This window comes from Alteromonas sp. 009811495, from assembly GCF_028865455.1.
Classification (GTDB): domain Bacteria; phylum Pseudomonadota; class Gammaproteobacteria; order Enterobacterales; family Alteromonadaceae; genus Alteromonas.
This window is the reverse complement of record NZ_CP113972.1, coordinates 4,036,064-4,151,406: the sequence shown is the minus strand read 5'-3', so window position 1 is coordinate 4,151,406 and position 115,343 is coordinate 4,036,064. Positions and strand designations below refer to the sequence as shown.

General features: G+C 45.4%; 100 protein-coding genes (1 of these 100 cut by a window edge). 60 read left to right on the top strand and 40 right to left on the bottom strand.

The window, feature by feature from the left end:
- The first annotated feature begins 132 nt into the window (after positions 1-132).
- The gene (locus OZ660_RS18615; protein ID WP_202262837.1) at positions 133-1,140 is read left to right on the top strand and encodes a 5'-methylthioadenosine/S-adenosylhomocysteine nucleosidase family protein; all 1,008 of its coding nucleotides are present in this window, start codon (positions 133-135) and stop codon (positions 1,138-1,140) included.
- A gap of 122 nt (positions 1,141-1,262) precedes the next feature.
- Here OZ660_RS18615 and OZ660_RS18610 read toward each other — a convergent pair whose 3' ends face one another.
- Positions 1,263-1,706, bottom strand: a complete 444-nt coding sequence (locus OZ660_RS18610) for a DUF2721 domain-containing protein (protein WP_274741974.1) — start codon at positions 1,704-1,706, stop codon at positions 1,263-1,265.
- 190 nt (positions 1,707-1,896) lie between these two features.
- On the opposite strand from OZ660_RS18610, the gene OZ660_RS18605 reads away from it, so the two are divergent.
- Positions 1,897-3,978 carry a TonB-dependent receptor gene (locus tag OZ660_RS18605; protein WP_274741973.1) on the top strand — a complete coding sequence of 694 codons (2,082 nt, stop codon included), beginning with the start codon at positions 1,897-1,899 and terminating at the stop codon, positions 3,976-3,978.
- 194 nt (positions 3,979-4,172) lie between these two features.
- A complete protein-coding gene (locus tag OZ660_RS18600) occupies positions 4,173-5,465 on the top strand; it encodes an NAD(P)/FAD-dependent oxidoreductase (RefSeq protein WP_274741972.1) in 1,293 nt (430 codons plus the stop codon).
- Between the two features lie 85 nt (positions 5,466-5,550).
- On the opposite strand, the gene OZ660_RS18595 is transcribed toward OZ660_RS18600, so the two are convergent.
- Together OZ660_RS18595 and OZ660_RS18590 are read right to left on the bottom strand one after the other, a co-directional pair.
- Positions 5,551-6,117, bottom strand: a complete 567-nt coding sequence (locus tag OZ660_RS18595; protein WP_274741971.1) for a YceI family protein — start codon at positions 6,115-6,117, stop codon at positions 5,551-5,553.
- A gap of 19 nt (positions 6,118-6,136) precedes the next feature.
- Complete coding sequence (locus tag OZ660_RS18590; protein ID WP_274741970.1) at positions 6,137-6,664, bottom strand: cytochrome b; 528 nt, start codon at positions 6,662-6,664, stop codon at positions 6,137-6,139.
- A gap of 267 nt (positions 6,665-6,931) precedes the next feature.
- Between OZ660_RS18590 and OZ660_RS18585 the strand changes: the two genes are divergently transcribed.
- From OZ660_RS18585 to OZ660_RS18570, 4 genes are all read left to right on the top strand, one after another.
- Positions 6,932-7,255 carry a hypothetical protein gene (locus OZ660_RS18585; RefSeq protein ID WP_274741969.1) on the top strand — a complete coding sequence of 108 codons (324 nt, stop codon included), beginning with the start codon at positions 6,932-6,934 and terminating at the stop codon, positions 7,253-7,255.
- 42 nt (positions 7,256-7,297) lie between these two features.
- On the top strand, positions 7,298-7,861 hold the full coding sequence (locus OZ660_RS18580; RefSeq protein WP_202262830.1) for a CBS domain-containing protein: 564 nt from the start codon (positions 7,298-7,300) through the stop codon (positions 7,859-7,861).
- Between the two features lie 155 nt (positions 7,862-8,016).
- Positions 8,017-8,466: a hypothetical protein gene (locus OZ660_RS18575; protein WP_274741968.1), complete on the top strand. Its 450-nt coding sequence runs from the start codon at positions 8,017-8,019 to the stop codon at positions 8,464-8,466.
- Positions 8,467-8,574: 108 nt separating this feature from the next.
- A complete protein-coding gene (locus OZ660_RS18570; RefSeq protein WP_232369627.1) occupies positions 8,575-9,009 on the top strand; it encodes a hypothetical protein in 435 nt (144 codons plus the stop codon).
- Positions 9,010-9,011: 2 nt separating this feature from the next.
- On the opposite strand, the gene OZ660_RS18565 is transcribed toward OZ660_RS18570, so the two are convergent.
- Positions 9,012-9,965: an alpha/beta fold hydrolase gene (locus OZ660_RS18565; protein WP_274741967.1), complete on the bottom strand. Its 954-nt coding sequence runs from the start codon at positions 9,963-9,965 to the stop codon at positions 9,012-9,014.
- Positions 9,966-10,173: 208 nt separating this feature from the next.
- Here OZ660_RS18565 and arfB point away from each other — a divergent pair, with 208 nt between their 5' ends.
- Together arfB and OZ660_RS18555 are read left to right on the top strand one after the other, a co-directional pair.
- Entirely contained in the window at positions 10,174-10,590 is a 417-nt protein-coding gene (arfB, locus tag OZ660_RS18560) for an alternative ribosome rescue aminoacyl-tRNA hydrolase ArfB (protein ID WP_274741966.1), read from the top strand.
- A gap of 126 nt (positions 10,591-10,716) precedes the next feature.
- Positions 10,717-11,394 (top strand): hypothetical protein, encoded by a 678-nt coding sequence (locus OZ660_RS18555; RefSeq protein ID WP_202262826.1) that lies wholly within the window; start codon positions 10,717-10,719, stop codon positions 11,392-11,394.
- Between the two features lie 88 nt (positions 11,395-11,482).
- Here the strand turns inward: OZ660_RS18555 and OZ660_RS18550 are convergent, their stop codons facing one another.
- Both OZ660_RS18550 and OZ660_RS18545 read right to left on the bottom strand, forming a co-directional pair.
- Entirely contained in the window at positions 11,483-11,674 is a 192-nt protein-coding gene (locus tag OZ660_RS18550; protein ID WP_202262825.1) for a CsbD family protein, read from the bottom strand.
- A gap of 385 nt (positions 11,675-12,059) precedes the next feature.
- Entirely contained in the window at positions 12,060-13,298 is a 1,239-nt protein-coding gene (locus OZ660_RS18545) for an MFS transporter (protein WP_274741965.1), read from the bottom strand.
- Positions 13,299-14,164: 866 nt separating this feature from the next.
- On the opposite strand from OZ660_RS18545, the gene OZ660_RS18540 reads away from it, so the two are divergent.
- The 5 genes from OZ660_RS18540 to OZ660_RS18520 all read left to right on the top strand — a co-directional run bounded on the left by OZ660_RS18540 (position 14,165) and on the right by OZ660_RS18520 (position 20,518).
- Positions 14,165-16,744 (top strand): efflux RND transporter permease subunit, encoded by a 2,580-nt coding sequence (locus OZ660_RS18540; RefSeq protein ID WP_274741964.1) that lies wholly within the window; start codon positions 14,165-14,167, stop codon positions 16,742-16,744.
- Position 16,745: 1 nt separating this feature from the next.
- Entirely contained in the window at positions 16,746-17,609 is an 864-nt protein-coding gene (locus OZ660_RS18535; RefSeq protein WP_202262823.1) for an outer membrane lipoprotein-sorting protein, read from the top strand.
- A gap of 18 nt (positions 17,610-17,627) precedes the next feature.
- Complete coding sequence (locus tag OZ660_RS18530) at positions 17,628-19,100, top strand: hypothetical protein (RefSeq protein ID WP_274741963.1); 1,473 nt, start codon at positions 17,628-17,630, stop codon at positions 19,098-19,100.
- A gap of 79 nt (positions 19,101-19,179) precedes the next feature.
- Positions 19,180-19,392 carry a YgaP family membrane protein gene (locus OZ660_RS18525; RefSeq protein ID WP_202262821.1) on the top strand — a complete coding sequence of 71 codons (213 nt, stop codon included), beginning with the start codon at positions 19,180-19,182 and terminating at the stop codon, positions 19,390-19,392.
- 103 nt (positions 19,393-19,495) lie between these two features.
- Positions 19,496-20,518, top strand: a complete 1,023-nt coding sequence (locus tag OZ660_RS18520) for an FAD:protein FMN transferase (protein WP_274741962.1) — start codon at positions 19,496-19,498, stop codon at positions 20,516-20,518.
- A 26-nt stretch (positions 20,519-20,544) separates the two neighbouring features.
- On the opposite strand, the gene OZ660_RS18515 is transcribed toward OZ660_RS18520, so the two are convergent.
- The 4 genes from OZ660_RS18515 to OZ660_RS18500 all read right to left on the bottom strand — a co-directional run bounded on the left by OZ660_RS18515 (position 20,545) and on the right by OZ660_RS18500 (position 27,190).
- Positions 20,545-21,549, bottom strand: coding sequence for a sensor domain-containing diguanylate cyclase (locus tag OZ660_RS18515; RefSeq protein WP_274741961.1), 1,005 nt, complete (start codon positions 21,547-21,549; stop codon positions 20,545-20,547).
- Between the two features lie 223 nt (positions 21,550-21,772).
- Positions 21,773-23,392 carry a general secretion pathway protein GspF gene (locus tag OZ660_RS18510; protein WP_274741960.1) on the bottom strand — a complete coding sequence of 540 codons (1,620 nt, stop codon included), beginning with the start codon at positions 23,390-23,392 and terminating at the stop codon, positions 21,773-21,775.
- Positions 23,393-23,402: 10 nt separating this feature from the next.
- Positions 23,403-25,883, bottom strand: coding sequence for a LamG domain-containing protein (locus OZ660_RS18505; RefSeq protein ID WP_274741959.1), 2,481 nt, complete (start codon positions 25,881-25,883; stop codon positions 23,403-23,405).
- 2 nt (positions 25,884-25,885) lie between these two features.
- Complete coding sequence (locus OZ660_RS18500; protein WP_342455334.1) at positions 25,886-27,190, bottom strand: hypothetical protein; 1,305 nt, start codon at positions 27,188-27,190, stop codon at positions 25,886-25,888.
- A gap of 468 nt (positions 27,191-27,658) precedes the next feature.
- Between OZ660_RS18500 and OZ660_RS18495 the strand changes: the two genes are divergently transcribed.
- From OZ660_RS18495 to OZ660_RS18425, 15 genes are all read left to right on the top strand, one after another.
- Positions 27,659-30,358, top strand: coding sequence for an HzsA-related protein (locus OZ660_RS18495; RefSeq protein WP_274741958.1), 2,700 nt, complete (start codon positions 27,659-27,661; stop codon positions 30,356-30,358).
- Positions 30,359-30,362: 4 nt separating this feature from the next.
- Positions 30,363-31,115 (top strand): SH3 domain-containing protein, encoded by a 753-nt coding sequence (locus OZ660_RS18490; protein WP_274741957.1) that lies wholly within the window; start codon positions 30,363-30,365, stop codon positions 31,113-31,115.
- Positions 31,085-31,714 (top strand): outer membrane beta-barrel domain-containing protein, encoded by a 630-nt coding sequence (locus OZ660_RS18485; RefSeq protein ID WP_274741956.1) that lies wholly within the window; start codon positions 31,085-31,087, stop codon positions 31,712-31,714. The genes OZ660_RS18490 and OZ660_RS18485 overlap by 31 nt, the downstream gene beginning before the upstream one ends.
- Before the next feature lie 10 nt (positions 31,715-31,724).
- Positions 31,725-32,249: a TlpA disulfide reductase family protein gene (locus OZ660_RS18480; RefSeq protein WP_202262815.1), complete on the top strand. Its 525-nt coding sequence runs from the start codon at positions 31,725-31,727 to the stop codon at positions 32,247-32,249.
- Positions 32,250-32,251: 2 nt separating this feature from the next.
- Entirely contained in the window at positions 32,252-32,506 is a 255-nt protein-coding gene (locus tag OZ660_RS18475) for a DUF4266 domain-containing protein (protein WP_202262814.1), read from the top strand.
- Complete coding sequence (locus tag OZ660_RS18470) at positions 32,493-33,650, top strand: DUF3570 domain-containing protein (RefSeq protein ID WP_274741955.1); 1,158 nt, start codon at positions 32,493-32,495, stop codon at positions 33,648-33,650. The genes OZ660_RS18475 and OZ660_RS18470 overlap by 14 nt, the downstream gene beginning before the upstream one ends.
- 13 nt (positions 33,651-33,663) lie before the next feature.
- Positions 33,664-34,266, top strand: a complete 603-nt coding sequence (locus OZ660_RS18465; RefSeq protein WP_274741954.1) for a hypothetical protein — start codon at positions 33,664-33,666, stop codon at positions 34,264-34,266.
- 12 nt (positions 34,267-34,278) lie between these two features.
- A complete protein-coding gene (locus OZ660_RS18460) occupies positions 34,279-36,639 on the top strand; it encodes a hypothetical protein (protein ID WP_274741953.1) in 2,361 nt (786 codons plus the stop codon).
- A complete protein-coding gene (locus OZ660_RS18455) occupies positions 36,632-39,610 on the top strand; it encodes a tetratricopeptide repeat protein (RefSeq protein ID WP_274741952.1) in 2,979 nt (992 codons plus the stop codon). The genes OZ660_RS18460 and OZ660_RS18455 overlap by 8 nt, the downstream gene beginning before the upstream one ends.
- A complete protein-coding gene (locus tag OZ660_RS18450) occupies positions 39,594-40,406 on the top strand; it encodes a tetratricopeptide repeat protein (protein ID WP_274741951.1) in 813 nt (270 codons plus the stop codon). The genes OZ660_RS18455 and OZ660_RS18450 overlap by 17 nt, the downstream gene beginning before the upstream one ends.
- Positions 40,399-40,713 carry a hypothetical protein gene (locus OZ660_RS18445; RefSeq protein ID WP_274741950.1) on the top strand — a complete coding sequence of 105 codons (315 nt, stop codon included), beginning with the start codon at positions 40,399-40,401 and terminating at the stop codon, positions 40,711-40,713. Before OZ660_RS18450 ends, OZ660_RS18445 begins: the two co-directional genes overlap by 8 nt.
- 139 nt (positions 40,714-40,852) lie before the next feature.
- Complete coding sequence (locus tag OZ660_RS18440) at positions 40,853-41,518, top strand: MotA/TolQ/ExbB proton channel family protein (protein ID WP_202262810.1); 666 nt, start codon at positions 40,853-40,855, stop codon at positions 41,516-41,518.
- A 6-nt stretch (positions 41,519-41,524) separates the two neighbouring features.
- Entirely contained in the window at positions 41,525-42,112 is a 588-nt protein-coding gene (locus tag OZ660_RS18435; RefSeq protein ID WP_274741949.1) for a biopolymer transporter ExbD, read from the top strand.
- Positions 42,109-42,645 carry an ExbD/TolR family protein gene (locus tag OZ660_RS18430; protein ID WP_274741948.1) on the top strand — a complete coding sequence of 179 codons (537 nt, stop codon included), beginning with the start codon at positions 42,109-42,111 and terminating at the stop codon, positions 42,643-42,645. The genes OZ660_RS18435 and OZ660_RS18430 overlap by 4 nt, the downstream gene beginning before the upstream one ends.
- Positions 42,642-43,634 (top strand): AgmX/PglI C-terminal domain-containing protein, encoded by a 993-nt coding sequence (locus OZ660_RS18425; protein WP_274741947.1) that lies wholly within the window; start codon positions 42,642-42,644, stop codon positions 43,632-43,634. The genes OZ660_RS18430 and OZ660_RS18425 overlap by 4 nt, the downstream gene beginning before the upstream one ends.
- Positions 43,635-43,691: 57 nt before the next feature.
- On the opposite strand, the gene OZ660_RS18420 is transcribed toward OZ660_RS18425, so the two are convergent.
- The 9 genes from OZ660_RS18420 to OZ660_RS18380 all read right to left on the bottom strand — a co-directional run bounded on the left by OZ660_RS18420 (position 43,692) and on the right by OZ660_RS18380 (position 51,009).
- Positions 43,692-44,486 (bottom strand): 5'-nucleotidase, lipoprotein e(P4) family, encoded by a 795-nt coding sequence (locus OZ660_RS18420; RefSeq protein ID WP_274741946.1) that lies wholly within the window; start codon positions 44,484-44,486, stop codon positions 43,692-43,694.
- 72 nt (positions 44,487-44,558) lie between these two features.
- Positions 44,559-45,482: a GTP cyclohydrolase FolE2 gene (gene folE2, locus OZ660_RS18415; protein WP_274741945.1), complete on the bottom strand. Its 924-nt coding sequence runs from the start codon at positions 45,480-45,482 to the stop codon at positions 44,559-44,561.
- A gap of 143 nt (positions 45,483-45,625) precedes the next feature.
- Positions 45,626-46,477, bottom strand: a complete 852-nt coding sequence (locus OZ660_RS18410) for a pirin family protein (protein WP_274741944.1) — start codon at positions 46,475-46,477, stop codon at positions 45,626-45,628.
- 12 nt (positions 46,478-46,489) lie between these two features.
- Entirely contained in the window at positions 46,490-48,268 is a 1,779-nt protein-coding gene (locus OZ660_RS18405) for an amidohydrolase (RefSeq protein ID WP_274741943.1), read from the bottom strand.
- Positions 48,269-48,299: 31 nt separating this feature from the next.
- The gene (locus tag OZ660_RS18400; RefSeq protein ID WP_274741942.1) at positions 48,300-48,653 is read right to left on the bottom strand and encodes a c-type cytochrome; all 354 of its coding nucleotides are present in this window, start codon (positions 48,651-48,653) and stop codon (positions 48,300-48,302) included.
- 69 nt (positions 48,654-48,722) lie between these two features.
- On the bottom strand, positions 48,723-49,433 hold the full coding sequence (locus OZ660_RS18395) for a hydrolase (RefSeq protein ID WP_274741941.1): 711 nt from the start codon (positions 49,431-49,433) through the stop codon (positions 48,723-48,725).
- 126 nt (positions 49,434-49,559) lie between these two features.
- Positions 49,560-49,967, bottom strand: a complete 408-nt coding sequence (locus OZ660_RS18390; protein ID WP_202262797.1) for a YybH family protein — start codon at positions 49,965-49,967, stop codon at positions 49,560-49,562.
- A gap of 286 nt (positions 49,968-50,253) precedes the next feature.
- Positions 50,254-50,442 (bottom strand): hypothetical protein, encoded by a 189-nt coding sequence (locus tag OZ660_RS18385; RefSeq protein ID WP_202262796.1) that lies wholly within the window; start codon positions 50,440-50,442, stop codon positions 50,254-50,256.
- Between the two features lie 120 nt (positions 50,443-50,562).
- The gene (locus tag OZ660_RS18380; RefSeq protein ID WP_274741940.1) at positions 50,563-51,009 is read right to left on the bottom strand and encodes a hypothetical protein; all 447 of its coding nucleotides are present in this window, start codon (positions 51,007-51,009) and stop codon (positions 50,563-50,565) included.
- Between the two features lie 160 nt (positions 51,010-51,169).
- Between OZ660_RS18380 and OZ660_RS18375 the strand changes: the two genes are divergently transcribed.
- Complete coding sequence (locus tag OZ660_RS18375) at positions 51,170-51,940, top strand: sulfite exporter TauE/SafE family protein (protein ID WP_202262794.1); 771 nt, start codon at positions 51,170-51,172, stop codon at positions 51,938-51,940.
- Positions 51,941-51,960: 20 nt separating this feature from the next.
- Here OZ660_RS18375 and OZ660_RS18370 read toward each other — a convergent pair whose 3' ends face one another.
- The 3 genes from OZ660_RS18370 to OZ660_RS18360 form a co-directional block, all read right to left on the bottom strand.
- Positions 51,961-54,069 carry a TonB-dependent receptor gene (locus tag OZ660_RS18370; protein WP_274741939.1) on the bottom strand — a complete coding sequence of 703 codons (2,109 nt, stop codon included), beginning with the start codon at positions 54,067-54,069 and terminating at the stop codon, positions 51,961-51,963.
- 48 nt (positions 54,070-54,117) lie between these two features.
- Complete coding sequence (locus OZ660_RS18365) at positions 54,118-54,528, bottom strand: hypothetical protein (RefSeq protein WP_274741938.1); 411 nt, start codon at positions 54,526-54,528, stop codon at positions 54,118-54,120.
- An 88-nt stretch (positions 54,529-54,616) separates the two neighbouring features.
- A complete protein-coding gene (locus OZ660_RS18360) occupies positions 54,617-55,987 on the bottom strand; it encodes a sigma-54 interaction domain-containing protein (protein WP_446698943.1) in 1,371 nt (456 codons plus the stop codon).
- Positions 55,988-56,157: 170 nt separating this feature from the next.
- Between OZ660_RS18360 and OZ660_RS18355 the strand changes: the two genes are divergently transcribed.
- From OZ660_RS18355 to OZ660_RS18330, 6 genes are all read left to right on the top strand, one after another.
- Positions 56,158-56,811: a Tll0287-like domain-containing protein gene (locus tag OZ660_RS18355; RefSeq protein ID WP_274741937.1), complete on the top strand. Its 654-nt coding sequence runs from the start codon at positions 56,158-56,160 to the stop codon at positions 56,809-56,811.
- 300 nt (positions 56,812-57,111) lie between these two features.
- Entirely contained in the window at positions 57,112-58,707 is a 1,596-nt protein-coding gene (locus OZ660_RS18350) for a cytochrome ubiquinol oxidase subunit I (protein ID WP_274741936.1), read from the top strand.
- Positions 58,704-59,840: a cytochrome d ubiquinol oxidase subunit II gene (gene cydB / locus OZ660_RS18345; protein ID WP_274741935.1), complete on the top strand. Its 1,137-nt coding sequence runs from the start codon at positions 58,704-58,706 to the stop codon at positions 59,838-59,840. Before OZ660_RS18350 ends, cydB begins: the two co-directional genes overlap by 4 nt.
- A 10-nt stretch (positions 59,841-59,850) precedes the next feature.
- Complete coding sequence (cydX, locus tag OZ660_RS18340; protein WP_202262789.1) at positions 59,851-59,964, top strand: cytochrome bd-I oxidase subunit CydX; 114 nt, start codon at positions 59,851-59,853, stop codon at positions 59,962-59,964.
- A 61-nt stretch (positions 59,965-60,025) separates the two neighbouring features.
- Positions 60,026-61,756, top strand: coding sequence for an ABC transporter transmembrane domain-containing protein (locus OZ660_RS18335; RefSeq protein WP_274741934.1), 1,731 nt, complete (start codon positions 60,026-60,028; stop codon positions 61,754-61,756).
- On the top strand, positions 61,749-63,341 hold the full coding sequence (locus OZ660_RS18330; RefSeq protein WP_274741933.1) for an ATP-binding cassette domain-containing protein: 1,593 nt from the start codon (positions 61,749-61,751) through the stop codon (positions 63,339-63,341). The genes OZ660_RS18335 and OZ660_RS18330 overlap by 8 nt, the downstream gene beginning before the upstream one ends.
- Here the strand turns inward: OZ660_RS18330 and OZ660_RS18325 are convergent.
- Genes OZ660_RS18325 through OZ660_RS18315 form a run of 3 tightly spaced genes read right to left on the bottom strand, consistent with a single transcriptional unit; the run spans position 63,331 to position 67,284 of the window.
- A complete protein-coding gene (locus OZ660_RS18325; protein ID WP_274741932.1) occupies positions 63,331-64,905 on the bottom strand; it encodes a sugar porter family MFS transporter in 1,575 nt (524 codons plus the stop codon). The genes OZ660_RS18330 and OZ660_RS18325 overlap by 11 nt on opposite strands.
- Entirely contained in the window at positions 64,906-65,907 is a 1,002-nt protein-coding gene (locus OZ660_RS18320; protein ID WP_202262785.1) for a LacI family DNA-binding transcriptional regulator, read from the bottom strand.
- An 18-nt stretch (positions 65,908-65,925) separates the two neighbouring features.
- A complete protein-coding gene (locus OZ660_RS18315) occupies positions 65,926-67,284 on the bottom strand; it encodes a GH1 family beta-glucosidase (RefSeq protein ID WP_274741931.1) in 1,359 nt (452 codons plus the stop codon).
- Between the two features lie 207 nt (positions 67,285-67,491).
- Between OZ660_RS18315 and OZ660_RS18310 the strand changes: the two genes are divergently transcribed.
- Together OZ660_RS18310 and OZ660_RS18305 are read left to right on the top strand one after the other, a co-directional pair.
- On the top strand, positions 67,492-68,754 hold the full coding sequence (locus tag OZ660_RS18310) for a sugar MFS transporter (protein WP_274741930.1): 1,263 nt from the start codon (positions 67,492-67,494) through the stop codon (positions 68,752-68,754).
- Positions 68,755-68,756: 2 nt separating this feature from the next.
- Positions 68,757-71,345, top strand: a complete 2,589-nt coding sequence (locus OZ660_RS18305; RefSeq protein WP_274741929.1) for a glycoside hydrolase family 3 protein — start codon at positions 68,757-68,759, stop codon at positions 71,343-71,345.
- 95 nt (positions 71,346-71,440) lie between these two features.
- Here the strand turns inward: OZ660_RS18305 and OZ660_RS18300 are convergent, their stop codons facing one another.
- From OZ660_RS18300 to OZ660_RS18280, 5 genes are all read right to left on the bottom strand, one after another.
- A complete protein-coding gene (locus OZ660_RS18300; protein WP_274741928.1) occupies positions 71,441-72,112 on the bottom strand; it encodes a DUF799 domain-containing protein in 672 nt (223 codons plus the stop codon).
- Positions 72,113-72,115: 3 nt separating this feature from the next.
- Positions 72,116-72,460 carry a DUF4810 domain-containing protein gene (locus OZ660_RS18295; protein WP_274741927.1) on the bottom strand — a complete coding sequence of 115 codons (345 nt, stop codon included), beginning with the start codon at positions 72,458-72,460 and terminating at the stop codon, positions 72,116-72,118.
- Positions 72,461-72,462: 2 nt separating this feature from the next.
- Positions 72,463-73,089: a CsgG/HfaB family protein gene (locus tag OZ660_RS18290; RefSeq protein ID WP_342455375.1), complete on the bottom strand. Its 627-nt coding sequence runs from the start codon at positions 73,087-73,089 to the stop codon at positions 72,463-72,465.
- Between the two features lie 219 nt (positions 73,090-73,308).
- Entirely contained in the window at positions 73,309-76,254 is a 2,946-nt protein-coding gene (locus tag OZ660_RS18285; RefSeq protein ID WP_202262779.1) for a TonB-dependent receptor, read from the bottom strand.
- Between the two features lie 67 nt (positions 76,255-76,321).
- A complete protein-coding gene (locus tag OZ660_RS18280) occupies positions 76,322-79,000 on the bottom strand; it encodes a glycoside hydrolase family 16 protein (RefSeq protein WP_274741924.1) in 2,679 nt (892 codons plus the stop codon).
- Between the two features lie 441 nt (positions 79,001-79,441).
- Here OZ660_RS18280 and OZ660_RS18275 point away from each other — a divergent pair, with 441 nt between their 5' ends.
- A complete protein-coding gene (locus OZ660_RS18275; protein ID WP_274741923.1) occupies positions 79,442-80,392 on the top strand; it encodes a cation diffusion facilitator family transporter in 951 nt (316 codons plus the stop codon).
- A 57-nt stretch (positions 80,393-80,449) separates the two neighbouring features.
- Here OZ660_RS18275 and OZ660_RS18270 read toward each other — a convergent pair whose 3' ends face one another.
- From OZ660_RS18270 to OZ660_RS18255, 4 genes are all read right to left on the bottom strand, one after another.
- The gene (locus OZ660_RS18270; RefSeq protein ID WP_274741922.1) at positions 80,450-82,870 is read right to left on the bottom strand and encodes a TonB-dependent receptor; all 2,421 of its coding nucleotides are present in this window, start codon (positions 82,868-82,870) and stop codon (positions 80,450-80,452) included.
- A 305-nt stretch (positions 82,871-83,175) separates the two neighbouring features.
- On the bottom strand, positions 83,176-84,906 hold the full coding sequence (locus OZ660_RS18265; RefSeq protein ID WP_274741921.1) for a solute:sodium symporter family transporter: 1,731 nt from the start codon (positions 84,904-84,906) through the stop codon (positions 83,176-83,178).
- Positions 84,907-84,923: 17 nt separating this feature from the next.
- Complete coding sequence (locus OZ660_RS18260) at positions 84,924-86,993, bottom strand: glycoside hydrolase family 31 protein (protein ID WP_274741920.1); 2,070 nt, start codon at positions 86,991-86,993, stop codon at positions 84,924-84,926.
- A 142-nt stretch (positions 86,994-87,135) separates the two neighbouring features.
- A complete protein-coding gene (locus OZ660_RS18255; protein WP_274741919.1) occupies positions 87,136-87,888 on the bottom strand; it encodes a sulfite exporter TauE/SafE family protein in 753 nt (250 codons plus the stop codon).
- 100 nt (positions 87,889-87,988) lie between these two features.
- On the opposite strand from OZ660_RS18255, the gene OZ660_RS18250 reads away from it, so the two are divergent.
- From OZ660_RS18250 to OZ660_RS18210, 9 genes are all read left to right on the top strand, one after another.
- Positions 87,989-88,738 carry a GntR family transcriptional regulator gene (locus OZ660_RS18250; protein WP_202262772.1) on the top strand — a complete coding sequence of 250 codons (750 nt, stop codon included), beginning with the start codon at positions 87,989-87,991 and terminating at the stop codon, positions 88,736-88,738.
- A gap of 291 nt (positions 88,739-89,029) precedes the next feature.
- Positions 89,030-89,983, top strand: coding sequence for an aldo/keto reductase (locus tag OZ660_RS18245; protein ID WP_202262771.1), 954 nt, complete (start codon positions 89,030-89,032; stop codon positions 89,981-89,983).
- 9 nt (positions 89,984-89,992) lie between these two features.
- Positions 89,993-91,000: a TauD/TfdA family dioxygenase gene (locus OZ660_RS18240; RefSeq protein WP_274741918.1), complete on the top strand. Its 1,008-nt coding sequence runs from the start codon at positions 89,993-89,995 to the stop codon at positions 90,998-91,000.
- 5 nt (positions 91,001-91,005) lie between these two features.
- Complete coding sequence (locus OZ660_RS18235) at positions 91,006-92,010, top strand: YeiH family protein (RefSeq protein ID WP_274741917.1); 1,005 nt, start codon at positions 91,006-91,008, stop codon at positions 92,008-92,010.
- A gap of 73 nt (positions 92,011-92,083) precedes the next feature.
- Positions 92,084-93,382 (top strand): sulfite oxidase, encoded by a 1,299-nt coding sequence (locus OZ660_RS18230; RefSeq protein WP_274741916.1) that lies wholly within the window; start codon positions 92,084-92,086, stop codon positions 93,380-93,382.
- A gap of 2 nt (positions 93,383-93,384) precedes the next feature.
- Positions 93,385-93,765 (top strand): hypothetical protein, encoded by a 381-nt coding sequence (locus OZ660_RS18225; RefSeq protein ID WP_274741915.1) that lies wholly within the window; start codon positions 93,385-93,387, stop codon positions 93,763-93,765.
- Between the two features lie 204 nt (positions 93,766-93,969).
- Entirely contained in the window at positions 93,970-95,049 is a 1,080-nt protein-coding gene (locus OZ660_RS18220; RefSeq protein ID WP_274741913.1) for a methyl-accepting chemotaxis protein, read from the top strand.
- 48 nt (positions 95,050-95,097) lie between these two features.
- On the top strand, positions 95,098-96,600 hold the full coding sequence (locus tag OZ660_RS18215; protein ID WP_274741912.1) for a sensor histidine kinase: 1,503 nt from the start codon (positions 95,098-95,100) through the stop codon (positions 96,598-96,600).
- A gap of 189 nt (positions 96,601-96,789) precedes the next feature.
- Positions 96,790-98,373, top strand: coding sequence for a methyl-accepting chemotaxis protein (locus OZ660_RS18210; RefSeq protein WP_274741911.1), 1,584 nt, complete (start codon positions 96,790-96,792; stop codon positions 98,371-98,373).
- 23 nt (positions 98,374-98,396) lie between these two features.
- Here OZ660_RS18210 and OZ660_RS18205 read toward each other — a convergent pair whose 3' ends face one another.
- The 3 genes from OZ660_RS18205 to OZ660_RS18195 all read right to left on the bottom strand — a co-directional run bounded on the left by OZ660_RS18205 (position 98,397) and on the right by OZ660_RS18195 (position 101,072).
- A complete protein-coding gene (locus tag OZ660_RS18205) occupies positions 98,397-99,722 on the bottom strand; it encodes an ABC transporter permease (RefSeq protein ID WP_274741910.1) in 1,326 nt (441 codons plus the stop codon).
- Complete coding sequence (locus tag OZ660_RS18200; RefSeq protein WP_274743471.1) at positions 99,716-100,402, bottom strand: ABC transporter ATP-binding protein; 687 nt, start codon at positions 100,400-100,402, stop codon at positions 99,716-99,718. The genes OZ660_RS18205 and OZ660_RS18200 overlap by 7 nt, the downstream gene beginning before the upstream one ends.
- A 382-nt stretch (positions 100,403-100,784) precedes the next feature.
- On the bottom strand, positions 100,785-101,072 hold the full coding sequence (locus OZ660_RS18195) for a YebG family protein (RefSeq protein WP_014951121.1): 288 nt from the start codon (positions 101,070-101,072) through the stop codon (positions 100,785-100,787).
- Between the two features lie 246 nt (positions 101,073-101,318).
- Here OZ660_RS18195 and rpsF point away from each other — a divergent pair, with 246 nt between their 5' ends.
- From rpsF to OZ660_RS18160, 7 genes are all read left to right on the top strand, one after another.
- Positions 101,319-101,720 (top strand): 30S ribosomal protein S6, encoded by a 402-nt coding sequence (gene rpsF / locus OZ660_RS18190; protein WP_014951120.1) that lies wholly within the window; start codon positions 101,319-101,321, stop codon positions 101,718-101,720.
- An 11-nt stretch (positions 101,721-101,731) separates the two neighbouring features.
- Positions 101,732-101,959, top strand: coding sequence for a 30S ribosomal protein S18 (gene rpsR, locus OZ660_RS18185; protein WP_012519954.1), 228 nt, complete (start codon positions 101,732-101,734; stop codon positions 101,957-101,959).
- Positions 101,960-101,985: 26 nt separating this feature from the next.
- Positions 101,986-102,438, top strand: a complete 453-nt coding sequence (gene rplI, locus OZ660_RS18180) for a 50S ribosomal protein L9 (protein WP_202262762.1) — start codon at positions 101,986-101,988, stop codon at positions 102,436-102,438.
- A gap of 293 nt (positions 102,439-102,731) precedes the next feature.
- Positions 102,732-105,857, top strand: coding sequence for an efflux RND transporter permease subunit (locus tag OZ660_RS18175; protein ID WP_274741909.1), 3,126 nt, complete (start codon positions 102,732-102,734; stop codon positions 105,855-105,857).
- 13 nt (positions 105,858-105,870) lie between these two features.
- Entirely contained in the window at positions 105,871-106,959 is a 1,089-nt protein-coding gene (locus OZ660_RS18170) for an efflux RND transporter periplasmic adaptor subunit (RefSeq protein WP_202262760.1), read from the top strand.
- Between the two features lie 135 nt (positions 106,960-107,094).
- Complete coding sequence (locus OZ660_RS18165) at positions 107,095-108,180, top strand: MBL fold metallo-hydrolase (RefSeq protein ID WP_274743470.1); 1,086 nt, start codon at positions 107,095-107,097, stop codon at positions 108,178-108,180.
- A gap of 74 nt (positions 108,181-108,254) precedes the next feature.
- Positions 108,255-108,695, top strand: coding sequence for a hypothetical protein (locus OZ660_RS18160; RefSeq protein WP_274741908.1), 441 nt, complete (start codon positions 108,255-108,257; stop codon positions 108,693-108,695).
- On the opposite strand, the gene OZ660_RS18155 is transcribed toward OZ660_RS18160, so the two are convergent.
- Positions 108,643-109,281, bottom strand: a complete 639-nt coding sequence (locus OZ660_RS18155; protein ID WP_226431964.1) for an MOSC domain-containing protein — start codon at positions 109,279-109,281, stop codon at positions 108,643-108,645. The two genes, OZ660_RS18160 and OZ660_RS18155, sit on opposite strands and share 53 nt — an antisense overlap.
- A 124-nt stretch (positions 109,282-109,405) precedes the next feature.
- Between OZ660_RS18155 and OZ660_RS18150 the strand changes: the two genes are divergently transcribed.
- The 5 genes from OZ660_RS18150 (at position 109,406) to dnaB (ending at position 113,701) form a co-directional block, all read left to right on the top strand.
- Positions 109,406-109,981 carry an RNA polymerase sigma factor gene (locus tag OZ660_RS18150; RefSeq protein WP_202262757.1) on the top strand — a complete coding sequence of 192 codons (576 nt, stop codon included), beginning with the start codon at positions 109,406-109,408 and terminating at the stop codon, positions 109,979-109,981.
- A complete protein-coding gene (locus tag OZ660_RS18145) occupies positions 109,974-110,480 on the top strand; it encodes a hypothetical protein (protein ID WP_274741907.1) in 507 nt (168 codons plus the stop codon). Before OZ660_RS18150 ends, OZ660_RS18145 begins: the two co-directional genes overlap by 8 nt.
- A gap of 13 nt (positions 110,481-110,493) precedes the next feature.
- Complete coding sequence (locus OZ660_RS18140) at positions 110,494-111,480, top strand: DUF4097 family beta strand repeat-containing protein (protein ID WP_226431967.1); 987 nt, start codon at positions 110,494-110,496, stop codon at positions 111,478-111,480.
- Positions 111,481-111,711: 231 nt separating this feature from the next.
- Positions 111,712-112,182, top strand: a complete 471-nt coding sequence (locus tag OZ660_RS18135; protein ID WP_226431968.1) for a hypothetical protein — start codon at positions 111,712-111,714, stop codon at positions 112,180-112,182.
- 133 nt (positions 112,183-112,315) lie between these two features.
- Entirely contained in the window at positions 112,316-113,701 is a 1,386-nt protein-coding gene (gene dnaB / locus OZ660_RS18130; RefSeq protein ID WP_274741906.1) for a replicative DNA helicase, read from the top strand.
- Positions 113,702-113,765: 64 nt separating this feature from the next.
- Here dnaB and OZ660_RS18125 read toward each other — a convergent pair whose 3' ends face one another.
- Positions 113,766-114,962, bottom strand: coding sequence for an OmpA family protein (locus OZ660_RS18125; RefSeq protein WP_274741905.1), 1,197 nt, complete (start codon positions 114,960-114,962; stop codon positions 113,766-113,768).
- Positions 114,963-115,064: 102 nt separating this feature from the next.
- A protein-coding gene (locus OZ660_RS18120; RefSeq protein WP_226431970.1) for a secondary thiamine-phosphate synthase enzyme YjbQ crosses the window boundary here: on the bottom strand, positions 115,065-115,343 show its 3' portion. The gene runs 159 nt beyond the window's last position; the window shows 279 of its 438 coding nt (coding positions 160-438); the start codon falls outside the window, past its right edge — the gene reads right to left on this strand; its stop codon occupies positions 115,065-115,067.

Sequence of the window (115,343 nt, the reverse complement as noted above, 5' to 3'; positions counted from 1 at the left end):
AAACCTGTTTATTCACTCTTTTAATGTGACAATAAAGTGGTAGCTTATTAAAGCGTGTTGAGCTTTGCTGCAAAAACGTACGGTAAAAAACAACACGCTCTAAAAAACTAACCGTTCCTAGCGAGAATAAAAATGAAAAAGTACCGCGTTCTTTTACTCATCCTCTTTACCTCTGTGTGGCTTGGAGGGTGTGCTTCGGTTGAAAAAAGCGCTTCGATTGATTTTGGTCCAGCGACATTTACACAGCCCGGTTTTACCGCAATAACAGTAGCCTATGCACCAGAGATGGAGGGCATTCTTAACAGAATAGCGCAAGATCCTAACGCTTCTATTCATACTACTAAGACCATTAAAGGTGTAACTTACCGCTTAGGTACCTACCACGACGAACCGATTCTGGTATTCGCTACCGGAATGAGTATTGCCAACGCAGCCATGACAATGCAAATGGCCTTAGATTACTTTCCTGTCAAGCAGGTGGTATACATGGGGATTGCAGGTGCAGTAAATCCCAAGTGGCAACCTGGCGATGTTATTGTGCCAGCGCGTTGGTACTATCATGATGAAAGTGTCTACACCAACGAAGACCCGAATAACCCCGGCCAATATATCCTGCCAGAATACTATGCGGCGTTTATGGAAGAGCAAGAATCTCGCCGCGCCCAAGACCCGCACATACCACACTATAAGCCTTTCCACTTTATTCATCCCGACGAAGTGTTAATCGTGAAAGACGGTATGGATAAACCGAAAGACACTGCTTACTTTAGTGCATCTGAGCGCTTGCTTGAGGCAGCGAAACAGGCCATGGCAGAAATGCCCGTACAACGTGTATTAGATGAGCGGGACGCTAAGTTATTTGTGGGCGGTAATGGCATAACGGGGTCGGTATTTATGGATAACCGAGAGTACCGTAAATGGACACGAGACGTTTTTAACGCTGAAGTAACTGAAATGGAATCAGCTGCAATTGGTCAAGTGTGCACAATTAACAATGTAGACTGGGTGATTGTGCGCGCTATCAGCGACTTAGCTGGTGGGCAAGAAGGTGTGAACGTGGAGAATAAGTTTGATAAAGAAGTATCGCGCATTGGGGCCAATGTACTGTTTTCTGTATTAGACACATTGGCTGAAAAATAAAGATGTCACGTGTGAGTGTTGGCTGAATACTGGCCAACACTCACACCCCAAAATTCGCCTATATGCTATCTGTGCATTGGTGAATGCACGAAAACGCACTGTTCACCCTTGGTTCCTTTCACCTAACGAATAGTGCGAACCAGCTTTATCGTATTGGTTGCTAATTTTACTTCTATCAGAAATACCACCAATGCACTGATGAGAAACATCATTGCTAAAATGAAAAGTACGATAACGGGCGTTTTTAAATCTACTACCCACAGTAAGCCAGAGAACAACGCCATAATGACGGTACATACCATTAACCCAGCTGCGACACACAATCCTATTGCCCAGTTGATCACTTGTACTCTGCGCCATAGCACCTTAATTTCCGCTTTTGAACGGTCAACAATATGAGGGTCAGAAAGTGTGTGAATTTGGCGTTCTGCCACCCTCACTCTATCTGAGATACGACCTAATCGAGAAGACATTACATTGAGAAAGCCAGCAATACCGGTAAGCAAAAATACAGGGGCAACAGCGAATTCGATGAGCTGCGAAAGACTGGGAATTAGGGTGTCCAATAGTATCCTCCAAGTGTAGTTCGTCTAGGACCGTAATAACGTGCCAGAGCAAACACTATGCCACGAGAAAAATTGATGTACTGCCTTTTTTGATACTTATCTTTAAAATATTGGTTTTTAGCTTATGTTCAGAGGCTTACAGGGTACAATGTTTTATAGTGCCGTTGATTTACACATTAAAGGATAAAACATGACTGTGAAGCCGTTGTTTCTCTTGTCTCTTTTTACCACCACTTCAGTGCTAGCAGCACTTTCTGCCACGGCTATGGGGGACGAGGCTAACTACATAGAACGTATCGAAACAACATCAAGTCGTATAACAGGCAAAGCCAATGCAAATGGTTATGTCGTTTCTTCAATCAACAGCGACGATCTTTCGCTACTTTCACTTCAGCATATTCAAGAAGCGCTCAACTACGTCGCGGGTGCTGGGGTGCAGCGTGGCAATGGTCAAGAATATCTACCTGCACTTCGTTCACCTGTACTAACGGGGGCAGGTGCCTGTGGTGGTATATTAGCGGCAGAAGACGGCATTGCACTTCGAGCCGCAGGTTTTTGTAATATTAACGAATTGTTTGAAGCTCATGGCGAAATGGCTGAGCGTATTGATGTGCTAAAGGGGCCCGCGTCACCACTTTATGGATCAAACGCTATTCATGGTGTGATAAATGTTGTTACGCCTGATACCACTGTTAGTGAGGGCTTATTGGCCTACGACTATGGCTCATTTGGCTTTAATCGCATAAAGCTAAGACAGGGAAAGGATTTTGGGCAAAGTGGTGTTGGCATTAATGCCAGTATCACGCGAGACAATGGCTATCGTGACAAAGAAGGTGTTGACCAAGAGAAAGTGAACCTGCGGCATCGACTAAACTTAGCCGACACTGTCATTACTTCCGGGTTTACCTACACTAACCTTGATCAAGATACAGCAGGATATATTACGGGCTTTGAGAGTTATAAGAACGACAGCGTAGCGCAAGCTAACCCCAATCCAGAAGCATTTCGCAAGGCACAAAGCACAAGGTTTTGGAGTAAAGTCGAAACCTCTTTTGACGGCGGCCATACACTGTCGATAACGCCTTACTTACGCGACCAAAGCATGGACTTTTTGATGCACTTTTTGCCAGGAAAACCGCTAGAGAAAAATGCGCAACATGGGTTAGGAGTACTGTTGCAACTGAACTATGTAATAAGTCCAGCATTAAATATTGATGTGGGTATTGATGTTGAATACACCGAAGGGGAACTTGTTCAGTCACAAGATGCGCCAACGCAAGGGTCGGCTTTTCTAGTTGGTACTGTGCCACAGGGCAAGCACTACGATTACGATGTTGACGCCACTCTCATCGCGCCTTTCTTTGCGCTTAACTGGCAACAAGCGCGTTGGAATGTATCGGTAGGTGGGCGATTTGAAAGTATGGAGTATGATTACACAAATAACATGAACGCAGGGCGTCTACGCGAAGATGGCACTGAATGTGGTTTCGGTGGTTGTCGTTATTCTCGACCTGAAAGTGGCAAAAACGATTTTGATAATTTTAGCCCATCGCTAAGCGCGAGTTATCGATTAGATGGTCAAACCTACATCTACATGGGGCTATCTCGTGGTTTCCGCGCTCCGCAAGCGACAGAATTGTATCGCTTGCAGCGCGCTCAGCAAGTCGCCGACCTAGACTCGGTAACGGCGACAAACTATGAAGTAGGTCTTAAAGGGCTTATGGATAATGGGCGCTATACATTGTCATTGTACAGTTTACGTAAAAACAACGTGATTTACCGTGACAGTGATTTTTTTAATATCAATAACGGTGAAACATGGCACCGAGGCATTGAAGTGGAACTAAGCCAGGCTATTTTACCGAACTGGACGTTTGATGTGGCAGCGAGCTATTCACGACACACCTATGAACACAGTCAGCTTCAAGGTGAAGTCGATATTAAAGGTAACGATATCGATACTGCACCTAAGCTACAGCTTAATGCGCGGCTAAATTACGATGTTACCGATACCATTCGAGCTCAATTAGAATGGCAGCATGTTGATGATTATTTTACAGATGCTGAAAATGCCAATGAATATGAAGGGCACGATTTGCTGCACGCCAGAGTGAGTTACGGGATTACCAGCGACATCACAATTAGCGCAAGAATAAACAACCTACTTGACGCTGATTATGCCGACCGTGCTGATTTCACAACCTTTAGTGGCCCTCGTTACTTTCCGGGTAGACCGCGTAACTTCATGCTTAGCGCATCATTAGCGCTATAGCACTATATTTAAAAAGCGCCTGTATACGCTTGTGCCCAAGCGTATACAGGCGTACTCTTAGGTATTAATCATCGCTGACAAAAGTTAGCGAGCAACGCATACCTAACGTAAAAGACATGGGTTGCAGTCATGCCACGTATTGCTATTGCAAAAGCAGTAGTCATAGGTGGAATGATTGTAAATAGGTAAAACCCATGCAAAAAATAGTTATTGTTGGTGGCGGTGCTGGTGGTCTAGAACTAGCCAGTCGCTTAAGCCGCACCCTCGGGAGAAAGAAACAAGCCGAAATAACCCTTGTCGACCGCAGTCGAACCCATATCTGGAAGCCACTTCTGCACGAAGTTGCCGCCGGTGTTATCGATAAACATTCAGACGGTGTGGATTATGCCATTCACGCTGCGGCTCACCATTATCGCTTTCAATTAGGCGAAATGTGCGCACTGGATGCTGAATCGCAAACCATCACACTGAACCCTCTAATTGACGAAGAAGGTGCCCAAGTATTGCCTGAACGTCATATCCATTATGATCAACTGGTTCTTGCCATTGGTAGTGTTAGCAATGATTTCGGCACCCCCGGTGTTGCTGATAACTGCTATTTTCTCGATTCACTTTTGCAAGCTGAACGTTTTCACCGCGCTCTGCTAAACCAACTTATCCGTATCAACCAGCAAGAAGATAAAGATGCTCGTATTAATGTTGCTATTGTTGGGGCTGGCGCAACAGGCACCGAGCTTGCGGCTCAGCTTCATCACGTGGCTAACTTATCAAAGGCCTACGGTATGCCAGACATGTCAGCTTCGCGCTTGAAAATTACTATCGTGGAAGCGGGAGAACGTATTTTGCCTGCACTTCCTGAGCGTATAGCAAATTCAGCGAGAAAAGCATTACATAAATTGGGCGTCGATATAAAAGAACAGACCATGGTGGCCGAGGCCGATGAAAATGGGCTGATTACCAAAGACGGTAGCCGAATTGAAGCGGACTTAATGGTATGGGCGGCAGGCGTTAAAGCGCCAGACTTTATTACTAAAATGGGGTTGTTTGAAACCAATCGCGCCAATCAAATTTTAGTCGATAAGCAATTGAGAAGCTCTACGCATAAAAATATTTGGGTGTTAGGCGATTGTTGTGGTTTTCAACAAGACAACGGTAAATGGGTGCCACCAAGAGCACAATCGGCACATCAGATGGCTGATATTGTGGCATACAATATAAAGGCGTTGTTTAACCAAAAAGAAGTGAAACCCTTTGTCTATCAGGATTATGGGTCGCTGGTTCACCTAAGTAAATACAGTACAGTTGGTAGCCTAATGGGCTCTTTATCAAACAGCAGTATGTTTATCGAAGGGCGTTTAGCTAAATTGGTTTATGTGTCTTTGTATAATATGCATCAGTTTGCGGTACATGGAAAAATTAAAGGTGCGCTTAAATTACTCGTTAAAAAGCTTAGCCATGCCATTAGCCCAAAGTTAAAACTTCACTGATAACAATGTTGATAGTTAGCATGAAAAAGCCCCTACTTAGGGGCTTTTGTATTTATTTTGGAAAAAGTGTGCGGTATGCGGTGTATTACTGCTTAACACCTTCTACATGAAGCTCAAGTTCAACTGCTTGTGATGCTGGACCCAAGTCGTAGTCAATACCGAAGTCTTTAAGAGCAATGGTTGTAGTTCCCGCAAAGCCTGCGCGGTAACCACCCCATGGATCTTTACCTTCACCGATTTTTTTGGCTTCGATCGTAATAGGTTTAGTTACGCCGTGAAGCGTGAAATCACCCATTACGTCCATCATACCATCGCCTTTATCGACAATTTTTGTGCTAACGAATTTAGCTTTAGGAAAATCGTCAACATTGAGGAAATCGTCGCTTTTTAGGTGCTTATCGCGCTCAGCATGGTTCGAATCGATACTGTCAGTATCGATAGTTACCATGATTTTCGCTTTGCTTGGCATACTGTCATCGTAGCTGAATGTACCTTCAAAGTCGTTGAAACGACCGGTTAACCACGAATAGCCAAGGTGTTGAATCTTAAAGTTGATAGAGGCATGTGCACCTTTGCTATCAATAACATAATCCGCCGCGTGAGCAGTGCTTAAAGACAGCGCAGCTGCCAAGGCAAGTGTTAACTTCTTCATTATTTCTCCTTAAGTGTATCTATCGAAGCCGTAACATCTGCTTCATTGTGTCGTCTTTATTAATAAAGTGGTGTTTCAATGCCGCAAGCGCATGCAGTGCAGCAACAATAATTACTGTCCAAGCTAAATAGAAATGGATATCACCTGCCACGTCTTCCTGATTTTCTATCAGCTCACCAAAGGCGGGTACTGAAACCCAGTTAAAGATATCAATAGCGCGTCCGTCAGCTGTTGAGATGAGGTAGCCCGATATAAATAGACCAAACAGCAGCAAGTACAAAAGGCCATGTCCTATTTTGCTCAGTGCTTTTTCCACCTGATTTCCATAGGTAGGAGGACGCGTTGAAATCATCCGCATAAGTATGCGGTAAAGTGTTAACGCAAACAGGATTAAGCCTACGCTTTTGTGCCAATGAGGAGCGGTTTTGTACCAATCGCTGTAATAGGTCAAGTCGACCATCCACAGGCCTGAAGCGAACATGCCAATAACGACAATCGCAGTTAGCCAGTGTAGTAGCCTTATTGTTAGTGGCCATTTGGCTTTCATCAATATCCCTTGGTGTTATCTAGTACCAGTGAGTGTATGTCTTAAGTTACGAATTAAACATTGCATTTTTTTTGTGAAACTATTCGTCTTTTTCGAATTTGAAAGCAACACCTAATGGTGACCTTATCGTCCAGTGGAAGAAAAATTGCGCTTAGCTGAACTGTTAAACGGCTAAAATGAGCCTATAGTTTAATCAGTGGGCAAAATATTCAATGCGAATTGGCGGTCTTGCTCACGACATCAATTAACTGAACAAGGTTTTACATCGTGCGTGTATCGTTTGTAGTACTGGCTTTGATTATGCCTGTACTGTTTTCTTCGCTACTAACATTCTCTTCTATTGGAGAAGAAAAACGCGCGATTACGCATTCCAATAAAGATAAAGCTGACAGTTCAATATCATTTGTTGTGGCGCAATGGGAGTTAAGTGCGTCCGATGTACTAGAAGATGATGTTGATGATGATGGGCTTTCGCTTTACGCTTTGCTTGAGAGTGAGCATAGTGGTGACCTAACAAGTTCTGCAACACGACCCATTCATTTTCGCATTTATCGCGAAATCACTATCCGAGGACCTCCTTCGTTTTCTTAATCAAAGCCCCCTTTTTTATTATTTTGATTAGGAGATGTAGGTATGCACGCCTTAAATCTATATAAAACCGAAACTATCGATACGTTAGCATGGCCAGTGGTTGAAAATACGATCACCGTTAATTCCCCCGCAATGGCTGTGTTTACCGATTTTAAACAACACCTACCCCATGTCATAGATGGTAGAACGCCCGCTACGAAAGTGGAGGCGATAATGCGTCAGTCACACGTAAGAATGATGTTGGTAGTCAACAGTGAGAATCGCTTCATGGGTATTGTGACAAGTCATGATGTAGGCGAGCAGCAGCTGATAAAGCGTATGACTGAGCTCAATCTAAAGCGAGAAGAGCTTTCTGTAAATGATTTCATGCGCCCCAAAACGTCGCTGATGTCGTTTGATTTTGTTGAACTTGCCCGTTCCTCAGTCGGTGATGTCATTGAGACGCTCAAAGACTATGGGCAGCATCATTGTTTGGTAATGGATAGAGAATCCCATGAAGTGCGAGGTGTTATCAGCGTTAGTGATATAGCCAGAGAGCTTAAGTTACCGCTCGATATACAAGGGCGCCCAACATTTGCTGAGCTAATTACTATTCTCGCTGCCTAATTGGCTATTTTTTTGAAGTGAACCATACTTTGAATGCAGTGACATTATCTGCATTCGAAGTGTGGCCTTACGTCAACTTCGATGTTCTTTGTTATCTTAGTCAATGTCTGAAAAAGCTTGGTGAATGCAATAAGAAATGAAGTTGAGGCGAAGTTATGAAGTACGCTCATGGTGAGTACGTAGTAAGCCGTTGTGGAGCGATAATGGCTGTTCAGGCACAAGGACCATGGAATCGTGAGTGCGTAGTTAAATTTGCTGAAGATTACCGGTCAGAAAGAGAAGGCCTAGCTGGAAACCGATGGGGAGATATCGTCTTCGTGACGGGCGAATCGCTTTTCGTTCCGGATGCTGCCGACGTACTCAAGTCTCTAGTGAAGAGTGTTATGAAACTGGGCTTAAGTCATATTGCAGTGGTGTTAGGTAACTCTACAGTGCGCTCATCCACTAAAACGCAATTAGAAAAAATATACAATAGTCTCGGGATTGCCCACGTTTTTGTTGAAACTAATGATCAGGCCGTGCACTGGTTAGAAAGTGAAGGCTATTTAGTCGATAAAACAGCACTTTTAGCTCACTATCTCAAATCCCCTACAAATCCGAATTAAGTTACAGCGACAATTGGCCTTAGCGTTATGTCGAGCATGAATGGTATGTAAATAGCATTCTAACTATCAATATGGACTAACAGCAGTGCAAAACATAGAGATAGAATTATGAATAGAACGCTATTTCCCACCAGTGTGGTTACAAAAGCATTTACCTGGGCTTACCAAGAGCTTGGCCTAAATATTAAACAAGCCTCTGAAATATTGGGTATTTCACCGTCATCACTTGCGCAAACTACCCTGTTAGGGTTTGAGAGTGGCACGAGGGAATATCGAACGCAGCTTGCTTTCATTCGTATGTATCATTTACTCATCACTATGTCAGAAGGGGACAGTGAGCAAATGCAAGTGTGGTTCACTCGATACAATATCGACTTGGCTGCGTCGCCTTTTTCTGTTTGTAAGTCCTCTGATGGTATTGAACAGGTCACAGAGCATCTGCGCAGCGTTAAACAGCAGCAAGCGCTAGGATACGGCCTCATGGATACACTAGAGTCACATACTTTACGAAGCAAAGTTTCTCAAAGTAGTGCCTTTCATTAGCGTTATTCCGCAGCCTTTGGCGATACTGCATCCGATGATGTAACGCTTTCGATAAATGCTGCGCAAGCTTCTGGCTGTGTGATAGGGACCATGTGACCGGCTTCAGATAATAGCTGGGATTGTGCATCTGGTAGTTCGCTCAAAACCGCTGACATGTGTGTGTTCGGATCTAAAATAGCATCTTTTTCACCGTACAATACGCCCACTGGGCATGTGATATCACGATACCGGTCTTTCTGACGGTGCAAGCTTCCTTGTGCAGATACTGTATCGCGGCTCCCTTCGTAAAAACTTCTAGAGTGTAATGCAAGTATGCCTCCTCCGTTTACCGCGAAGTCATGAGGGACAGCTTCTGGGTAAAAAATTTGTCCGACTTGCTTCTTTCCAAACTGCACGCGAAGTGGGCTGGCAATTGTCGATGATACCGTCTTTCTTACGGGTTCATGGGGGATATAAAGCATTGATAGCGGGCCTGCACCACCTGTAAGGGGGGTTGTGAGTGGGCAAAGTAAGGTGACAGACGAAATTGTGTCAGGAGCGTCGAGTGCCATTCTTAAGGCAATTCCTCCACCCATCGAGTGGCCCACGAGGGACGCTGAATGGATATTTTCTTTTTCCATCCATTCTAACAACATCGCACTTTGCGTTTCGAACGTAGCTGATGTGCGACGAAATCGAGATGAAAAGCCACTACCAGGTCTATCCACACAATAAACGGTGTACTTCTCTGCAAGTAAACTGGCTAATGCAGCGAAATTCCTACTGTTGCCAAGTAGGCCGTGTATCAGAATTAAACTGGGACCATTGCCTTGTACTTGCCAGTGAATAATACCACCATTGACAGTAGTAAGTTTTCCGCTAGGCGAAAAGTTCTTCTCAATACCTTTATCGACTTTATTGGTAAAGAGCACACCAGCAATAATAAGCAGAGCAATAACAATAAGCAGTATGAACATGAAAAGTTCCTGATGAATGTGTAGTTTTTAAGCTATCCATTTCGGTTTTGAAGATCAACAAACTCTTAATGATAGATCTCAATACACGCTTTAGTGCGTCGCTTTTCTTTAAGTATTAAGGTGAGCCAGCATAGCTGATACACTTGTTATAAATGCAGTGGTAAAGACCCTGCTAAAGAACGTCGTACTGAATTACAGGTCCTGAATAATGGAAATACGTATTACCTCGTCAATCTCAATTGATGATAGCGAACTCGAGATGCAAGCCATTCGAGCACAAGGTAGTGGTGGGCAAAACGTCAATAAGGTAAGTAGTGCAATTCATTTGCGGTTTGCTATTGGTACTTCATCGCTACCGCAAGAGCTTAAAAAAAAGCTGTTAAGCTTAAAAGATAGCCGTGTAACTAATGACGGCATATTTGTACTAAAAGCACAGAGTTTTAGAACACAGGAACAAAATAGAGAAGATGCTATTGAGCGGCTAATAGCATGGATAAAGGCAGCGACGATTGAACAGAAGCCGCGCAGAGCGACAAAGGTAAGTAAATCGGTAAAAGTGCGCCGAGGTGAAGTAAAAAAACAACAAAGTGCGAAAAAAACACTACGCAAGAAAGTGGAATTTTAGCCACAAATAGCCTAAAGTATAACCCTATTTAGAATGTCATTTCTCAAGACAACGGAAAATTCTTAAAATAATAAACGAATGTGTCTTGTGTTTGTGCTCAATATTGGAACTTAGGGAAGCATTTAAGTGACTCGGTCAGACGTTATTCCTATGGTGCTCTTTGCGGCCATTGTCGTGTCGCTGGGAATTAACACACCTCAAGCAGCGAATGAGATTATTGCTCGTTTGTTCAATAAATCGATTTCTCAAAGCGAACTTCAACCGTCAAAGGCGGATGTTGATCGTTTCCAATCTATTCTTACCGATAAATCAGAAAAAGAAGTAAAAACGCTTCTTGCTCAGCGTGCACTCGGCACTAAAATTACTGAATCGGTGTTGGCTGATTTTGCTAGCAGAAATGCCATTGAGCCAAATGCAGGTGAAATACAGTCGGCCTATGCCGTTATTAAATTATGGACTGTCGACTTGGATGAAAACTCAAGTTATCAGGAAGATGAGCTAGAGCGCTATCGGCTAGCCATGGCTGAAGGTATGGCAAAAAGTTGGAAAGTATCAAAAGCATTATATGAGGCTTATGGTGGCGATGTTGTGTTTCAACAAGACAATCCGCTAACGCCGGTTGGTGCTTATCAGAAGCTATTTGAGCAATATCGCGAGCAGGGTGAATTTGTAATTTATGATCCTGTGTTTAAAGCAGCGTTTTGGAACTCTGTGCGTATGAAGTACGCAAATACCTACGATGAAGGTAATATCGACTTCTCTGTTCCTTGGTGGGAAAAGAGCATGACTGCTGCAGAAAAATGAGTATCTCAATCATCTTACTTTGTGAAAGGCCGTGTTAATTAACACGGCCTTTTTTTATGAATTAAGTACATCTACGGTTGCATGAAAACTAGTTAAGGTAACCGTCTACTTCTTTTTCGGCTTCGTCACGACTTTTGCCGTACGCTTGTTGAATCTTACCGACCAATTCTTCACGTCGACCGTCAATTACATCCAAGTCGTCATCGGTAAGTTTGCCCCATTTTTGCTGCACCTTACCTTTCATCTCTTTCCAATTACCTTCAATACGATCACTGTTCATAAATTGCTCTCCTTATCCAAACAATTGGTTCAAAAACTGGCTCAAAAAATTGTCCAGTTACCATAGAACTAGCAAATGGTGTTCCATGGCGTAGGTGTATGAAAGTAATGTATTTTTTTTTAGGATATTGTGTAAGTAAAATAATTTATATGCAGAATTTACAAGCGTTTGCAAAGCCTACAGGAAAGCGTAAATGTAATCGGGGTATAAAGGAAAAGGCAAAAGAAAAGGGGCTAAAAGCCCCTTAAAAAATCACAACATAACTTGGAAAACACGTTTACACACCACAAAATCGCACACTCAACGACTTCATGTATAAATTAAGATAGCGTAATTCCAAAAAGGTTCCGCGTTTATTGAAATAAATAGGTAAAAATATAAATACCTAATTCATCGCCGGTGTTTCGGCCTGGCTCTGCTGTTTTACATGGCGAAGCGTTATAAAACTAATGCACGCAGTAATCGCAATTAGCGTAGATGCTACCGCGAAAGGCAGTGCAATATTTTGTTGATAGATCAAGGCTGCCAGAGGTGGGCCTACTATATATCCCATGGCTGTTGTTGCGGTAATAAGCCCGGTAATAGATGATTGTTGTTGGGGAGCGCAGTAAGTGGTTGCTGCTGCCGCTAGCGCTGGGTATGCCATACCCATACCAAGGCCCATAATTGCCATGGCAAGATATAGAACTTCAAACGTACTTTGCAAAAATAAGAGTAAATACGCGAGTGCAAGTAGTGGAAGTGCCAGTGATATCATCGCCTCTTTGCTAATTCTAGCTTTTTGTACCACTGTAAATTGGATGGTTAGTGAAGCAGCTGCGCTGCACATCATGGCAAAGCCAACTTGGCGGGCCGCATCAACAGGGGAAAGATGGTAAAAATCGATAAAGAAAAAGCCTAGTGATTGCTGCATCATCGCCATAGCACAAAATACGCAAATACAGGCGGCAACAAATACATAAGGTAGACGTGAGCTAGCTATTTCTGATGAGTTAGCAGAAGTCTGAATGTTTTGCTGTGAAACCGGTGCCAGTACAGGAAGTTTTACATAAACGAGTAATAGTGCCAGCAGTGTGAGCAAAACAATGCTGTAAAGTGGTGCGAGTAAGCCGAACCCAACTAATAGCCCAGCGTACGCAGGCCCGATAATCTGGCCTACATTACTAGCCGATGTTACTTTACTAATTGCACTAACCCGCCCTTGCGCAGAGCTGATGGCAACAGCATAACCCACTGCTGACGGTGGTGTGGCTGACATTATTGTTGATTGTAAGCTTCGACTTAGCAGCAAGGCTAAAAACAAATTGGTTCCGCTTATGAACCCTGAAAATCCCGCCATCCAGGCGCTTGCAAAGGCAAACGTTCCCAAGCTATACCCGGTCAAACCAACCATCAATATTCGTTTAAAGCCAGCTCGTTTAGCAACTTTGCTCCATACGTTAGTGCCGAGGGCGAAGATAAATGCAGAGCTCGACATGATAGTGGCAATATGAAATTCCGTCAGCTCAGCTTCTCTTCCCATAGATGGTAACGTCGTAAGCATGACGCTTTGGCCAACTGAGGTAGCAAGTAGTGCGCAGAACAAGACGCGAAAAACAATGGGTGTAGAGGAAGCCGGTAACACTTATTAAAGCCCTTAAACACTAGGCAAATTAGACGGCAAGCAGTATATCATAGCGACGCTAAAAAAATGCCCGCCAAAGGCGGGCCAAAATCAGAGGTATGTAAAGGCCGGGATGGGCCTTTGAGGGGAGAGGGTAGTCGCCTGATGACAACTCACTAATAACATCGACGACATTACCAGTGTCCTCACAATGGTTTCGCTGAAGGAACACACAAAGTCATTCAACGAATCCAAATAGGGTCAACAATCCCTTGCTGCACGAGACATCACTGTCAAAGCTTTCGATGTAGGTACTCTTGTACTTGTTTGCATTCCTTTTGAAACAAGTTCGTTGCATCCTGCGAGTTTATTTAGGTTGTCTTTTACCTAACCTCATCATCGTCCAGCGCTTAACGAATACAAAACACCTTGTCCTTAGCATCGATATCAAAACACTCCGGTTTCCTTGTTGACCAAGTCCAATTACATCCAATGTCGTCAACGTCAATATCAATCACCCATGCAATCTGGTCTCTCCGTTACTAAAGCCTTCCTGGCTACACATTGCATTCTGTCTTTATCCGTTAGTCTAATCTATGCTTTATCTGTGCCAGAAATTTATTTTCGAAAGTAACATGTTTATATCTTTGATTTTTATGGGTTTGTTTGTTCTTCTGTACGTAGGGTAAAAAGCTACTACACGCACTTTGAAAAAACGATATGTAGTTTTTTCAAAGTGTGTGTCGCGTTTTACAAACAACAAAATGTGCTGGCTCGGTACTGTTTAAAAAATAGCTTGATCTTAGTGTATTAATATAAGATTATTTATATATAAGATTTATCTTATTTTGATTTGTCTTGAGTTAAGTTGGTTCTTTGGAGTTTTTATGACAGCACTAAGTACTCGCATCGTCGAAAAGTTATTGTGGATATCTACGCATAAAGGGAAATGGGTATATGCCGCATTGCTTGCGATAGTGTTATTTTGTGCATTCCAAATGCGTCTTATCGCGATTGATACCGATCCGGAGAACATGCTCGAACGCACTCATCCTGCGCGTACTTTTCACAATGAGACAAAACAAACCTTCGCCATGTTTGATGCCATTGTTGTTGGCGTGATTGCCCCGACGGGCGACATCTTCACACAAGAAAACCTAGTGGCTATCGATAGTCTTACCCAGCATATTTTATCTATAGACGGTGTTGTCGAACGGGATGTGATGTCGTTTTCCACGGTGGATAACATTACACAAGGTGATCAGGGCGAGTTGGTCTTTTCTTGGATGATGTCAGCACCTCCCGCATCAGATGTTCAGGCTAAAGATATTGCCTCTGCAATTTCGCGACTGCCTATGCTAGATGGCACGCTAGCGTCGTCGTCAGGCAACGCGGCGGCTATTTATGTACCAATAAAAGATAAAAACGAAAGTTATCGCATTGCACAAGATATTCGCCTGTTCTTAGAGAACAGTGGTAAAAGTAATGCAGATAGTCGAGATTCTAACAGCACATTGCAGTGGCACATTACTGGCCTTCCGGTGGCCGAAGACCAATTTGGTGTTGAAATGTTCGTACAGATGGGCATTGCAGCGCCTGCGGCGGGCTTGATGATCTTTGTTTTACTGTTTGTGTTTTTCCGCAATCTCACCTTGATTAGTGCTCCTATGGTAGTGGCGATGGCAACTGTCATCATAACCATGGGCGCGCTAATTGGTATGGGGTTTACGGTGCATATCATGTCATCAATGATTGCGATTTTTCTTATGCCCATAGCCGTCGTAGATTCTGTACACATTCTTTCTGAATTTTCAGACCGCTATAAGCCTGGTCAAAAGGCAAATGAGGTTATTACTACCGTTGTTGAGCATCTATTTAAACCCATGCTGTTTACGTCACTGACATCGTCGGCGGGTTTCTTCTCTCTCATGCTAACGCCAATTCCACCAGTGCAGATATTTGGTGCTTACATTGGCTTTGGCATTTTATTAGCGTTTGTGATTACCCTCACGTTTATACCGGCATACATCTCGCGCATGTCAGATGCATCACTACAGAAACTTCAGCAATCACTTCACGAAGGTAGAAGTGAAACGTTGCTACAGCGCGGCATAGACCGTGTTCGTTATGTTGCACTCAACTATAAAAGTGCGCTGTTAATAACGTTTACCATAGTATCTGCTGTGTCTGTGTGGGGTATTTCGCAAATTCAAATAAACGATAACCCCGTTCGTTGGTTTAAATCTGATCATGAAATTCGTGTGGCAGACCGGGCACTAAATCAAGCGTTTGCTGGTACTTATAACGCTTATATCGTGATTGAGAGTAGTCGCGAGGCTGAGGGCGCAGAGCGTATTTTAGCAACGTCGCAATTGCCAGATTCGCTTAACCAATGGAAACAACAAACGCTGACACTGCTGCGACAAGAAACTGAAGATAATCGACTTAGCCAGCTTTCTTTACGCATAGATGATGCACTTTTTGACGTCAATGACGATCGCGCAATAACAGCCTTGGAATCTCTGTCTAAACGTGTAGAAACCATTAAGCGAGAAAGCAAAGTATTTCAACAGCCTGAGAACGTAGCGCTGCTAGATAGCTTACAGGCCTATCTTAGTGAGCAAGCACTGATCGGTAAATCTCAATCGCTAAGCGATATTGTTAAAGTGGTCAACCGAGAGCTTCGCTCAGGGCAAGACAAAGACTACGTACTACCCACAACACAAGCGGCAATTGCTCAAACCCTATTGCAATACCAGTCTTCACACCGTCCGCAAGACTTATGGCATTTTGTAACGCCTGACTATCAGAAAACGCTGGTATGGCTGCAACTAACCAGTGGTGACAACCAAGATATGACCCAAGTAATCAAGCTGGTAGATGATTACTTTGCGCAAAATCCGTTACCTGAAGGCTTGCGCTATCAGTGGGCAGGCAAAGCCTATCTCAACGTGGTATGGCAAGAAAATATGGTGGCAGGCATGCTCGAAAGCTTGCTAAGCGCATTCATTATTGTGTTCTTGATGATGGTCGTACTGTTCCGCTCACTGGTGTTTGGCGTACTCGCTATGTTGCCATTGACCATCACTATCACGTTTATCTATGGCGCAATTGGCATTGTTGGCAAAGATTACGATATGCCAATTGCCGTGCTGTCTGCACTGACACTGGGGTTGTCGGTAGACTTCGCTATCCACTTTTTGGCAAGGGCAAAAGAAATATACAAAGAAACGGGCAATGTAAACGCCACCTTAAACGCTATGTTCGACGAGCCCGCCGGTGCGATTACTCGAAATGCGTTGGTTATTGCGCTTGGGTTCACGCCACTACTACTGGCGCCACTGGTACCTTACATCACGGTGGGCGTTTTCCTCGCCAGTATTATGTTTATTTCGGCGCTGGTCACCTTGTTGGTGTTACCCGCGGCCATGATCATGTTTAAACGTTGGGTTTTCAAGGAGGCCTAAAATGCGCGTTACAACTGTTCTTTCTGAAAATATAAAGTTATTCACGGTATGGGTGATAGCACTGCTTGTATCAGCCACTACGCTCGCTGCACAGCCATCAGAGCAGCAAGCTAATACAGACATGGCACTCGATGTCGATACAATTGTTAAAAAAGCCGAGCAGGTGGCGTACTACTCTGGCAAAGACGGTAAGTCTATGGCGCGCATGCTCATTGTGGACGAACAAGGCCGTAAACAAATGCGTCAGTTCACTATTTTGCGCAAAGACGTAACCACTGATGAAGGCGCAGATACTGGCGACCAACGCATGCTGGTGTTTTTTAGCCGTCCTACAGAAGTACAAGGCACGGTTTTTCGTGTTGAAAAGCATGCTGACCTCAATACTGATGACGACCGTTGGTTATATCTTCCGGCGCTTGATTTAGTGAAGCGTATTGCCGCAGGAGATAAGCGGACGTCGTTCGTAGGCTCTCATTTTTTCTATGAAGATGTGTCGGGGCGCGCAATCGCGCAGGATGATTTCACCTTGGTTTCTCAATCTGATACACATTATGTGCTTAAGGCTACCCCTAAAATGCCTCAAAGCGTTGAGTTTACCCACTATCTGGTTGAAATCGACAAGCGTACTTTCTTACCAACCACCATTAATTTTTATAAAGGTGATAACAACTATCGTCGTGTTGAAGCGGTAAGTGTGGAAATTATTCAAGGCCACCCTACAGTGGTGCGCAGCAAGGTGTCAGATTTAGCCTCAGGAGGGTATACCTTAATGGAGTTTAAAGGTGTGCAGTACGACGTTGACTTACCCGATAGTATCTTTAGCGAGCGCAGTCTGCGTGTGCCGCCACAGGCATACATGAACTAGTATGTGAGCTGATTGACGATGCTAATTAAACATGCCAAGAAAATGCCTTTTATTTTGCTTGCATTGTTACCGGTAATGCATAGCCAGATTGCGTTTTCACAACAAACTCAAAGCACGCCACCAAATACTGCCCAAGGTGCGGTCCAAGCTGCTGCTCAAGGTTCTGCTCAAGATGCTGTGCCTGCAGATGAACAAAGCGAATGGCAAAGCGACGGCTGGGAAAACGATGTCTGGGATGAGAATGATTGGGCAGAGAGTGATTGGGCAGTAACTGAGTCAAACGCGCTTACATTCAGCGGCTTTGGCGAACTTGCCATTGGTAACAGAATGCAGCGCGACATGGCCCTTGATACGCAAAGTACATTGCGTGATGCAAGGGTACAGCTTCGTGCAGACTATGCACTAAGTGCGTCGTCGCTTTCATCAAAAGTGGATGTTTTTTACGATGGGGTTAAAAAGCGCTGGCAAAGCCAAGTGAGAGAACTTGCGTGGCAGGGTAACTTACGTGAGTTATTACCACAGAGTGTGGCAGGCAATGCTGCATGGGCTAATGCCTTTGATATGAAAATTGGCCGACAGGTACTCACTTGGGGCACAGGCGATTATGTTTTTCTAAACGATCTCTTTCCTAAAGACTATCAATCGTTTTTTTCCGGTCGCGATGACGAATATCTGAAAGCGCCCAGCACAGCATTAAAGCTGTCGGGCTATTTTGAACTGGCCAACGTGGATGTGGTTTATATGCCACAGTTTGAGCCCGACATCGGTATAACCGGCGAGGTGTTTTCATTTTACAGCCCACAGGCTCAGCAAAATATTGCCCCAGCATTTAGTGTTGTTGATGAAAATCGCCCTACCAATCGAGAAATTGCACTGCGCGTTTATAAAACTGTATCAAGCATAGAGTTAGCGGCATATGGCTATGTGGGTTACAGCAAACAACCTACCGCGTTTGATGTGAGCGGTCGCCCTCGCTATAGCAAAATGAACGCGTATGGCGTGAGTGCAGTGGCTCCCATTGGTAGCGGAATAGCCAACGCCGAATACGTATTTTACAACAGCACAGAAGATACCGATGGTAGCAACCCGTTTATACCTAATGATCAAAGCCGTTTTCTTTTAGGTTACAGCCAAGAACTTGTGGCCAACGTTACCGCGGGTGTGCAGTGGTATACCGAGTATACCCATGATGCTGCAAGGCTAGATCGCACCATGGGCACATTGGAAACTCTACAAGAAAAATATCGTCATTGGACTACGGCGCGCCTGACATGGATGGCCCTTCGTCAAACACTTAACGTAAATGGCTTTATTTTTTATTCCCCCAGCGATAATGACGCTTACCTAAAGGCAACCGTCACTTATTCGCCTACCGACAAATGGCAAATTCGAAGTGGTATTAACCTGTTTGGTGGTGACAATCCATTTACTTTTTGGGGGCAGTTTGAAGATGCCAGCAATGCGTACGTAGCGTATCGCTATTTTTATTAACGTCAGTTTGAAAAGACTGTCAGGTCAATCGTTTGTGTTTCTGACAGCCACTACATGAGTAAAGTGAAGAGGAATTATCATGTCTCAAGAAAAAGCCCTTACCGCATTTGCAGGTTTTATGGTGTTACTGTCGGTGGCGCTTACCCACTTTGTGCACCCTAACTTCATGTGGTTTACCGTGTTTATCGGTGCCAATTTGTTCCAGCAAAGCTTTACAGGGTTTTGCCCAGCCACACTTTTCTTTAAAAAGGTCTTAGGGCTTAAAAGCGAGCGCGAATTGGCAAATCAGTAGCAGGGCTCACCCAAGGCCCTTTAAAAATGCCCAGTAGAAGTGCCTAAATATAAAAGATACTCAGATATAAATGCTAACACCCGCAATTTAAAAGGGGTGTGCTATGGTAGTGCCATTGTTATATGCAATTTTTTTCAGAGCAATGCGAACTGACAGTATGAAAAAGTGGCTAGCACTATTGGCATTTTGGGGAGTATGTTCACCCAACACACTATTAGCAGATTGGTTTTGGGGCAATGCCAGTATTATGGGTACCAATATCGAGGTGCAAGTGTGGGCTGATAACAAAGCCCATGGTGACGCTGCTATTGAAACCGTCTTCACTCAAATGGAGGCGGTTAACCAACTTATGAGCCCTTATATTGAAACGAGTCAGCTTGCCATGCTGAATCGCGAGGCAGCCCTGCACCCTGTAAAAGTCGATACCGCTTTGTTTGAACTTATCGAAAAAGCCAACACCTTTAGCGCGATGAGCCATGGTGCCTTTGATATCACCTTCGCTAGCGTTGGCTTTATGTACGACTATCGCAACCACGCAAAACCCGATCAAGACCGTATTGATAAGCAGCTTAACGCCGTAAATTATCGCCATATTGCGCTAAATAATGAAGAAAACACCGTTTTTTTTAACCATCCCGACGTTAAAGTTGACCTTGGTGGTATAGGAAAAGGCTACGCTGTTGATAAATCGATAGAAGCACTGATTGCGATGGGAATAGAGCATGCGCTGGTTACTGCAGGAGGCGATACCCGCCTTCTAGGAGACCGACGCGGCAGACCTTGGGTGGTCGGTATTCGCGACCCGCGAAACGAAGACAAGCAAGCAGTAAGGTTACCCCTTGAGAGTATCGCCATTTCGACATCCGGCGATTATGAGCGTTATTTCGAAGAAGATGGCAACCGATACCATCATATTCTGTCACCTAAAACAGGCAAATCAGCGTATGAAGTGCAGTCAGTATCGATTATTGGGCCATCAAGTACGATCAACGATGCTCTTTCTACCACTGTATTTGTGTTGGGCGTGGTCGATGGTATTAATCTGATTAATACCTTACCTGACTATGAAGCTATCATTTTAGATAATGAGCGAAAGCTACATTACTCAGCGGGATTAACGCAGTAAGAATGCTGCGTAAAAGTTCGTACGCGCTAAACCATAACGTATTTATTTCTTCCCGTAGCTTTAGCGTTGTATAGCGCTTTGTCTGCCAATTCAATAAGTGACTCACTTTTCGTACTTTGGGGAATGGTATGCACTATACCTAAACTCATGCTCACATACTGACTAACTTCAGAGCAAGAGTGCGCTATTTTGAGTGATTGAATATGGTTGAGAAGCTTTTGTGCGGCGTGTTCGGCGCCGCTTGCATCTGTGTCTGTCAATATAACTGCAAACTCTTCACCACCATAACGCGCGACAAAATCGCCTGCTCGTTGAAACACCGTCTTCAGTGTCTGGCCAACCTGCTGCAGGCAACTGTCACCTTCAATATGGCCATAGGTGTCATTGTATTTTTTGAAAAAATCGATATCGCCGAGTATAAGCGTTATGGGTTTATTTGAACGTTTTGATCTGCGAATTTCTTTACTTAATGCTTTGTCAAAGGAGCGCCGATTAGCTACTCCTGTTAGCCCGTCGGTTAGTGTTAGTTTCTTCAGCTTTTCGTTTGCTTGAACCAATTTTTGCGTTTTCTCTTCTACAATTTTTTCAAGCTGGTGCTGATATTTATAAAGTAGCGCCTCTTTTTCTTTGCGTTCAGTAATATCAATAAAGGTAACGACAACGCCCGTTACTTCTCCGTCAGACAAAATTGGGTTTGCAAAATACTCTATTGGGAAGAGTGTACCATCGGCTCTCACAAAATATTCGTCATCGCCATGACGAGGCTGCCCGTCTTGTAAAGTGGCGTATATTGGGCATTGGTCTTTAGGATATTCAGAACCGTCTTCATGCTTGTAATGCACCAATGTGTGATTGCACTTTCCCTTCAGGTGCTCGAGTTCTAATCCAACCATACGCGCTGCCGCATTATTAACAAAGGTGGTTTTTCCATCTAAGTCCAGACCGTAAATACCTTCTCCTGCGTGTGTGAGTATTAGTGATAACTCCTGTTGTACTTTGTATAGAATATTATCGTTTCGACTTCTTCCCATAAGTACCGCCTTATGCAGGAGCTATATGATGTACACACTAGCGCGCGTGGCTTAAATGCTAATGCAAGGAATGCAAACGCGTATGTTTAAAGGTTAGTTCAAACATACTTTTACGCCAAGTAATCCAGGTGGTGTTACAGAATGTGACCTAGGGAATAGAGAGAATTGAGAGTGGAAAGAAGGGGCTTACACACTTAAAGCCCCTTCATACTATAAAGGCAGATTAAATAGTGCCACTGACGATAGGCTCAAAGGCAGTTAGGCTGTCCATTAACGCACTGTTACCCAATCCGTGATTAGGAAACATCGACGCAAATTGACCTTGTTCTCCATGCAGCGCTAAATAATTTAGAATAATGGTTTCAACCAGCAAGTTAACATTGTTTGCTGCTGGTGTTGACGCTGTTTCTACTGAACCGTCGCTGCGCATAAAGCCAAGCTGCTGATGCTGCGCCTGCATATCTGGCGTTGCGCCAATGAGCTGCGGTGCGCCGCCGGGGTTGTATACCAAGAAGAATGAGGCGGACGTTGATGAGTTATCACCCGTCCACACACCTTTGCCACGGCCGTTCTCTGAATCATCCACCATGCCGTTACTGAATACCGAGCCATCACTGCAGACATACATCATAAGCGGCATGCCCACTCGTGCTGCGTATTCTAAACATGCACCCATGCAGCGTCCCGCTCGGCGGTCGCGCACCTCACCGGTGGCGCGACTTCCGTCGTGATAATCATATCCGCCCATTGTAATTGTGCCTGCACCGGCAAAGCCATTAATTACCAACTTCATTACAGAAGCGGTTTTTCTAAACTCACCGTCACCGTTGAATTCTTCTTCACTGAATATGCCGTCGCTGCCTACAATAACGGGGTCGAGTGCTGGGTCTAGAGTTGAAGGGTCGCCAAATCGGTCGGTAATGTCAGCGCTTTTCACATAGCCACAGCGCACCATGTCTTTGACGACTTCGTCAGCAGTAATTTGTGTATTGACGTTGTTAAGCTTCATATCACTAATACGCTGAATCGACTCCATTACAGACACCGAGTCTTGCTGGCTTAATAAGCCAACTAAATCGCCTGTGTCTACAAGCCCAGTTACATCAGACGGTCTGTCAATTTTGGTGGGCCTTACGGCAGCGTCAATCATGGCTGCCGGCGCCATTGAGTTGCCGCCTGAGTCGCTGTTGCGGCTGCCTATCAAGGTAAGCAGTGACCCATCCGCTCCAGCGCGATTAATACCGTACATGGGGTTGTGCGGGTTGTTACCCGTATCGTTTTCTGAGCGTGCGGGAATAACAGCGCCATTGATGTTGGCGCGATTAGTTACGCTGACTTTATCGAGTATACCGTGCAAAAAAGCACTGTCGCTGTGAAACGCTAGGCCTAATTCGTTATTCACAAAGTCAGATAGATCAGTGTCAGGATTAGCAATGGACGGCACCATATCACCCGGCAAGCCTTGGCGAGAGTAGCCAGCGGTGCTCAAAAAGTCGAGTTGGCCGCCGCGACCACCTACCAGTACATTCGAGCCTGCTATATTCGCACCGCCTGCGAGATCAAAAACGATAAAGGGTATTTTTCCCGCGCCTTGGGATGCAATACCACAGGTTGCTTTTAAGGCTTCCAAATCGGCTGATAGCGTGGCGTGTGCCATTTTAGGGTTGGCAAATAGGCTCATTACAGAGCCCCCCATAACCGTGGCTGCCCCCGTACAAAAACCTTGTGCGATGAACTCGCGGCGACTCATCGGGCGGCCGTGATCAAGGTGATACAAAGGAGCATCTGCACTTGCTGCTTGCTTAGGGCGTTTCTTAAAAAAGTGTGATGTAAGTTTTGCCATAATTGTTGTCCTACTGTATCAGCATAGTGGCGCTGCCAAGCACGGCGGCACAACTTGCTTTAGTCACGGTGCGCGTATACTGCACGTCGCAGCTGTTAGCGTTTGCGCATTGCGTTAAGCGGTCAATGAGCTGCTCAACTTCACTGCGTACTAGAGCGGCATCGGCTTGAGTACCAATATCAGTGCCGAGCATTGTCGTAATAATAGGATTGATGACGCCATCGCGAGCCGCGCCGTTAAACGCTGTGTCTGCCGGTTGCGAGAAGTCAAATTGCGGAAAGTAGGCTTGGCGTAAGCTGTCACTTTCAACCAAGGTATCGCAGTATTTAATTGCAAGCTGAGTAACGGCCATTTGATTCGCCGCTAAGAAGCTGGTGATGTCGGTGACAGACGGCAGTTGTTGTTTCAACTGACTAAAGGTCTGGTTAACAGAGGGTGTACTCATCGGCACGGTAGTCATTGCTGACATGCTGGCGTTAATCTCAGCGAAGTGCTTGGTGCCAATGTCAGGTTGCGCTTCGAGGTCTGCCGCTTCTGCAGGGGCAGGTGGTGTGGCCTCAACACGCACATCAGTATTGTCGCCGAGCACTTCAAAGGTCAAAAAGAATTCGTCTAGTTCTGGCCCTTTCTCTAAAGGAATAATGGTACCTTGTCGTGACAGCGGCTGACCTGACTGTGCCGAATAAGACGCTGCGTTAATCGAAGTACTAAGCGTTGAAAACACTTGTCCCGCGAAAGACTCTCTGCCGTTTATGCCGATACGAATTCCTTCTATGGCTACGTCTGGAATCTGCGCATTACTATCAAGGGAAATAAAGAATGGCTCAGCAAAAAGGTAGCTGTAGCTATCAAACTGGCTTACTTCAAAGACAATATAGCTTTGTGGTACGTCGATAAGATCACTAATGCCAAACAGCAAGAAGTATTGCTGGCCCACACCCGCATCGAAGTTTTTCGTAATTTCTTCATCGGTTAATGTGCGGTTGTGAACCGCAACCATACGCAGTGTACCTGCCCATGGAAAGTCGCCTGATACTTCGCTGCCCAGTACAAAAGCAAAGCTGTCATCCCAGTCAAGGAAGTTGCCACCCTCAACATCATCTATATCGTCAGTAAACGCGCCGTTAACGTAAATTCTACGACGGTTATTGGCGTCAATATTTACCACAACATGTTGTAAGGCCGCTTGTAAATCTTCATCGGCATCGGCAGTTGATAAGGCGGGTTCGCCATTTACATCGGTGTTTTCATTGCGTAGCAGCACATCGTAATTGTATAGCGTTTGCCCTAGTGTGAAGTTGCGGCGGTCGCGTCCGCCAGAGTAGCTCACAATACGCGCTGGGCCTTCTTGGGTAACATTCGCTGGTGCTACCCAAGCTTCAATCGCAAATTCGCCACTACCTAGAATGAGATCATACAGTTTTCGGCTGTTGGTGGTGCTGCCTTGGGCTTTACCATTGGCAAACTGCACGCCGTAACCGCCTACCCAGTTGTAGCTGCCCGAGAGTGTCAAATCGAGTGCCGGATCTACGCCTGACGTGTCAAATGCCGTGTTCCCGCTACCGGTTTTAAATTCCCATTTTGCAATGACATACTGCTCGAATCGTCCGCCACCACTGGCTAGGGTTCCGTCAAATAACGATAGAGCATCAGAGTTAACAAGGTTTCCATCAAGCTCAGTGAGTTCAATATTGTCTGACATCTGTGCAATCGCCGCGCTAACGGCATTGCCATCTTGCTGGCAGTCACTCCAGCAATTGTGAAACTCATCGCGCAAACGCACCACAAAACGCGAATCGTCCGGTACGTCAAGGTTCATTCGGTCTTTAGCGGCTTCATAGGCTTCATCAATATCGCTCGATGAAAAGAAAGGCGAAATAGGAATGGTGGCACTATTGGTGTGACAGCTAGCGCAATGCGTTTGCAATATGGGATACACCGTACTCTCAAAAAGCGCAGGGCTTTCTGGAAAATTTTTGGTCGAGCCTGGTGCTCGAGCAACAGGGGCTTGTAGCTCTATTTCGGTGGCTTGGTTTTGCGCATCAGAGTCACTAGCCCAATCGCTAATCCATGTCGTCATGATGTCGGCACAAGCGCTGTCGCTGGTGAGCCAGCAGTTGTGGCCGCCAGCAACTTTGGTGACAAGCCGTGACTCACTTGGTTGTGCTAAATCTACCAAGGCGCCTGTATCGGCATAGGCTAAATTAATATCATCGTTACGCGCGAAAGTGGGCGTTTGTACCCCTTGTGTATGACACGCGCCGCAGCGGTCGGCCGTGGCAATGTTATCCCATAATGCGCGTTTGAAATTGGCGACGTCATCGGTACTCGCAGTAGGTCCTGTGTAATTTACAACTGGCTGCTCGGTAGGGGGCGGTAACGGTGTAGATTGTACCTCTACATCGCTGCCTCCACATGCACTTAATGCTGTTACCAACGTTCCTATAGCAACGGCGCGAAGACCGTTATGGTTGAAGAGAAAGTGCGCCACAATTATTCTCCTTTGCAGTAGTTTGCCGCATCAGCAAACACAGACTTCATTTGATAGCCAGACGCTGCAAATTGAGATTGCATAGCGCTAATCTGAGTGCGATCGTCACTGTCTTGAGGTTTGCGAAGGCACACTTCTTCAAACACTTTTGTAACTTGGCATTTTGCAAATTGCTGGCTATTCGCCAGTTCTTGTCCCATCGATTTAGCACCGTTCCCAGAACCCGGCAGGGCGTTTGACCAACCAAGATTAAAGTTGGGGCCTTCCCGCCAATAGTTGTCCCAACCGTCATCAAGTGTCACAAAGCCGTGAATAAAGTTGTTGCTGTTAATGCGATACTTCTCTTGAACACGAGTACCCGTGACAGGATCTGTTTGACCTTGAGCGTTGTACTGCAGCGCGCCGCGTTCGCCGTCTGGGTCGTTGTCTACATCGTATTGATAGTTGTAGTAAGCAAACGCTTGGGCAAGAGGATCCATACCAGAGTGACAACTTACGCAGTTGTTGTGGAATAACCTACTATCGCCACCCGGGCTTCTGCTTACGTCTTGCCTAATGCGATCTGGTGCACGGGTTATATCGGCAACCCCTTCTAAGTCGGTGCACATATGGTTCATTAGAGTAAAACGAAACATGGCACGATTAGTTCCGTCTTTGAAAAAGGCTTTGGCGGCTGCACGGGTAGTCATAACACCTGCAGTAGCCTCTGCGGGTAGGAAGGTTGTTGCCGATTGTGTGGTACTCACAAGGTGTGCATGTAAATCGGTTACGGCGTCTTCCATAGCCAAATAATGATCGTTATTGCTCGTGCTATAAGGTGGTAACCCCAATGTGGGTGAGCCGACGTATAAAATGTCACCGCTTAATACTTCGCGAAAATCAACATCGTCCCTCACCATGCCGATTACTGTTGCCATGTAATCATTGAGAGGCTCAAATTTATCGAACGCTTCATTGGTCCAGGGCGCTACCCAGGTTTTCACCGTCACGTTGTAAAAAGCGGGATTCTCCATCGCAAGGTATGCTGCACTTCGGGCATCTCCAGCTTCGATATGGCTTTGCATAGTATTAAGCACAGTTTCAGAAGCAGGCACGCCGACAAGGCGTTCGTGCATACGTGCAGCTTGTTCTCGCGCGCCTGCGTTTGCGTTAGCGCAAAGTGCAGTAGAAAGTGCAGCAGAAAGCCCTAACCCCCAAAGGGTGTATTTGATACCGAACTGTAAAGCACGAGGCCTTAACGAACCTGATGGCCAAGCGGAATATAAAAAATTGGGTAACGGAGAAAAAAGGCTGAGAAAATTTCGCACGGTCTGTGATCCTGTCATTCGCAGTATGACAAATGAAACCAATCGCACCGTTACAGTTAAATACTCATAAAATGTTATAGGTCTTAAAACTTATAACTAAGTGTAAAGTGTCGCGGTTGATAAGTAGTGAAAAGCAAACCTTTAGGTGACAACATTAAAAAAACCAAAAACTGCGCTAAGTCTCTGAAACTTGGTTAAAGTACCGGCTTTTTTTCTTGTCTACTGTGTGGGGTTAGCCCTCAGCAATAAGTAGCCGCGTACTGTCACACCCATACCCTCGACTTTTTTCAGTCTGTTGTCGTTATTGCACCAAAAATTAGAAGTAAGTCATTCCTGTGTCTGTTATGTCAGGTATGAAAACGCATCCCCTTATATAACCTGCAGTCTTGTGACATTTTGCTCTCAGTGAAATGCTGATATGGCTTAAAACCCTTTATCGCGCCATTTTTACTCTGAGGTATGATGACAATGGTATTTAATTCACTACATAGCTCGACGAAAAAGTCAGCCCTTCGTGCAGTAGCGTTACTGCTAAGTGCTACTTTAGTGAGTGCGTGTGGTGAATCTGTGGTTTCTCAAAGTAACGAAGAGCCCGACCCGGTTGTTGTTGATATTCCCATCGCGTTTGTAAAACGTACCCTGCCTATTGATGAAGAAGGCATGCGCGTAGTCAACGATTTACGTAACCCTGCCGAGTTTGTACCAGGTGCAGCACTTTATATAAAAGCGCGCGCCGCGGTTAGCAGTGCTGAAATAAATATTACAGACCGCGCATTTAGCGATGGCGATACAGCACAAGATGCTGCGCCGCTATATGATGTAAAAGATATTGAAGTGTCGTACGACGGCACTAAACTGCTATTTGCCATGCGCGCACCTGAAATTGAAGGGGCAGATGAGGACGAGCAGCCCACTTGGAACATCTGGGAATACGACATTAGCACCGACGAGCTTCGCCGCGTTATTGCTTCTGATATTGTGGCCGAAGCTGGTGAAGACACTAGCCCTGTCTATCTTCCTGATGGACGAATTGTATTTAGCTCTACGAGACAGCGCACTAACCAAGCCATTTTAATCGATGAAGGCAAAGCGCAGTACTCTGCATTGGAAGAAAGCCTAAACGTAGAAGCATCGGTGCTGCATGTAATGGATGCGAATGGCAGCGACATTACGCAGATTTCGTTTAACCAAAGCCATGATATTGACCCGTTAGTGATGCCCAACGGTAAAATCCTATTTACGCGTTGGGATCAGGCCGCTGGTGATAAAGGTATGCACCTGTATCAAATGAACCCAGACGGTAGCGAACTAGAAATTGTGTATGGTCGTCACAGCCATGAACTCAATGGAGATAATGTCCATTTTGTGCAAAGCCGCATTACGCCTGATGGCGACGTGTTGGCCGCTGTTCGTGAGTACACCCGCGATACACTGGGCGGAAATTACTATCGTATAGACGTACAACAGTATATTGATAGCAACACGCCAATCGCCTCTAGCGATAGCCTTTCTGAGCCTGGGCAAACTGCCGCGTTGTTCGACAATATTGATACCCATGCCCCTATTTCTGCAGGCGGTTATGTAGGCGCGCTTTATCCGTTATTTGACGGCAGCAATCGTCAGTTATTTGCATGGAGTCAGTGCCGCGTTTACGACCCAGAGCAAGAAGTAGCGGAAGGCGAGACGCGTACTATTTTGCCGTGCAGCGACGCCTTGCTTGCCAATGAAAACATTGAAGCTGCACCATTGCTATATGGCCTATGGATGTACGACCCACAAACCAATACACAGCAAGTTATTGCGACTCCACAAGAGGGTGTTGCGTATACCGAGCTCGTGTCGATGGAGCAACGTGGGTTTCCCGCTGATTACACCCCCGGTGAAAACTACGATGATACGCTGGCAAGCGAAGGTCTTGGCCGTATTCATATTCGCAGTGTTTATGATTTTGCAGGTGATGACGTAACACCAAATGGTATAGAGGTAATGGCTAACCCGAGTTTAACCGCTGCCAGTGAACGCCCAGTGCGCTTTGTACGCGTGGTAAAAAGTGTATCTATTCCCGATGATGAAGTCATTGATGTAGAGCGTAGTGATTTTGGTCCATCTCGCAATTTGTTGATGCGCGATATTATTGGTTATTCGACCGTTGAACCAGATGGTTCGGTTCTGCTTGATTTACCTGCGAATATTCCTCTGTCATTCGAGTTTCTTGATGTTAAAGGCAAGCGCGTTTTGCCTCGCCACGACAATTGGGTGCAACTCGTTCCCGGTGAGGTTAAAACCTGTAATGGCTGTCATACGCAAGATAGTACGTTACCGCACGGGCGACTTGATGCCGAGTACCCGTCTATCAACTTAGGTGCACCGTCGACAGGTGTGGCTCACCCTGGTGCCAACCCTGCATTGTTTGCTGATATGGGTGAAACCATGGCGCAAACGAAAAGTCGCGTTTTAGGGGCAACGTATCCGTTGGCTGACATTCTCTATGAAGACGTATGGAGCAACCCTCAAAATACCCCTCTTTCTGATGCGTTCGCTTACGCTTACGGCGATATGCAATCGGCTATTCCTATCTCGCAAAGTTGCGCGCAAAACTGGACCAGCTTGTGCCGTATTACGATTAACTACCCAGACCATATACAGCCACTGTTTGAGGTTGACCGCCGCACTTTTGATGATGCGGGTATGCTTGTAAGTGATACCACGTGTATCAGCTGTCACACGCCTACAGACACTGACGGCGTTACCCAAGTACCCGCTGCGCAACTCGACTTAACAAACCAAGTGTCGCTTGATAATCCAGACCAACTTACGGGCTATCGCGAACTGCTTTTCACCGATGCTGAAGTTGAGTTAGTGGATGGCGTATTGCTAGATAGACTTGTAGAAGCTGTTGATGGCAACGGCAACCCTATTTTTGAAAGGGACGAGGATGGTGAATTGATCCTCGACCCTGAAGGCAATCCTATTGTTGTCATGGTGACAGTACCTGTTGCTCCCTCTGCTCGTGCGTCAAGTGCTTTGGCAAGCGAGCGGTTTTTCACTTTATTTGAAACGGGCTCACACACCAATTGGCTAAGTGATGCTGAGTTGAAGTTAATGGCCGAATGGTTAGACCTAGGTGCCCAATACTACAACAATCCGTTTGATGCGCCGCAGGACTAAGTACATGAAATTGGTTGCAGCGGTGTTAACAGTACTTATTTCGACATGCTTGTGTGCGTTAGGTGGCGATGCAAAAGCAGACGAGCTTGTTGTGAAAGTAGTTGAGCCTTATGCCGACATGCATACAGGGCCCGCTCAAGCCTTTCCTATTTTTCACGCCATCAAAAAAGATGAAGTGATTACCGTGCTGAAATCGCATACGGGGTGGTACAAAGTGCGTACGTCTGATGGCAAAGAAGGTTGGATTGCCAAAACAGCACTTGCGGCCACGCTACATTTAGATAATGCAGAGGTGTTGATCGCGCAAAGTAATTTTGAAGGCTATCAGCATCGTACATGGGAATTTGGTGTTCACGCTGGCAAATTGAAAGATGTAACTGCTATGTCCATCAGTGCCGCATGGGTGCTCACCGACAATATCGCCGCTGAAATCAGTGCCACGCAAGCACTAGGCGACTTCTCTGATAACAGAATGTGGCTTGTTCGCGTTCAACATTACACCTTTCCAGAGTGGCGTTTATCGCCCTACTTCAGTCTAGGTGCCGGACAAATCCGAACTGAACCTAGCGCTACGCTTGTGCAAAGCGGTGCTGAGTCAAGAACTAATGACCTCCTCGAAGTAGGAGTGGGTGCGCGTTATTACCTACAAAACAACTTTGTAGTTCGCGCGGAATACAAACGCTTAACGGCATTAACCGAGCGTGACGAATTTGAGGAGTTGAATCTATGGACGTTAGGTCTATCCGTCTTCTTTTGATGAGCTTTACCGCTTTAGTGGTATCAGTTGGTGCCGTTGCACAACAAGGCCCCATTATCGAACCAAACCTTGAACGTCGCGATATACGCGAAGCCGACATTGACAGTGAAAACGTCGAAATTGGCGTGTTTGCAGGTCAGGTGAGTATTGAAGACTTCTCCAGTTCATCGATTGTTGGCGTCAGTTTGGGTTATCACATTACTGAGAATATCTTCGCTGAAGCAACGTATGCACAAGCTGATGCCGGCGAAACAAGCTTTGAGATCCTCTCTGGTGGTGCGCCATTTCTCACTGAAGAAGAGCGCGAATACCGTTATTACGACTTATCAGTGGGTTACAACTTTAATGGTGAACTCTTCGTTACTCAAAATACGGTTTTTAATACCGACTTTTTTGTCACTGTAGGCGGCGGTAGCACCGACTTTGGAGGCGAAAGTCAATTTACATTGAGTTTGGGCGCGGGATATCGCGTGCTTATTACCGATTACTTTGCACTGCGTTTAGACGTGCGCGATCGTATCTTCAACAGTGAGATTATTGGTGAAGAGAAAGACACTCACAACATTCAGTACACCCTAGGTGCGACTTACTTTTTCTGAGTAGAATGCTATGAAAATAAAACACTTTGACTCAATTTCTTGCTTAATCGCCTGTGTCACTATCTTGCTGGGACTGGCTTTGACCACGGCAACGCGAGCGGCTGAACCTGCACTCAATACACCTGCAACTGACTTTACGCTAAAAGGTAGAGACGGTGCCAATCATCGCTTAAGTGAAGAGGTGGGCAATATCGTTATAGTGAACTTCTGGGCGTCGTGGTGTGGCCCTTGTCGCGAGGAACTGCCTGCTTTTGAGTCACTGTATCAGGAATATGCCGATTTGGGCGTTACCGTGCTTGGTGTCAATGTTGATGACGATTCAAGTAAAGCTAATGTGCTGCTAAAAGATATAGAAGTGTCATTTCCAGTGCTTTACGACCCAGAGGGTGAAGTAAGCCAGCTATACGATGTTTCAGCGATGCCTACCACTGTTATGATCGATAGAGATGGCAATACGCGACTTATTCACAAAGGCTACAAGTCTGGCGATGAGAAGCACTACGAAAAAGCCATCAAGTCATTGTTGAGAGAATAGCAATGAAGAAGCCCATTCAGATGAGCGCCTTAGCGCTGTGTAGCACACTACTGAGCACCGGTTGCGTAAGCACACTGGAACACTTATCTGACATAGAGCCGTGGGTAAAACCTTACGAGCGAAGTCATCTTGCTGACCCTATCATGAGTGTTAACCGAAACCCGATTGCGACTGCCTACATCAAGCACGTATTTGAAGCACGTGAAGGCGCGCGAGGCGCTGATGGTGGCGCAGGAGGCGGTTGTGGCTGCAACTAACGCTAAAATATGGCAGCGAATGCTTGCGCTGCCTGTGCTGTTTGTAAGTTTAGTGACTACCTGTGCATATTCGGCAGTGCTACCTCAAGACCGCTCTGATGCGATGTATCACAGTTATTCAGGTGATGGTGTAACGATTGATGGTCCTTCGGTACTGTTGCGCAAAAAAATTGGCAACAAAGTGTCGCTGTCGGCTAACTATTACGTTGATACGATTTCTGGCGCCTCAATTGATGTACGCGCACAAGCCAGTGAATATCGCGAAGAGCGCACCGAAACCACAGTAGGTGCCGACTTCCTTCACAATAAAACCTTGATGAACGTCAGTTACACTAATTCCAGTGAAAATGATTTTGAAGCGAACTCCTACCATCTTAGTTTTAGTCAAGACTTCTTTGGCGACCTGACTACCTTAGCCTTAAGTTATTCTCGTGGTGAGGATGAAATTCGCCGCCGCGGAGATGAAAGTTTTTTGGAAGAAGCTACACGTCAAAAATTTGGGTTTGGTCTAACGCAAGTGGTAACCAAAAATCTAATTGTTGGCTTTAATGCTGAGAATATTTCAGATGAAGGTTACTTAAACAATCCTTATCGCGCTATTCGCTACATTGATTCAGACAGTGCCAGAGGCTTTTCATTTACCACCGAAGTGTATCCCAATACACGGGTCAGCAACGCTTTTTCATTAAATGGCAATTACTATTTGCCGTACCGCGCCAGTATTTATGGTGATGTGCGTTATTACTCAGACACGTGGGGCGTTAGCGCAACCAACGTTAAGCTGGGTTATGTACATACATTTGGCAAAGCGTGGATCGTTGATGCTCATGTGCGTTTGTACCAGCAAGATCAAGCCGATTTTTATCAAGACATCTTTAATCGTGCAGACGAATTTACCTTCATGGCAAGAGACAAAGAGCTCTCAACCTATTCAGGCGTTGCAGCAGGTGTCGGGGTGACCTATGAATGGGCATTCTCACCAGACAGCTATGTGGAAAAAAGCACATTCAACCTTGAATACGACTACATGCAGTTCGACTACGACAATTTCCGCGACGCAACAGCGGGTGGTGAAGTGGGTGAAGAAGCCTTGTTCGGCTTTTCTGCCAACGTGATACGCGCTTATGTGTCAATTTGGTATTAGGGAGGGAGCGAAAATGTTCCACAAAGCCAAAACCAAGCCTTCTAAACCCTCAATTATCGCACGAATAGGTGCGGGGCACTGCGCAATGATAGCTGCACTTGTGATAGCCATTTTCCTTAACCTTGCGTCATTTGCAGCGAAAGCAGAAAGTGTATCGGTAAATAACGATCAACACGTTCCACTGAATACGCAAATCGAAGACCTCAAAAAAGCCCTGATTAATCTCAATCGAGATTTGTTCATTCTTGAGGAAGACTTACTGTTTCCGTCAAGTACACAAGTTGCGGTGTACTTGTCGCTTGATGTGGGTGTGTACTTTCAGCTTGATGCGGTAGAGCTTGTTATTGACGACGAGACAGCCACACATTATCTGTATACCGAGCGTCAGGTAAATGCCTTAAAACGCGGTGGTGTGCAGCGTTTGTATATGGGCAATGTCAATCAAGGTGCCCACCAACTTACGGCTTTTTTTATCGGTATTGGACCTGAAAATCGACCGTACAAGCGAGCCGTCACTTTGGCATTTGAAAAAGATGATGATGCCCAGGCTGTAGAGCTCAAAATTACTGATTCAAGTGCCAAACACCAGCCCGAATTCACTGCTACTGTCCTTTAGGTTGCGCCGAGTATGAAGAAGCAGTTCACCCATTCAACCACAGCCTCGGTGATGATACGTTTACGACAATGGCCTGCATTGTGTGCTTTGGTGTGCTTGCTTATGACATTACCCACTTACAGTGCGGATGAATACGCTTCGTCTAATGAGGACCCGGTAAGCGAGCAAGCGCTAAAAAAACGACATGATGTAGCATTGGGTGAAGTGGTGTACTCGCTTTACGTTGATGACGCGCTTACCACGCTCAGTAAAATGGCGATGGTGGAACAAAGAGCCGAAAACAGTGTTGTGCAAAACAATCTAGCAGCGACACACGCTGATATGTTAAGTCTGCTAAAGGGGGGCGTTGCACTGGGTTTTGGCATGCCGCATCTCGCACAGCAAAAGCTCTCTTCACAAGCTCAATCGTTACAAGACGGGCAGCGTCCTTTGGCGTGGTATTGGCTTGCCCGACTTAACTTTTCTCAAGCACTTGGCTCTAATGGTTCATCTAACGGCTTGCAAGCTGGGCTAGATGCTTACAATGCGTTTGTTTCAAGCCTTGAAGCATCGGATAGCGAGCTTGATGAATTGCTGACACCAGCCCAGTGGTACGAATTAAATTATGAGGCTGCGCAGGCGTCTATGGCAATCACTAAAGGAGCCAGGTCTACCGACAATATAGCCAATGCTGCACACCCAGGTATTGAACGTTTTATTGCAGTTTTACCTGAAAGCCATATCGCGCGGCAGTACCTTGGTTATAACGAGGCGGTGAGTGCTTTTGAGCGCGGCGATTACGCATTGGCAGATCAGCGCTTTAAGCAGTTGGCCTATGCGTTATCAAAGGAACTTGAACGCGAGATAAGCGCTAGCGGTTGGTTTTCATGGTTAAATTGGTGGCAAGATAAGCGTGATGAGAGTGTGACAAAACACGAGACTCACGCGTTACTTAATGAAGTACTACTAGCGCGCGGTCAAACCTTATTGATGCTCGGTGAACAAGAGCAAGCAATCGGTGTGTTTGACGCTATCGACACTGACATATATGCCAATGACGAGCACGCTCAACAAGCCGATATTGCCCAAAGCACAGTATCAGAAAAGGGGAGCGAACAATCGCTTATTCGCGATGAGGCATTACTGCACTATGGGTGGGGTTTGGCGCAATCTGGCGACTGGCCCTTGGTCATGGGCGTGTGGAGCTTCCTGTCTGAGCAAGACAACAATCTTTACACGCTGCAAGCAACGCATGCGCTGGCATATGGTTATGCCCAGCAAGGTGGTGAGGTGCAAGCTTACGCTACATTGCAATTACTCCTTGCCAAGTTAACGGTTGTTATTGATGAATTAGAACTACTTTCAAGGCAGATAGAACAAGAGCGATATTGGCAGAGCGTGGCATTGGGCGTGAATGCGTTACAGATAGACCAAGCTGAAACGATGCGTACAAGCAATCAAGTTCCTCGACACCAAGTTAATGGCGTATCTACACACGAGGCATCTGTTAGAACACCTTGGCAATCACTTTGGCCTGCTTCACACAAAGATTTATTGATGGACCTAATTACCGATACAGCCACTAATGCAGGTAATCAAGGGCAAGACCAGCTAGAAAATTTAACGTCTTTGTATCACATTCAGCGTCAACTGCTAGCGCAGCGAAACCTAACTACAACGTTTGATGTGTTACTTGATGAGCGAGAGCAAACTCACAAAGCGCGCGTTGCCAATCATCAATCTCAGCAGTCTGAGGAACAACTGAAACAGGCACAAGCGGTGTTTACATCGTTAGAGCAGCGCATTGCTCTTGCCGAGCAATACACCAATCTGCCTGTAGGTGAGAGTACAAATGACATGTGGCTGGCGGGGTTAGCGACTTTCGCTAACGCAGAGCAATTAGCATGGCTTAACCGGTTATCAAATGCAGAGCAACGCCTAGCGCGGGTGTCAAAAGAGCGCACTGTGCGTCCGGCCTACGGCGAACGTCTAGCGCGTATAAAAGGCGTACTGGCATGGCAGCTTTCTGAACAATACCCTAAAGCGCGTTGGCAACACAAAAAAGCCTTGGATGAAGTGGCAGAGCGTTTATCTGATGCAAAGCGTGCACAGCTCAACTTCTCTACCTTACTGGCCACACCCAACATTACCGATGCACAGCGCGCTAACGTTCAATCGCTGCAAGCGCGTATTGACACTCACTTAGAAACAACATCGCAGCTTATTATGAATGTTGAGGTTTCCCTTACCGATAAGGCGTTAGCCGCAATTGAGGCGCGCAAAGCGTATTTAGCTGAGCAGTATGCGCTAAGCCAGCTTGCTATGGTGCAGCTGCGAGATGGCGATAGCAATGCGCCGATTGTTGGTGAGAACGAGGAGAATAGAAGTGAATAGGCCTGTTCATCGCCTGTTGTCTATGGCTGTTGCCAGTGCGCTAATCACGGGCTGTGCGTATACCTCTTTGACTGACAAAAACCAACAAGCCAAAGGCGCTCAAAACGCCTTAGTCACGTCTTTGGGTATAAAGCGCATTGTGGTAGAAAAAACGCAACTTGAACCCGCCGCATTAAGCGAAATTCGCGATGGTTATGCAGAGTTAGTAGGGCAGTTTTCAGAGAGAGAGCTTGCCCAGCAGCTTGAATTGCGACTAGCTGATGTAGAAATGCTATTGGCCGAAGAGCGCCAAGTATCTATTGATGCCAGCACTTCGGGGGGCACCTATCAAAATGCGATAAGCGCATATCAAAACATCTTGGTTAAGTACCCCGATGAAGCGTCAAAAGAAGCCGTGCTTTATCAGTTATCGCGAGCCTATGACTTACAGGGCGAACGCGAACAAAGCGTGGCTGTGCTAAACGTGTTGCTAGAGCTTTTCCCCGCATCACAGCACGCGCCGGAAGCGTGGTTTAGGCAGGGTGAGGCCTTCTATGGTCAGGCAGAATATGCCAAAGCAGCCAATGCTTATGCACAAGTGCTCGCTAGCAGTGAGAACAACAACTTTTATGCTATGGCGGCCTATATGCAAGGGTGGGCGTACTATAAATTGGAAGCCTACGATAAGGCACTAACTTCATTTGATAGCATGCTATTGGCAAGCTTTAGTGATGAAACGCTGCAGAAACAGGCGGTATCAACTTCCGTGTTACCTGCTCCCGTATTACCTGATATGGCACAGCTGTCTAAAGGTCAGCAAAAACTAGTGAAAGACAGTTTACGCATGATGGCGACGCTGTTTTCTTATCGCGGTAACGGTGAAGCTATCGTCGATTTCTATAACGTACGGGGTAACCAACCTCATAGCTATTTGGTTTACAACGAACTTGCGCAGCAGCACTTAGATAATGATCGCTACCTGGATGCCGCCGAGGCATACCACGCTTTTGCAAGCCATTTTCCTGCACACCCTGAGGCAGTAGCATTTTATGTTAAACACATAGACGCCTTTATTCTGGGTGAATTCCCCAGTGAGGTACTAAGTGCAAAAGCAGGCTTTGTAGACACTTTTGGCGCCACAACAGGTCAGTATGCGACCTTGCCAGATTATGTACAGCAGGATGCAAGACCTTATCTTCATCAGTATTTAAGAGAGTTAGCGCAAACACAGCACAGTTTTGCGCAGCAACTTAACACTCCCACAAAACGACATACGCTTACACCAACACTGCGCGGCCTTAGTGAGGATGCATTACGCAAAGAGGTCAGTGCCGCATACGCCAAAGCTCAAGGTTATTATCTTGCCTTTATTGATATGTTCCCTGACGATGAACTTGTTGCGCAAATGCAATTCAATTTAGCAGAGAGTTACTTTGAGTCAGCGCAGTATGAAAATGCGATCACACATTATGAAGCGTTCGCGTACACATTCAGTGACCATGAGAAAGCCAGTGATGGTGCATACAGCGCGTTACTTGCATTTAAGGCACTTTCAGAAAAAGCGCTTTCAGACGAAGTAGCTAATACGTCTTTGCAAGGGTTAAAAGCAAAGCAGCGACAAAGTCAGCAACGATTTATCGCAACGTTTAGTCGCGATAGCCGAGTAGTACCGGTAGTGCAAACGTTAATGCAAGAAACCTTTGACGAAGCGCAATTTGAACAAGCACTGTCCTATAGCGATTGGTTACTCAACCCTCCTAGTGGCACCACCGGCAGTATTAATGAGCAAGTGCGCCTATCCGCATTCTTAGTGAAAGCCCATAGTTTGTTTGGGTTGAAGCATTATGTTGAGGCAGAAACAGCCTATGCCATGTTGCTTGCCGATACCCAAAAATGGGGTGTCGCTAAACAAGATGCGCTCACACAAACGCTGACTCGAAACTATGCTATTAGCATGTTCAAGCAGGCAGAAGCTGCTGTAGGGCAAGATGATTTATCTCAAGCAGTTACTCACTTAACCAGACTAATGCGCAATACGCCAGATATCGATATTCGCGTTAATGCACAATATGATGCAGCCAGCTACTTGATGACGCTTGAACGCTTTGATGAAGCGCAAGCCTTACTTGAAGACTTCGAGCAACGTTTTCCTTTACACGAACTTACACCCACAATTGAAGGGAAGCGGTTGTTCGTGTACGAGAATACCGAGCAATGGCAAGCCGCTGCCAACGTGCTTTATGACCAATATGAGCGCAACAAAATTACCGAAGCAGGGCGAGAAGCCCTATTGCAGGCGGCAGAGTATTTTGAGTTGGCGGGTAATCGCGCGGCATCGCTACCCGCTTATAGAACCTACGCGCATGCTTACCCAGCACCTTTTGATACGGTGATGGAGGTGAGGTTTATTATGAGTGAGTTCTATAAACAAAGTGGGGAGGATGCCAAGCGCCGTTTTTGGCTTGATAAGCTCATAAAAGGGCATGATGGTGCTGGTGACAACGCAACACCGCGTTCTCAAACATTGGCCGCTATGTCTGCCATGGTGTTTGCCGAAGATGCGAAATACGTGTTTAACCGCATAAAGTTAACCCAGCCGCTTAAAGCCAGTTTGACGAAAAAACGAAAAGCGTTAACGCAAGCCGTAGAAGCACACAATAAAGTGCTGTCATACAAGGTAAGAGAATACGCAACAGTGGCAAATCATCAGTTAGGTGCGTTATACCGTCAACTTGCCAACGACTTAATGGCCTCACAACGCCCGAGCAACTTAAACGCGCTAGAACTAGAACAATATGAGTTGCTACTGGAAGAGCAAGCTTACCCTTTCGAGGAACAGGCTATGCAGGTATATGAAGTAAACGCTAAACGCAGTTGGGACGGGGTTTATGATGAATGGGTTAAGGCCAGTTTTGCTGAGCTCTCAGCGTTAATGCCAAACCGTTATCGCAAGACAGAAAAAGTGGAGGCGCTCAGTGTTGAAGCATATTAATCCCTTTTGTTGCCTTGTAGCGGTGGTGATTGGCTTAAGTTTAAGTGGCTGTACAAGCACACCTTCTGAAACTCAGGTGAATGAACATCAATCACTAGGTGAAACGAGTGATGTAAACCAAGATGTGGTCAATACCACCGACAAAGACACCGGTGAGGTATCGCAAGATGCGCATTTAGCACAGCAGCTACGTAGCTCTGAAAACTACTATACCGCGACCAAGCGAGTATTTTCTGAAAAAGAAGCGGCGCGTTTCAACCTTGCTCTTGACCACTTTGGCGATAGAGAGTTTGACAAAGCTAGACAGGTTGCCGAAGGACTTATTGAGGCTGATCCTACCGCGACGCCTTCACCTCAGCCTTCATCTTCACCATCTGCTGTGTGGGTATTACTTGGTGATATCGCACGCGCGTTGGAGGACAACAACTTGGCGATAGCACACTATACCCAAGCTGTTGACCGTAACCAATACAACTATTATGCACTAAACCGTCTTGGGACATTAGCGCGAGAAAATGGCGAATTTCAGCAGGCACAGCAGTACTACTTGAATGCGATTAAGGCCTGGCCAGGCTATCAAAATGCACATTATAACCTAGGTATCTTGCTTGATCTGTATGTGGGGGATAAGGTGTCTGCCCTTGAATATTACGGTAATTACTACGCATTGCTACGCTACCCTGACACCCAAGCCGACCAGCAGGTGGACATGCGTTTGGTTAAGCAAGTCGAGCGCTGGATAGCGGATGTTAACCGTCAAATTCCAGCCACGGCGAGAGGAAGCAGCGATGAATAAATATCAAAAGTTGGTTGCTTTGATGATGGTGCTTGCCACCGTTGGTCATGTTCCCCCAATGAAAGCACAAGAAGTGCAAAGTGATGATGCGCCTTTGCGGCTTGAGGCAACGATTCGCGGTGACAAAGAGCAGCCTAGGGTATTAAGTATTGTACCTTGGCAGTTACCCGCTCATCGCAATATAGAAGGCACATTGTCTTGGAAGCCACAACAAGCTACTCCCACACCCCTTGAAAGAACGCAGTTTTTACGCAAAATGGCGCTCTCTAAGCAATTTGGTAAGCAAGCGCTTACTAATCAAAAATAGAGCGCCGTAAGAACGCGTTAGGTATTAATTCTGCCAACGATGTGGTGACCTAGATAACCTATAGACCGCAAGAATGCGATACAACTAACACTATGTAGCGAACACTATTTTCGCTGTTAATTGTTAAAGAGGAAAAATCATGCAGGTCTTCGATGTTATTGTGCGTTTCTTTCAAGAAGGCGGTTCATTTATGTTCCCCATTGCGGTAGTTCTTGCCATGGGCGTAGCCATCGCAATAGAGCGGTATTTCTTCTTATCATCAGCGAAACGGACCAATAAGCGCGCCTTTGCTGAGTTAGAACCTTTATTACACCAACAAAAATACGATCAAATTCGCCGAATGGGCGAACAAGACAGTGCGCCTATTAGCCGCGTGATTGGCGCTGGTATTGCGCGACTTCAAGTTAGTCCACGTCGTGAAGATATTGAATATGCGATGGAAGAAGGGCTGATGGAAACGATTCCTCGCTTGGAAAAACGTACACCGTATTTAGGTACGCTGGCGAATATCTCAACATTGCTGGGCTTGCTAGGTACTATTATCGGTCTTATTGCTGCGTTCTCAGCGGTTGCCAACGCAGACCCTTCCGAAAAGGCGAGCCTACTTTCACAAAGTATCTCGGTTGCGATGAACACCACTGCATTTGGCCTTATTGCCGCAATTCCTTTACTGGGTTTTCATTCGGTATTGCAAACCAAAACGACAGAAATTGTAGATAGCATGGAAATGGCTGGGGTGAAGTGTCTGAATGCCCTAATGGCGAAAAGCTCGGTAGCGCCACGAAGCCGCCAATCTGACGAGTAATCGATTATGTTAGGCAGACGTAAACGCCTCGAAAAAGCGGATGCTGAACTGGATATCACGTCATTCTTAAACTTAATGATTGTTCTGGTTCCCGTGCTCTTAATGATGATGGTTTTCTCGCGAATTACGGTAGTTGAGCTAAAACTACCGGACCTGAGTGCCCTTGGTGAGGGGGAAAGCATTGAGCAACAACACATTGAGCTGGTGGTAACTCCACAAGGCAGTGCGGTGTACTTTCCGTCAGGATATCTAGTGTCGCAGTTACCGGTATTGGAAGATGCAAATACCGGTGAGATAGTGCAAGACTGGGATGGGTTACAACAAGTTCTTAAGCAATTGAAGCAAACCTTACTGGCCAAGAATACGCAAAAAGAAGACATTGTATTGATGGTGTCAGATAACGTTGACTATCAAACCTTGATCACGCTGTTATCGCGCACACGCTCTTACAAAGACGTAGTAGCAGCTTCTGTGGTTGATGCTGCGCTCTTTCCCGAGGTGTCATTTGCAGAAGTGCCTGAGCACATGGCACAAATTGACTGGTCGCAGGCTAAAAAGCCTGAATACAGTGCGACACAAGGGGAGACGCCATGAAGCAGTCAGTACGAGCTAAACGTATGGCGCGCAATCATAAGCGCAACTCAAAACAAACAAAGCTTAGCTTAGTGTCACTAATGGATATCTTCACAATTTTGGTGTTCTTTTTAATGCTAAATGCATCAGATGTGCAGGTGCTGGATAACCATAAATCGGTCACCTTACCAGAGTCAACATCCGACACGCCCGCGAAAGAAACCTTGTTAATACTTGTGAATAACGACGCTATTGTGTTGCAAGGGAAGAAAGTGACCGATGTAGACAGCGCACTTCAAGATAACCAAGATACAATTTCAGCACTGGCAAAAGAACTTGAGTATCACAACCAAAAACGTCAAAAAAATGCGGTGATGCAACAGGCAGTAACAGCGCCGCAAAGCGATGCCGCAGGCCAAGCGATTACCATTATGGGTGACAGATCTGTGCCTTATGCAGTGCTTAAAAAGGTGATGTACACCTGTGCCGAGGCAGGTTATACCGATGTGTCATTAGCTGTTGAGCAACTACTAAGTAGCGAGGGTGAGGTATGAGCAGTAGCTACTATCAAACCCAATTACCTTGGGCATCAAGTGACAATGACAACAAAACGTTTTCACGGATTACCTATACTTGCTTAGGTCTAACCCTGATGTTTGCGCTTGTTGTGCAGTGGGTACAATTGCCAGAGCAAACGCGTGAAGAAAAAGAATCGATTCCCCCACAGTTGGCCAGAATTTTAAAGCCTGTGACACCACCCCCTCCACCGGTGGTAGAGCCTGAACCGATAGTAAAAGAGAAGCCTCCAGTCGTTGAAACACCCCCAGAGCCTAAACCTGAGCCCAAACCAGAACCTGAACCTGAACCCAAAAAGGTTAAGCCAGAACCCGCACCACCAGTGCCAAAAGTGACCCAAGAAGAAAAGGTCGCCCAAGCTCGTGAAAATGCTAAAAAGACCGGTTTGCTTGCCTTTGCGGATGACATTGCCAGCATGCGCAACGACATGAATGTCAATAATATGGCCAATACTCAAACCATTGAAGGGGCGGGTAAGCAAGAACAAACCTCGCGCAAACGGATTGGTCAAGAGATCGCAACCACCACAAGTGGTGGGCTGAAAAACGCAGAAATCAGCCAAAATATTGGAGCTCGTGGTGAATTAGCGGGCAGGAAAACCACTGAATTTTCTGCACCTGAAGAGGGCGCCGCGTCGCTTGCGAGCAAGCGTGTAGTGCAAGAAAGCCAAATAGTGGGCGACCGTGATATAGAGCTCATCCGCAAGACACTAGATGCCAACAAAGGTGCCGTGTATTCATTGTATCGTCGTGCACTGCGTCAAGATCCTGCGCTTGAAGGTAAGGTAACAGTGAGCCTTACTATAGAGCCAGATGGTAGCTTGTCGGATGTCACGCTTATTAGCAGTGAACTCAACAACGATGCGCTTGAAAAGAAATTGTTGGCGCGTATTGGCATGATTAATTTTGGCGCGGCAAATGTTAAACAAACCAAATTAGAATACGCATTTAACTTCTTACCTTATTAGATTCTATTGTTTTTCGAAGGGCGCTTTCGTTTGAAGTGCCCTTCGATGCGATTATTGCTACCAAGAACCATACATAGGGTTGGGTAAGATAAACAGTGACGTTCCCGTTTGAGGTGAAAGTGCATCAACGTCAGCAGACTCTTGGGTAACACCGGCAAAGTCTTCAATGTTGTCACCTATTTGCATGATGATAGCATGTTGTTTCTGCCACTCACGGTTGGCATGGTCGATGCTGCAAACCGCCTCACCATTGGTGAGCTGCTGTCTACGTAAGTCTTTGTCGTTCACAATGCCTGTTTGCCCAACAGCGTCCTTATCTTGCTGAACTCTTCCCATCACACAGGTGTTTTGAGGCGTTAACGGTAGCGACTGCGCCAATAGGTTTTCCCATGTGTAGCGATCTAGGCGTTTGTCTCGATTAGTGATGAGTGCAACTTTCCCATTGCGTGCAATGACTTCTTTTAAAAACTCAGCCACACCAGGCACAAGCGTGGCTTCTTTGCGCTTTACCCACGCTTCCCAACTTGACGGCGAATAACCCAAACCTTGTGACTCTCGTTCACGCTGATACTGACTGTTATCGAGTACCGTTTCATCCACATCCATTACCACCACGTCTGTGGCATTAAATTGAGTTGGGAGTGCGTCGATAGCTTGTGCGTATACAAATTGACTTAACAATGGGTACTCTTTACTTTCTGTTTGATATACCACAGCGGTGGAAAGAGAAGGGCTTTCTTTAGGGCCCTGTAGTGAAGTCGAAGTTGTACTTGTACATGCTGCCATTGTTGCTACAACGCCGGCTGCTACTAAAGCGCGCACTAAATTTGAATGTGAAGATGTTAACGTCAACGTAGTTTCCTTAACTGAATTGATGGTTTGTCACTGCTGTATGACTGCTGTATCAATGCTGTATTGGGCGCACTAGTGTGAATTAATTGCACCGCTTATCTCTGCAACAGCATCATGCGCATGTAGACTTTCTTGATGCTCTACTTTGACATGAAAATAGGTGGCGTGAGAATACGTAGACAGCGCATCATGTAGTCGTCTCACCGCATCTTCTACAAACATTAAGTTTTGTGCATTTCGTTTAGCGAATTCTTGCTCATCTTCCCGTTTTACCGCAGTTTGTAGTGGTGTCGCTAACGTATTTTCAGCTAGGTCAATAATATCCACAAAATCTGGTACCGTGTTATTTATCAAGTCTAGCGTAATATGTGCAAATGAGCGCTGCGCATGCGCCGTGGCAATGCTCGCCTGTTTAGAAGCAAGCCATTCGCGGATCACATTTGTATCAAGCGGTTTGTTTTCAAACTGCGCCTGAAATGCTTCAGCTAGCGCCTGTCTTGATAACGATGCCGAGCAAGGACACGTACTTGAATAGGGAATACTGATACGTAGCTGTGTTCGAGTTTTTCCCTCATTGCTCTTCAATGTAAGTGCGGCATCATAATGCTGATAGCCCGCAGTTTTACTGATAAGAGCTGGTCTTGATAGGGTAAGTGTAAATTGCAAAGAGAGTGTTGCAGATGTACTCAGCCCTGCCTGAGACGATACCAATGCATTCATTAACTCACTCAGTTGTATGCTGCCAAGCACCCTATCGCTAAGGTGTTCTTGCAGTAAATTATACAGTCGCGACATGTGAATGCCCTTGGCATGATTATCGTCAAGGCTCACTGTTACGTCTGCTTTTGCAGTGCTGGCAATGACGTTGCCTTTTTTATCCTGAACATGCAGAGGTATCGCAATACCTTCCATACCAACCGCGTCAATCCGAGAGCTGGAAAAAGAAGAAGACTCGTGTGTGATATCGGGCAAGGCAGAAGAAGTGTAACTAGACAAGGTATTCTCCTAAATTTGTGTGCATTGTTATATTATAACATAATGAAAGGAGTGTTTGTCACACGGAACAATAGCCAAATGAGCACAAAAAAGAGCAGGGAATATCTGCTCTTTTTTAGCTTTTAACGCAATTCTGAAGAGGGTTATGGCAAAGGTATAAACTCGCGGTCGTCCCCTGGTATCGTTGGAAACTGCCCATTTGCCCAGCGCTGCTCAGCCTCTGCAATCTTTTCTTTTGAATAGGCCAAGAAATTCCATTTTAAAATGGGTTGTTTCGCTAACTTTTGGCCGCCTAACAAAAAGTAGCGGCTGTTTTCTATCGTTACAATCTCACTTTCATCATCAAGCAGTACAAATGAACCCGCTTCAAATGTGCTTTCGCCTATTTTGACGTGCCCCGAAATGACATAACAGGCTGTTTGTGAGTCGCCACAGGGGCGCTCAATAGCAGCACCTGCCTCGGTGATAACGTCCAAATAGAACATAGACGAATAGGTTTTTACTGGCGAGGTGTAGCCATACGCTTCACCTGCTATCAAGCGCATAAGTACCTTTTCTCTATGAATATAGGGCAGCTGAGCCTTGTTTACATGAATAAAGCTGGGCTCCATATCTGCCTTTTCTTCAGGGAGTGCTATCCAACACTGAAGCCCGTTTAACACATGGTCGCTACCACGAGTTTCAATGGTTTCACGTTCAGAATGCACAATGCCTTTGCCCGCGGTCATCCAGTTCACATCGCCCGGCTGAATTTCTTGAATAGTACCCAAGCTGTCACGGTGCAGCATACTGCCTTCCATCAGATAACTAATGGTAGCAAGTCCAATGTGTGGGTGAGGTCTAACGTTGATGCCAGAACCAGCGGGAAAGTGCGCTGGGCCCATATGATCAACAAATACAAACGGGCCTATACTTCTTGCCTCAACGTGCGGGATTATTCGGCTTACCGAGAAACCGCCCAAATCTTTCTTGTGAGATGAAAGTTGTTTTGCCATGTTATGCCTCGCTTAACGTTGAGTGTCGAAGTTAGCTGGAGACCAGCTTGGTTCGGCTTTCAAAGGTGCAGTGTAATGCTCAGGGTAGTCTTGCTTGTCGGCAAATACAATTTTGCCGCCTACTACCGTTAACTGTGATTGCGTATTTAATAGTGCATCTTCATCTACACGTAAAATGTCGTGATTAAGAATAGCAAAGTCAGCATAAAAGCCTGGTTTGAGTTGCCCCTTAAGCGCCTCTTCTCCAGACAGTGCGGCACTACCCGATGTAAAAAGTTGAAGCGCGGTTTGCCTTTCTAAAGGTGTACTGCCTAATGCAAACCCCCCTACGGTTTTTCCGGTAACCGCCCAATAGTAGGTCGCCCAAGGGTTAAAACTAGATACCCTTGTACCGTCGGTGCCAAGCCCTACGGTAATTCCGGCGTCTATCATCGCTTGAATGGGAGGCGTACGAGCGGCTTGAGCTTTGCCATAGCGCGCGACAAAATCTTCACCAGCAAAGGCCATGCGACCTTGTACTGCTATAGCGCCTCCCAGTTTTTTAATTCGCGCTAAGTTTGTATCAGACACAGTTTCGGCATGATCAATAATCCAGCGCACGCTATCAACGCGCTGCGTGTTATGAATATGTTCAAGTACATTCAAAATACGAGTAATCGATTCATCGTAAGTCGCGTGTAAGCGAAATGGCCAGCCCTCTAGCAGGTGCAGACGAATGACTTCTTCAAGGGCATGTTCTGCATCATCAGGAAGTTCGGGTCTTGGCGCGCGAAAGTTTTCATAATCTGATGCTTTATAAGTCAAAAGTTCACCGCCCCCCTCGATCACATAGCCATTTTCAAGGTGTGAATGGTGGTTTTCATCAGCTTCAAACGCATGCATCCACTGCATAAAGTTAAGCATTTCTTTAGCAGGAACCTGCGGAAACAGATAGTTAGATACGCGAATAGGTAGTTCACCTTGTTTCGCCAATGTCTCGCTGGCAATGTAATCATCCGGAAAGGTGTGGCCACCGCCTCCCGCATCAATCACACTGGTTACGCCAAGGCTTAACAGCTTACGATAAAACTGGCGGCTTGAATTAAGCTGCTGGTCAGTTGTCATTTGAGGTAGTGCGGCAATAGTCTTGTAAAGAATCATCGGGTTGGGCTGAGCAAGTAAAACACCAGTGGGATTTCCTGCTGAATCACGCTCTATCACACTGCCTTCAGGCGCTTTGGTATCTTTGTTAATGTTAAGTACTTCCAGTGCCTTTTGATTGAGTACACCGCCAGAATATAGGTGTAGAACGAATATGGGCGTATCTGGCGCAATCGCTGTTAGCTCCTGTGGTGTTGGCAAACGTTTTTCTTCAAATTGGTACGGGCTGAAGCCGCCGACTACGCGAACCCACTGGCCTTTAGGCGTGCGTTCAGCCTGCGCTTTTAGCATAGCTAGCCCTGCTTTAAGTGACGTGACGCCTTCCCAGCGGGTTTCTAGATTGTAAAAACGCCCACCTCGCGTGACGTGAAGGTGAGAGTCGTTTATTCCTGCTATAAGGCGCTTTCCTTTGGCATCAATAACGATAGTGTTGTTATCTGCCTGCGATAATAGTGCGTCTGCACGGTTTGAGAACTCGCTAAATACGCCATTCTCAACGCTAAGTGCCCGGTATTGTTCTCCGTCAGCTGCAGTAATATTGGCGTTAATTACGACAAGTTCTGGCGCAGCCATTATGCCTGGACTTATCAATGCCAAGGCAACGCTGGCGATACTTGCTATACCAGCAAAACGCTTAGTAAAAGTATTCATATTAAAGGTTCCTTAAGTATCGGGGCTGTTGCTAGGGCGTAGCAGTTTTGCCACTTTGGGATGAAAAATAGGTGGCCAAGGCATCGATGTCGTCATCACTTAATCCCGATGCATTTGGGCGCATTATGCTGGCCATTCCACCCTTACGCGTGCCGTCTCTGTATGCCTTTAAGGCATAAACTAAATATTTTTTGTTTTGACCTGCTAAATTCGGATTGCTTTCTATTGGTGAAATACCCGTTTCACCGTGACAACCCATACAGTATTGAGCAAGCGCGTAGCCCTTGTCGTACGCAGTAGCGGTTGAGTTGGCGTAAGCGTTTGAAAATGAAAGTGGTGAAAGTACAAACAGCGTGGCTAAAGATAAAGTCGATAAGGTTTTCATGGCGAGCCCCTCGGATGAGTTAGATGTACGTATCAGGTGAGCGAAAGCCGCTCACCTGTTTGACAAGGCCTACTGACCTTCTTTCGCGTTGAACATTTCTGTTGCGTAGATAAGACCTAAGCCGTATCCGCCAGCATGCTCTTTAGCAATGTTTGTTACGTCAACGTAGGTATCAGTGCGAGCCCAGTCACGTTGTAGTTCAAGTAGATACTGCAACCATGTGATAGGTTGTGCGCCTGCTTGAATCATGCGCTGAACTGCCATGTCATGAGCTTCTTTCGATACACCACCTGATGCATCTGTAACAAAGTACACTTCGTAACCTTCTTCAATTGCCGATAGTACTGGGCCTACGCCACATACTTCGGTCCAAAGTGCTGCAATAACAATTTTATTTTTCTTAAATTGTTTTACTTTGTCTGTGACACGTTTGTCTTCCCATGTATTCATAGTGGTACGGTCAATAGGACGTTGCTCTGGGAATACAGCTTTTAACTCTGGAAACAATGGGCCGCTAAATGACTTTTCAGCTACCGTCGTCAAAATCGTTGGCACGTTGAATGCCTTTGCTGATTTTGCCAGACCAGTCACATTATTACGTACGTCTTCAATTGAATGAGAGCGAGTTGCAAACGCCATTTGTGGCTGATGATCAATCAAAATAACAGTGTGGTTGTCAGGTGTGAGTAAGCTCTTGGCTGGCTCCCCCGCGTGTACTGAAGGTGCTAGAAGGGTTAAGCCAGTTACAAGTGCCGCTACAGATTTTTTAAAATTGAACATTGTATTTTCCTCTTGGTAAAAAGTGTTGAAGTACTTCGTTAACCTCGAGATAAATATTAGGTTCTATTTTTTGTGTTTAAAATGTACAAAAAATATATCAATCGTTCTAAAAATTAGATTATTGGTTTACGCAAAGTCTACTAAGTCTGTTCCGAAGAAGTTGTCGATAACGCAGCGCCATTCACCTGTTAATTGTTTTTGCATAACATACAGTGCTTTTTTCCCCTCACAAGGTAGAGCGTTAGGTGTAGATTTTGGCACCAAATACAATTTGGCGATGACTAGTGCAACATCGCCGGCCTCTATCACTATTTCATCACCCGTGGTAACGAGGTGTTCTGGCATAAACTTCTGCTGAAATTGCTGCAAAGCACTTACACAATCATGGTGTTCTGTATTGTCAGCAGAAAACTGGCTTAATGGGGTAGCAACAACTTTTGCACGGCTACCGTAGCAACTAGACAGTGTATCGTAGTCACCATTGTTTACTGCGTGGTGAAGGGTATGCAAAACCTGAGTTATTGAAGTGTTCATGGCTGTCGTCTCTTTGTTTTCCGCCAATTCGAGCCATAAAAAAACCCGCCTTGGCGGCGGGTTTCGTGGAATTCTTAATTACGCACTAGCTGACCCGCCATTTTGGAATAATAGCGAGAATAATAATGTTAAGTGTTGCTAGTGAACTTACGGCGCTATCGCGCATAACTATATTTACCTGTGTTTTGATAGTTCGAGTATTCAACGACGGGTAAACAAAGTCAACTTTTTAGCGCGTTAATGTTGCAGGCAATGCAACTAGATGACGGCGGCAGTGTCACTGCCTTTAGGCTTCGAAGATAAACATTACTTGCAGCGTTCGCTGCTTTAAACATTGAGTAATATCGCTGTCAGTAAAACCATTGTTGAAGAGTACTTGTCGTGCAATCCGTTTGGCAGCTTTAGTGCTTTGCTTATCAAGAAGTGCATTAAACGCGTTATTAAGATGGCGCGAAGGTTTTGAAGGTGAGAGCATGATATTTCACCGCGTAGTGCGAACGTTATTTAAACGATACGGGTTGAAGAAATGATCAGAAAAAGATCAAAAAAAAGGACGCCTGGTGGCGCCCTTAGGTATTTTTTTGCTAAAACACTATTAGCCGTTGAATGACTTATTGTATTGCTTAGCAAACTTCGCCAATGCCATACCGTTACAAACAACCTGCTTTGGGTTTACTTTAGTAAGGAAACGGCGCTTAGTTTGATTAAATGCAGTATTTGATGTTGCCGCCGCAATGCACAGTTTGCTTTCGCTAGATGCATTTGCATTTTCGAAAATTGCATTAATATTTGTATTGCTAGAGTCTTGCTTTTTGTATGTGCGAGCGAACTCTGCAATAGGCGTGTCGTTACAAAGTACTTCGTCTTTGCTTAGCGCGCGGATGTTGTTGTCGCGAAGTACATCTTCTAGAGAGCTGTTAGATTCTACCGCAGCTACGCAAGCCTTTGTAAATTGAGAGTTATCGCTTAGTTCGAACTCTAAAGCGTTAGCAGTAGAAGCGATAAAAGCAAGCGTAAGTAATGGCGCAACAAATTTAAGCATGACAATTCCTAAAACAAGTAGTGTTAAACAAATAATAATCAAAAGTTGTACGCATTTTAATCATAAATTAGGATTGCACAATTGAGTTAAATTGTAATTTTGCATTAGTTTTTATAATGCAAATCGCATTTGCCTGTAACAATTGTTGAGAGGGTGTTAAATGGAATATCTAATTGCGTTAATAACCGCCGAAGGGGCACTAACACCTTTTTCAAGTTGCTTGCTTATTCTCACTTCTTTTTTCACATCGCTAATGACCGCGACGCTAGGCATTGGTGGCGGCGTGTTGCTACTTGCCGTTATGGCTGGGACCATGCCTGTCAGCGCACTTATTCCGGTACACGGACTAGTACAGCTTGGTTCGAACGGAAACAGAGCGTTAATGACTTTAAAGTTTATTGACTGGCAAATGCTGAAGTTTTTCTCTATCGGCGCATTGATAGGTGCTGTGATGGCGTCATTTATTGTTGTGCAATTACCCTTGGTGTTTATTCAGTTTGCGGTTGCTGGCTTTATTTTGTTTTTGGTTTGGGGGAGTAAGCCTAAGGCACAAGAAATGTCTGCTACAGGCAGGGCGCTAGCCGGCCTTATAACAACACTTGTATCTATGTTTGTAGGCGCGACAGGCCCCCTTGTGGCGGCGTTTGTGCATAGAAATAACTATAGCAAGATGCAGATTACAGGGACCTTTGCTAGCTGCATGACATTTCAACACGGGTTGAAAGCCTTTGTATTTACGTTTGTAGGTTTTTCGTTTGTGCAGTGGGGCGGTATTATTATTGCCATGATTGCCAGCGGCGCGTTGGGTACGTTCTTTGGGCTTAAAGTACTCAAGCGTGTGCCTGCTGACAAATTTATGTTGGCGTTTAAAGTTGTGGTGACGTTATTGGCCTGCCGTCTTATTTTTCAAGCGATATCAAGCTTGCTGTAACAGACAGGCCACAAAGAGGGTTAGAATTGATAACGCATCGAAAGCTGCCATTCTCGACCCGCTCCCGGCACTCTCTCGCCCTGAGGGAGTTCGCTTCCCACAATTCGGTTTATGCCTGCAGTATGCGGTGCATAGAACTTATCAAAGGCGTTGTTGATTCGTGTGGTTACAACGAGCTCTGGCAGAATTTGCCATGACGCATTTATGTGAATAAGACCAAAACCCGCAGTAATCTGCTCGTTTTGAAGCGCAGATACATGGCTTTGGCGACCTGAGAGCTCTGATATTAGCTGCATAGATAACGGCGCGTTACCAAGCGACGTTTGCCAAGACACTGTGGTGATGAGCTGTTCAGGTGCAATGCGAAATAGCGCATCGTCAATATCATCTCGGTTACCGTGCTGAACGCTTGCAACGGCATTAACACTCACGCTTTCGGTAAGCTGACCGTGCAGTTCAACATCTACCCCTTTAATAACGGCATCCGTGTTAGTCCACTGAAAAGGTGCCATGCCTGTCATCATGGTCGATACCATATTGGCCGCCATATTCGTACTTGGCATACCAGTAATATAATTTTCAACATCTTGATAGAAAAAGCGTGGTGAGAATGTCCATTTATTCGTGTGCACATCGATGCCCAACTCAATTTGGCGCGCGGTTTCATTGTCCAAATCAAGATTGCCAATGTAATTGAAACCGTCTGCCATACCGCCAGTAATACCCAATGGTAGCCAGGTATAACGCTCAAAATAGGTAGGTGCGCGATTTTTCTGAGAAGCACCGATCACGATGTGCGTATTGCGATTCACGCGGTATTGAAACGTCGCTGCGATATCCAGCATATTGTACGTTTCATCTTGTGATGACTGGTTAAAGTTGTCTACTAATGTAGCGATAGCACTGTTCATCATCACCATGTTTGAATTGACAGGGTCAGCGTCCATGTCTATCCGCGTAAATCGTGTACCAAGGGTGGTAAGGTAACGCTCTGTATCTCTATTCCATTGCGCAAAAATGCTTGCGGTATCACGCTCGGTGTTGATGAAGTTGTTTACAAAGAACGCGGCATTATTAGGGTTGGTAATGATGGAGTTATTTCTATTATGCAGCAGGTTTGTGCCAAGGGTTAATTCACCATCTTGCCACGGCATCACATACGTGGCATCAATACCTTGGGCCACCGAATCTGTATCGTTTTGGCGTGCCATCGCTGGCATCATCAGCGGTCGTTGTGAAAAGTTGTCCATAGTGTGCTGATTATCATTACCGAATACACTTAACGTCAAATAAGACGCATCTGACTGGTTATAGCGATAACCAAACCGATACCAAGCAGCGTCAATAAAGGCGATATCCATTGCCAGCGCTGGAGTACCGCTTTCATTAGTGTTGAGGTTCTGATAGCTAATATCAACTTGGTGTTTACCCCACTCGTAACCTGCTCGCAGCTTCACCCCGTTGCGTTGGTAGTGAGCATTGGGTATCAACACACCATCCCCGGACTCTCGCTCATCGCGCTGCTGATGGATAAATGCAGCGCTTACAAATGCATTGTCGGTATTAAATAATCCACTGCCTTGATATTGCTGCCCACTCCCCGGCGACACTATGCTCGCGCTGACGCTACCTTGAAATTCATTGCTATTGGGTACATTGGCATAATTAAACAGGTTGTATGCGTCAGACTGGATATGAAGCTGACCTCCAATGGTTTCTATACCTGCGCTGACCGGGGTAATGCCGCGATATAACGTGGCTGTCATGCCAGGCTCCGGCAATACATGGGAAAGTGGCGAGTCCATAGCATTTGGCCCTGCGCCGTTGATATTTACGCCGTCTATTGTCACGCCAACGCGAGGGCCAAACATGCCGCGGTATTGAATTAACGCAGTTACTGGGCCATTGCGGGCAATACTCAACCCTGGAAGTGTAACAAGCTGATCGCCAAAATCGGCCTGGTTGTTGGTTAACGGGGCAATAGTTTCACTAGTACTCAAGGTAATAGGTGAACCAATAACGGTAATAACTTCTGTGCTGTTTTTATTGTCGTGTTGTAGGGTTTGTGTGACCCCCACAGGCGAAGAAAGTGCACTAGCAAGCGCCAGCGCGACAACTGATTTTTTCATAACAAATCCAATTAGTGTTGATAGGTATTTATGTGTATTGGAGGTAAGTTATGAGCGTGGTGGCGCACGGCTAAGCGGTGCAGCATAAGCAAAAGCGGTGTATGGCTGCTGAGCGATACGCGCAACCAGCGCTTGATAGCGAATGCCTTCGATGTTTACCAGATCTGACGTGTAGATGTCGTCTGATTGAGGTAGGTCGGCTAAAGTGCCGTTAGTACAATCTACGCTTTGTGCTGGGGCTTTGAGTAATTCAGGGCTGATAAAAACAAACTCACCCTCAAGCTCAGTGGCGCTTAGCGAAATGTAGCGCATCGTTTTGCCAGTACATATCAGCTCGATATCGTCACCGGTAAAAGCCTGTGCTTGCTGCATAGAAAACGCGGCAAGGCCCAATGCCAATGCATTTTGCATAAGCAGAGTAAGGCAAAGTAGGGTGGTGATGGTATATCGAGTTAGCATTGGTACCCGTAAAAAAATAAGCGCTTTTTCATAATAGTGTCAGCCTGAAGTAAAATGCCAGCGAAAAAATTAGGTAATGCGAAGCCTTTTACAAAGGCCCCTTCAAAGTTGGGGCTTTAACTTTAACACCAGCCTTTTGTAATTTCCGATAGAGCGTGCGAGCACTTACATCCAGTGCGTTAGCAAGCCCTGCGATATCGCCTTGGTATCGGTAATAGGCATCGCTGATATACTTTGACTCTTGCTCATCAAGCGTTAGCAGTGGTGAATGAACGGGCATTTGTTGGCTTACGTCGCTATCTGACATGTCCTGTTTCTCAAACAGTAAATCTGGCAAATCTTTTTCGTGGATAACACTGTCGTCTGCCAGTAAAGTTGCCTGCTCTATAATGTTTTTCAGCTCTCGGATATTTCCCGGGAATGAGTACGTTTTTAATTTTGCGAGTGCAGCCTTGTCGAACCGCTTCGTGGAAAAACGACTAGTGTAGGGCGGGTGACGTTGTGAAAGTGCCGCCAGAATATGATTGGCAAGGAGTTCTATATCGCCTTGTCGTTCGCGCAATGCAGGTAGCGTAATGGGAAAGCCGGCGATGCGGTAGTAGAGGTCTTGTCTAAACGTACCTTGCTGCACCATGCCCTTAAGGTTTTTGTGGGTGGCGCATACCAAACGAAAATTAGCTTGTTTTACGTTAACGCTACCGACTGGCCGGTAGGTCTGGGTTTCGAATAAACGCAATAGCTTTACTTGCATACTTAGCGGTACATCACCTATCTCGTCAAAAAACAAGGTGCCGCCTTCTGCTGCCTCTACTAACCCCTTTTTGTTATTTGTTGCGCCAGTAAATGCCCCTTTTTCATAGCCGAACAACTCGCTTTCAAACAGGCTGTCTGTTAAGCCTGTGCACTCAATAACCACAAAAGGTTTTTCAGCCCGAGCGCTTGTGTCATGAAGTGCCCGGGATACGAGCTCCTTTCCTGTGCCAGTCTCACCGTGAAGCAACACGGCAATATCTGCACTGGCTGCACGATTTATTTTGTTAAGCATAATTTTAAATGCGTTTGACTCGCCGACCATCTTCCCAGGTGCGGGACGATTTGATGCAAATGACAGCTTGTCTAATATTTCAAGATAGCCCAGTAAGCTACCTGTGCTGTCATAGATAGGACGCATGAGAATATCGCAATAGCTTTGCCCCTCATTTGTGGCGTGAACATGCACCACGCTAGCGGGGCGTTTAGTATCTTGGCAGACCTTTATGGGGCATTGCTCGCCGCATTGATCACAAGGCTTTGTATTGCGATGGGAAACGCTGAAGCAAGTGCTATAGCCAAGCTTTATATCTACAGGGTAAGTGTCGCGATAGGGTTTATTGACAGCTTCAATAATATAGCTCTGATTGATAAAAATGGCGGGTTTATCGATTGCGTCAATCATGGCTTGCACGATGGAAATATTCATCCTGCTTTCCTATATATAAGAAAATCTTTATTAAACTATCACAGTGGCATAGAAAGTGTTACACCGTGTTTTAGAAAGTAAGAAAGAATGCAGAAAATCGCAACTTAAGCGCGCATGCAGAAACGCATATAGAAAAAAGTGTCGCGCATTTAAATGAGTAAGGAACCAATATGGCTTTTACATACAAGGCAAATCGAAAACACTTTAATAGGTTTATGCTTTTGGCTTCATTGACCCTGCCATCATGTTTGTTAGGTAAACTTTTGCACGCCCAGCAAATTATGGATAAACCTAGTGATAGTACGTTAATAGAAAATACGCTAATTGAAGAGGCGAGAAAGAATACCAAGTCGTTAGGAAGTGCACTTAAACGCCGCTTGCAGCAGGCAATTAAAAGTGGTGGTTTGGAAGCGGGAGTTGATGAATGCCATATTGCGGCAGAGCCGATTGCACTTGATTTGAGTAACAACGGTTGGACGGTTAGACGCACGGCCTTGAAAGTCCGAAACCCCAATAACACACCCGACGACTGGGAGCGTGAGCAGCTTGAAGTGTTTGCCCAAGTACTCAACGAGCAGCTGCAACAGAATGAGAAAGCCCCCGCTACCGCGCCACAGGAAGCGACGCAGTACAATGAAATAACGGGCGAATTTCGCTACATGAGGGCTATACCAACACAGCAAGTTTGTATGGCCTGTCACGGTGAAACTGTTGCGCCATCGGTTAAAGCTCGCATAGATAAACACTACCCCCATGACCAAGCTACGGGTTTTACACTAGGTGAGTTGCGAGGCGCATTTACGCTTACCTATTCCCCTCAGTGATCCTATTACGCTCCCTTTTTTTGTCATTTTTGTCTTTTAGGTGTCAAAAATGGCAAAGCTATTGGGCCATTCTCTTGCGTTGGATCAAAGTGAACAACTTTTCGCCATGAAATAATTCTGCTCGCACAGTAAGAAATCTCTGCTGTTTGCCGGTATCCCTTGTGGTTTCTATACGCCCAATACGCTTGGCATTAATCCTGCTGAAAGCGTTTGGTATTAGCCAAGGTTTACCGTTGGTTTGAATATTATTGTTTACTGTCAGGCGTTTACGCCGCCTTTAAGATACAAGGGAGAGCGCCCATGAGCGATACGTTAATAGAACTATCGCGGTGGCAATTTGCGTTAACCGCAATGTTCCACTTTATATTTGTCCCCCTCACGTTGGGGTTAAGTTTCCTGCTGGCCATTATGGAATCGGTTTATGTAATGACCGGTAAGGAAGTCTACAAGCAGATGACCCAATTTTGGGGAAAGCTGTTTGGTATTAACTTTGCCATTGGTGTTGCTACTGGCTTAACCATGGAATTCCAGTTTGGTATGAACTGGTCATATTATTCTCATTATGTTGGCGATATTTTTGGTGCACCGCTTGCCATAGAAGGCCTTATGGCGTTCTTCCTAGAATCTACGTTTGTTGGTCTGTTTTTCTTCGGTTGGGACAAAATGTCGAAGGAAAAACACTTAGCTACCACATGGCTAGTGGCAATTGGTTCTAACTTTTCGGCGTTATGGATCTTAATTGCAAACGGATGGATGCAATATCCAGTAGGCGCTGAGTTCAACTTTGAAGCCATGCGTATGGAAATGACAAGCTTCGCTGAGGTCATCTTTAACCCAGTTGCCCAAGTTAAATTTGTACATACGGTGTCAGCAGGGTATGTCACAGGCGCTATCTTTGTGTTGGCGATTTCAAGTTACTATCTGTTAAATCATAAACATATCGCCTTTGCCCGTCGTTCGTTCGCTATTGCGGCAAGCTTCGGTTTAGCGGCAACGTTATCTGTTATTGTGTTGGGTGATGAGAGCGGTTACGAATTGGGTGACGTTCAAAAAGTAAAACTGGCAGCGGTTGAGGCTGAATACGATACCCATCCAGCGCCCGCACCGTTTACTGTTTTTGGTATTCCCAATGACGAAGAAGAAAAAACCGAATATGCGCTTCAAATTCCATGGGCAATGGGGATCATTGCAACCCGCTCTTTAACAGAAGAAGTGAAGGGCATTAAGGCGCTCAAAGAAGAAAATAAAATGCGCATACTTGAAGGCATTAAAGCGTACGAAGTACTTGATGATGTGCGCAACGGCACTGCCACTGCAGCTGAGCGAGCCACATTTGAAGCCCACAAAGACAGCTTGGGCTACGCTATGCTGCTTGAACCTTTCACCACAGATGTGGCAAATCCCACTGACGCGGCACTTAAACAAGCTGTGGATTACAGCATTCCGCCGGTTGCGCCACTGTTTTGGAGCTTCCGTCTTATGGTGGCATCAGGTTTCATCATGCTAGCGTTATTCTTATGTGCGTTCTATTACAGCACTAAGCACAGAATAACCAAGCCACGGTGGTTACTAAAAGCATCACTATTTAGCTTACCGTTACCTTGGGTGGCCAGTGAGGCTGGTTGGTTTGTCGCAGAATATGGTCGCCAGCCTTGGTCTATCGCAGAAGTCCTGCCAGTGCACGCTTCAGTTTCTAACTTAGCCGTAAGTGACGTAGTGATTACTCTGGTAGCTTATTCAGCGTTCTACACCGTGATGTTCATTATTGGCTTCTATCTGATGAAAAAGTTTGCCAAAAAAGGGCCAGTTCCTCCCTCAGCTAACCCCACTGAAAGCGAACTTGACCTTATTGATGACAATTATCTTGGTAAAGACGGACAAGGAGCAAACGCATGATTGATTATGAACTGCTACGCGTAATTTGGTGGTGTTTGGTAGGTGTGCTACTAATCGGTTTTGCTGTTACAGATGGCTTTGATCTGGGCGTTGGTGCTTTACTTACACTAATTGGAAAAAACGACAAAGAACGCCGTGTGATGATTAATACGGTAGGGCCCCACTGGGATGGAAATCAAGTATGGTTTATTACCGCAGGTGGAGCTATTTTTGCTGCGTGGCCGATGATTTACGCCACAGCGTTCTCGGGCTTTTACTTGGCATTGGCGCTAACGTTAATTGCACTTTGGATGCGCCCAATTGGTTTTGACTATCGCAGCAAATTGCCTAACCCTCAGTGGCGTAAGGCTTGGGACTGGGCGCTGTTTGCGGGTGGCATTATCCCGTCGCTTATCTTTGGTGTGGCCTTTGGGAACCTGCTGCTTGGCGTACCTTTTGAGTTAGACACTACACTTAAATCAACCTACACGGGCTCATTCTTTGGCCTACTTACGCCCTTTGCGCTGTTAACCGGGTTACTGTCAGTTGCTATTTTGCTTAACCATGGTGCGACCTGGCTGCAAATGAAAACCGATGGCTTTATTGAGGTTCGCGCTCGCGCCGTATCGGTGGTGCTAAGTTTGGTGGGTGTTGTACTGTTTGTTGTTGGCGGTATATGGGTAGCTTACGGTGTAGACGGTTTCGTCATTACCTCAACCGTTGACACGCTGGCAACCTCTAACCCGCTTAAAAAAGATGTAGCGGTTGAAGCCGGTGCATGGATGAACAACTATTCTAAATATCCATTGATGATGATTGCGCCTGTACTTGGTGTTGTGAGTGGCTTGGCGTGCGCCTTCTTTTCTAAAAAAGGCAATGCTGGAATGGCGTTTGTCTCAAGTGCGCTATTTATCGCAGGCGTCATTTTAACTGCAGGTTTCTCGATGTTTCCATTCTTGATGCCAAGTATCACTATGCCTCAAGCGAGCTTGACGATATGGGACGCCACATCAAGTCACCTTACGTTAAATGTTATGTTCATTGTGGCCTGTATCTTTGTACCTATCGTGCTTAGCTATACCGCATATAGCTTTTATGTCATGCGTGGTCGAATTAAGAACGAAGATTTAGATCAGTCGCACACTATTTATTAAGGAGAGAGTCATGTGGTATTTCGCTTGGATTTTAGGTGTGTTGCTAGCGTGCTCTTTTGGCATCATCAACGCAATGTGGTTGGAGTCTACAGAGAACCTGGATAGACCTGAAGACGCCGACTGATAACTAGACAATAAAGGGGTTTATGGCGCGATAGTGGCGTAAACCCTTAAACGAGATAGCAGTGAACAAAGAAAAGCTTCCCAACAGGCAAGTACTTAATTCGTGGTGCAAGGATTTAGATAGTGCGCATAAGCTTGGCCTGCGCGCATCGTTAATAACCCTGGTATTTATTAAGTGCTTGTCTCTTTTTTCTTTGCTTATTGGCTTCTATTTTTTTGCAGCTATAGCCCATAGCTGGGTGGTGACAGGTACATCCGCGTCGTCACAAGTACTTATACTATTAGCACTATCTCTTGGCAGTGCGTGGATGTTGCAGGGCATATTTAATCATGTTTTCTTACAACGCAAATTCGTATTGCTAGGTATGTTAGAGCAGCTGCTGCTGTCTACTCTTTTGAAACGTCAACATGCAATAGTGCGCACGCAATCCCCCTATTTTTGGCAAGTGTTGTGGCACAATCAGCTGGAGGCGTTTACTGACTGGGCAATGGAGTATCGCGTTCAGCAGTGGGTAGCGCTAATAGTGCCAATAATGGCCCTTGGTGTTATTTTTGCGGTAAACCCGATAATAGGCCTGGGACTGCTTCTGACATTACCCGTGGTGCCTTTGTTTATGATAATTGTCGGTAAAGGTGCTGCCGCGTTACATCGCAAACATTTTGTAGCGCTAGAGCGTTTGGGAAGCCTGTTTACCGATAGGTTAAGTGCACTTTCCATGCTAAGTAGCTTTAACGCCAATCATAAGCAAACCGAGCTTTTAACGAACGCTAGCGATAATCTAAACAGCCGAACAATGAAAGTAGTGAGCGTAGCATTTCTCTCTACCAGCGTACTTGATTTTTTTGCCACGCTTGCGGTAGCACTAGTTGCTGTTTTTATAGGTTTTACTTTGCTAGGTGAGCTACAGATTGGACCGTCAATATCACTCCATCAGGGGTTATGGATACTGCTAGTCGTGCCGCTTTTACTCAGCGAAATGAAAAAGTTGGGACAGGTTTATCACCAAAAAGCGCAAGCGGAAGCGGCATGCAATGATCTACGCCCTTTATTTCATGTCCAATCAAAGAGTGACAACAACGCGGTTAAGAATACCTCGTTCAGCGGGTTTGAAGCCCACAATATGCGCATTTTTGATTCTTGTTACTCAACGCTACCAAACGAATCAAAAAAAGAAGGTAAAAGCCTGCTCACTTGCCCGAAACTTATACTAGAAGCGGGTGACAAAATCTTGCTCAATGGACGTTCTGGCAGCGGAAAAACAATCCTACTTGAAGCATTAAGTGGACAGCGGCCCGCAACCCATACACTTAAAACGCAAGTGGCATGGCTAACGCAACACCCCGTAATTTTAGCGGGGACTGTACGAGAAAATTTGTGCCTTGATGAGCACTTTGACGACAGTCAACTTTGCAATGTGCTAGAACAAGTTGAGCTTACCAGTTGGCTTTATACCTTACCCAATGGGTTAGACACACCAATGACGGAGTATCCCAGTATGTCTGGAGGCGAGGCACAGCGTTTAGCGTTAGCCAGAATACTATTGCGTAACCATCAGGTTTGGCTTCTTGATGAACCAACTGCGCATTTACCTGATGTTCAACACCATCGCTTAGCATCACTCATATACGAACTAGGCAAAGATCGAACACTGGTATGGGCGTCGCATAAAATGTTACCGGTGAATTGGTTTACTGGCTGTTGGCGAGTGGAAAATGGGGCAGTCGCTGACCATGTTGATTCCCAATTCGAGAGTGCTATGCCCGTCAGTAATGAGGAAGGTTGTCATGCCTAATGTTCAAACACATCGACCAGCATACATTACCCTCATTTTGGCGTTATTGCATGGGTTGACGGGTCTGACTTTACTAGTGATCGCAAGTTGGTTTATTGCCATTAGCGCGGTAGCGCTACCAGGCTTTAACTATATCATACCTGCTGTAGTTATACGCGCACTGGCTTTACTTCGCATAGCATCAGGGTATGGCAGTATGTGGGTGGGACACAATGACTTGCTCACGCGCATTGCTAGTACTAGGTTGAGCTTATTTAAGCAATTACACAATCAACGCCTTAATAGCAGCGTTGGAATGACAGAAGCATTAGCACAACATACGGAAGCGCTTGCCAGTAAATGGATAGCATGGGTAGCGCCACTTTCAAGTGTCACTATTGTGTTCACACTATCGTGCAGTGTGGCAATTGTTATGGGCGTTCCTGGGGCTTTCTATCTCTGTTTGGTTTTTGTTGTGTGGCTGATAGCAGTGGTGATTCAGGCGCTTAAAGCACTCGGTTTGGCAAATGAATATACACAGCAATCTTCACACTTCAGGCAAAACGCTACTAGCTTTTTAAAGGCCAGTGCAATATGGCACCTTTATTCACGTGTCAGCTATACACCCAACGCGGAAATCTATCCTTCTGCGAGCGCATTGTGGAGATGCTCATTAGATCAAAAAAAGCTCGCATTGCGCGCGAGCTGGTGGTTTCAAGGCGTGGCTTACCTTGCTGTAGTATCACTGTTTGCGGGTATTGGAATGACAACCTCTTCAAATAATTCTGAGCTTACTACAACACTGGGGGCTGTACTGACATTTGCACCTATCGCCATAGTCATTCCCATGGTCCTATTGGCATCACCAGACTGGGTGAGCCCTTCATTTTTAGCGATTCCTAAGTTCGCACAATATAAGCAAAGCGAAAAAGCACTTAAACACTTATCGACGTCGCCTATTCATATTTTGCCTCGCAAATCACCAAGTGAGAGCCTGATACTTGATGCGCTGCGAGTTAAAGGCAGAAAAGTAAATCCTACTTCAACTACACTGCCGGCCAGTGGCGTAGTTGTACTGAAGGGGCCCTCGGGGTGCGGAAAGTCTACGCTACTTCAAGGGATTGCAGGTTTACTTCCTTCTACAGGGCATAGGCAAGTGGACGGTGTTGGTCTGCCAAACGGTGTGCCCTCAAATTGGATCTATGTAGAGCAAGAACCGATTGTGCTTGCCGCAAGCATACAAATGAACCTAGATGTAGCAGGTGTCCCATACGCTAAACGCGACATGCAGCAAATCCTCTGCGATCTAGGGCTTGAATCTTTATCACTTAATACTTGGGTGGGTAAAGCAGGGCGGTCGCTATCAGGTGGAGAGCGAAAGCGCTTAGCCCTGGGACGTGCCGTGCTTGCAAAGCCCTCTGTGTTACTTATAGATGAACCCTTTGAAGGGCTAGATGCTATCAGTCAACAAGCAGTGTGTAGTGTAATTAATGCCTTCGCTCAACATGCATTGGTTATTGTTGCATCTCATGTACTACCTAAGAGGTTGTGTGTTGCGCAAACGCTAACGATGACCGACAGCACAAACGAAACTATTACGACTTAGACTGTGGTGTTAGCTCTTGCGCTATTTGCTCTAAAGAGCGCCCTTTGGTTTCCGGAAACAGCGTAACGACACATATCAACCCGATCACCGCAAATGCACCATAAATCGCAAAGGTCATTGCGGCTCCCAGTGTTGCTAGTTCCCACGGAAACACTAGCTGTACTGAAAAGCTGGTTAATGAATTTATTACGCCAACCAGTGAGATGGCAAGGGCACGGGCTTGATTGGGAAATATCTCTGCCAGCATGGCCCACATAACCGGCCCTAGTGACATGGCAAATGAGGCGACAAAGGCAATAATGCCAAATAATACTAAGGGAGCATTCATCGAAATTGCCGCATTTAAGAGTGTTTTCTGGTGAGCCTGGTACTGTGCTTCACTTAGTGTTGCTTTAAGCGCATTCTTAAAAGCAACGTCAGAGCGAAACACTTCATTGCCCATACTTGAAAGCGAAACTGATAATGATTCATCTAATTCACTGACTTCGGCGATGGCCTCATTGTTTAGTTGGTAGGTAGCTTGTTTAAATCCGTAGGCACAAATGGACATACTGATGATAACGCCAGTCAATCCAATAATAAGCAAGGGTTTTCTACCCCACCTGTCGATCGTAAGCATTGCGATAATAGTGAAAGCAACGTTAACCAAGCCTATCCACACAGCTTGCATGAAAGCCGCATCGGTTCCCACGCCACTTTGCTCAAAAATAGTGGGTGCGTAGAAAAAAATAACATTTATACCGGTAATTTGTTGTGCGATGGCCAGTATGACGCCAACCATTAAGGGATAGCGCATGCTCTTTGCGGTGACAAAGCCTAGTCTTTCTTTGAGTGACCATGTTTTTTGTTTTAAGGACGACTTAATTTCACTCAGTTGTGCGCTAGCCTGATGCTGGCTAAACAGTGTTTTAATGGTACTTTCTGCTTCGGCTTTATACCCTTTCATCACTAACCAGCGAGGACTGCGCGGTACGGTAAACAGTAAACATAACCACAGCAGTGCAGGAATGGCCTCAAGGCCCAACATATAGCGCCAGGTTTGTGTGTCTATGCCCAGCGCGACAACCCAATCAAGATTACTGCTACTTAGCTGCAAGAAGTAATAATTACTGAAATACGACAGTGCAAAACCGAAAACGATATTAAGTTGATTAACCGATACCATTTTACCGCGATTTTCCGGAGAACTAATCTCAGAAATATAAACAGGCGCAATAATGAGAGAGCAAAACGCAATGCCGCCAATAAAGCGAGCAAAAACTAAGGTTAAGTAATTTGGTGCCAAGGCTGAGCACACCGATGAGACAAGGTAAAGTGCTGCAACAATGATCAGCGCTTTTCGCCGCCCTATGGCATCACTTACAGCCCCTGCAAATAGCATCGCAAATAGTGCGCCGAGTGTAGGCGAGCTAACCACGAAGCCTTGTTCCCATTCACTTAATGAAAATTGTGCATCAATAAAGCCTATCGCACCTGAAATTACACTGGCATCAAAACCAAAAATGAAGCCTCCCAACGAGACTATGAGGGTGTAATACAACGACGGCGATAGCGCTTTATTCATTTATAGTGTGCCTAATGTGTCTCTCATCACGATTTCAGGCTCAAATAAATGCTCGATAGGTAGGCTACTTTTAATGTTGTAAACATGCTGTAGTACCCAGTGAGCAGCCATTTCGCCCATAGCGTGAATGGGGTTGTTTATGGTTGTTAACTTAGGATAAAGATAGCGGGAAAACAGCACGTTATCGAATCCAACAATTGAAAGCTGTGTTGGAATATCAAAACCGGCTTCTCTTGCCGCGGTCATCGCGCCAGAAGCCATTTCATCATTTGCACACACCAAGGCTGTCATGTCCTTGAATTGCGCTAGCATGTGATGCATCCCTTCTTGACCTGATGATTCATGAAAATCGCCTTCAAATAAGGCGTTTTCATTAAACGCTATGCCTGCTTCTTTCAGCGCGCGTTTGTGACCGAGTAATCGGTCGTTGGCATCCTTTTTAAATAAAGGACCACTGATGTAACCAATATTCTTATGACCTTGTTCGAGAGCAGCTTGCGTAGCCAGATAGCCACCTTGTTCGTTATCTACAACAAAGCAATTCTCATCAAGCTTATCGACTTTACGGTTAATGATGACAACGGGTAACTTTTCACTAACGAGTTTCTGAAGGTATTCATCAGAAACAGCCTCTGCATGTAAAATAAGCGCGTCACATCGGCGGCTTTTAAGAAACTCTATAGCGTCATGCTCACGTTTTTCATCGGTATGACCTGCGGTAATGATAACGTGCTTACCATTTTGCTTAAGTACTTGCTCAACGGTACTCATTAAGTCACCAAAATAAGAGCCGTGCAGCTCAGACACCAATAAACCAACGCTATTGGTGCGGTTAGAGGCGAGAGATTGCGCAATCGCATTGGGCTGATATCCCAATGAAATCATAGCGTCTTCAACTTTTTTTCGCGTGCGATCGCTAACTTTAGCGTTTCCGTTCATAACGCGAGAAACGGTAGCAAGTGATACGCCAGCCGCTTCAGATACTTCGTAAATTGTTGCCATACTCTTCGGTATTGTTCCTTATTTTATACCGCTAATGTACCTATTAATTCTGCTCTTAACCAGTTCTGCGTAGGCATTACCACTTTGCTTTATTGTTCTTTTTTGCGTTTCATAGTCAACGTGAACAATGCCAAAACGTTTGGAGTATCCCAGCGCCCACTCGAAATTGTCCATCAGGCTCCATGCAAAGTACCCTTTAATATCCACACCCTGCTCAATGGCTTCATTAACCGCGTTAAGGTGGGTGTGGAAGTATTCTGTACGATCATCGTCTTTAACTTCGCCATCAATTAACTCATCGTTCATTGCCGCCCCATTTTCAGTGATGTAAATGGGAGGTAGTGTGTATTCGTTGTGCAAATCCACCAAGAGTTCAGTGAAAGCGTCAGGTGTAATTTCCCAACCCATAGCCGTTAACGGTGTATCAACAGGCGGAACTACGTTAAACCAATTTTTCTCATTGGCTTCATAAACGGTGCGGGTATAAAAATTAATGCCCAAATAATCGATAGGCTGGGAAATAATCTCCATGTCGCCCTCAAGAATATCGGGGCGCTCTTCATTACTGAGCTTTTCTATAACGCTGGGGTAACACGCGTCCATTAACGGTTTTAGGTACCACTGATTGTGATATTCATCAGCCCACTTAGCCGCCTGCTTGTCTTGCTCTGTATCTGTGTTGGCATGACAGGTACTGAAATTGAGTACGATACCGTGCTGACTGTTAGGGCATAATTGACGAAGTGCTTGTAGTGCTAAACCATGGGCAAGCAATAAGTGATGTGCTGCTTTTCGGCCATTGCCAACGCCTGTTTTCCCAGGTGCATGTATACCTGTCTCATAGCCTAAATAAGCTGAGCAAAACGGCTCATTAAGTGTGGCATAGGCATGCACTTTATCACCTAGTGCATTGGCGACAGCGGTGGCATAGCGCTGAAATGCGTAGGCAGTGTCTCGATTTAGCCAGCCACCTTTATTTTCAAGATGTTGCGGTAAGTCCCAATGGTAGAGGGTAACAAACACCTTCATTTTTCGTTGCAATAGCGCATCAACAAGGTTGATGTAAAAACGCATGCCCACTTCGTTGACGCTGCCATCTTCGTTCATTACGCGTGGCCATGAAATTGATAGGCGGTACGCATCAACGCCAAGAGATGAAATTAGTTCAACATCTTGTAAGTAGTATTCAACATGTTTACACGCAATATCGCCATTACTTCCGTCTTCGATAGTACCCGGTTGTGAACAAAATGTATCCCAAATGCAGTCAAGTCGACCTTTCCGGTCGCCTTCAATTTGAAAGCTAGATGTCGCTACTCCGTAGACAAAATCCTTGGTTAACATCAAGGAATTAGCGGGGAGGGTAATTTTGTGCATCGTTCTACTGTCCTGCAATTAACAAACATTTCAAATTCGCAAAGCAATTAGGTTTATCGAAATAACATGATTTTTACATTGAATTCGGCAACACTTCGTGTAATTATTCGATAAATGTAAGCGCTTACAAAGTTATTCGTATTATGATGTAAGCGCTTTCAAATGTAAATTTATCATTAATTAAAAAAATAGCAATAGAGGTTACTCGTGGAAACACCAGCGCAACCGAATACGACAACTGCTTATCAAGCCGAAGACAAGGGGGGATACCGCTTTGCGCTTATCTCACTTACTACGCTGTTCTTTATGTGGGGATTTATTACATGTCTGAACGACATCCTAATTCCTTACTTAAAAGGCGCATTTAACCTTACATTTACACAAGCAATGCTTATTCAGTTTTGCTTTTTCAGTGCGTATTTTATTGTGTCTTTGCCTGCAGGTATGGTGGTTTCTCGAATAGGTTACCAAAAAGGTATCGTGCTTGGACTCGGCATCGCATGTTTGGGATGTGTATTGTTTTTCCCCGCTGCTGCCAGTCAAGTATACGGGATCTTCCTTCTTGCCTTGTTTGTACTCGCATCTGGGATCACTATTTTGCAAGTGTCGGCTAATCCTTACGTGACGGCGCTTGGGGATCCTAAAACAGCGTCATCGCGTTTGACAATGACACAAGCGTTTAACTCATTAGGCACAACGGTTGCGCCTTTCTTTGGCTCATACCTTATGTACGGTGCAACTGGTGAACATAGTATGGCAACCGCCTCAGCTTCTGATGTTCAGGTTCCTTACCTTATTCTTGCTGCTGCGCTTTTGTTACTCGCTCTTGTCTTTTTGTTTTTAAAGTTGCCAACACTCAACCATACCAGCGCGAATACGGGCGTTTTCAAAGGTGGCGCATGGCAGCACAAACACCTAGTGCTTGGGGCAGTAGGTATTTTCATGTACGTCGGCGCTGAAGTAGCCATCGGCAGCATGCTCGTAAACTATCTGGCCAGCCCGAGTGTAGCGAATTTAACAGAAGCGAAAGCGTCTAAATTGCTTGCCTATTACTGGGGCGGAGCCATGGTAGGTCGCTTCATTGGTGCCCTGATTATGCAAAAGGTGTCTGGCGGTCTAGTGCTAGCCTTTAACGCATTCTTTGCCATTGTGCTTATTTTGATTTCAATATCGACCACAGGCGATATGGCACTTTACAGTGTGCTTGCTGTTGGACTGTTTAACTCAATTATGTTCCCAACCATCTTTAGCTTGGCGCTTCAGCAGCTAGGTAAAGACACGCCACAAGGCTCAGGCATTCTTTGCTTGGCGATCGTTGGCGGTGCAATTGTCCCACTTTTACAAGGGATGCTAGCTGACAGTATTGGGGTAACACTGTCTTTCTTACTACCGGCTTCTTGTTACTTGTACATTGCTTACTATGGTCTTGTGGGCAGCCGTGTATCACAAACTAACTCGATTAAGGAATAACAATGCGAAAAACAAAACTCGCCAACATTGTTACGACGGCGCTAATTGGCGCGTTAACGGGCACAATGCTTAGTGCGTGTTCATCACCTGAGAGTCCGAGTAGCTCAATACCTAAACAAGAAGCCGCCAGTGATACATCGCCATCTCAAGCTGCAGAAAATGCTGCTGCCATATGGCCAAAGCTTGATATAGAAGTAAAGCCTGATGCAAGTGTTGAGGCGAAGGTGTCAGACATCATGGCGTCTATGACATTAGAGCAAAAAATTGCTCAAATGATTCAGCCAGAAATTCGCAATATCACCGTGGAAGATATGCGAAAGTATGGCTTTGGGTCGTACCTAAACGGCGGTGGCGCATTTCCTAATAATGACAAACATGCCACGCCTGACGATTGGGTAGCATTAGCAGAAGCGCTTTATCAGGCTTCGGTAGACGATAGTTTAGATGGTTCAACGATTCCCACCATGTGGGGAACAGATGCGGTACACGGTCATAATAACGTGATTGGTGCCACGCTGTTTCCCCACAACATTGGGCTTGGAGCAGCAAACAACCCAGAATTGATGGAACAGATTGCGCACATTACAGCGAAAGAGGTAATGGCAACCGGTATTGATTGGGTATTCGCCCCTACGGTGGCTGTTGTGCGTGATGATAGATGGGGGCGCACTTATGAAAGTTATTCAGAAGACCCTGCCATTGTGCGTGACTATGCTGCATCTGTTGTAAAAGGCTTACAAGGGGCAGCTGATAAAGACTTTTTAAGCGACCAACGCGTAATTAGCACTGTTAAACATTTTGTCGGTGACGGTGGTACGGTTGCTGGCGATGACCAAGGTGACAACATCGCGACTGAACAAGAACTCTTTGATATTCATGCGCAAGGTTATGTAGGTGGTCTCACTGCAGGTGCGCAGTCTGTTATGGCCTCATTTAACAGCTGGCACGGCGAAAAACTTCACGGCCACAAGTACTTGCTAACTAATGTATTGAAAGAGCAAATGGGGTTTGATGGGTTTGTTGTGGGCGACTGGAATGGTCATGGCCAAGTGGCGGGATGCAATAACGAAGACTGTGCACAAGCCATAAATGCCGGCTTGGATATCTTTATGGTGCCGAACGACTGGAAAGCACTGTATGAAAATACCCTCGCTCAAGTTAAAGATGGTTCTATCGCGATGTCGCGAATTGATGATGCTGTTCGTCGTATCTTACGCGTAAAAGTGCGTGCTGGGTTATTTGAAAAACCAAGCCCGGCCAACAGGCCTTTATCAGGTGACCGCTCTCTTATTGGGAAAGACAGCCATAGAGATGTGGCGAAGCAAGCGGTAAGAGAATCCTTAGTGTTGCTTAAAAACAAGGCAAAGACGTTACCGCTTGATGGCGCAAAGCGTATTTTAGTCGCTGGTGACGCCGCTGATAATATTGGTAAGCAATCAGGTGGTTGGTCAATTACCTGGCAAGGTACTAACAACACCAATGATGACTTCCCCGGTGGTACGTCTATTTTCGATGGTATTAAACAGCACGCTGAGCAAGCAGGCGGTGAAGCGGTATTATCGGTGGATGGTGAGTTTGATGCGAAACCCGATGTCGCTATTGTTGTATTTGGTGAAGAGCCTTATGCAGAAGGGCACGGCGACAGAGAAACACTGATTTATCAGTACGGTAACAAGCGCGACCTCGCACTACTTAATAAATTGAAAGAACAAGGTATTCCTGTTGTTTCTGTTTTTATAAGTGGTCGCCCTATGTGGGTTAACGCTGAGTTAAATGCATCAGATGCATTTGTTGCCGCGTGGCTACCAGGTTCTGAAGGTGCAGCGGTTGCTGACGTTCTTTTTGGTAAGCAAGATTTTAAAGGAAAGCTACCGTTTTCTTGGCCTGCGACACCGCAACAAATTGTGAATGTAGGCGATGACGATTACGCGCCACTTCTACCCTACGGCTTTGGTCTGACATTGAGTGATGAAGATGTACTGGGTGATTCACTTAACACCAAAGTTGAAGTAAGCAGCGAGAATGAAGCGCCTATGGCAATTCTAAATGGGTCGGTGCAAGCGCCTTGGGTGCTATGGTTATATTCTGGTGAAGAGTCTTTGTCGGTAAATGCGAGCACGCATACCGTTGGCGCTGTGAGCTATCGCACGGTGGATAAAGAAGTTCAAGAGGATGCCCGTAAAGTGAGTTTTGATGGCAGTGCGTATGGCGCAATGCGCTTTGCGAGCAAGAGTTTCTTCCGTGAAGATCTTAGTGCGCAATTACTCAATAATGCGGCGCTCACATTCAGTGTAAATCGTCACTCTGAGATAAATGCGCCAGTGAATCTTGCGATGAACTGCGAAGGCGAAGGCGATGCAGCAGGTAGTTGTTCTACTAATATCGATATTAGTGAGCAACTAAAGGCTTTACCACGTGATACATGGTCAACATTAAGCATCGATTTACAGTGCTTTGTTGAAGAAGGTATTGATTTTACCGGGCTTGTAGTGCCATTCGAGTTAGGCAGCGCCGGAAAGGCAAGCTTGAGTGTGGCTGATATCCAATTTACGCCTGATATGGCCAATGAGGCTGAAATTTCTTGTCAGTAGCCATTAGCCTATAAGCGAAACTAAACTATAAAAAATGCCGCTAAGTCTTAAAGACTAAGCGGCATTTTTGTTTGCTTTATCAATATAGTTAAAAACTACTTCTTCTCACTTGGAACGGGTTGCCCGTATTTTGGTGAGCGAGGTCCATACAAAAGGCCATTGTAGCTTTCAGCTGATAATAAACGTGTAGAAGTTAGCGCTGCAATTTCAAAACCTTTGTCGGTAACTGTTTCGAAGATTTGACTCACAGCAGCTTGAACTAACATGCCAACAAGGCCTCCGCTATTTGAGTTTTGCTGTTCAGCACTAGAGGCGCTTGCTTTACCTGTCCAAAGCATTTCACCTGACCGTAGATCTACCAAAGAAGCGGTTACGGTAACGCGGGTTTCGCTAGAGATAACAACATAACTCGTACCATAATCCTCAATAGTGACATACAGCGCTGTATCTGCACCAAAAATCTCATTGAGCTTTGTCGGAGGTACAGCATGGATGTCAGTAGCTTCAGTGAGTCCATTGTTCGCGAAAGTTTGATTAACGATAGCGACCGGGAAAACATAGTATCCAGACTCAGCGATAGGGGTCGCAAGTTGAGTCATCACACTGTAAGGAGCAACCACTTCAGGCGTATTGTTGACAGGAGGTAGAACGATAACAGACTGAGGGTTGGCAGCTTTAAAAGCAGTATAATCATGCGCTGGTGGCATGCTTACGCAAGCCGTAAGCGCTACCAACATAGTCATTATAGAAATTAAACGAATAGTCATGTGCTATGCTCCTTTGGCTGAACTTAGCAAGAAATCAATGTACTGTTGCGACTCAGGGAACAGTTGTTTCTCTGTCTCAAAGTGCTGCTCACCTAAAGCCGCATTTCCTGTTTCAAAGTACAGCATGCCCAAATGAGCATGGATGCCGGGAGCGATACTTTTATTCTGAGCGACAGCTAGTTCAATTGTTTCCTCAAGTGCCAGTATTTGCTCTTCTAGCGTAGTGTCTTCGCCTTTAAAGTAGCTGTATACGGCCGTATTGTATTCACCATAGTAATAAAGCGGCTCAGTAGTCTTACAACCAACCAAACCCAGTACTAGAGCGAAAGAAAAAATTATTTTTTTCATTGTTATATTTTCCATGCGCCAGATTCAATACCGTTAACCAAATTGTTAACTGACTCTCTTATTGCTAAATCAAGAACTTTTCCGTTCAATGTAGCATCATAACTTGCAGTACTACCAAAACCGATCACCTCGCGTTCTGATAGGCTATACTCACCAGCTCCGGTGACTGAGTAAACAACTTCTGATGTTGTTACATCTACAACGTTCAAAGTAACTTTAGCGTAAGCTATCTGTGACTTACCTTTGCCGAGAATGCCGAAAAGTTGTTTATCACCAATGGCTTTACGACCGAACTCTGTAACGTCCCCCGTTATAACAAAGCGTGCGCCTGAAATTTTTTGTTCTGTACCTGTACGCTGCGCTTCTTCCGCCAGCAGGTTCATATTGTCCCTATCTAAAACACTAAAGCGATTAGTCTGCTGTAGGTGGCTCATGAGGGTTGTTTTAGCTTGGCTACCCAAACGGTCTTGTCCATTAGAAAAGATACCGTTTTGAAAACTTGAACGATTAACAAACTGCCCAACGACAAGTTTTTTCTTCTCGCCAGTATACTGTGTGTTGTAGCTGTTAACTTTTGGAGTTTCAACGACTTGAGAAGAAGTTGTTGCACACCCGGATGTTATACATATTGCTGTTAGAAGTGATACCGCTGAAAGTACTTTTTTATTATTAAGTTTTTTCACACTATTCCCTTTTTCCTTTGTGAATTGTTGAGAAAATCATCCCATAGCGATTTTATACTAAATTTGAGTGGTGTTAAATTAATGACTTTGGAATAGTGAAACTTACTTCACTGACACAAAAAAGGCCGCTATAAAGCGGCCTGAACTCACACGAGAACACACGTTTTAAAAGGTATATCTGGCACCTAAGGTATAACGAGGTCCGTATTGACGAGCAAACAAGAATTGCTCTTCAAAGCGGCCGTAACCACGTTCGGTTTCATCGTTGATGTTCACACCTTCAAGGAATACCGTTAGGTTTTCGTTTACGTCATAGTTGATGCTTGCGTCAACTTGGCCAAACGTATCAAATTGGGTGGCAGGGTTGTCAGATGAACCTTGCGCTTGACCAATACCAACGACATAGTCTGAACGCCACGCATAGGTAACTTTTACTGACAGACCCTCTTTTTCATAGAAAACTTGGAAGTTAGCCGAGTCACTGATACCTACTAGCGGATCTTGCTCACCAAGGTTATATGGGTCGTACTCCACATCACCGTCAACAAGCGTAGCGTTTGCACCAAAGCCGAAGCCGGTGTCGCCAAACGTATGTTGAATAGCAAGTTCGATACCCTCAACCGTCTTAGAGTCGCTTGAGTTACCAGGCTGAGTGGTGCGCCATGTAATTAGCGGATCATCAGCATTTGGCGTCACAACACCATTTTCATCGGCATAGCCATTTTGAACAAAGTAATCGTAGATGGCGCTATCAGTAGCTTGTTCACCGGCAGCTTCCAGCGCGCTTACCGCTTCGTTCCAGCGAGGACCTTGATAGATATCACGTAGTCCTTCGAACTGTCTGTCTTGGCCTGTTGTTGTAATATAGTTTTCAACAGACTTTCTGAATAAGCCTACAGCCGCATAGCTTGCATCGTCGTAGTACCATTCTAACGATAGGTCTATGTTGCTCGACTCGAATGGCAATAGACTTGTGTTGCCTGCTGATGCGGTACGCGCGCCAATTTTCGGGCTTCCGCTAAACGACAGACCGCCTTGCAGTAGACCAATCGGAGCACGCGTAATTGATTTACCCCACGAGAATCGCGCCACGATGTCGTCGGTTACATCTACTTTTACGTCGAACATTGGTAATACAACGTCGTACTCACCGGTGAAGTCTTGTAACTGCAAGTCATCTTCAAACTGCGTGATCCACTCAGACGCCGCTACCCAGTTAACCTGAACTGGTACACGTACTTCCGCAGAACTTGGTACTTCGGTTTCTTCGTAGCGAACACCTGCATTAATTTGCACAAGGTAGTCACCTACTTCGAAATCCCACTCAGTTTGTACGTATATTGAGTCTGTGATCTCTTCAACGTTACTGACTGACGGTGCACCCATAAAGTATGGGTCAATAGAGTAAGCGTTGCCTTCACCTACTACGTCAGCAGTGATAAACGCCAACTGACGGGCAATGGCTTCATCAAAGTTGAAGGTATAGTAGTACCCTGGATTCATACCTGCACCGCCACCGTCAAAGGCATCTAAGAAGCCTGAGGTGTCGTTGCGAATAAACATGCTATCAGGGAAAATTTGTGTAAATGATGGGTTAAAGCCCGGACCACCACGTAAACCGCTCCACGCAGTAAAGCCGCTAAGCGCTTGTTCAGTGCGTGCAACTCCAAAGTCGACTTTAACAAGCGGGATATCGAACGCAGAGTTGTACCACGTACCATCAAGTTGAAGTTGTTCAATATCAGAGCGACCAGGCGAGTAGATGAATTGACTGAAGTTTGAGTCAATCTCGCTAGGTAGAATTTCGTTGGTACCGTTGTTCCAGTTTACGAAAACTTGTGGGATTTCGCCTGAACGGAAGTCGTACACTTTTGATTCTAGCTGATTAGAGCCAAGAATAACTTGTCCAGCACTGCCTAGACCTTTGTCATAACCATTGTCTGTTTTGTTGTACGAGTCATGGTAGTCAAGCTTGAAGTGCCAGTCGTCGTTTACCATCCAGTCTAGGTTTACACCTAATGAGCGAGCATCTACGCGTGTTGTGTTGCGGCTTGCAGTGAATGAACCGTCATCACCACTAATATCAGCATAAACTGCAGTGCCGTTTTCATCTAGCTCATAAGCATTAATGTTAGCACCGAAGTTGTTCCAGATACCCCAACCCACAGAGTTAGTACCAGTAGTGGCACGTGATGCTGTGTAATCAACGGTCGCAGTGAAGTTATCTACAGGACGGAATTGGAATGTCGCTTGCGCATTTTGACGCTCACGCTGTACGTCGCTGATACCATAGTTCATATCTTTCGGGAAGAAAGCGACATCGGTAAGGTTCGTACGATTATCAATAACGTTTGCCGCATCAAGTTCTGGAAGCGCACTATTTTCTTGTAGCTGCCAGCCTTGAATATTTGCAGATTGTTGTTGGAAGTCACGCTCTTGATGTGAGAAAGACAAACCAAAACCAAACATATCGTCGGCAAAGGTGTTGCTGTATACACCCGCAATTTCTGGTGTTACATCGTCGCCTTCTTCGTTTGACGAGTCATAAATGCCTTTCACAGAGATGGTTGCGTTTTGGCCAGGTTGAGAAAGCGGCTTCATAGTGATGATATTCACTGTCGCACCTAGACCACCACTGGGATTTTCAGCGCGTGCTGTCTTCTGTAACTCAAGCGTGTTCACGCCTTCTGAAGACAAGTTGGCCAAATCAAATGAACGGGTGAAACCTGTACCCGGCATTTGGCGGCCGTTTAGTGTAACTAGGTTGAATTCTGGACCAAAACCACGAACAGTGATTTGGCTACCTTCACCATTGTTACGGCTTATTGTCACACCGGTTATACGTTGCAGTGCTTCTGCAAGGTTGGTGTCTGGAAACTTACCCAGTTCTTCTGCAGAGATAGCATCAACAACACCATTAGAACTGCGCTTAAGATCCATCGAGCGCATCATACTACCGCGTATACCGCTAACCTGGATAACTTCTACTTCACCTTCAGACGGTTCAGCTGTTTCTGCTTCTTGTGCAAAGGTAGGAAATGCAAGGGATGAGCCCATCAACAAAGCCATTGATGTGGCAAGCTGGGTCTTTTTAAAAGTTGTGCGTTTCATAATTGCCCTACTAATTCTTATCAATTCAAGACTGCCGCCTGCACTGTTACAAGCGGCAGTTGCTTTGTTACTGCGCTGCTATTTCAAGGTTGTCCACACGATAGACTGCGCCTTCACCCTGTCCCCAAGCTGGGAACATCATGATCACGTTGATAGCACTGATGTCTAAGCCTGCATCGTATAGCGTTTGAAGTGGGAATGTATAAGTCTGCCATTCACCTTCAACAGGGTCTGCACCTTCCACACTGGCTGACATCGCCAACTCAACCGCAGTAGATGCGCCTATCGACTCAATTTTGAATAACCACGGTGCTGATGCATCATTTGGCATAGCGCTGACTTTCATTTCAAAGCGAACAACGCCAGTTGATAGCAGTGCTGATGCATCATAAGAAGTACCTTCATCAGCAAGGAAGCCCATTACCGTTGGCGTACCGCCGATACGGAATTCGGCAACTGTACCGTGATCGGCATCGTCGACCTCTTCAGTTGGTGTAGAACCACCACAGCAATCCCAAATTGACCATTGGTCAGCGGCAGTATCAGCAAACAACGTAATGCCGCCCGCTGGTGCTTCACCGCTATCAGGGTGGAAAAACTTAACGTTGTCTAGGCGGTATACTGCACCTTCACCTGTACCCCAAGCTGGGAATACCATGATGACGTCAATCGCGCTTACATCTAGCCCACGTGCTTGTAGATCTGACAGCGTGAATGTGTAAGTCCGCCACTCACCCTCTACAGGTGCTTGACCTTCAACACTTTCTGCAAGAGGAAGCTCAACAGCTGTCGCAGCGTCATTAGATTCAATTTTAAATAACCATGAAGCATCAGGGTTGCTTGGTGCATTAACAACACGCATTTCAAATTGTAGTAGACCGCCATCAGTTAGTGCCGTTGCGTCAAACGGTGTATCGCCACCACCTGCTGCTGGACGAGTAATGAAGCCCATTACTGTAGGATCTGCGCCAATTCTAAACTCAGCAGTTAGACCGTGGTCTTCGTCATCCATTTCTTCTGTTGGTGTAGAACCACCGCAGCAATCCCACATTGGCCAGTCTGGGTTTTGACCGTCTTCAAAGATAACAAGCTCTGGGTAGCTAGCGCCGCCTTCTTGTGAAATTTCAACATTGGTCATGCGATACGTTGCGCCGTTACCTGTATCCCACGCAGGAAATACCATGATTACGTCAATTGCACTTGTATCCAAGCCCGCTGCCGCTAGTGTGCTCAGTGGGAACTCGTACGACTCCCATACACCTTGTTCTGGTGTTGCACCGGCTACGTCTGCTGGGCCAACATAACCATCCATCAATGGCAGCTCAGCCGCAGTAGAGCCTTCACTACTTTCAATTTTGAACAACCAGTTAGTTGTTGCATTGTTCGGTAGTGAAACAACTTTCAAGTCGAACTTAACGCTACCAGTTTCTTCCATAGGCGATGCATCAAACGGTGACGCTTCACCTTCTGGATCGGTAATGAATTGAGCGCGGCTAATAAAGCCCATTACGGTTGGCGCTTCGCCAATAGAGAATTCGTAAACTTGACCTTCGTCTGCGTCTTCAACAAGTGCTGGCGTTGTGCCACCACAGCAATCCCATGCTGGCCAGTTCGGGTTCGGTGTGCCGTCGAATATGGTAAGGTCTTGAGCAATACCTGTTGATGGTGGCGTAGGAATAGGAGCAGCACCTTCTACAAGTGCATCTTCCAGTGAATCGTATCCAGGGCGAACGGTCTCACAACCTTTGCCTGTCTCTGGATCAGACGCACATTCGTATACGCGAACGTAATCAATTTCATAGGTCTGACCGTCTGCAAAAGCAGCAGCATCAATACCTGTTTCATTTACCGCTTCCGGCCATGCACCGCCAACCGCTAAGTTAAGAATTAAATGGAATTCTTGGTCGAAAGGGGCATTGTCCCAATGCGTTGTAAGCTCACCAGTACCTTGCTCATAGTACTCAGCATACCAACCGCGATGCGATAAACCGGTTGCATCACCATTGGCGTTGTAACGAACTTCTGAGCGACGTTGCGTTGCATATAGATAGCCATCCATATACCAGCGAATTTCACCTTCTTGCCATTCAATAGCATAAGTATGGAAATCGTCGGCAGGGTTCGCGCCGCTTGGCAATGAGTAGGCTTGTCCTGAACTGTCGTTATTCGGCCATTCCTGACCATAATGCAACGTACCGTAAATGTGGTTTTCTGGATTACCATCGATATCAGCAGCTTTTAGGTTAACTGCCTCAACAATGTCGATTTCACCAGAACGAGGCCATCCGCCATATACTTCATCAGTAGGCATCATCCAGAACGCTGGCCAGCTGCCTTGACCTGATGGCATTTTAGCGCGCATTTCAATACGGCCATATTTGAAATCTGCTTTGTAGCGTGTGTTTAAGCGTGCTGACGTATAAGGTTTTTGTGCACCTTCCTCAGCTGGCAAGGCAACAATTTTTAAGCTACCTTCTGATACATATGAGTTATCTGCACTGTCGGTATAACATTGCGCTTCGTTATTACCGCCACCTTCGCAGTTAACTTCGTGTGTCCAGTTATCATCATCAATACTGGTACCGTCAAATTCATCAGCCCACACGAGTTGCCAGTCTGATACTGGCTCTACTGGGTCGACAACGTTGATATCGGTGGAAGTGGTTGATCCACCACCGCAGCCAAATAGGGTTGTGACTGATAACGCGGCAGCTATCCGCGTAAGTTGAGTTGCTTTTTTAGTCATTATTTTCAGCCCTGATCCAAAGAAATTAGGTTGTTATGTTGCGGCGATGGCCACGTAAAAAGCGTTTTGTAAGCGCTTACAAATTGGGTTAAATAAAAACGGCTGTCTTGAAAGCGCTTACATTACATTAAGCCACTGACACGTAAAGATCAATACTGTTCTCAAAATTTTAACATTTGCAAAATGCGTTTTTTCTGAAAAATTTGCTTGTGCTCATTATTTTTAAAGGCCTTCAGCGTTATTTTATCCAAAAGTTTAAAATTTGCTGTTGCTCAGTTCACGCACTGTTTACAAATTATCGTGTCCAGTGTTAATTGATAATAACAATCCATAGAGCAATCTCCTTGGGCTAGAGGAAGCTTTGGGCTTTATCTACCGTGTATTAGGGCCAAATGCGCTTTTTTGTGTATGCTGTAGCATTCCCTTTGCAGAGAATTAACCATGCATCACCATCATCATTCCCATGCACATGCTCATGACGTTGATAATGCCGACACAACGCGTATTGGTTGGGCATTTTGGCTGAACTTTATTTTCACCATTATCGAGTTTGTAGGTGGTTGGCTAACCAACAGTGTCGCCATTATGGCTGATGCCGTACATGACTTAGGTGATTCTTTGTCCATTGGTTTAGCGTGGTACTTAAGTAAGCTGGGCAAAAAAGCGGCTACACAAAAGTATTCCTATGGCTTTAAACGGCTGAGTTTAATGGGCGCTATGATTAACGGTGTTATCTTGGTGATAGGTTCTGTTTGGGTGTTATCTGAGGCGATTCCGCGATTAATGGAACCTGAAATGCCAATGACACAAGGCATGATTGGACTTGCAATAATGGGTATTGCGGTTAATGGTTTTGCCGCGTACAAACTCCACGGCGGTCATTCTATGAATGAGAAGGTGCTCAATTGGCATTTAATAGAAGACACCATGGGGTGGGTGGCAGTGTTGGTTGTCGCGATTGTATTGCACTTTGTCCATTGGCCCATTCTTGATCCTATCCTCTCTATTGTTTTTACACTCTTCATTCTAATTAATGTGGTGCGATACGTTGTGCAAACGATGGGACTATTCCTGCAAGGTGTGCCAGATATAAAAGTGAGGGAAGCGATCAGCGAAGCGCTACTGTCAATAAAACACGTTGATGAGATTCACCACGTACACTTTTGGTCGTTAGATGGGGAGCAGCATGTGTTAACTGCGCATGTTGTTATTGACTGCAGTATTAGTAATGACACGCTTCGCGAACTGAAGCGCCAAGTAAATTCTCTGTTGGCGCCATTCAATCTTGCTCACACAACGATTGAGTTTGAATTGCCTGGCGAGCCTTGTCGTGATGAGCCGGACAATCTTCATACTCATGCGCATGATCATCAGCACGACGAACTCACCTAGTAATAAAAAAAGGGGCGTTAGACGCCCCTAATGAACACACACGGTTTACAAAAATAATTAGAACTGTGCTTTAAACGCCACACCGAAATAACGGTCTGCATCACGCGGAATTTGGTAACGGAAATTGTCACCGCTATACGTAGTTGCATAGCTGTCATCCAACAAGTTCTTTGCTATCAATGACACGCGGAACGCATCATCTTTGAACGACAAGCCTATGCTCGCATTAAGCATGTTGTAATCTGGCAACAGTGATGCGGGGTTGAAGTTACCGGTATTACCTGGCAGGTCAGAATATTGCTCATCGGTATACACGTATGATGCGTTGTAATACACGTCAAAACCGTGTGACGTTTCCATAAAGTACTCTGCTGATAAGGAGTACTTCATATCAGGTGAGAACGGCACATCCAGACCTGAACGGTCAGTACATGCGTCAGGGTCTACTTCTACTGGGCAATTAAACTCGTCGATTTCTGCCTTCGTGTACGCGGCACCACCGATTAAGGTTAGGTTTTCCGTAGCATTCCACATGAAATCAACTTCAATACCTTGTGTAGTAACATTTCCGGCATTGGTTAAACGCGTAATACAGGCACCGTCTGAACAATCGAAGTTATTCGCTTGGAAACCTTCAATGTCAGTGGTAAATAATGCAACGTTAAATAGTACATCGCGGCTAGCGTATTTGTACCCAATTTCAAATGCATCAGACTCTTCTGCGCCGATAGGACGCCCATCATTTGCGGGATTGAAGTTATAGTAAACGTTGAAGCCAGGGCCTTTATAACCCTGAGAGTACATACCATAAATCATCTGCCCTTGGGCGACATCATATTGAATACCAATACGTCCTGATAGATTGGTTTCATCTACGCTGCCCTGAGTGTCAGTATTTTCAGTAGCCGGACGCACACCTACGCCACGGCGACCATATTCGTCGTTATTGACACGACGATGGGTGTAAGACACTTCGTCGTCGGTATAGCGCAAGCCGAAAATAAGACGCATGTCATCGCTAATGTCATAGGTGCCATCGCCATAAAGTGCCCAGTTATTAAACTCTGTACTCATGTACGCCGTTGCTGAGACAATATCATTTGCATTACAACTTACACCTAGTGAAGCGGCATAAGCGTCTAAATCACCAAGTGCAGTGCTTAGTGCGTCACCTGATAAATTATTCTCTGCGTAAAATGTAAGGGCTTGATCAAGTTGCCCGTTGTTATTTTGACAGCTCGCATCACGCGTAAAGTTACGCTCAGAGTCCATGTTCCAGTAGAAAAGGCCTGCCAAGAAATTAAACGGACCGTCTAAATTAGATGCTACGCGGAACTCTTGAGAAAACTGGCTCCACTCTTGAGGGCCTACATCGTGTAATTGAAAAGGTACGCCAAATACAGGTTCGTTGCTATCGCCCGCGATAGACGTAAAGTCACCCTCTCGGTATTCGGTGTTTTCCCACGAACGCTGTGCAGTAATTGATGTGTACGTGTAGTCACCTACCGTTTTATCTACCTGTACTGAGAACGCTGAATGATCATCAATAGTACGAGACTCAAAATCATGATCGATTCGACGCTGGTCAAGGTCTATATCGGCAACGCCATCAACGATGCCATTGCTGTTTGGTGCAGCTTTAGAGTCAGGGTTTCTGCCACTTGGGAGACCTTCTAAATCAGCACAGCAATCATCATCTGCACTATAGAATTCACCGATAAATTTAACGGTCAAGTCGTCTGCGGGCTCATATAGCACGACTGCGCGAGCACCTTCGCGATCGTAGCCATTAACCTTTTCGTTGTTATATACATTGTCGATGTAACCATCGAACTTACCTTGGAATAACGTCAAGCTTGCTGAAAGCTCATCGGTTAGGCCGCCACTTACGGTACCTTTTAAACGATATTCATTGTCTTGATAAAACTCGGTAGATAAGCTGCCAGTCAGCTCTTGAGAAGGATCTTTTGTGGTAATGTTAACCACGCCCGCAGAGGCGTTTTTACCAAAAAGCGTTCCTTGCGCGCCACGTAGCACTTCAATTCTATCCACATCATATAGGTCGGCAAATGCTTGGCCTGAACGACCTAACACAACCCCATCAACGACTGTAGCAACACTGGGCTCGGCAGCAATACTAAATGAAATAGTACCAATACCTCGAACAGTAAGTGCTGAATTACGGGTAGTTGTTCCTTTTCTAAAGCTTACTGAAGGTACAAGTGCTTGCAAGTTTTCAACATTATTGGCGAAGGCCGATTCAATTTGATCACCGCGCAATACCGAAACAGCAACAGGCACATCGCTGATACTCTGAACGCGCTTTTGCGATGTAACGACAATTTGTTCAAATGATTTTTCATCGTTTTGCGCTTCGGTTTGTTCTGCGTCTTGCGCATAACCATGTGCACTTACGAGTAATCCACATGTCATTGCGAGCGTAACCGCTCGGCTTACAATCGACCTTCTTGTTTTCATGTTGTTCTCCAGGGGTGTTTCGCTTATCGCGCTTTTCATCCTTCGGTATCAAGCAAGGCGTGAACGTATGAAGGTAAAAAGTGCTTGGTTTTTATTGTCGCGGCGTAGGGTACAGCGCTACGCGATTTTCATTTTAAATAAACGGTCTTATGTATAAGAGTTATCTTGCATCTAATGTCTTATATAAGAGTGATTAAGTTAAACAATTGTTAAGTGATTTGCAAACGCTATGTTAATTTTTTTGTGTTTTTTCTATACAGCGCAGAAATTGATAAGGGGAGCGAGGCAGACGCCTCGCGTTTGACTTATTGCGACGTGGCGCTCGCCAGTCGCTTTAAGCCGTTCTCATACTTCACTCTCCACCACTTGAGACTTACACCCACTGCAATAAAGCAAGTGGCCCAAAGTGTTAATAAAATGGGAGTGAAAGCACTACTTAAGCCTCCCACAAAGCCGATAGGAGAAAACATTAGGTAGAGTGTGGCAATTAGGCTCACAAGCACAATAGCGCAAGGAATAGCGTATCGCCACGGCGTCATATTAACTTCGGCTTTGGGGATAAATTGCCATGGTGTCGCCATAGGGTAGAGTTTGCCTATAACCAGCATAATGGCTAACTCAATTGCAAACAAAACGGCGTAGATGTGGATGAAGTTTATCTCAACGTCCCAAACAAACTTCAATAGACCATAAGCGATTACATGAAACACAATGGCGACCTTGGCAGCTAGCGCTGGCACGCGTTTCGTAAATAGCCCAACAAGTACAATAGTGATAACCGGAATATTATAAAAGCCGGTGAATATTCGAATTATTTGCCACAAGCCCTCGGGTGCTAACATTAATAGCGGCGCAGTAATAAACGAGAGAATGGCGATAACCAAGCTTGTTATCTTGGCCACGCGGATAAGTTTTTCATCACTTACCTTATCTTTCTTAAGTGGCTTGTAGACATCTAAGCAAAACAAGGTTGCCGCACTGTTAAGCAGAGAATTAAATGAGCTGAAGACCGCGCCCAATAAAACCGCTAGAAAGAAACCAGATAGGTATTGTGGAAGCACATCTTTCACTAAGTGCGGGTATGCCAAGTCGATAGTTTGTAAGTTGTCGTCTTGATAAAGATGGTAGGCAATGACACCGGGGAGCATCATCATAAAGGGCACTAGCACTTTGAAATAACCTGAAAATAGAACGCCTTTTTGACCCTCAACAAGGTTCTTTGCACCCAGCGTTCGTTGGATAACGTACTGATTTGTTCCCCAATAAAAAAGGTTAGCCAAAATCATACCCGTAAATATGGTGCCAAAAGGCACAGGGTCTTCCGCGCTGCCTATGGCATTCAGCTTTTCCGTTTCAGTGGTGGCAATTGTTGCAAGACCATCGCTGAAATTACCTTCTCCCAAGGCAATAAGCCCTAAAACAGGGACAAGTAATCCAACGATAAGCAGGCCAATGCCGTTAATAGTGTCAGACACTGCCACTGCCTTAAGGCCGCCGAATATGGCGTAAAGCGCACCAATAGTGCCAACTATAACAATTGTGAGAATCAGACTGGCTTCATAACTTATGTTGAAAAGCCCTGGCACATCAAATAAGCGAAGTACCGCAATTGAGCCTGAGTAAAGCACAGAAGGAATGGTGACAAGCGAGTAGCCAACCATAAACAGTACCACTGTCATTCGACGCACACTATCGTCAAAGCGATCGCGTAAAAATTCTGGCAGCGTTGAAAATGCACCGGCTAAATAGCGAGGTAGAAAGATAAGCGCCATAATAATGGTTGAAACGCCCGCGGTGACTTCCCATGCCATTGCGCTTAGGTTGTAGCCAAACGCCGAGCCATTGAGACCAATAAGTTGTTCGGCTGAAAGGTTTGTTAAAATCATGGAGCCGGCAATAAAGGTACCAGTCAGCCCCCGCCCCGCAAGGAAATACCCATCTTGTGTATTTACCTCGCCTTTTGTTTTCATGTAAGAGATAACAGCAACGAGCGCCATAAACGCGATGCATGATAAAAGGGTGAGGGTGATATCCATGAACTGCTCCTTGTGAACTACTGCGCTGGCCACACAGTGGTGTCAGACATGTCCATATCGGTGTGTTGAACCTCTGGTCCAAAAGTAATGTGCTTACCTTTGGGTATAAACACTGCCATTTCATTTAGCGCCAGTATGGCTTCTTTATAATCGCCACCGGTTAATACCTCATTCGTGCCAAGGCGCACCCATTCGCCCTTGGGTAAGTAGTATTTTATTTTGCCACCGGGCACGACACAGGGTACAACCAACAGGTCATCGCCACACATAAATTGCTGTTCGAAAGCATGCGCTAACGGTTCGTCGGGAAATGCCAACGCCATAGCTCTTTGCACTGGTAAGCCAGATACTGAAGCTTGCTCGGCTGTTTTTTGTAAATAGGGAATTAATCGGTAGCGCAGCTTCAATGCTTCAAACACAGCGGCTGACGCAGCGTCGCCATACGACCAGGGTTCGCGAGGGCCTATGCCGTGAAGACGCATGTGAGCACTGAATACAGAAGCTTGAGTCCAGCGCACATATAGCTCTGCATCGCGAGTATCTTTATAAAAGCCGCCTATATCAGTGGCAAAAAAAGGACCGCCTGACATGCCCCAAGACAAACTACCTCGGATACTCGCCGAGAGACCGTGCCAGTCAGCTTGCGGATCGCCTCCCCATTGTGAAGGATAGCGCTGACTTCCTGTCCACGCTGAACGACTAAAAAGAAAGGGGCCGGTTTTACAATACTTCTGAGCAGCCTCATAAACGCATTGGTTGTACAACTTACTATAAACATTATGCAGGCGATTACCTGAGTCGCCACTGTATGACAGCATGTTGTCATCTTCGATTTGCTCACCAAAATCGGCTTTAATCATATCGACACCCAACTCAAACAAAGGCTTATGTGACTCTCGCCAAAACTCGTAGGCCTCTGGGTGCGTGAAGTCCAGAATACCTGAGTCGGGAAGGGGCGTAAGCACTTCGCCAAACGGGCTTAAATCCCACTCATAGCGATAGGCTTCACCCGTTCGCTTATCTTTAATCAGCCAACCGTTGTCTGCTGCTTTTTTAAAGAGTGGGTTTTTGACCGAAATCATCGGGTATTCCCACACACAAATCTTGAAGCCTAGCGCTTTTAGCTCGTCAATGACGGGCTTTGGATCTGCGTAACGTTTCGGGTCCCACTCAAAAGCGAAGCGCGTATCAGTATCCTGCCACGCTCTGCCATCTAAGGTGATTACGTCACAAGGCATCTCTTTCTCGCGCACTTCTCGTGCAACTGCCAAGAGTTCTTCGGCGTCTTTGTAGTACGCTTTTGAGAGAATAACGCCTAAGCTCCATGTCGGTGGTGTAGGAGCGAAGCCGGTAAGTTGACTGTAAGTATGAATGCTTTTAGCTGGCGTCGCCTCGTGGTAAAGGAACATATCTAACAGTGCATCTTCAACAACGCATACATAAGCGCGCTGCGACCATAGGGCGTAACCAACACCGTGAGTAACAGGGGAAGGGGTATGGATAAATAAATTCCAGCCTTGCGGACTCCACGCGTATGGCGTGTTTTTATAAGACTTTTCGGCATTCACACCGAGCGCATCATGATTGTATGACCGAACGAGCTGGCCGCGTTTGTCCAGCTTAGCCCATTTTTCCCCAAGGCCGAATACCGCTTCATCATAGCCAAGTTCAAGACACACAATCCATTGACCATTAGTTTTAGCAAACGGGGGAAGGCGGTGCTGTCGCACAAAATGCCCATCAGTCGCACTTTGCTGTACGAGTTCGTCGTTTTTGTAGAGCTTAAAGTGAAGCGGAGAAGCGAACAACTCGAGACGATAGTCACCACCAAGTAATGTGCAGTGATCTTTATCGCCAGAAAATACCAGTGTCTCATTTTCACACTTGCCAGTGAGCATGCCGTAGACGTGTTGGTCGTCATCAGTGTTTTGAATACGCAGACCAAACTGACTTATAGACAACTTAAGTTGACCATATTGAGTAGGTACAACAAGCATATCATCACTTGCTAAATAAGGTGTCTGGACAATATCCGCGGGTTCGATGCTGTTCCAGTCTGGCTCTACTGTGTTAAAGGCATTGCTCATTAGTACACTACTCTTTATGTCTTATATAAGACATAAGTTAATGAAATGTAACTTTGGTGTCAATGTGCATTTGGTATTTTATAACAATAAACTAAAAGCCAGTGAGCGCTGATGAAAAGATAATCGCCTATATGGATTGGTGTTAGGTAGGGGCATTTTGTACGATTAAAGTCAGGCCGCTGATAGCAAGCATAGCAAGGGCGATGGCGCGAACGGTTTTAGGTTCTACTTTAGCGGCAAGTAATCGACCAACGCGAGTAAAAATCAGGATGACCGGGATGGAACAAGCGCAGGCGATCACAACGTCATAAGTAGGTAGTGTGCCAAAAGGAACAATACATAGGCGAATAAGTGCGGTAACACTAAATACCGCTAATAACGTAAAGCGAATTTCGTTGATTGGCCAATTCTGTCTATAACACTGGAAAACAACAGGAGGGCCAAATGTCGAAAACAACCCGCCTAAAAGCCCGCCAACAGTGCCGGCTATCGCAAAAGCAGAGTCTCGGCCAGAAGCGGGCGCTTTTGTTCTTTTAATCAAAAGCAACAAACAACAGCTGAGTATGGCAATACCGAGTAATAAGTTTAGCCAGGTTGTCATGTTGCTAGAGAGATACTCCAATAACGCATAGCCTACTGCCATAAATGGCACACCACTTAACAACATAATCGAGAAGGCACGCTTGTTCACTTGGTGTGTGTTCTTAATCACAAGCGATACAGAGTTAAATAGGCTCAAGAAACTGACTAAAAACGTGGTGGCTGTCAGCGGCATAATATTAAATAACGTAAAGCTAGATACTACCATCAAGCCAAACCCAAAGCCGCTAAGCGTTTGTAGTACGGTAGCGAGACCTAACAGGGCAAACATGGTCACGAGTGTTTCCAGTAGCATCTAGTGTAATTCCTACGATGTATGTGATTTAAATCAAAAATGCGCTATAACTCTTGTGTATGATATAACAACAGAATAATAAGCATTAGGTTACGGTTTCATGTCGACATCTCAATTTGACCACAAGCTTGGCGGTCCAAGTCTTGCTTTCCAGCCTTTGTACCAACAGGTTGCCGAGTATATAAAGCAACTTATTGTAGAGCGTAGGTGGCAACCTGGCGAGATGTTACCCAGTGAATTTAAACTTGCCGACGAATTTAAAGTGAGTCAGGGAACGGTGAGAAAGGCGCTTACGTTGCTCACTGATACAAAAATTGTGACCCGTAGACAAGGCGTCGGTACCTTCGTGTCTGAGCACACCGCCCAAGATGCACTCTTTCGCTTTTTTCCTCTGCAAGCTGATGGCAAAGGTGCTGACCTGCCAAAAGCAGAGTTGCTCAGTAAAGAACAAATTGAGCCTACTGAAGCAGTTCAAGAAGCGCTGGCTATTTCAGCAAAAGACAAAGTGATAAAGCTTAAGCGAAGACGTATTTTAGATAATGAATTCTGTATGTTAGAAACCATTTATCTACCAAGTAAGTTATTCGCCGATATTGATAAGCGCGAAGATATTCCGCATACGCTTTATCACTTCTACCAAACTGATTACAACCAAACCGTATTTAAAACGCGAGACAGTATCAAAGCTGTGCTGGCAACAAAGAGTGATGCAAAAAGCCTTTCTGTTGAAAAAGGTGCACCATTACTTTTAGTCACGCGCGTAACCGAATCTATCGACGGTAAGCTTATCGAGTATCGAGAGAGTAAATGCCGCACCGATCATTATCACTATCAAGTTGAGTTGGATTAACGCGTTCATCATTTCTTCAAAATGATTCTGTGTTTGTCTTTGATAAACGGCTGGTCAAATCCTATTGATTAGCCGAGTTATTCCTCTCTACCTACTCTCAGTCACATTCTATCGCCCAACAAGTTGTAGCTATCTAGGCTCCACTTGCGGCTTTTTGTCGTATCTCAATAAGTTTGTTAACACTTTGTTGACAATGTTTGGTCGCTATAATAACTTATGTCTTATACAAGACTAAAGTGTAGTGATAAACTTACTTTATCTCAACAACAGATTACTAAGGTTGAATACGCGATGGATAAAATACCAGAGGTAGGCTTTGGCTTTTGGAAAGTAGATAAGGCAATTTGTGCCGATACTGCTTATGAAGCGATTAAGGCGGGCTATCGCCATTTAGATTGTGCGTCTGATTATGGCAACGAGAAAGAGGTGGGTGCGGGTATTAAGCGCGCCATTGAAGATGGTCTTTGTACCCGAGATGAACTTTGGATAACGTCAAAGCTCTGGAACACCTTTCATGCGCCAGAGCATGTGGAGTTGGCACTAGACAAAACACTGGCTGATTTGCAGTTGGATTATCTTGATTTGTATCTTATCCATTTTCCTATAGCGCAAAAATTTGTCCCTATTGAGACACGCTACCCGCCAGAGTGGTTTGCCGACCCTGAGGCCGACGAGCCTAAGATGGAACTCGCCCCTGTCCCGCTTTATCAGACGTGGGGAGCAATGGAATCATTAGCTGATGCAGGTAAAGTAAAGCAGATTGGTGTGTGTAACTACAATACAGGCCTCATCCATGATCTTATGGCCTACGCGCGCATCAAGCCCGCTATGCTACAAATTGAATCACACCCTTACCTAACTCAAGAAAGGTTAATTCGCTTAGCCAAAGATTATGGCCTTGCTGTAACAGCGTTCTCACCACTTGGCGCTTTATCGTATTTGGAATTAGAAATGGCTGATCAAACCGAGTCTGTGTTAGAGCAGAGTGTCGTAAAAGCAGCGGCAAAGGCCCATGGTAAAACACCAGCGCAGATTGTGTTGCGTTGGGGGATTCAACGCGGCAATGCCATCATTCCTAAAACGTCGAAAGTAGAACGCATGAAAGAGAATCTTGCATTGTTCGATTTCACCCTTAGCGATGATGAAATGCAGGCAATTTCTGGATTGAACGTTAACCGCAGATTTAATGACCCAGGTCACTTCTGTGAAGCTGCTTTCAATCGCTTCCACCCTATTTACGACTAGGAGTAAAACATGAAAAACGTCAACCAGACCTCAAGTGTTGAGTATGCAAATGTCGCCACTCAGCATCATTACAATGATGATGTGTTTCCTCAAATCGTGGTAAATAACGGGCAATGCAAAACAGTGGCTGATACAGTGGCATTTGTAAACGCCAATCAAACTGAGCTAGAAGCCAAGCTTGCCAAGGCTGGAGCACTTCTGTTTCGCGGCTTCCCCATTGACTCCGCTGAGGCCTTTGACGTTTTTTCTGCAGGGTTTGGCTATCCAAATTTCACTTATCAAGAGTCTTTATCTAACGCGGTGCGAATCAATTTTACCGAACGTGTTTTTACCGCCAATGAAGCGCCCAAAGATGTAGAGATCTTCTTGCATCACGAAATGGCGCAAACTCCCATTTCGCCCAGCAAGCTGTTCTTCTTTTGTCAGTCTGCCGCAGAGCAAGGCGGTGCTACGCCACTTTGTCGTTCGGACAAACTGTTTGAAGCCCTAAAGGTAGAGAACCCATCACTTGCCAGCGATTTCAAAGAAAAAGGGTTGAAATACACCACAACAATGCCGGCTGCGAATGACGCTAATTCTGGCCAAGGTAGAAGTTGGAAAAGCACACTAAGTGTTGAGACACTTGAAGAAGCTGAAGCGAAACTACAAGAGTTAGGCTACAGCTGGCAGTGGCTGGAAGATGGAAGCTTAAGAGCGGTAACTCCTGTCTTACCTGCGGTGATCGAGTTAGATGATGGTGCTGAAGTGTTTTACAATCAGCTAATTGCTGCCTACATGGGGTGGAAAGGTGTACGAGAAAACCCCTCGTCAGCCATTACATTTGGTGACGGCAGTGCTATTCCAAAAGACGGCTTAGAGCGAGTGTCTGAATTGGCAGAAGATTTTACCTTTGACCTAGAGTGGCAAGACGGTGATGTAGCCATTGTTGATAACTATCGCGCAATGCATGGTCGACGTCCCTATTCGGGCGAAAGAAAGCGCGTAGTTCTTGTGGCATTGGTAGCCTCAGAGCGATAATTGAAATGAATGACTTAGCCGTTAAGTGCAAAAATATTTGGCCGGGGTTGGGTATTGCAACCATTACAGGAATGGCAGCACTCTTTCTTAGTGAGCATTACAATGCGCCGGCCATGTTATTTGCGCTACTGCTAGGTATGGCAGTGTCGTTTCTTTATCAGAACGATACGCCGTGTGCGTGTGGCATTGATTTTACCGCCAGCACATTGTTGCGAGCCGGTGTTGTTTTACTGGGGCTGCGGATAGCGCTTGGCGATCTTGCAGTACTCGGCTGGCAAACTGCCTTAATGCTCGCTTTTGCAATCTTTACAACGATTGTTTTGGGTGTTTTTCTTGCAAAGTCGCTAGGCTTACAAAAACGCTTCGGGGCATTAACGGGTGGCTCTGTTGCCATTTGTGGCGCTTCTGCAGCGCTGGCGATATCCACTATTCTTCCTAAAGGCCAAAATCACGAGCGAGATACCTTACTGACCGTTATTGGTGTGACTGCCATGTCCACAATTGCCATGATTTTGTACCCCATTTTATCTGCTCAATTAGGCATGAACGATACCGAAGCCGGTATATTTCTTGGTGGCACTATTCACGATGTCGCCCAAGTGGTCGGCGCGGGTTATTCAGTGTCTGATAGTGCCGGTGATATGGCGACACTGACTAAGTTGGTTCGCGTCGCGATGCTGATGCCGGTGGTACTTATCATGATGTTGGTGATCAAACGCTTTTATAAGGCAGACGCCAAAGCGGGTGAGGGGGATATTCCTAAAATGCCAATGTTTCTTGTGGGCTTTATCTTATTGATGCTGTTGAACAGTTTTGTGTCCTTGCCCACTGTGGTGGTTGAAACCGGTACACAGGTCTCTCGCTTTTTTTTGGTGGTATCGATAACCGCCATTGGCATGAAATCTAATTTAGGAAAGCTGGCCGAAGTTGGCGTCTTACCCATCGTTATGATTATCACAGAAACGCTTTGGATAGCGTTACTCATTCTGGGTTATTTGTTTCTAATTTAGGCGTTTTGGCGCCCACAATAAGCGTGGTGTTTACCACACTGTCATTGTGGTGTTTGGTTAAGAGGTGTGAGTGATGAAAAAGCGCGGTCTTCATGAGCTTTATGCTGAAAATCCTATAGAAGCTGACAAAGCTGTTTTTGGCAGAACAAGTGATACGTTAACACGTAGAGGATTTCTCTCGGGACTAAAAGGGTTATCTATTTTACTTGGGGCCGAAGTGGTATACGGACGCTTTATGCCAGCTGGTCTTATTCCCGCTGCGTTTGCCCAAAGTGACTCGCCATTTACGATTGAAGGTAAGGAAGGATTAGTTGTACTTAATGACCGACCTGTCAATGCAGAAACGCCCGCGCATTTACTTGACGATGCGGTTACGCCTGCAAAACACTTTTTCGTGCGCAACAACGGCATAGTGCCACAAAACCCCAATGCCAATTCATGGTCACTTACAATCGAAGGGGAATCTGCAAAGCAGTCGCGAACCTTCACCCTTGACGAGTTGAAAGCCGAATTTACGCATTACACCTATCAACTTACATTAGAGTGTGGTGGCAATGGTCGTGCAGAATTTTCTCCCGCTGCAACAGGTAATCAGTGGACAACGGGAGCGGTAGGGTGTCCTAGATGGACGGGAGTTCGTTTGAAAGACGTTCTACAGGCTGTCGGTGTAAAAGAAGATGCTGTGTATATTGGCTACTACGGAGAAGATCAGCACTTGAGTCGCACACCAGGGAAAGCAGCAATATCCCGAGGTGTACCTATTCATAAAGCCATGGAAGATGAGTCGTTAATTGCGTGGGAAATGAATGGTGAGCCCTTACCGCTGATGAATGGCTACCCACTGCGATTGGTGTTTGGCGGCTGGCCCGCTTCAACTTCTGGAAAATGGCTTAAAAAAATAGTCGTACGGAATAAAGTTCACGACGGCGCGAAAATGCTCGGTAAAGCCTACCGCGTCCCATGCAAGCCTGTAGCGCCGGGTGCGTCTGTTGCCGACGAAGACATGTGTATTATTGAAGCGATGCCGGTCAAATCGCTCATCACTTTTCCTCAATCAGGAAGTACCCACAACGTGTCTGAACCACTGAAAATAAGAGGGCATGCATGGTGTGGTGAGAGTGCGGTAGATAAGGTACACGTGTCTATCGATTTTGGGCAAACGTGGCAAGCCACTACCTTAACCGCCCCGGTAAATAAACACGCATGGCAACACTTTGACGCTAAGCTTCGCTTCCCTCAGCAAGGGTATTACGAGGTGTGGGCAAAAGCTGTAGATAAACAAGGCAAAGCGCAACCTATGGTGTTACCGGGATGGAATCCAAAAGGCTATTTGAATAATGCATGTCACCGTATAGCACTTAAAGTGGTGTAGGCATGACTTTTCGCATTCTTTCCTATGTTTGTACATTAACGCTGTGTTTACTGTCACCGTCAGTGCATGCTGTGGCCGCCGACAACAGCGCGGCGATAGTCAATTCTACCCAAAGCATCGACCCTCAATCTGGGCTTGTAATAGCTAAAGGCATGAGTCTGGTTCAAGCCCACTGCAGTGCGTGTCACTCACCATCACTTATCACGCAAAACGCGATGAGCCGAGAACGTTGGCTGGAAACCATACGTTGGATGCAAGAAACCCAAAAGTTGTGGCCACTGGGCGATGCAGAAGACGATATTCTTGATTATTTGTCGACATGGTATGGCCCTAAAGTTTCTGCGAGACGTCCACCCTTAGCCCCTCATCTTTTGCCGAAATAAATTGTCAGCTTTTTCTTATCTTTGCCGATAAACCATAACACGCTCTAATTATTACTGGCTTTCCTTGTTATTTTTTTGTTACTAATAACAATTGCAAAGCTCAAATGTTCTAATAACTCTACTTCAGACTAATGGTTAAGTTACTCATAATTCTGTTAATCTGACTAGTAGTACTTATAACGACAACAATACTGGTAAATACTTATGTTTGTTTCTCGCAGTAAATATGAAGAAAAAGAAGCGCAGGTTCGTCAGCTAGAAGCGCGCGTACAAGACGCTATGGACAAAGTTGCAGCGTTAGAAGCAGAAAATGCTGAGCTTTTGGCATCTGTTGAATCGGCTGCGCAAAAAAGCGTGCAGAACGATTCTGTTGTGATGAAATGTGCGGTAGATGCGCTGTCGCAAATGGCAGGTATCCGCGAAACTGTGCTAGCGACTTACGAACGCATAGATGCTGAGAATCAATCTAGTGCCGACATTAACGACATTTTTAGCTCGTCAGCAGCCACGTTAAAGAAAATTGTGAGTGACATGAGCGGTCTTAATGTTCAAATGGGCAGCATGAGCGAACGTATTTCTGGCCTGTCGACAACGGCTGACAACATCAATAAATTTGTAACCACAATTACCAGTATTTCTGACCAAACAAACCTACTTGCACTTAATGCGGCAATTGAAGCGGCGCGTGCTGGTGATGCAGGCCGTGGGTTTAGTGTTGTGGCAGATGAAGTACGAGCACTTGCTACTGAAACCAATAAGTCGGCAACAGAAGTATCTGAACTCGTTAACGGCATCATCCAGTCAACGTCAAAAGCGGTATCAGGTGTTAATGAATTACGTGGTAACAATGAGCAGCTTGAGGCTGGTATCAATGAGCTGAACGGTAGCTATGAAAGCATGGTTCAGCATTGTGACAGCATGAAAAACACCATTAACGATGGCGCGTTGAGCACATTTATTCAAACTGTGAAGCTTGATCACGTTGTGTGGAAAGCCGACGTATATGCGGTGTTGTGTGGCTACAGCCAAAAAGCGGTATCTGACTTTGGCGATCATACAAGCTGTCGTCTTGGCCGTTGGTATAGTGAAAATTCAGGCAAGCCAGTTTCACAGAACTCTGCATTTAGAGAGTTGGAAGCGCCGCATGCAGCAGTTCACAAACACGGTATCGCTGCTATGCAAGCAAAACTTAATGGCAATACTGCCGAGGCTGATGCCAAGCTCTTAGAAATGGAGCAGGCCAGTCATCGTGTGATGGCATTGCTAGATAGGTTGGCAGGCTAACATACTGGGGCGCATCGGCTGATGCGCCATTGACTAAAGGGGCTTTGAGTGAGTGGTTCCTATTCTGCAGAGCAAGAGAGAATTGCTTCGCTTGAAGCTCGGGTCAATTCGTTAGAGCGTCAGCTAAAACGTCAAAAAATTGCACGAAAAAATGCAGAGTCCTTTCTAGAAAGTTATTCTCAAGATGCCTATCTGGCAAATCAAGCGCTTCGCAAGTCGCTAAGCGACTCGAAAAAGCGAGAGCGTGAACTTCTTTATCTCAATCGCACCGCAGCAGAACTTACCAAGTCGCAGAGCTCTAAGGGGTTTATTCATTCTGCATTGTCATCTGCGGTTGAATTCAGTGGCGCTTATTGTGGCAAAGCTCTCATCGTTAAGGATAAAAAAATCGTTGTCGGAGACGACGACAGCATCTTAATGGGTAAAGGTGAGTGGCAAAGCAATACTGATATTACCGCGTTGTTTCTCGAGACATTGCCTTTACATTTAGAGGAAAGCTACGAGCATTGGTGTATCAGTGTGGCAGAGAGGCCTGACACTAAACAAGAAGCTCGTGTGCTGCATTTTATGCACGAGGTAACTAAAGGGGAATTTGCTTGGTTAGCCTTATTGACCAACGATGATAGCCTTGATGAAGAAATGTTATTTGTGCTGGACACCACAAAGCACTACATCAACTTTAACTCTCGTTATCAAAGTAAAAAAAGTTTGCTTAACCATCAGCAAGATGAACTGAGCTCTATCAAAAAAGATCGTGATACATTGGAAGCGAGATTAGTCAGCGCAGACAAGATGGCAATGTTAGGTCAACTTGCCGCAGGTATAGCCCACGAAATTAATAATCCCATCGGTTACGTAAGAAGTAACACTGTCGTAGCTAAGGAGATTTTCAACGACTATCAACATGCATTAGAGGACATAGGCAGACTATGTAACGAGGCCGGGGGCGAGCTAAAGGATAAGTTTCACGAATGTGAAAAAGGCTACTCGTTAAAGGAGAGTGCAGCTGAGATAAAGGAAATGTTTGATGAGTCGCTAGAGGGTATTGAGCGCATCATTGAAATAGTGAAAGCGCTGAGAAGTTTCTCCTACCCGGGCTCTGGAAAACACGTGAAGTTAAGTGCCATTGAGTCTATGAATTCAGCCATGAAACTCACCAACAATCTACATCGCTATAAAAACCAAGTGTCGCTATTGGCAGAGCACGGCGATGTAACATTTATGGGAAATGCCGGGCAGATTCAGCAGGTGTTAGTGAATTTTTTAACTAACGCTATTTACGCAACTCCGGAAGGAAAGCATATCTACCTAAAAGTTGAAAAGCGCGGCGATAAGGCGCTACTCATCGTCGAAGATGAAGGAATAGGTATGTCTGACGATGTCTTGCAGAAAGTGTTTACGCCTTTTTTCACCACTAAACCACCCGGTGATGGCACTGGGCTAGGCATGTCCATCTCCATGACCATAGTTGAAGAACACAATGGCGAAATTGATATACAAAGTGAAGAAAGCAAGGGCACACAGATAACGCTTATTTTGCCATTAGTCTAAAGTTTAGGGGATATAGTCTAAAGTGTGAGGCCTTAAGTCCAAAGTGCTTGCTATAACTCTCTGAAAAATAGTAACGTTCCACGATTTCGCGTTTGGACTAGACGTGTCGATTATTTGTTCTAGTCTTAACAAAGTACATAGTTCAGTTTTCTGATGGAATATGGCGTTGCTGAACGGAGAGAGCATTTTATGAGAAACAACCAGCCGGTTACCCAAAAAGAATATAAATTCCCCAAACATCACAGGCTGATTTCGTCCACCGATAAACGCGGTGTTATTAAGCATTGTAACCAAGAATTTATTGAAGCGAGTGGATACACCCGAGACGAACTTATCGGTAAGAACCACAATTTGATCCGCCACCCAGATATGCCCCCCCCTGTTTTCAAAGAAATGTGGCGTACACTGGAATCAGGCCAAAGCTGGCTTGGGTTAGTAAAGAATAGACGGAAAAACGGCGACCATTATTGGGTTTCGGCGTTTGTAACACCCGTTTACGAAGGTAACAGTATTTCAGGCTACGAGTCAGTTCGCGTCCCTGCACTTGAAGATGAAATTGCGCGTGCAAGTGAAGTGTACGCCCGCTTACAAAGTGGCAAATCGCCTATTCCTGCCACGACACAGCTAAGTCAAATGATAGGTCGTTTGTGGCCAACGTTGTTGATAGGTGTGTTACTGGTCATATCGTTAGGCGCGACCAGTGGGCTAGTGCCAGCACTCATTGCATTGGGCGCACTTCTCATATCTACCTTTGCCCAAGATGCAAAATCGCGTAGTGAGTGGAATGGGGTACTTTCATTGAGCCCTGAAAGCTACAGCAATGACATTGTGGCGCAAACTTATTTTCCTGATGCGAAACACGTGGCGCAAGCTAAATTGGCCCTTGGTTGCGAGCTTGCAAGAACGCGGACGGCGTTAACGCGTATTAAAGACGCTTCTGCGGGGTTGGAAGCCATTTCAAATACGACGCATGAGCAAGCTGAAAGTACAAGTGCGGCAGTTGTTCAGCAAAATCAAGCGACACAACAAATAGCCTCTGCGGTAACGCAAATGAGCCAAGCTATACAAGAAGTCGCTGAGCGAGTAGAGAGTAACGCAAAAAGTGCGCGCTCTGCCGCTGAAAATGTCAGTACTGGTAATCAAAAAGCCGAAGAGGCTATGCAGGCCATTGTCTCATTGAGAAAAGCGGTTGAGTCGATCTCAGAAACCGTCACAGAGCTAGCGCAATCCACGAGTGACATCGGCGAGGCAGCCAATATAATTTCTACCATTGCCGAGCAGACTAACTTACTTGCACTAAATGCAGCCATTGAGGCAGCGCGCGCAGGCGAGCAAGGTCGAGGATTCGCTGTGGTAGCTGATGAAGTGCGTACGCTGGCATCAAAAACCCGTGAGTCTACCGACAAAATTCACAATATAATCAGCGAGCTTGCCGAACGCTCAGACCGCGCCGTTCGCGTATCCACAGAAGGGTTAGCGTCTGCTGAGCACGGCAGTAATATTGTTGAAGAAACCCGAGGAGCCCTGTTTGAAATCAACAATGCGGTTAAAGGGATAGCCGATGCCACCGTTGAAATGTCATCTGCGGTTGAAGAGCAAAGTACGGTAGCCGAACATATAAACCAACAACTCGTAGAAGTTGCTGATGGTGCAGCGGAAACGCAGCGTTCTTCTGAAGCGTCACTGGCAGCAAGTAACGACTTGAAAAACACTGTTAATCAAGTTCATGAGCTCATTTTACGTTTCAGTACCAACAAGCGAGTAGGCGAATAACTTAAATAGGCGGGGTAACCCGCCTATTTGCTATTTAGACCTGCATGTAAGCCACGTCTATAAGCGGCAATTGCTGGGAATAGTGAAACGATATAAGTACTAACAAGTATAAGTGAGCCGATTATTGCACTGCTTTGACCAAAAAGTTGCCCCGTGATGAACAAACCATATTCACTGCTAAGCCATGGTTTTATCGCTGTGATTAGCCCCGCAACCAGAACTACACTGAGTATTAGACTGACAAGCGTAATAAATAGCGCTTCCAATTGGATAAGTAGTAATAAAGTAAAAGGCCCAGCCCCAATAGTGCGTAGCACGGCTATTTCTTGATAGCGCTCGCGCATACTCGCCAATAGCATTGTTGCTAAACCAACTAACGCACTAATCACAATGATCGATGATAAGCCTAGCAGCAAGGCTTCGATATTCCCCATAATTTGCCATAACTCAGCAAGCGCCATACCCGGTAAAATTGCCATTAACGGTGTGTTGTTATTCTGATTTAATTGGTATTGCAGTTGAAGCGCGGTAACACGGTTTTTAAGGCCCAGCATAACCACAGACACTAGCTGTGGTGCAAACTCATTACTGTTGTAGCGAATCTCAGTTGCGTTATGTTTAGTTACATTATTCTCATCATGCTCATGCTCATGCTCATGCTCATCGAGTTTGGGCTTGCTAATAGAACGCATTGAACTATTTTTGCCCCCAGCTTGGTGGCTGTGCGCTTTTTCTAACCCTTCAAGGGTTACATAAACGGCCTTATCGACAGGCGTGCCAGTCTTTTCAAGGACCCCAGCTATGACAAATGGGTGGGTATCGTGATTATTGAACGACACGTTACCCAAGCCATGGGATATTACGATTTTGTCGCCTACCTTATAGCCGAGCGTTTGCGCAATATCGGCACCTACCACGGTAGACAGAGGTTGGGTGAAGTTGCTTCCATGGGCGAAAGCAAGCGCTTGCTTATCACCATACTTAAAGTGCGTAAAAAATTGATTGTTTGTGCCTATAACACGAAACCCTTTGTGGGTGTCGCCCAAAGACAATGGAATTATCCATGCCACTTGCTTGTTCGACTCAAGGGATGCAACGCTATTCCATGGTATCCCTTTAGATGGTGTGCCAACGTTGAAAACCGACGAAAGTAACAAATTAAGCTGCCCGCTTGGTGCGCCAACAATTAAGTCAACACCCGAGACCGTGCGTGTGAAGCTGGTTTTAACTTGAGTACGCACAATATCAACCGTGAGCAAAAGACAAACGCTAATGGTGATACTTAACAGGGTCAGCAATGCGGTGTGCTTGCGTCGTTTTAAACTCGCTAGTGCAATTGTCGTTAGCATTGACCCGCTCCTTCACCCGCATTACCCTGCCTTTTAGTGCTGCTGGCAAGTAGTTCCTTAATGTCTAAATGCGTTTTGAAATAGGCGGCCATTGCTGGATCGTGACTGACAAACAATAAGGTGCTGTCTTTTGCAACTTCTTTAAGTAAAGACATGAAACTATCTCGCGCGGCTACATCTAACGCAGACGTTGGTTCATCTACAATTAAAATTTGTGGCGCGTTGACAAGTGCTCGTGCAATAGCGACGCGTTGTTGCTGTCCAATGCTCAAAGCATCAGCTTGTTCGCTTAACACATTATCAGGTAATTGGAGCTTTTCGATTAAGCGTTGAATTTTCTGGCTGAGGGCGTCACTACCTAATGTGTTTTTGGCAAAGTAAGCAGCAGCACGAATATTTTGTTCGACTGTTAGATAGGGAATTAAATTGAACTGTTGAAATACAACACCGATATGCTGTGCCCTAAAATTATCTCGCTGACGATTTGATAACGTTGAAAATGGGCGGCCGAGTAAGGATATTTCGCCACTTGTTGGTGTCAGTGTGCCGCTTAGTAAGTTGAGCAATGTACTTTTACCACTGCCTGAGGGGCCCGAGAGAAAAATATGTTCGCCCTCTGCAACTTGCCATTTGTCTATGGCTAGTAGTGGTGACACTGATTTGTTGTAAGCAAACCGCATCTGGTTTACTTCGATGGCTGGCGCGTTGTGGACTATCGGCAATTCGTTTTCTATCACACTCTTTTAAACCTGTAATTTCTGACAACCTAATAGCAATGAACTTAAGCGCTTTTAGCTTATCACTATGTTTTTCAGCTCGCTCAAATTACAGCGTGTTCTCAATACCATATGGCAAAACCACACAGCTAAACCACAAGGCCAAATCACAAGAATAAACCATAAGCCGTGTAAAAAATAATAAAGGTTTGAGCCTAAGCGCTGTAGTCGCGTTATGTTATCAAATAACAATCGCGACTACAGTATCAGATAAGTTTTTGCTCGCAGAAACGAGTTAAGTTGTCGAGTGCAGCTTTGTATTTTGGGTGTGTTCTAGCTTAAAACGTTAACCATTAGCCTGTAGCTTCACCACTTCTGCGCTTTCGTCTTCTAACACGCTTTCTGCAGTAGCACCTTTAAAGATTTTGCTAATTTTATCTTTGTTTTTTGACAGCATAATTGTCAGTTCTTCCACTACGCTGTCATCTAGCTTGATGCCCTTCGCATGAATGTAGTCGGCAAGGTTGTCTGCTGCGTCGAGCATTTTGTCGTACTGATCGGCTTCTTTTTTGTCGGTAGTTACCAATTTTTCTACCCCTTTGTGCGTAACAACATACTGTGTGGTAATGGCCATGGTAGGTCCCCTGTTTATTAAAGACACAAAAACTGTACAGTAATTTACTGTATAAATAAACAGTATTTTAATTAAATGTTTGAGTTTTATTAGTGAGAGAAGGGTAACAAGCCGTTTTAAAGGTGATTAATGCTTGTGCAATTGGTAACCGCTGCGTATAATGCGCGCCCTTACAGCCATCCCAATTCGTTCCTTGTCTCCATGCAGTCGGCTGTACTGTCGAGGCTACAACCGTAAGGAGCTATAATGCGTCATTACGAAATCGTATTTATGGTTCACCCTGATCAGAGTGAACAAGTACCTGGTATGATCGAGCGTTATACCACAATCCTAAAGCAAGACGGTGGTCAGATTCATCGTTTAGAAGATTGGGGCCGTCGTCAACTGGCTTACCCAATTGAAAAGCTGCACAAAGCCCACTACGTACTAATCAATGCTGAAGCGTCTGCAGAAGCTGTTGATGAATTGGAAAATGCTTTCCGTTTCAACGACGTGATCCTACGTAACATGGTTATGCGCACTAAGACTGCTGTGACTGAGCCTTCTCCAATGATGAAAGAAGAGCCTCGTCGTGAGCGTCGTGACGATTCTGCTCCTCGCCAAGACCGCGCGGAAAAGAAAACTGAAACCACTGAAGACAACGCTTAAGGAGATCACCCATGGCTCGTTTTTTCAGACGTCGTAAGTTCTGCCGTTTCACTGCAGAAGGTGTGACTGAAATCGATTACAAAGATATCGCTACTCTTAAGAACTACATCACTGAGAGCGGTAAAATTGTCCCTAGCCGTATTACTGGTACAAGCGCAAAATATCAGCGTCAGCTGTCTTCTGCGATCAAGCGCGCACGTTTCCTTGCGTTGCTTCCGTACACTGATTCACACAAGTAATTTGGCGAAAATAAGGGTTAGCTAAGATGAATATCATCCTACTAGATAAAATCGCCAACCTTGGCGGCCTGGGCGACCAAGTGACTGTAAAGTCTGGTTACGCTCGTAACTTCCTTTTCCCACAGGGTAAAGCGGTTCCTGCAACTAAAGACAACGTTGAAAAGTTCGAAGCACGTCGTGCTGAACTTGAAGCGAAAATTGCTGAGCAACTAGCTGCTGCGAACGCACGCGGTGAGAAAATTGCTGAGCTTGCTGAAGTTACAATCGCAGCACCAGCTGGTGACGAAGGTAAACTGTTTGGTTCTGTTGGTACTCGTGACATCGCTGATGCAATCACTGCAGCTGGCGTTGAAGTACAAAAAGCAGAAGTTAAACTACCTACTGGTACTCTTCGTGAGACTGGTGAGTATGACATCGACTTACAACTTCACTCTGACGTTATCACTTCAATCAAAGTGATCATCATTGCTGAAGCGTAATCGCTGACGTATTTGAAAAAGCCGCTCTTTTGAGCGGCTTTTTTGTGCCCGTTTGTCACTACGCGCTGATACTCGTATGTCATACGGCTGCGTTAAATGTAACAAATTAATTACAATCTCGACCAATAACCTAAAATCCAAGTCCACTTATCTGCGATAAATAGCGGTTTTTAAGCCACATTTAAAAGAAATGTTAATTATCGCTAAAAATCTTCGTATCACGGTTTTAAACTTTTTCTGTCACTTCTGCGACCTATAGTAAATCGAACTATAAAAAGCATAAGTACCACGTTATGGACATCACTCGTGCAGCAATAAAAAACGCAACTGGGGTAGGTATCGGCATTACATTGCTGGTATTTCTTGGGCTTTACAGTCTATTTAATTTACCCGTTCAGTTATTTCCCGATATTGATCGCCCCTATATCAATATTCAAACTTCGTGGCGGGCTGCGTCCCCGCAAGAAATAGAATCAGAGATTATAGAGCCTCAAGAAGAGGTTCTGCAGGGTATACCTGGGCTTGAGTCGATGAGCGCATGGGCAAACCAAGGTAATGCATGGATAAACCTTGAGTTTGGTTTAGGTACGGACATGCAAAAAACGCTTATTGAAGTGATTAGTCGCATGAACCGTGTTCCACCTCTTCCACGGGATGCCCTATCGCCCAACATAATGCTTGCTGGCAGCGGTGGTGATGCCCCCGCGCTTACCTATTTCTTCTTACAACGCTTGCCCGGCAACCCTAATGAAATTAATACTTACGTTACTTATTTTACTGATGTAATTAAGCCGCAGCTAGAATCTATTCCTGGCGTAGCACGAGCAAGGATGGAAAGTGGCGTTGGTGGCGTTGAAGAATTCCAAATTGTTTTTGACCCATTTAAAGCTGCACAACTGGGTATTAACCTAAGTGCAGTTGCCAATGAACTTGGTCGCGCCAATGATATTTCTGGCGGGTTCGTCGATGTTGGTCGCAGACGTTACACACTGCGCTTTGAAGGGCGTTATCAACCTACTCAAATGGGTGAGATGATCCTTGAATGGCGTGACGGTAGCCCGATAACGTTAAATGACATTGCTGAGATAAAAATTACACGTGCTGATGGCAATAACGCAAGCGTACAAAACGGCAACCCAGCAATTTCTATTCGCGTTGACAGACAAAATGATGCCAACGTACTGGCAACGCTTGAGGCGGTTAAGGCAAAGGTCGACGAAATTAATCGCAATGATCTTGCTGCGCAGCAATTGGTGATGGCACAAAGCTTTGACGCATCAGTATTTATTTATCGCGCGGTGCAGTTAGTAACGAGTAACTTGTTTATAGGTGTGGCACTTGCTATTGGTGTGCTGTGGCTGTTTATGAGACAGCTTCGCGCAACACTCATTGTGGCATTGGCTATCCCAATCTCGCTTCTAAGTACCTTTGTCGTGCTTCAACTGACGGGACGCTCATTAAATATTATCTCATTGGCAGGGCTTGCATTTGCCGTTGGCATGGTACTCGATGCGGCCATTGTCGTGCTTGAAAACATAGTACGTACACGAAAGAGCGTAGGTAGCGACGAAGAAAGTGCACATAAGGGCACTAAAGAAGTGTTTGGTGCACTGATGGCGTCAACAGCCACAACAGTAGCTATATTTATTCCGGTTATGTTTCTCGAAGATGTAGAAGGACAGCTATTTGCGGACCTAGCGCTTACTATTGCCATCGCGGTATGTATGTCGTTAATTGTGGCGGTTACGGTACTACCCGTTGTGGCGGCCCGTTATCTACAAGGCGATATGCCTGAAGATAGTTTGAAACGTGTTTGGGAAAAAATAACCCAGACGATAATGCATCTGTCTTCAACACCACTAAGAAGGGTTGTTCTTGTCGCTACATTAATGGGCATTCCTATTACGGGAAGCATGCTATTAATGCCTTCGATGGACTATCTGCCGCCAGTGAAGCGCGATGCTGTCGACGCCTTCTTAAGTCTGCCAGCAGGTGCCAGTGAAAATTTCATTTCAGAAGAAGTTATCCCGATTGTCGTTGAACGACTAAAGCCCTACATGGATGGTGAGAAGCAGCCTGCCCTAAAAAATTACTACATTATCACCTGGCCTAATGGCGGTACATTAGGGGTGCGGGCGAAAGACCAGTCTAAAGTGAAAGAACTTGAAACTATCGTGCGTGATGAAATCCTTAAAGATCTTCCTGATACGCAGGCCTTTGCCCAACAAGGTAACTTGTTTGGTGGTTTCGGTAATGGGCGCTCCATTGCTATTCATCTGCAAGGTACTGACCAAGATATGTTGGGTATTGCTGCACAAGCTGGTTTAGATAAGCTTCGAGAAGTCTTTCCCAATGCCAATGCGCGCTCTAATCCGCCGCTAGAACAGGCTGAACCCGAACTGCGTTTTTATCCAAACGATAGCAGAATGATGGAAGTCGGACTTAATCGCGGCGGCATGGGTAACCTAGTGCGTGCTATGGGCGACGGTATGTATGTGGGCGAGTACTTCGATGGCATAAAGCGCATGAACATTATTTTTCGCTCTGAACCGTGGCAAACACCTGAAGATTTAGGTAGCACCCCCATCATGACGCCAGTTGGTGAAGTGGTGCAACTGGCTGATTTGGTTGAAATTGAACGCGCGGTAGGTCCAAGTCGAATTCAGCGTATTGAAGGTCGTCGTACCTTGACGATAAACGTTAATCCGCCCGAAGGAATGAGTCTTGAACAAGCCATGAATGTCATTAAGTCAGAGGTAGAGCCCGTCATTATGAGCATGATGCCATCTGACGGTGCCATCAACTATGGTGGTAGCGCAGATAGCCTTAAAGGCGCTATTTCATCAATGGCTGATAACTTCCTCTTTGCCATGATTCTATTATTACTGCTAATGGCAGGGCTGTTTAAGTCACTGAAAGATAGTGTGTTGGTTGTATTGTCTATTCCTCTGGCCACTGTGGGTGGTGTGGTAGCGATACGCATAATGAATACCTTCATGTTCCAACCCATGGATTTATTAACCATGATTGGCTTCATTATTTTATTAGGCTTGGTGGTGAACAACGCCATCTTGCTCGTGCATCAAACCCGACTTGGTGAACAGAAGGGGCTAAGTCGTGACGCAGCCGTTGAGCAAGCCATTGAGCTGCGCCTGCGCCCCATCTTTATGAGCACGCTGACATCAATATTTGGCATGTTGCCCCTGCTACTTATGCCCGGCGCAGGCAGTGTGATATACCGCGGTTTGGCTGCCGTTATCGTTGGTGGAATGACCGTGAGTACCGTTTTCACTTTATTGCTTCTGCCTACGTTGTTGAGAATGACAGGCAGCAAAGCCGTCACCCCAATTTCACATGACACTGTGGGAGGTATTACACCTAGAGCAGTGAAACTAAACAAACACAGTGATCATTTATAAAGGATTTAGTCTCATGAAAACATTAACGCGTTCAGTTGTTTTGGGTATGTCAGCATTGACGTTAGTTTCTTTCTCGCAGGCATCATTGGCACAGGAAAATAGCGCACCACCGCCGGTGCTAGTGCAAGTTGATGAGGCCCGTGAACAAGCTATATCTCAACTCACGTGGGTACCAGGTACTATTCTAAGTCAAACTGATGCGAACTTGGCTTCTGAAGTTGATGGTCGCATTACGTGGATGGCTGAAGTAGGGGATATCATCCGCGCCGGTGAACCGCTCGTCGTTTTAGATGATACGCGCCTAAACATCACATTAAACCAAAACAAATCGAACATAGCGCAATGGCAGTCTCAAGTTACGTTGTTTGAAAAGCGTCTAGCGCGTTATGAAAACCTTAAAGCCAATAACAACATGTCGCAGGGTGAACTTGATGCTGTTGAGGCTGATTTAGAGAATGCAAAGCAAGAGTTGGCACAAGCAAAGCTCGACTTGTCGTTTACCGAATACCAACTTGCTCAAAGTAGGGTAAAAGCGCCTTTTACCGCATTGGTTGTTGAACGACTTCAGTCACCCGGTGAATATACAGGCGTTGGGCAAACCCTGTTACGTGTAGTGAATCCGGATAACGTAGAAGTACAGGTACGCGCACCACTCACTGTTTTGCCTTATATTGAAAGTGGTATGGCTGTCAGTGTGCAAAGTAAAACGCACCAGGTAGAAGAAGCAATCAGAGCCATTGTGCCTGTGGGTAACGCTAACTCCAGAATGATGGAGCTACGCATAGCAATAAAGCCAGGCGATTTTCCAATAGGCAGCGCAGTGAGGGTCGCGATTCCCAGTAGCGATACCCATGACGGCGTTACGATCCCTCGCGACGCACTGGTACTGAGAAAGTCAGGGACTTACATTTATCAGCTCAATGAAAATAACGAAGCTCAGCAGGTCAAAGTTCGCACGGGTGTGGGCCTAGGCGAACGTATTGAAGTGTTCGGTGAAGTTAATCCATCGCAGTATGTGGTAGTGCGTGGCGCAGAGCGTCTACGCGAAGGTCAGAAAGTAAGATTCGAAGAAACAAACAGTACGCTAACCGCCAAAAATTAATAATTTCTTACGCTTAAGTGGGGCAGTTGCCCCACAAATTAGGTAAAGTGCCTGATTATTAATGGTGTTTATCAGGTATGTTTAGTGAAGCAAAAAATAGTCAGCACCCGTTTATATCGCAACGCAAGTACAGCAATAAAGGCCAGTGCGCTCACATTATCAGTGGGTATATTAGTTGGATGTGCAACGCAAAATAATGTAGAGCGTGTTGTGGGTGAAAATTCTGTCATCACATACACTGACGTTGAAGGCTACGTAGACAGATTCAGCAATATCTATGATGATTTCAAAGACTACCCCGTAACGTGTGAAGGCGATTGTTACCCTGCCACAAAAGATATTGTGTGCGAGGATACTATGCAGCATTGTCAGTACCAAGGTGATCGCCCGTCGATAGATTTAAACACTGGTTTTTCGATTAAATGGCTTGGGCATGCAAGTTTTGCAATTACCACAGACAGTGGTGAGCAATTTCTTATCGACCCCGTATTTGGACAATTCGATTGGCCTGTTAACTGGGCATTTAGGCTGTCTGAAGGATTCAATCGCAAGCCAGCTTCATTGCTAACTGATGAAGAGTTAGCGAATACGGATGCGGTGTTATATTCCCATATTCACTATGACCACTTTAACAAAGCCGATATAAGTGAACTTGGTAATCAGCCCACTTACCTTGTGCCTTTGGGGTTTGCCGAGCATTTCGAGGATAACGGCTATGCCATTAAAGAAATGGCGTGGTTTAGTTCGCAACAAATAAACCGCACAACGGCGCACTTCGTGCCAGCTCACCATTTTAGTAATCGCATTTGGGTTCCCTTTATTCACGAAGACAACAACGCTACGCTGTGGGGCGGATGGGTGCTAGAGAATAACGGAAACACATTATTTTTTGCTGGTGACACCGGCTACTCACCGCACTTTAAAGACATCAATGAACGCTATGGACCCATTGATGTGTGTCTTTTACCTATCGCGTCGTACTTCAGTGAAGAGTCCCCTAGGTGGTATCGAAAAGTACATACTACGCCAGAAGATGCGATTATTGCCGCTCAAGAGCTCAACTGTAAGGTTGTGATCCCTTGGGGGTATGGCAATGCTAGCTGGCGAATGGGAGATAAAACATCACATTCAGCCTTATTTCGATTGCTACATATGAAAGAACAGCTAAATACTGATGTGCCGTGGTATGTGTTAAATGAAGGAGAGTCGGTGAAATTTTAATCTTGTAGAGTACGTAAGATTGGACTAATATTTCTCCAGTTTCTTTAATGCAGCTTTACATTCAGGGATTGAATATGCTCACAACGCGCAAGGAAGTCGTCTTATTTTTTGCTTTTAGCCTGTTCGGTTATATAGGCGCTTGCAGCTACTTTTTGAAACAAGCGCCTGTCACACAGCCAGCGCCATTTAACGTGTGTATACAGAGTTGTACAACAACAGTTGAATACTCGGTTGCCTACCCCTCAGAACAATACGTCTTCAAAGGTACGATAAAGTCGATATTTGAAAAGTATCGCCAAGAAGAGGTGGGTTATTATTTAACGTGTTCAGAGCATTATTGTGCGCTGTCTATATACGTTAACGCACCATCGCAGCTTGCGCCCCTATTGCAGGCAGTTAACAAGCAGTTCTCCCCACTTATTAAAGAAGAAGCGGGGGCACCGCAAAACTGGTTAGACAGTACTATTTATTTGCTATTTTCTCACACTTTAAACGCCATTCATCGTCCAGCGTAGGCAGAGCAGCAAGCCTAGCTGCCAGTGCAGCATCGACTTTTGTATGCGCGCATTGCATTAACGTATGCACATCAACAGTGTCAGGCTCTCGGTGCAGGAGAGTGACTGTGTCACCCACGCTAATAGTGCCGGTTTTAATGACGCGATAGTACCAACCCGTTATACCTCGCTCGCCCACAAAGCGATCCAGATTAGCGATACCATAGCGCAGCGATATCTTGTTACACGGCGCGCGAGGCGCGCTCACTTGCAATTCCACGTCGCCAAACTGCCATATGTCGCCAATGCAGACAGTCGCATCATCCATGCCTTCAACACTGATGTTTTCACCGATACTACCCACAGAAAATTCGCCATCGGGAAAATGTTTTGCAAGGGTAAGATAGTTAGTTGGACAGAATTGGTGAAGTACCTTCTCAGGTCCACCATGAAGACGTAGGTTCGCTTGCTCATCTTCATCAGTGCTGTCTATATTGACGGTTAATGTATTTACTGCACTTTTTATAATACTACTGGGTGCACCTCTAGGCCCTAGCGGTTGTGGCTTCCCAGCAAAAAGTCCATTCACTTTAAACGATGACGTCATGGTTTCTCCAAAAAAAAATTTTGTGCATTTAAACCTTTCTCCTATAGGGTACGACTAACCTTATAACACTAACAAGTGCCACGATGAAAAAGGCGCTAATCCATATAACGATTAAGAGAACAACATGGAACACACACAACAACGTGTTGTACACGCCAATGTGGTGTTTGGTAGCAAAGACGAAGAGAGTTTGATCGCGTCGGCGAAGCAGGGTAACAAGCACGCGTTTCGCCAGCTGTACGACAAACATATTGGTAGAGTCTACGCCTTATGCTATCGACTTACAGGTGACAAAGGAATGGCTGAAGATGCTTCTCAGGAGGTGTTTATTCAGCTGTGGCGAAAGCTTGAAAATTTCGATGGTCAAAGTCAATTTTCAACGTGGCTACATAGCGTAACGGCAAACATAACCATTTCTTACATTCGTAAGCAAAAAGGATGGGTCCAACGCATGTTCAATCTTGAAGCGAGTGGCATCCATGAGATGACGGCTGAGTCAGATAGCACTGACATTGATTTAGAAGCACTTGTTGTACGGTTGCCAGAGCGCGCACGAATGGTGTTTGTACTGCATGCATTGGAAGGTTATCGCCACGAAGATATTGCAAATATGCTGAACATGGCGGTGGGATCAAGTAAAGCGCAGTTTTTTCGCGCAAAGCAGCTTTTGAAAGAATTTATGGGGTATGACAATGAGTAATTTTGATGAACAACTCGCGCGACATATCGCTGAACTGAACAAAGAAAAACAACCCGAGCGTGATTTATTTCGCGGAATTGAACTGGGTATTGAAGCGCAAAGAGATAGCGAGGCAAATACCAATAATCAAGGCGTTACGCCCAAGCAGTGGATGGCCATTGCCGCAAGTGTGTGCCTAGTTACGGTATTGTGGTTTTCCGCGCCTTTTGCTTTTAAGCCTGATGACGCGCGCAGTGATAATTACGCCTTAATCGATGCAATGAGTACGCAGCAGCAACAACAAGTCAGTAGCTTGCTAGCAAGTTACCAAAGTACGCCAGCGTTAACTGAAGACTGGCAACAGCAATTAAAAGAATTAGATGATGCAGCAGATGCCATTAAAGCCGCGTTGAAGGAAGATCCTGATAATTCGGCGCTAATCAAAATGTTACATCACGTATATCAACAGCAAATTGCCTTAATTGAGCGAGTGCACGCGCCAAAGTGGCAGCAAATTTAATAAGGGTCAGAAAATGATGAGTAAGAAAATGACGGAACTATCTAAAATGATGACAAAGGCGTTTGGCGCAACGGTGTTACTAACAATCGCACTTAGTGTGAGCGCAGGGGAGAAAGTAGACAAAACCCTTGATACTTCTTCGTCACCTAAAGTCGATATTGAGCACGTCAATGGTAAGGCAGACATTCGCGTGTGGGACAAGTCTCAGGTAAGAGTTACAGGCGAATTGGGTGATGATACAGAAGAGTTTGTATTTGAAAAGCGCGGTGATGTTGTCGTTATCCACGTTGAAGTAGAGCGCAGTAACAAGAGTTGGTACAAAAAGAGTAAAGACGGTGATGACCTCACTATCTTCATTCCAGCTGACAGTGATTTGCACTATGAAGCGGTCAATGCAGACGTAAAAGCCGAGGGTATCAAGCGTTCGGTGAATATTGAAGTTGTTAACGGTGATGTGTCAATTAACGATGTAGGCGAAAAAGTTGAGGTGGAATCGGTCAACGGTGATATTTCAATGACAAATGTGCGTGGGCGACTTGAAGCGGAAGCGGTGAATGGTGACATCGACGCGAAGCATACGGGTAAAGAAGAGGTGTCTGTTGCCACAGTAAATGGCAAAGTGAGCGTTGAATCTAACAGCCCAGACGTACAGGTAGAAACGGTTAACGGTCGTATTGAGCTAAACTTGCAAGAGGTTGATACTCTTCACATCAATACGGTAAATGGACGCACTTATGCAAGTTTGTCGGTTAATGATAACGGTAGTGTTAAAGCAAATTCAGTTGGTGGCACGATTGAGTTAGTGTTCCAGAAAGATGTGTCTGCGCAGTTCGATATTGAAGCCCATGCTGGTGGTGACATCATCAACAAAATCAGCGATGAAAAAGCCAAGGAACCTAAGTATGGACCTAGCAGCTGGTTACGTTTTATCAATAATGGCGGTGCAGCAAATGTAGATATCTCGACAGTTCACGGTCGCATCGTAGTAGACGAAAAATGAATAAGCTATAGTCAACGCAATCGTTGTTGTGGGTTGAAAAAAGTGTTTTAGTCCACATTTATTAATCAATTAGTCATAAAGCTGCTTTTCTAAGCAGCTTTTTCTTTTCATCGTAAAGGCGTGGTAATTGAGCGCAATTACGCAACAAATTCTGTTTTTACTGCTCTATGTTTTTCCACATATGTCGTTGAATCATGTTAGAAGGTAAGGCACGTTTTTAAGGAGAAAACATTGAGTATCTCAGGACACTTCAAACGGTTTTGGCGTTTTCATGGCCTAATTTTAGGCGCAATGAGCATTTCAGTACTGACACTAGGTTGCGCCGTACAAGAGCCCGCTTTTTATGAAGGCACATGGGTAGTGACTGAATCTTATCAATCAGGTGCAGATTCAGGCTCTGGACTTGAAACACAGCGTATTTTAGGTCGCTCCATTACTTATGAGGCCAGTTTCGCCAAGCTCGATCAGTATCAATGTGATACGCCAACTTATGCTTCAGAAGAATTGAATGTAGAGGAGTTACAACGTCAGTATCACGTTTCTGCACAGGCGCTTGGTTTTTCAGATGACACGATTACTCAAGTGCAGCTGGATTGTGCAAGTCTCGATAAGCCACTTGGTGCGACCTTGCTGTTCCAAGAAAATACGTATGCATATACCACCATTGATGGTGTCTTCTTTAAATTAGAAAAAACACTGTAAGCGTTATCCACAAAACCATATCAAGTCAGAATTTATGCTTTTAGCATAATTCTGGTTGTTCGTTTGTTGAGGGTTAAGCGTTAAAAGCGCATAATAACCAACTGACTTTTGAAGATTGGTAAAGGGTTGTTTTGTGGCTTCTGCTCCTAAAAGCGATAAGAATGTAGAGAAATTGAAGGTTCCTCCTCATAGTATTGAGGCTGAGCAGTCTGTTTTAGGTAGCATGCTTATCGATCCAGATAGTTGGGACAAAGTTGCAGAACTCATTACCGACACCGACTTCTATAATCGCTCCCACCAAATAATTTTCCGCGCGATTACTCGTTTACTTAATGCCAGTAATCCTATTGACCTTATTACGGTCTCAGAAGAGTTAGAAAAGCACGATGAACTCGATGATGCAGGTGGTTTTGCTTACCTAGGCGAGCTCGCAAAGAATACGCCGAGTTCAGCTAACGTAGTCTCTTATGCACAAATTATTAGTGAGCGCGCGATCACTCGTGAACTTATTGGGGTGGCTCATGAAATTGCCGAAGTGGGCTATAACCCTGAAGGTAGAGATAGTGCAGATATTCTAGACCTTGCCGAAAGCAAAGTGTTCGAGATTGCCGAACGTAGAACCGGCGAAAACGAAGGTCCTCGCGGCGTAGAATCCATTTTAAGTAAAACTATTGACCGCCTTGAAGAGTTGGTCAAAACCAATAAAGAGGTAACCGGTGTTACCACTGGGTTTACCGATTTGGACAAGATGACCAGTGGTCTTCAGCCTTCAGATTTGATCATTGTGGCAGCACGTCCATCAATGGGTAAAACCACATTCGCAATGAACTTGGTCGAAAATGCCATGATGGCAGAAGATAAACCAGTGTTAGTGTTCAGCCTTGAGATGCCTTCAGAGCAAATCATGATGCGTATGCTTGCGTCACTAAGTCGCGTTGACCAAACAAAAATTCGTACTGCTCAGCTTGATGATGAAGACTGGGCGCGAATTTCTAACACTATGGCAATGCTTAAAGATAAAGATTGTTTATTTGTGGATGATTCGTCGGGTCTAACACCAATGGATGTGCGCTCTAGAGCGAGAAAGTTGGCTCGTGAACGCGGTGGTATCAGCCTTATTATGGTGGATTACCTTCAGCTAATGCGTGTGCCTTCACTTAGCGATAACCGTACTTTGGAAATCGCGGAAATATCACGCTCACTTAAGGCGCTAGCAAAGGAGCTAGAGGTTCCTGTGGTCGCATTGTCACAGCTAAACCGTACGCTAGAGCAAAGAGCAGATAAACGCCCAGTTAACTCTGACCTCCGTGAATCAGGATCAATCGAGCAGGATGCCGACCTTATTATGTTTATTTATCGTGATGAGGTGTATCACGAAAACAGTGAGTATAAAGGTATAGCTGAAATTATTATTGGTAAGCAGCGTAACGGCCCAATCGGCACATGTCGCTTAACGTTCCAAGGGCAGTTCTCACGTTTCGATAATTACGCTGGACCTGCAATTGCCGATGAGTATTAACATCAGAAACAAAAAAGGCGCCGTCTCGAAAGAGCGGCGCCTTTTTTATTATCTCGTTACTGACTTATTTTTCTTCAGCAACTTTAACTGTACCTTTAACCGTCACTGAGATACGACGGTTAACACGGTGCGCTTCTGCGTTGTTCGCTGTGTCTAGTAGTTGTGACTCACCGTAACCTACCGTTTCAAGGCGAGATGAATCGATACCGTACATGTCTACCATTACTTCTTTGAAGCTAGCTGCGCGACGCTCTGAAAGGTCCATGTTGTATGCTTCAGCACCGGGTGCAGAAGTGTGACCTTCGATTACCGCAGTAGTAGACGGATATTCTTTCATGAATTGTGCAAATTCAGAAATTTCTGGATCTTTAGGCATTTTAACAACAGCACTTTCGTTATCGAAAAGAACGCGTAGTGTAATTTCTACGGTTTCTTCGTCAAACAAAGTACAACCTTTCGCATCAACTTTAACGCCAGCTGGTGTGTCAGGGCACATGTCTTTGCTGTCTACAACGCCGTCGTTGTCTGCATCTTTAAGTGCACAACCTGTTGCGTCAACTTGTGTGCCTGCTGGGGTGTTAGGACACTGATCAACGTTGTTTAGTACGCCGTCATTGTCGTTATCTACCGAGCAACCTGTAGCGTCAACACGAACACCTGCTGGTGTCATTGGGCACTGGTCTTTATTATCCATTACGCCATCGTTGTCGCTGTCTTTAGGCGCAGATGGAGTACGCTGACCGAAAGGGATCGCTAGACCAACTTTTACGCTGTAATCGTTGTAGTCTTCACCGAAATCATGATACGCCGCTACTTCTGTAATTAGTTTTACATTTTCGTGGATGTTCCAGTGTTTACCAATACCTAAATTACCCAGAGTAGTAGATTCAAGAACAGCCTGGCGCTTAACACCACCAAATAGGTACCACATGTCGTCTGGTAGGAAGTACATAGCGTCAACGCCAGTCATTTCACCACTTTCGTCGCCTGCGGCAGAGTAGTCTAAGTCTAGTGCAGTAAATTCAACACGCGCAGCCCAGCTTTGCGTAAAGCGGAAGCCGTATTCGAAAGTAATACCTTGACCGTTATCAATAGTACCGCCTTGCGTTAACTCAAGTGGACGTGATTCGTCAGTATTATAATACATACCTGAAATACCGCCCCAGCTTTGATATGCTGGTTCTGATGAGTCCTGTGCAAAGGCATTAGTTGAGGCCATTACCGCTAACGATAGCGCTGCCATTTTGAATTGTTGTTTCATAGTCACATCCTGTTTAACGTTGAGTGATTATCGATTTTGATAATTTTATAGTTTGTGCTTGGTTAAATTAACCAGCACAAATTGTGCCATTTATAATATGGGCTATGATGCAATCCCTTGTAATGTGGCTACAATTGTTCGTCTACCACCATGATCTCGGTGTTCACCGAGCATGATACCCTGCCATGTGCCCAGCGCAAGTCTGCCTTGCTGAACGGGTATGGTAATTTGGCACCCTAGTATACTTGATTTTATATGCGCTGGCATATCATCTTTTCCTTCATATGTATGGGTATAAAGGGAAAGCTCCTCTTTGACGCTGTAATTAAAAAAGGCTTCCATATCTTGGCGAACAGTAGGATCTGCATTTTCATTAATGGT

Bases quoted from the DNA above. Each gene is read 5' to 3' on its own strand.
- OZ660_RS18205 (WP_274741910.1), bottom strand. From the start codon at position 99,722: ATGCTAACGACAATTGCACTAGCGAGTTTAAAACGACGCAAGCACACC.
- OZ660_RS18535 (WP_202262823.1), top strand. From the start codon at position 16,746: ATGCGCGTTACAACTGTTCTTTCTGAAAATATAAAGTTATTCACGGTA.
- OZ660_RS18395 (WP_274741941.1), bottom strand. From the start codon at position 49,433: ATGTTCAATTTTAAAAAATCTGTAGCGGCACTTGTAACTGGCTTAACC.
- OZ660_RS18365 (WP_274741938.1), bottom strand. From the start codon at position 54,528: ATGCTAACTCGATATACCATCACCACCCTACTTTGCCTTACTCTGCTT.
- OZ660_RS18405 (WP_274741943.1), bottom strand. From the start codon at position 48,268: ATGAATACTTTTACTAAGCGTTTTGCTGGTATAGCAAGTATCGCCAGC.
- OZ660_RS18525 (WP_202262821.1), top strand. From the start codon at position 19,180: ATGTCTCAAGAAAAAGCCCTTACCGCATTTGCAGGTTTTATGGTGTTA.
- OZ660_RS18255 (WP_274741919.1), bottom strand. From the start codon at position 87,888: ATGCTACTGGAAACACTCGTGACCATGTTTGCCCTGTTAGGTCTCGCT.
- OZ660_RS18250 (WP_202262772.1), top strand. From the start codon at position 87,989: ATGTCGACATCTCAATTTGACCACAAGCTTGGCGGTCCAAGTCTTGCT.
- OZ660_RS18465 (WP_274741954.1), top strand. From the start codon at position 33,664: ATGTTCCACAAAGCCAAAACCAAGCCTTCTAAACCCTCAATTATCGCA.
- OZ660_RS18145 (WP_274741907.1), top strand. From the start codon at position 109,974: ATGAGTAATTTTGATGAACAACTCGCGCGACATATCGCTGAACTGAAC.
- OZ660_RS18435 (WP_274741949.1), top strand. From the start codon at position 41,525: ATGTTAGGCAGACGTAAACGCCTCGAAAAAGCGGATGCTGAACTGGAT.
- OZ660_RS18150 (WP_202262757.1), top strand. From the start codon at position 109,406: ATGGAACACACACAACAACGTGTTGTACACGCCAATGTGGTGTTTGGT.
- OZ660_RS18160 (WP_274741908.1), top strand. From the start codon at position 108,255: ATGCTCACAACGCGCAAGGAAGTCGTCTTATTTTTTGCTTTTAGCCTG.
- OZ660_RS18380 (WP_274741940.1), bottom strand. From the start codon at position 51,009: ATGCTTAAATTTGTTGCGCCATTACTTACGCTTGCTTTTATCGCTTCT.
- OZ660_RS18510 (WP_274741960.1), bottom strand. From the start codon at position 23,392: ATGGCAAAACTTACATCACACTTTTTTAAGAAACGCCCTAAGCAAGCA.
- OZ660_RS18330 (WP_274741933.1), top strand. From the start codon at position 61,749: ATGCCTAATGTTCAAACACATCGACCAGCATACATTACCCTCATTTTG.
- OZ660_RS18240 (WP_274741918.1), top strand. From the start codon at position 89,993: ATGAAAAACGTCAACCAGACCTCAAGTGTTGAGTATGCAAATGTCGCC.
- OZ660_RS18460 (WP_274741953.1), top strand. From the start codon at position 34,279: ATGAAGAAGCAGTTCACCCATTCAACCACAGCCTCGGTGATGATACGT.
- OZ660_RS18320 (WP_202262785.1), bottom strand. From the start codon at position 65,907: ATGGCAACAATTTACGAAGTATCTGAAGCGGCTGGCGTATCACTTGCT.
- OZ660_RS18445 (WP_274741950.1), top strand. From the start codon at position 40,399: ATGAATAAATATCAAAAGTTGGTTGCTTTGATGATGGTGCTTGCCACC.
- cydB (WP_274741935.1), top strand. From the start codon at position 58,704: ATGATTGATTATGAACTGCTACGCGTAATTTGGTGGTGTTTGGTAGGT.
- OZ660_RS18265 (WP_274741921.1), bottom strand. From the start codon at position 84,906: ATGGATATCACCCTCACCCTTTTATCATGCATCGCGTTTATGGCGCTC.
- OZ660_RS18225 (WP_274741915.1), top strand. From the start codon at position 93,385: ATGACTTTTCGCATTCTTTCCTATGTTTGTACATTAACGCTGTGTTTA.
- OZ660_RS18300 (WP_274741928.1), bottom strand. From the start codon at position 72,112: ATGACTATTCGTTTAATTTCTATAATGACTATGTTGGTAGCGCTTACG.
- OZ660_RS18480 (WP_202262815.1), top strand. From the start codon at position 31,725: ATGAAAATAAAACACTTTGACTCAATTTCTTGCTTAATCGCCTGTGTC.
- OZ660_RS18400 (WP_274741942.1), bottom strand. From the start codon at position 48,653: ATGAAAACCTTATCGACTTTATCTTTAGCCACGCTGTTTGTACTTTCA.
- OZ660_RS18430 (WP_274741948.1), top strand. From the start codon at position 42,109: ATGAAGCAGTCAGTACGAGCTAAACGTATGGCGCGCAATCATAAGCGC.
- OZ660_RS18260 (WP_274741920.1), bottom strand. From the start codon at position 86,993: ATGAGCAATGCCTTTAACACAGTAGAGCCAGACTGGAACAGCATCGAA.
- OZ660_RS18590 (WP_274741970.1), bottom strand. From the start codon at position 6,664: ATGAAAGCCAAATGGCCACTAACAATAAGGCTACTACACTGGCTAACT.
- OZ660_RS18440 (WP_202262810.1), top strand. From the start codon at position 40,853: ATGCAGGTCTTCGATGTTATTGTGCGTTTCTTTCAAGAAGGCGGTTCA.
- OZ660_RS18200 (WP_274743471.1), bottom strand. From the start codon at position 100,402: ATGCGGTTTGCTTACAACAAATCAGTGTCACCACTACTAGCCATAGAC.
- OZ660_RS18595 (WP_274741971.1), bottom strand. From the start codon at position 6,117: ATGAAGAAGTTAACACTTGCCTTGGCAGCTGCGCTGTCTTTAAGCACT.
- OZ660_RS18155 (WP_226431964.1), bottom strand. From the start codon at position 109,281: ATGACGTCATCGTTTAAAGTGAATGGACTTTTTGCTGGGAAGCCACAA.
- OZ660_RS18515 (WP_274741961.1), bottom strand. From the start codon at position 21,549: ATGGGAAGAAGTCGAAACGATAATATTCTATACAAAGTACAACAGGAG.
- OZ660_RS18530 (WP_274741963.1), top strand. From the start codon at position 17,628: ATGCTAATTAAACATGCCAAGAAAATGCCTTTTATTTTGCTTGCATTG.
- rpsF (WP_014951120.1), top strand. From the start codon at position 101,319: ATGCGTCATTACGAAATCGTATTTATGGTTCACCCTGATCAGAGTGAA.
- OZ660_RS18540 (WP_274741964.1), top strand. From the start codon at position 14,165: ATGACAGCACTAAGTACTCGCATCGTCGAAAAGTTATTGTGGATATCT.
- OZ660_RS18235 (WP_274741917.1), top strand. From the start codon at position 91,006: ATGAATGACTTAGCCGTTAAGTGCAAAAATATTTGGCCGGGGTTGGGT.
- rpsR (WP_012519954.1), top strand. From the start codon at position 101,732: ATGGCTCGTTTTTTCAGACGTCGTAAGTTCTGCCGTTTCACTGCAGAA.
- OZ660_RS18425 (WP_274741947.1), top strand. From the start codon at position 42,642: ATGAGCAGTAGCTACTATCAAACCCAATTACCTTGGGCATCAAGTGAC.
- OZ660_RS18170 (WP_202262760.1), top strand. From the start codon at position 105,871: ATGAAAACATTAACGCGTTCAGTTGTTTTGGGTATGTCAGCATTGACG.
- rplI (WP_202262762.1), top strand. From the start codon at position 101,986: ATGAATATCATCCTACTAGATAAAATCGCCAACCTTGGCGGCCTGGGC.
- OZ660_RS18475 (WP_202262814.1), top strand. From the start codon at position 32,252: ATGAAGAAGCCCATTCAGATGAGCGCCTTAGCGCTGTGTAGCACACTA.
- OZ660_RS18280 (WP_274741924.1), bottom strand. From the start codon at position 79,000: ATGACTAAAAAAGCAACTCAACTTACGCGGATAGCTGCCGCGTTATCA.
- OZ660_RS18565 (WP_274741967.1), bottom strand. From the start codon at position 9,965: ATGTTCATACTGCTTATTGTTATTGCTCTGCTTATTATTGCTGGTGTG.
- OZ660_RS18140 (WP_226431967.1), top strand. From the start codon at position 110,494: ATGATGAGTAAGAAAATGACGGAACTATCTAAAATGATGACAAAGGCG.
- OZ660_RS18210 (WP_274741911.1), top strand. From the start codon at position 96,790: ATGAGAAACAACCAGCCGGTTACCCAAAAAGAATATAAATTCCCCAAA.
- OZ660_RS18270 (WP_274741922.1), bottom strand. From the start codon at position 82,870: ATGAAAACAAGAAGGTCGATTGTAAGCCGAGCGGTTACGCTCGCAATG.
- OZ660_RS18125 (WP_274741905.1), bottom strand. From the start codon at position 114,962: ATGAAACAACAATTCAAAATGGCAGCGCTATCGTTAGCGGTAATGGCC.
- OZ660_RS18495 (WP_274741958.1), top strand. From the start codon at position 27,659: ATGGTATTTAATTCACTACATAGCTCGACGAAAAAGTCAGCCCTTCGT.
- OZ660_RS18295 (WP_274741927.1), bottom strand. From the start codon at position 72,460: ATGAAAAAAATAATTTTTTCTTTCGCTCTAGTACTGGGTTTGGTTGGT.
- OZ660_RS18245 (WP_202262771.1), top strand. From the start codon at position 89,030: ATGGATAAAATACCAGAGGTAGGCTTTGGCTTTTGGAAAGTAGATAAG.
- OZ660_RS18575 (WP_274741968.1), top strand. From the start codon at position 8,017: ATGAAGTACGCTCATGGTGAGTACGTAGTAAGCCGTTGTGGAGCGATA.
- OZ660_RS18490 (WP_274741957.1), top strand. From the start codon at position 30,363: ATGAAATTGGTTGCAGCGGTGTTAACAGTACTTATTTCGACATGCTTG.
- OZ660_RS18580 (WP_202262830.1), top strand. From the start codon at position 7,298: ATGCACGCCTTAAATCTATATAAAACCGAAACTATCGATACGTTAGCA.
- OZ660_RS18370 (WP_274741939.1), bottom strand. From the start codon at position 54,069: ATGAAAAAATCAGTTGTCGCGCTGGCGCTTGCTAGTGCACTTTCTTCG.
- OZ660_RS18485 (WP_274741956.1), top strand. From the start codon at position 31,085: ATGGACGTTAGGTCTATCCGTCTTCTTTTGATGAGCTTTACCGCTTTA.
- OZ660_RS18600 (WP_274741972.1), top strand. From the start codon at position 4,173: ATGCAAAAAATAGTTATTGTTGGTGGCGGTGCTGGTGGTCTAGAACTA.
- OZ660_RS18325 (WP_274741932.1), bottom strand. From the start codon at position 64,905: ATGAATAAAGCGCTATCGCCGTCGTTGTATTACACCCTCATAGTCTCG.
- OZ660_RS18355 (WP_274741937.1), top strand. From the start codon at position 56,158: ATGGCTTTTACATACAAGGCAAATCGAAAACACTTTAATAGGTTTATG.
- cydX (WP_202262789.1), top strand. From the start codon at position 59,851: ATGTGGTATTTCGCTTGGATTTTAGGTGTGTTGCTAGCGTGCTCTTTT.
- OZ660_RS18410 (WP_274741944.1), bottom strand. From the start codon at position 46,477: ATGGCAAAACAACTTTCATCTCACAAGAAAGATTTGGGCGGTTTCTCG.
- OZ660_RS18220 (WP_274741913.1), top strand. From the start codon at position 93,970: ATGTTTGTTTCTCGCAGTAAATATGAAGAAAAAGAAGCGCAGGTTCGT.
- arfB (WP_274741966.1), top strand. From the start codon at position 10,174: ATGGAAATACGTATTACCTCGTCAATCTCAATTGATGATAGCGAACTC.
- OZ660_RS18605 (WP_274741973.1), top strand. From the start codon at position 1,897: ATGACTGTGAAGCCGTTGTTTCTCTTGTCTCTTTTTACCACCACTTCA.
- OZ660_RS18570 (WP_232369627.1), top strand. From the start codon at position 8,575: ATGAATAGAACGCTATTTCCCACCAGTGTGGTTACAAAAGCATTTACC.
- OZ660_RS18195 (WP_014951121.1), bottom strand. From the start codon at position 101,072: ATGGCCATTACCACACAGTATGTTGTTACGCACAAAGGGGTAGAAAAA.
- OZ660_RS18360 (WP_446698943.1), bottom strand. From the start codon at position 55,987: ATGAATATTTCCATCGTGCAAGCCATGATTGACGCAATCGATAAACCC.
- OZ660_RS18230 (WP_274741916.1), top strand. From the start codon at position 92,084: ATGAAAAAGCGCGGTCTTCATGAGCTTTATGCTGAAAATCCTATAGAA.
- OZ660_RS18285 (WP_202262779.1), bottom strand. From the start codon at position 76,254: ATGAAACGCACAACTTTTAAAAAGACCCAGCTTGCCACATCAATGGCT.
- OZ660_RS18385 (WP_202262796.1), bottom strand. From the start codon at position 50,442: ATGCTCTCACCTTCAAAACCTTCGCGCCATCTTAATAACGCGTTTAAT.
- OZ660_RS18305 (WP_274741929.1), top strand. From the start codon at position 68,757: ATGCGAAAAACAAAACTCGCCAACATTGTTACGACGGCGCTAATTGGC.
- OZ660_RS18315 (WP_274741931.1), bottom strand. From the start codon at position 67,284: ATGCACAAAATTACCCTCCCCGCTAATTCCTTGATGTTAACCAAGGAT.
- OZ660_RS18175 (WP_274741909.1), top strand. From the start codon at position 102,732: ATGGACATCACTCGTGCAGCAATAAAAAACGCAACTGGGGTAGGTATC.
- OZ660_RS18550 (WP_202262825.1), bottom strand. From the start codon at position 11,674: ATGAACAGTGATCGTATTGAAGGTAATTGGAAAGAGATGAAAGGTAAG.
- OZ660_RS18350 (WP_274741936.1), top strand. From the start codon at position 57,112: ATGAGCGATACGTTAATAGAACTATCGCGGTGGCAATTTGCGTTAACC.
- OZ660_RS18275 (WP_274741923.1), top strand. From the start codon at position 79,442: ATGCATCACCATCATCATTCCCATGCACATGCTCATGACGTTGATAAT.
- OZ660_RS18375 (WP_202262794.1), top strand. From the start codon at position 51,170: ATGGAATATCTAATTGCGTTAATAACCGCCGAAGGGGCACTAACACCT.
- OZ660_RS18520 (WP_274741962.1), top strand. From the start codon at position 19,496: ATGGTAGTGCCATTGTTATATGCAATTTTTTTCAGAGCAATGCGAACT.
- OZ660_RS18615 (WP_202262837.1), top strand. From the start codon at position 133: ATGAAAAAGTACCGCGTTCTTTTACTCATCCTCTTTACCTCTGTGTGG.
- OZ660_RS18390 (WP_202262797.1), bottom strand. From the start codon at position 49,967: ATGAACACTTCAATAACTCAGGTTTTGCATACCCTTCACCACGCAGTA.